Origin of the sequence: Saccharomonospora sp. NPDC046836, from assembly GCF_040645195.1 — a bacterium.
In the GTDB taxonomy this organism is placed as follows: domain Bacteria; phylum Actinomycetota; class Actinomycetes; order Mycobacteriales; family Pseudonocardiaceae; genus Prauserella_A.
On record NZ_JBEYXW010000003.1, the window covers coordinates 1 to 113,492 of the forward strand.

General features: G+C 68.0%; 110 protein-coding genes, 1 tRNA gene and 1 pseudogene. 56 read left to right on the forward strand and 56 right to left on the reverse strand.

The features are described from left to right. The first annotated feature begins 169 nt into the window (after positions 1–169). The 9 genes from ABZ863_RS05085 (at position 170) to ABZ863_RS05125 (ending at position 10,275) form a co-directional block, all read left to right on the forward strand. Positions 170–382 carry a hypothetical protein gene (locus ABZ863_RS05085; RefSeq protein WP_358531272.1) on the forward strand — a complete coding sequence of 71 codons (213 nt, stop codon included), beginning with the start codon at positions 170–172 and terminating at the stop codon, positions 380–382. Between the two features lie 222 nt (positions 383–604). Beyond that, entirely contained in the window at positions 605–2,197 is a 1,593-nt protein-coding gene (locus ABZ863_RS05090) for an ABC transporter substrate-binding protein (protein WP_358531274.1), read from the forward strand. A 17-nt stretch (positions 2,198–2,214) separates the two neighbouring features. Beyond that, positions 2,215–3,141, forward strand: a complete 927-nt coding sequence (locus ABZ863_RS05095; protein ID WP_358531276.1) for an ABC transporter permease — start codon at positions 2,215–2,217, stop codon at positions 3,139–3,141. Next, positions 3,134–4,030, forward strand: a complete 897-nt coding sequence (locus ABZ863_RS05100) for an ABC transporter permease (protein WP_358531278.1) — start codon at positions 3,134–3,136, stop codon at positions 4,028–4,030. Before ABZ863_RS05095 ends, ABZ863_RS05100 begins: the two co-directional genes overlap by 8 nt. Before the next feature lie 64 nt (positions 4,031–4,094). After that, positions 4,095–4,649, forward strand: coding sequence for a MarR family transcriptional regulator (locus ABZ863_RS05105; protein ID WP_358531280.1), 555 nt, complete (start codon positions 4,095–4,097; stop codon positions 4,647–4,649). Continuing rightward, positions 4,646–6,274 carry an ABC transporter ATP-binding protein gene (locus ABZ863_RS05110; RefSeq protein WP_358531282.1) on the forward strand — a complete coding sequence of 543 codons (1,629 nt, stop codon included), beginning with the start codon at positions 4,646–4,648 and terminating at the stop codon, positions 6,272–6,274. The genes ABZ863_RS05105 and ABZ863_RS05110 overlap by 4 nt, the downstream gene beginning before the upstream one ends. Further along, the gene (locus tag ABZ863_RS05115) at positions 6,271–7,722 is read left to right on the forward strand and encodes a M14 family zinc carboxypeptidase (protein WP_358531284.1); all 1,452 of its coding nucleotides are present in this window, start codon (positions 6,271–6,273) and stop codon (positions 7,720–7,722) included. Before ABZ863_RS05110 ends, ABZ863_RS05115 begins: the two co-directional genes overlap by 4 nt. Continuing rightward, a complete protein-coding gene (locus ABZ863_RS05120; protein ID WP_358531286.1) occupies positions 7,719–9,185 on the forward strand; it encodes an amidase family protein in 1,467 nt (488 codons plus the stop codon). The genes ABZ863_RS05115 and ABZ863_RS05120 overlap by 4 nt, the downstream gene beginning before the upstream one ends. Before the next feature lie 61 nt (positions 9,186–9,246). Continuing rightward, entirely contained in the window at positions 9,247–10,275 is a 1,029-nt protein-coding gene (locus ABZ863_RS05125; RefSeq protein ID WP_358531288.1) for an ornithine cyclodeaminase, read from the forward strand. A gap of 111 nt (positions 10,276–10,386) precedes the next feature. Here the strand turns inward: ABZ863_RS05125 and ABZ863_RS05130 are convergent, their stop codons facing one another. Continuing rightward, entirely contained in the window at positions 10,387–10,605 is a 219-nt protein-coding gene (locus ABZ863_RS05130) for a hypothetical protein (protein ID WP_358531290.1), read from the reverse strand. 62 nt (positions 10,606–10,667) lie between these two features. Here ABZ863_RS05130 and ABZ863_RS05135 point away from each other — a divergent pair, with 62 nt between their 5' ends. The 3 genes from ABZ863_RS05135 to ABZ863_RS05145 are packed head-to-tail and all read left to right on the forward strand — an operon-like array spanning position 10,668 to position 13,911. Beyond that, positions 10,668–11,777 carry a helix-turn-helix domain-containing protein gene (locus ABZ863_RS05135; protein WP_358531292.1) on the forward strand — a complete coding sequence of 370 codons (1,110 nt, stop codon included), beginning with the start codon at positions 10,668–10,670 and terminating at the stop codon, positions 11,775–11,777. Further along, positions 11,774–12,403 carry a transcriptional regulator gene (locus tag ABZ863_RS05140; RefSeq protein WP_358531294.1) on the forward strand — a complete coding sequence of 210 codons (630 nt, stop codon included), beginning with the start codon at positions 11,774–11,776 and terminating at the stop codon, positions 12,401–12,403. Before ABZ863_RS05135 ends, ABZ863_RS05140 begins: the two co-directional genes overlap by 4 nt. Beyond that, complete coding sequence (locus tag ABZ863_RS05145) at positions 12,400–13,911, forward strand: pyruvate, phosphate dikinase (protein WP_358531295.1); 1,512 nt, start codon at positions 12,400–12,402, stop codon at positions 13,909–13,911. Before ABZ863_RS05140 ends, ABZ863_RS05145 begins: the two co-directional genes overlap by 4 nt. 13 nt (positions 13,912–13,924) lie before the next feature. Here the strand turns inward: ABZ863_RS05145 and ABZ863_RS05150 are convergent, their stop codons facing one another. Next, positions 13,925–14,512, reverse strand: a complete 588-nt coding sequence (locus ABZ863_RS05150) for a histidine phosphatase family protein (RefSeq protein ID WP_358531296.1) — start codon at positions 14,510–14,512, stop codon at positions 13,925–13,927. Positions 14,513–15,017: 505 nt separating this feature from the next. On the opposite strand from ABZ863_RS05150, the gene ABZ863_RS05155 reads away from it, so the two are divergent. Beyond that, positions 15,018–15,344 (forward strand): putative quinol monooxygenase, encoded by a 327-nt coding sequence (locus tag ABZ863_RS05155; protein ID WP_358531297.1) that lies wholly within the window; start codon positions 15,018–15,020, stop codon positions 15,342–15,344. 154 nt (positions 15,345–15,498) lie between these two features. Here the strand turns inward: ABZ863_RS05155 and groL are convergent, their stop codons facing one another. The 8 genes from groL to ABZ863_RS05195 all read right to left on the reverse strand — a co-directional run bounded on the left by groL (position 15,499) and on the right by ABZ863_RS05195 (position 24,176). Further along, the gene (gene groL / locus ABZ863_RS05160) at positions 15,499–17,148 is read right to left on the reverse strand and encodes a chaperonin GroEL (RefSeq protein ID WP_358531298.1); all 1,650 of its coding nucleotides are present in this window, start codon (positions 17,146–17,148) and stop codon (positions 15,499–15,501) included. Positions 17,149–17,164: 16 nt separating this feature from the next. Further along, positions 17,165–18,190 (reverse strand): NAD(P)-dependent alcohol dehydrogenase, encoded by a 1,026-nt coding sequence (locus ABZ863_RS05165; RefSeq protein ID WP_358531300.1) that lies wholly within the window; start codon positions 18,188–18,190, stop codon positions 17,165–17,167. Continuing rightward, the gene (locus tag ABZ863_RS05170) at positions 18,187–18,906 is read right to left on the reverse strand and encodes an iron-sulfur cluster assembly protein (RefSeq protein WP_358531302.1); all 720 of its coding nucleotides are present in this window, start codon (positions 18,904–18,906) and stop codon (positions 18,187–18,189) included. The genes ABZ863_RS05165 and ABZ863_RS05170 overlap by 4 nt, the downstream gene beginning before the upstream one ends. Continuing rightward, a complete protein-coding gene (locus ABZ863_RS05175) occupies positions 18,903–19,904 on the reverse strand; it encodes an amidohydrolase family protein (RefSeq protein ID WP_358531304.1) in 1,002 nt (333 codons plus the stop codon). The genes ABZ863_RS05170 and ABZ863_RS05175 overlap by 4 nt, the downstream gene beginning before the upstream one ends. Before the next feature lie 52 nt (positions 19,905–19,956). Then, a complete protein-coding gene (gene mimD, locus ABZ863_RS05180) occupies positions 19,957–20,307 on the reverse strand; it encodes a propane 2-monooxygenase effector subunit MimD (protein WP_358531306.1) in 351 nt (116 codons plus the stop codon). Beyond that, positions 20,304–21,407: an aromatic/alkene monooxygenase hydroxylase subunit beta gene (locus tag ABZ863_RS05185; RefSeq protein WP_358531308.1), complete on the reverse strand. Its 1,104-nt coding sequence runs from the start codon at positions 21,405–21,407 to the stop codon at positions 20,304–20,306. The genes mimD and ABZ863_RS05185 overlap by 4 nt, the downstream gene beginning before the upstream one ends. Before the next feature lie 13 nt (positions 21,408–21,420). After that, positions 21,421–22,470, reverse strand: coding sequence for an FAD-binding oxidoreductase (locus ABZ863_RS05190; protein WP_358531310.1), 1,050 nt, complete (start codon positions 22,468–22,470; stop codon positions 21,421–21,423). A gap of 68 nt (positions 22,471–22,538) precedes the next feature. Then, positions 22,539–24,176, reverse strand: a complete 1,638-nt coding sequence (locus ABZ863_RS05195) for a methane monooxygenase (protein ID WP_358531312.1) — start codon at positions 24,174–24,176, stop codon at positions 22,539–22,541. 168 nt (positions 24,177–24,344) lie between these two features. Here ABZ863_RS05195 and ABZ863_RS05200 point away from each other — a divergent pair, with 168 nt between their 5' ends. The 5 genes from ABZ863_RS05200 (at position 24,345) to ABZ863_RS05220 (ending at position 30,059) form a co-directional block, all read left to right on the forward strand. Continuing rightward, entirely contained in the window at positions 24,345–26,123 is a 1,779-nt protein-coding gene (locus tag ABZ863_RS05200; RefSeq protein ID WP_358531314.1) for a helix-turn-helix domain-containing protein, read from the forward strand. Positions 26,124–26,207: 84 nt separating this feature from the next. Next, complete coding sequence (locus ABZ863_RS05205) at positions 26,208–26,894, forward strand: Imm52 family immunity protein (RefSeq protein ID WP_358531316.1); 687 nt, start codon at positions 26,208–26,210, stop codon at positions 26,892–26,894. A gap of 395 nt (positions 26,895–27,289) precedes the next feature. Then, positions 27,290–27,724, forward strand: coding sequence for a hypothetical protein (locus tag ABZ863_RS05210; protein ID WP_358531317.1), 435 nt, complete (start codon positions 27,290–27,292; stop codon positions 27,722–27,724). A gap of 61 nt (positions 27,725–27,785) precedes the next feature. Then, on the forward strand, positions 27,786–29,099 hold the full coding sequence (locus tag ABZ863_RS05215; RefSeq protein ID WP_358531778.1) for a hydroxymethylglutaryl-CoA reductase, degradative: 1,314 nt from the start codon (positions 27,786–27,788) through the stop codon (positions 29,097–29,099). Positions 29,100–29,108: 9 nt separating this feature from the next. Then, entirely contained in the window at positions 29,109–30,059 is a 951-nt protein-coding gene (locus tag ABZ863_RS05220) for a hydroxymethylglutaryl-CoA lyase (protein ID WP_358531319.1), read from the forward strand. Here ABZ863_RS05220 and ABZ863_RS05225 read toward each other — a convergent pair. From ABZ863_RS05225 to ABZ863_RS05290, 14 genes are all read right to left on the reverse strand, one after another. Further along, on the reverse strand, positions 30,025–30,216 hold the full coding sequence (locus ABZ863_RS05225; protein WP_358531320.1) for a hypothetical protein: 192 nt from the start codon (positions 30,214–30,216) through the stop codon (positions 30,025–30,027). The two genes, ABZ863_RS05220 and ABZ863_RS05225, sit on opposite strands and share 35 nt — an antisense overlap. A 141-nt stretch (positions 30,217–30,357) precedes the next feature. Continuing rightward, complete coding sequence (locus ABZ863_RS05230; RefSeq protein ID WP_358531322.1) at positions 30,358–31,164, reverse strand: IclR family transcriptional regulator C-terminal domain-containing protein; 807 nt, start codon at positions 31,162–31,164, stop codon at positions 30,358–30,360. A 15-nt stretch (positions 31,165–31,179) separates the two neighbouring features. Continuing rightward, complete coding sequence (locus ABZ863_RS05235) at positions 31,180–32,568, reverse strand: MmgE/PrpD family protein (protein ID WP_358531324.1); 1,389 nt, start codon at positions 32,566–32,568, stop codon at positions 31,180–31,182. A gap of 64 nt (positions 32,569–32,632) precedes the next feature. Next, on the reverse strand, positions 32,633–33,778 hold the full coding sequence (locus ABZ863_RS05240) for an ABC transporter substrate-binding protein (RefSeq protein WP_358531326.1): 1,146 nt from the start codon (positions 33,776–33,778) through the stop codon (positions 32,633–32,635). Then, on the reverse strand, positions 33,771–35,534 hold the full coding sequence (locus ABZ863_RS05245) for an iron ABC transporter permease (RefSeq protein WP_358531327.1): 1,764 nt from the start codon (positions 35,532–35,534) through the stop codon (positions 33,771–33,773). Before ABZ863_RS05245 ends, ABZ863_RS05240 begins: the two co-directional genes overlap by 8 nt. Continuing rightward, entirely contained in the window at positions 35,531–36,646 is a 1,116-nt protein-coding gene (locus tag ABZ863_RS05250) for an ABC transporter ATP-binding protein (protein WP_358531328.1), read from the reverse strand. The genes ABZ863_RS05245 and ABZ863_RS05250 overlap by 4 nt, the downstream gene beginning before the upstream one ends. Positions 36,647–36,768: 122 nt before the next feature. After that, a complete protein-coding gene (locus ABZ863_RS05255; protein ID WP_358531329.1) occupies positions 36,769–37,182 on the reverse strand; it encodes a Zn-ribbon domain-containing OB-fold protein in 414 nt (137 codons plus the stop codon). Beyond that, on the reverse strand, positions 37,182–38,339 hold the full coding sequence (locus ABZ863_RS05260; RefSeq protein WP_358531331.1) for a thiolase family protein: 1,158 nt from the start codon (positions 38,337–38,339) through the stop codon (positions 37,182–37,184). Before ABZ863_RS05260 ends, ABZ863_RS05255 begins: the two co-directional genes overlap by 1 nt. An 11-nt stretch (positions 38,340–38,350) precedes the next feature. Beyond that, positions 38,351–39,127 carry an enoyl-CoA hydratase-related protein gene (locus tag ABZ863_RS05265; protein WP_358531332.1) on the reverse strand — a complete coding sequence of 259 codons (777 nt, stop codon included), beginning with the start codon at positions 39,125–39,127 and terminating at the stop codon, positions 38,351–38,353. Further along, positions 39,124–40,509: an MmgE/PrpD family protein gene (locus ABZ863_RS05270; RefSeq protein WP_358531334.1), complete on the reverse strand. Its 1,386-nt coding sequence runs from the start codon at positions 40,507–40,509 to the stop codon at positions 39,124–39,126. Before ABZ863_RS05270 ends, ABZ863_RS05265 begins: the two co-directional genes overlap by 4 nt. Beyond that, a complete protein-coding gene (locus ABZ863_RS05275) occupies positions 40,506–41,948 on the reverse strand; it encodes an MmgE/PrpD family protein (RefSeq protein ID WP_358531336.1) in 1,443 nt (480 codons plus the stop codon). Before ABZ863_RS05275 ends, ABZ863_RS05270 begins: the two co-directional genes overlap by 4 nt. A gap of 5 nt (positions 41,949–41,953) precedes the next feature. Continuing rightward, a complete protein-coding gene (gene tcuA, locus ABZ863_RS05280; protein WP_358531338.1) occupies positions 41,954–43,405 on the reverse strand; it encodes an FAD-dependent tricarballylate dehydrogenase TcuA in 1,452 nt (483 codons plus the stop codon). A gap of 86 nt (positions 43,406–43,491) precedes the next feature. Beyond that, a complete protein-coding gene (locus ABZ863_RS05285) occupies positions 43,492–44,700 on the reverse strand; it encodes a CoA transferase (protein ID WP_358531340.1) in 1,209 nt (402 codons plus the stop codon). Next, positions 44,697–45,929, reverse strand: a complete 1,233-nt coding sequence (locus ABZ863_RS05290; RefSeq protein WP_358531341.1) for a CaiB/BaiF CoA-transferase family protein — start codon at positions 45,927–45,929, stop codon at positions 44,697–44,699. The genes ABZ863_RS05285 and ABZ863_RS05290 overlap by 4 nt, the downstream gene beginning before the upstream one ends. A gap of 306 nt (positions 45,930–46,235) precedes the next feature. On the opposite strand from ABZ863_RS05290, the gene ABZ863_RS05295 reads away from it, so the two are divergent. Genes ABZ863_RS05295 through ABZ863_RS05310 form a run of 4 tightly spaced genes read left to right on the forward strand, consistent with a single transcriptional unit; the run spans position 46,236 to position 50,087 of the window. Then, complete coding sequence (locus ABZ863_RS05295) at positions 46,236–47,024, forward strand: RraA family protein (protein ID WP_358531342.1); 789 nt, start codon at positions 46,236–46,238, stop codon at positions 47,022–47,024. Positions 47,025–47,061: 37 nt separating this feature from the next. Further along, positions 47,062–48,087, forward strand: coding sequence for a tripartite tricarboxylate transporter substrate binding protein (locus tag ABZ863_RS05300; protein ID WP_358531344.1), 1,026 nt, complete (start codon positions 47,062–47,064; stop codon positions 48,085–48,087). Continuing rightward, the gene (locus tag ABZ863_RS05305; protein WP_358531346.1) at positions 48,068–48,592 is read left to right on the forward strand and encodes a tripartite tricarboxylate transporter TctB family protein; all 525 of its coding nucleotides are present in this window, start codon (positions 48,068–48,070) and stop codon (positions 48,590–48,592) included. The genes ABZ863_RS05300 and ABZ863_RS05305 overlap by 20 nt, the downstream gene beginning before the upstream one ends. A 13-nt stretch (positions 48,593–48,605) precedes the next feature. Next, complete coding sequence (locus ABZ863_RS05310; RefSeq protein WP_358531348.1) at positions 48,606–50,087, forward strand: tripartite tricarboxylate transporter permease; 1,482 nt, start codon at positions 48,606–48,608, stop codon at positions 50,085–50,087. A gap of 7 nt (positions 50,088–50,094) precedes the next feature. Here ABZ863_RS05310 and ABZ863_RS05315 read toward each other — a convergent pair whose 3' ends face one another. Next, positions 50,095–51,003 (reverse strand): LysR family transcriptional regulator, encoded by a 909-nt coding sequence (locus ABZ863_RS05315; protein ID WP_358531350.1) that lies wholly within the window; start codon positions 51,001–51,003, stop codon positions 50,095–50,097. Between the two features lie 502 nt (positions 51,004–51,505). On the opposite strand from ABZ863_RS05315, the gene ABZ863_RS05320 reads away from it, so the two are divergent. The 3 genes from ABZ863_RS05320 (at position 51,506) to ABZ863_RS05330 (ending at position 54,783) form a co-directional block, all read left to right on the forward strand. After that, complete coding sequence (locus ABZ863_RS05320; protein WP_358531352.1) at positions 51,506–52,276, forward strand: transglycosylase SLT domain-containing protein; 771 nt, start codon at positions 51,506–51,508, stop codon at positions 52,274–52,276. Between the two features lie 92 nt (positions 52,277–52,368). Next, positions 52,369–53,466 carry a nucleotide disphospho-sugar-binding domain-containing protein gene (locus ABZ863_RS05325; RefSeq protein ID WP_358531354.1) on the forward strand — a complete coding sequence of 366 codons (1,098 nt, stop codon included), beginning with the start codon at positions 52,369–52,371 and terminating at the stop codon, positions 53,464–53,466. 153 nt (positions 53,467–53,619) lie between these two features. Continuing rightward, positions 53,620–54,783 carry a DUF222 domain-containing protein gene (locus ABZ863_RS05330; RefSeq protein ID WP_358531356.1) on the forward strand — a complete coding sequence of 388 codons (1,164 nt, stop codon included), beginning with the start codon at positions 53,620–53,622 and terminating at the stop codon, positions 54,781–54,783. Positions 54,784–54,796: 13 nt separating this feature from the next. On the opposite strand, the gene ABZ863_RS05335 is transcribed toward ABZ863_RS05330, so the two are convergent. The 3 genes from ABZ863_RS05335 to ABZ863_RS05345 all read right to left on the reverse strand — a co-directional run bounded on the left by ABZ863_RS05335 (position 54,797) and on the right by ABZ863_RS05345 (position 57,166). After that, the gene (locus ABZ863_RS05335) at positions 54,797–55,240 is read right to left on the reverse strand and encodes a GNAT family N-acetyltransferase (protein WP_358531358.1); all 444 of its coding nucleotides are present in this window, start codon (positions 55,238–55,240) and stop codon (positions 54,797–54,799) included. Positions 55,241–55,282: 42 nt separating this feature from the next. Next, positions 55,283–56,128: an SAM-dependent methyltransferase gene (locus ABZ863_RS05340; RefSeq protein ID WP_358531360.1), complete on the reverse strand. Its 846-nt coding sequence runs from the start codon at positions 56,126–56,128 to the stop codon at positions 55,283–55,285. 84 nt (positions 56,129–56,212) lie between these two features. After that, positions 56,213–57,166 (reverse strand): helix-turn-helix domain-containing protein, encoded by a 954-nt coding sequence (locus ABZ863_RS05345; protein WP_358531362.1) that lies wholly within the window; start codon positions 57,164–57,166, stop codon positions 56,213–56,215. Positions 57,167–57,253: 87 nt separating this feature from the next. On the opposite strand from ABZ863_RS05345, the gene ABZ863_RS05350 reads away from it, so the two are divergent. Beyond that, a complete protein-coding gene (locus ABZ863_RS05350; RefSeq protein WP_358531364.1) occupies positions 57,254–60,622 on the forward strand; it encodes a S8 family serine peptidase in 3,369 nt (1,122 codons plus the stop codon). Here ABZ863_RS05350 and ABZ863_RS05355 read toward each other — a convergent pair. Next, entirely contained in the window at positions 60,619–61,377 is a 759-nt protein-coding gene (locus ABZ863_RS05355) for an AAA family ATPase (RefSeq protein ID WP_358531366.1), read from the reverse strand. The two genes, ABZ863_RS05350 and ABZ863_RS05355, sit on opposite strands and share 4 nt — an antisense overlap. Next, the gene (locus tag ABZ863_RS05360) at positions 61,374–62,951 is read right to left on the reverse strand and encodes a CHAD domain-containing protein (protein WP_358531367.1); all 1,578 of its coding nucleotides are present in this window, start codon (positions 62,949–62,951) and stop codon (positions 61,374–61,376) included. The genes ABZ863_RS05355 and ABZ863_RS05360 overlap by 4 nt, the downstream gene beginning before the upstream one ends. 156 nt (positions 62,952–63,107) lie before the next feature. Between ABZ863_RS05360 and ABZ863_RS05365 the strand changes: the two genes are divergently transcribed. Both ABZ863_RS05365 and ABZ863_RS05370 read left to right on the forward strand, forming a co-directional pair. Then, the gene (locus tag ABZ863_RS05365; RefSeq protein WP_358531369.1) at positions 63,108–63,941 is read left to right on the forward strand and encodes an MEDS domain-containing protein; all 834 of its coding nucleotides are present in this window, start codon (positions 63,108–63,110) and stop codon (positions 63,939–63,941) included. Continuing rightward, positions 63,938–64,903 (forward strand): sensor histidine kinase, encoded by a 966-nt coding sequence (locus ABZ863_RS05370; RefSeq protein ID WP_358531371.1) that lies wholly within the window; start codon positions 63,938–63,940, stop codon positions 64,901–64,903. The genes ABZ863_RS05365 and ABZ863_RS05370 overlap by 4 nt, the downstream gene beginning before the upstream one ends. 2 nt (positions 64,904–64,905) lie before the next feature. Here ABZ863_RS05370 and ABZ863_RS05375 read toward each other — a convergent pair whose 3' ends face one another. Continuing rightward, positions 64,906–65,814 (reverse strand): SDR family NAD(P)-dependent oxidoreductase, encoded by a 909-nt coding sequence (locus ABZ863_RS05375; protein ID WP_358531373.1) that lies wholly within the window; start codon positions 65,812–65,814, stop codon positions 64,906–64,908. Positions 65,815–65,898: 84 nt separating this feature from the next. Between ABZ863_RS05375 and ABZ863_RS05380 the strand changes: the two genes are divergently transcribed. Further along, positions 65,899–66,483 carry a TetR family transcriptional regulator gene (locus tag ABZ863_RS05380; protein ID WP_358531374.1) on the forward strand — a complete coding sequence of 195 codons (585 nt, stop codon included), beginning with the start codon at positions 65,899–65,901 and terminating at the stop codon, positions 66,481–66,483. On the opposite strand, the gene ABZ863_RS05385 is transcribed toward ABZ863_RS05380, so the two are convergent. The 4 genes from ABZ863_RS05385 to ABZ863_RS05400 are packed head-to-tail and all read right to left on the reverse strand — an operon-like array spanning position 66,484 to position 71,014. Further along, the gene (locus tag ABZ863_RS05385; RefSeq protein WP_358531376.1) at positions 66,484–67,260 is read right to left on the reverse strand and encodes a DeoR/GlpR family DNA-binding transcription regulator; all 777 of its coding nucleotides are present in this window, start codon (positions 67,258–67,260) and stop codon (positions 66,484–66,486) included. 9 nt (positions 67,261–67,269) lie between these two features. Then, on the reverse strand, positions 67,270–68,310 hold the full coding sequence (gene pdxA / locus ABZ863_RS05390) for a 4-hydroxythreonine-4-phosphate dehydrogenase PdxA (RefSeq protein ID WP_358531378.1): 1,041 nt from the start codon (positions 68,308–68,310) through the stop codon (positions 67,270–67,272). Beyond that, complete coding sequence (locus ABZ863_RS05395; RefSeq protein WP_358531380.1) at positions 68,307–69,560, reverse strand: four-carbon acid sugar kinase family protein; 1,254 nt, start codon at positions 69,558–69,560, stop codon at positions 68,307–68,309. Before ABZ863_RS05395 ends, pdxA begins: the two co-directional genes overlap by 4 nt. Further along, on the reverse strand, positions 69,557–71,014 hold the full coding sequence (locus tag ABZ863_RS05400; protein WP_358531382.1) for a Na+/H+ antiporter NhaC family protein: 1,458 nt from the start codon (positions 71,012–71,014) through the stop codon (positions 69,557–69,559). Before ABZ863_RS05400 ends, ABZ863_RS05395 begins: the two co-directional genes overlap by 4 nt. Positions 71,015–71,212: 198 nt before the next feature. On the opposite strand from ABZ863_RS05400, the gene ABZ863_RS05405 reads away from it, so the two are divergent. Further along, positions 71,213–73,054, forward strand: coding sequence for an AMP-dependent synthetase/ligase (locus ABZ863_RS05405; RefSeq protein WP_358531384.1), 1,842 nt, complete (start codon positions 71,213–71,215; stop codon positions 73,052–73,054). Between the two features lie 81 nt (positions 73,055–73,135). Here the strand turns inward: ABZ863_RS05405 and ABZ863_RS05410 are convergent, their stop codons facing one another. Further along, positions 73,136–74,044, reverse strand: coding sequence for an SDR family oxidoreductase (locus ABZ863_RS05410; protein WP_358531386.1), 909 nt, complete (start codon positions 74,042–74,044; stop codon positions 73,136–73,138). 362 nt (positions 74,045–74,406) lie between these two features. Here ABZ863_RS05410 and ABZ863_RS05415 point away from each other — a divergent pair, with 362 nt between their 5' ends. The 5 genes from ABZ863_RS05415 (at position 74,407) to ABZ863_RS05435 (ending at position 82,476) form a co-directional block, all read left to right on the forward strand. Beyond that, the gene (locus tag ABZ863_RS05415; protein ID WP_358531780.1) at positions 74,407–75,603 is read left to right on the forward strand and encodes an MFS transporter; all 1,197 of its coding nucleotides are present in this window, start codon (positions 74,407–74,409) and stop codon (positions 75,601–75,603) included. Between the two features lie 757 nt (positions 75,604–76,360). Next, entirely contained in the window at positions 76,361–77,551 is a 1,191-nt protein-coding gene (locus tag ABZ863_RS05420; protein WP_358531782.1) for a GGDEF domain-containing protein, read from the forward strand. Positions 77,552–77,621: 70 nt separating this feature from the next. Continuing rightward, positions 77,622–79,784 carry a phospholipase A2 gene (locus ABZ863_RS05425; RefSeq protein WP_358531388.1) on the forward strand — a complete coding sequence of 721 codons (2,163 nt, stop codon included), beginning with the start codon at positions 77,622–77,624 and terminating at the stop codon, positions 79,782–79,784. 466 nt (positions 79,785–80,250) lie between these two features. After that, the gene (locus tag ABZ863_RS05430) at positions 80,251–81,645 is read left to right on the forward strand and encodes an LCP family protein (protein ID WP_358531784.1); all 1,395 of its coding nucleotides are present in this window, start codon (positions 80,251–80,253) and stop codon (positions 81,643–81,645) included. A gap of 357 nt (positions 81,646–82,002) precedes the next feature. After that, positions 82,003–82,476, forward strand: coding sequence for a helix-turn-helix transcriptional regulator (locus tag ABZ863_RS05435; protein ID WP_358531786.1), 474 nt, complete (start codon positions 82,003–82,005; stop codon positions 82,474–82,476). A 10-nt stretch (positions 82,477–82,486) separates the two neighbouring features. On the opposite strand, the gene ABZ863_RS05440 is transcribed toward ABZ863_RS05435, so the two are convergent. Then, complete coding sequence (locus ABZ863_RS05440) at positions 82,487–83,956, reverse strand: NAD(P)/FAD-dependent oxidoreductase (protein WP_358531390.1); 1,470 nt, start codon at positions 83,954–83,956, stop codon at positions 82,487–82,489. A gap of 116 nt (positions 83,957–84,072) precedes the next feature. Between ABZ863_RS05440 and ABZ863_RS05445 the strand changes: the two genes are divergently transcribed. Further along, the gene (locus ABZ863_RS05445; RefSeq protein ID WP_358531787.1) at positions 84,073–84,651 is read left to right on the forward strand and encodes a helix-turn-helix domain-containing protein; all 579 of its coding nucleotides are present in this window, start codon (positions 84,073–84,075) and stop codon (positions 84,649–84,651) included. 229 nt (positions 84,652–84,880) lie between these two features. Next, positions 84,881–85,426: a hypothetical protein gene (locus ABZ863_RS05450; protein ID WP_358531392.1), complete on the forward strand. Its 546-nt coding sequence runs from the start codon at positions 84,881–84,883 to the stop codon at positions 85,424–85,426. A gap of 36 nt (positions 85,427–85,462) precedes the next feature. Here ABZ863_RS05450 and ABZ863_RS05455 read toward each other — a convergent pair whose 3' ends face one another. Further along, positions 85,463–85,684 (reverse strand): DUF3618 domain-containing protein, encoded by a 222-nt coding sequence (locus ABZ863_RS05455; protein WP_358531394.1) that lies wholly within the window; start codon positions 85,682–85,684, stop codon positions 85,463–85,465. A 122-nt stretch (positions 85,685–85,806) separates the two neighbouring features. On the opposite strand from ABZ863_RS05455, the gene ABZ863_RS05460 reads away from it, so the two are divergent. After that, positions 85,807–85,880: transfer RNA gene (locus ABZ863_RS05460), tRNA-Leu, on the forward strand. Positions 85,881–85,997: 117 nt separating this feature from the next. Beyond that, positions 85,998–86,252 carry a hypothetical protein gene (locus ABZ863_RS05465; protein ID WP_358531395.1) on the forward strand — a complete coding sequence of 85 codons (255 nt, stop codon included), beginning with the start codon at positions 85,998–86,000 and terminating at the stop codon, positions 86,250–86,252. A 188-nt stretch (positions 86,253–86,440) separates the two neighbouring features. On the opposite strand, the gene ABZ863_RS05470 is transcribed toward ABZ863_RS05465, so the two are convergent. Continuing rightward, positions 86,441–86,683, reverse strand: coding sequence for a Scr1 family TA system antitoxin-like transcriptional regulator (locus tag ABZ863_RS05470; protein WP_358531789.1), 243 nt, complete (start codon positions 86,681–86,683; stop codon positions 86,441–86,443). Positions 86,684–86,906: 223 nt separating this feature from the next. Between ABZ863_RS05470 and ABZ863_RS05475 the strand changes: the two genes are divergently transcribed. Continuing rightward, positions 86,907–87,095 (forward strand): hypothetical protein, encoded by a 189-nt coding sequence (locus ABZ863_RS05475; protein WP_358531397.1) that lies wholly within the window; start codon positions 86,907–86,909, stop codon positions 87,093–87,095. A gap of 8 nt (positions 87,096–87,103) precedes the next feature. Here ABZ863_RS05475 and ABZ863_RS05480 read toward each other — a convergent pair whose 3' ends face one another. Then, on the reverse strand, positions 87,104–87,523 hold the full coding sequence (locus tag ABZ863_RS05480; RefSeq protein ID WP_358531399.1) for an ArsI/CadI family heavy metal resistance metalloenzyme: 420 nt from the start codon (positions 87,521–87,523) through the stop codon (positions 87,104–87,106). Between the two features lie 89 nt (positions 87,524–87,612). Between ABZ863_RS05480 and ABZ863_RS05485 the strand changes: the two genes are divergently transcribed. Genes ABZ863_RS05485 through ABZ863_RS05495 form a run of 3 tightly spaced genes read left to right on the forward strand, consistent with a single transcriptional unit; the run spans position 87,613 to position 89,170 of the window. Next, positions 87,613–87,990, forward strand: a complete 378-nt coding sequence (locus ABZ863_RS05485) for a metalloregulator ArsR/SmtB family transcription factor (protein ID WP_358531400.1) — start codon at positions 87,613–87,615, stop codon at positions 87,988–87,990. Beyond that, positions 87,987–88,733 carry an MIP/aquaporin family protein gene (locus ABZ863_RS05490; protein ID WP_358531402.1) on the forward strand — a complete coding sequence of 249 codons (747 nt, stop codon included), beginning with the start codon at positions 87,987–87,989 and terminating at the stop codon, positions 88,731–88,733. Before ABZ863_RS05485 ends, ABZ863_RS05490 begins: the two co-directional genes overlap by 4 nt. Before the next feature lie 17 nt (positions 88,734–88,750). Continuing rightward, positions 88,751–89,170 (forward strand): arsenate reductase ArsC, encoded by a 420-nt coding sequence (locus tag ABZ863_RS05495; RefSeq protein ID WP_358531404.1) that lies wholly within the window; start codon positions 88,751–88,753, stop codon positions 89,168–89,170. 6 nt (positions 89,171–89,176) lie between these two features. Here ABZ863_RS05495 and ABZ863_RS05500 read toward each other — a convergent pair whose 3' ends face one another. Next, positions 89,177–89,800 carry a helix-turn-helix domain-containing protein gene (locus ABZ863_RS05500; RefSeq protein ID WP_358531406.1) on the reverse strand — a complete coding sequence of 208 codons (624 nt, stop codon included), beginning with the start codon at positions 89,798–89,800 and terminating at the stop codon, positions 89,177–89,179. A gap of 93 nt (positions 89,801–89,893) precedes the next feature. Between ABZ863_RS05500 and ABZ863_RS05505 the strand changes: the two genes are divergently transcribed. Continuing rightward, entirely contained in the window at positions 89,894–91,198 is a 1,305-nt protein-coding gene (locus ABZ863_RS05505; protein ID WP_358531408.1) for an aspartyl protease family protein, read from the forward strand. Between the two features lie 36 nt (positions 91,199–91,234). Here ABZ863_RS05505 and ABZ863_RS05510 read toward each other — a convergent pair whose 3' ends face one another. From ABZ863_RS05510 to ABZ863_RS05520, 3 genes are all read right to left on the reverse strand, one after another. Further along, positions 91,235–91,648 (reverse strand): PIN domain nuclease, encoded by a 414-nt coding sequence (locus ABZ863_RS05510; protein WP_358531410.1) that lies wholly within the window; start codon positions 91,646–91,648, stop codon positions 91,235–91,237. Beyond that, on the reverse strand, positions 91,645–91,863 hold the full coding sequence (locus tag ABZ863_RS05515) for a hypothetical protein (protein ID WP_358531412.1): 219 nt from the start codon (positions 91,861–91,863) through the stop codon (positions 91,645–91,647). Before ABZ863_RS05515 ends, ABZ863_RS05510 begins: the two co-directional genes overlap by 4 nt. A gap of 73 nt (positions 91,864–91,936) precedes the next feature. After that, positions 91,937–92,524, reverse strand: a complete 588-nt coding sequence (locus ABZ863_RS05520) for an XRE family transcriptional regulator (protein WP_358531414.1) — start codon at positions 92,522–92,524, stop codon at positions 91,937–91,939. 55 nt (positions 92,525–92,579) lie between these two features. Here ABZ863_RS05520 and ABZ863_RS05525 point away from each other — a divergent pair, with 55 nt between their 5' ends. From ABZ863_RS05525 to ABZ863_RS05555, 7 genes are all read left to right on the forward strand, one after another. Next, complete coding sequence (locus tag ABZ863_RS05525; RefSeq protein WP_358531416.1) at positions 92,580–93,656, forward strand: NAD(P)/FAD-dependent oxidoreductase; 1,077 nt, start codon at positions 92,580–92,582, stop codon at positions 93,654–93,656. Between the two features lie 103 nt (positions 93,657–93,759). After that, positions 93,760–95,367 (forward strand): MFS transporter, encoded by a 1,608-nt coding sequence (locus tag ABZ863_RS05530; RefSeq protein WP_358531417.1) that lies wholly within the window; start codon positions 93,760–93,762, stop codon positions 95,365–95,367. A 214-nt stretch (positions 95,368–95,581) separates the two neighbouring features. Further along, positions 95,582–97,630, forward strand: coding sequence for a prolyl oligopeptidase family serine peptidase (locus ABZ863_RS05535; RefSeq protein WP_358531418.1), 2,049 nt, complete (start codon positions 95,582–95,584; stop codon positions 97,628–97,630). Positions 97,631–97,860: 230 nt separating this feature from the next. Beyond that, a complete protein-coding gene (locus ABZ863_RS05540; protein WP_358531419.1) occupies positions 97,861–98,817 on the forward strand; it encodes a branched-chain amino acid ABC transporter permease in 957 nt (318 codons plus the stop codon). Between the two features lie 11 nt (positions 98,818–98,828). Beyond that, entirely contained in the window at positions 98,829–99,821 is a 993-nt protein-coding gene (locus ABZ863_RS05545) for a branched-chain amino acid ABC transporter permease (protein WP_358531421.1), read from the forward strand. Continuing rightward, positions 99,811–100,650, forward strand: coding sequence for an ABC transporter ATP-binding protein (locus ABZ863_RS05550; RefSeq protein WP_358531423.1), 840 nt, complete (start codon positions 99,811–99,813; stop codon positions 100,648–100,650). The genes ABZ863_RS05545 and ABZ863_RS05550 overlap by 11 nt, the downstream gene beginning before the upstream one ends. Continuing rightward, positions 100,640–101,371: an ABC transporter ATP-binding protein gene (locus ABZ863_RS05555; RefSeq protein ID WP_358531425.1), complete on the forward strand. Its 732-nt coding sequence runs from the start codon at positions 100,640–100,642 to the stop codon at positions 101,369–101,371. The genes ABZ863_RS05550 and ABZ863_RS05555 overlap by 11 nt, the downstream gene beginning before the upstream one ends. A 13-nt stretch (positions 101,372–101,384) precedes the next feature. Here ABZ863_RS05555 and ABZ863_RS05560 read toward each other — a convergent pair whose 3' ends face one another. Then, complete coding sequence (locus ABZ863_RS05560) at positions 101,385–102,632, reverse strand: ABC transporter substrate-binding protein (protein ID WP_358531427.1); 1,248 nt, start codon at positions 102,630–102,632, stop codon at positions 101,385–101,387. Between the two features lie 245 nt (positions 102,633–102,877). Between ABZ863_RS05560 and ABZ863_RS05565 the strand changes: the two genes are divergently transcribed. The 3 genes from ABZ863_RS05565 (at position 102,878) to bcp (ending at position 104,299) form a co-directional block, all read left to right on the forward strand. Continuing rightward, positions 102,878–103,060 carry a hypothetical protein gene (locus ABZ863_RS05565; RefSeq protein ID WP_358531429.1) on the forward strand — a complete coding sequence of 61 codons (183 nt, stop codon included), beginning with the start codon at positions 102,878–102,880 and terminating at the stop codon, positions 103,058–103,060. Positions 103,061–103,272: 212 nt separating this feature from the next. After that, positions 103,273–103,800: a hypothetical protein gene (locus ABZ863_RS05570; protein ID WP_358531430.1), complete on the forward strand. Its 528-nt coding sequence runs from the start codon at positions 103,273–103,275 to the stop codon at positions 103,798–103,800. Positions 103,801–103,822: 22 nt separating this feature from the next. Continuing rightward, positions 103,823–104,299 (forward strand): thioredoxin-dependent thiol peroxidase, encoded by a 477-nt coding sequence (gene bcp / locus ABZ863_RS05575; protein WP_358531431.1) that lies wholly within the window; start codon positions 103,823–103,825, stop codon positions 104,297–104,299. Between the two features lie 32 nt (positions 104,300–104,331). On the opposite strand, the gene rdgB is transcribed toward bcp, so the two are convergent. Beyond that, positions 104,332–104,952 carry an RdgB/HAM1 family non-canonical purine NTP pyrophosphatase gene (rdgB, locus tag ABZ863_RS05580; protein ID WP_358531432.1) on the reverse strand — a complete coding sequence of 207 codons (621 nt, stop codon included), beginning with the start codon at positions 104,950–104,952 and terminating at the stop codon, positions 104,332–104,334. Continuing rightward, positions 104,949–105,728, reverse strand: coding sequence for a ribonuclease PH (gene rph / locus ABZ863_RS05585; protein ID WP_358531433.1), 780 nt, complete (start codon positions 105,726–105,728; stop codon positions 104,949–104,951). Before rph ends, rdgB begins: the two co-directional genes overlap by 4 nt. Before the next feature lie 198 nt (positions 105,729–105,926). On the opposite strand from rph, the pseudogene ABZ863_RS05590 reads away from it, so the two are divergent. Further along, positions 105,927–106,901, forward strand: a pseudogene (locus tag ABZ863_RS05590) (lysylphosphatidylglycerol synthase transmembrane domain-containing protein); the annotation flags it as partial. Between the two features lie 27 nt (positions 106,902–106,928). Here the strand turns inward: ABZ863_RS05590 and ABZ863_RS05595 are convergent. Genes ABZ863_RS05595 through ABZ863_RS05605 form a run of 3 tightly spaced genes read right to left on the reverse strand, consistent with a single transcriptional unit; the run spans position 106,929 to position 109,183 of the window. Then, complete coding sequence (locus ABZ863_RS05595) at positions 106,929–107,699, reverse strand: MBL fold metallo-hydrolase (RefSeq protein ID WP_358531434.1); 771 nt, start codon at positions 107,697–107,699, stop codon at positions 106,929–106,931. A gap of 27 nt (positions 107,700–107,726) precedes the next feature. Further along, positions 107,727–108,524 (reverse strand): glutamate racemase, encoded by a 798-nt coding sequence (gene murI / locus ABZ863_RS05600; RefSeq protein WP_358531436.1) that lies wholly within the window; start codon positions 108,522–108,524, stop codon positions 107,727–107,729. After that, the gene (locus ABZ863_RS05605) at positions 108,521–109,183 is read right to left on the reverse strand and encodes a rhomboid family intramembrane serine protease (protein WP_358531791.1); all 663 of its coding nucleotides are present in this window, start codon (positions 109,181–109,183) and stop codon (positions 108,521–108,523) included. Before ABZ863_RS05605 ends, murI begins: the two co-directional genes overlap by 4 nt. Positions 109,184–109,336: 153 nt before the next feature. Here ABZ863_RS05605 and ABZ863_RS05610 point away from each other — a divergent pair, with 153 nt between their 5' ends. After that, the gene (locus ABZ863_RS05610; protein ID WP_358531437.1) at positions 109,337–109,699 is read left to right on the forward strand and encodes a group 1 truncated hemoglobin; all 363 of its coding nucleotides are present in this window, start codon (positions 109,337–109,339) and stop codon (positions 109,697–109,699) included. A gap of 27 nt (positions 109,700–109,726) precedes the next feature. On the opposite strand, the gene ABZ863_RS05615 is transcribed toward ABZ863_RS05610, so the two are convergent. The 6 genes from ABZ863_RS05615 to clpS form a co-directional block, all read right to left on the reverse strand. Then, positions 109,727–110,677, reverse strand: a complete 951-nt coding sequence (locus tag ABZ863_RS05615; RefSeq protein WP_358531438.1) for a cysteine synthase — start codon at positions 110,675–110,677, stop codon at positions 109,727–109,729. Between the two features lie 2 nt (positions 110,678–110,679). Further along, the gene (locus ABZ863_RS05620) at positions 110,680–110,958 is read right to left on the reverse strand and encodes a MoaD/ThiS family protein (protein WP_358531439.1); all 279 of its coding nucleotides are present in this window, start codon (positions 110,956–110,958) and stop codon (positions 110,680–110,682) included. A 74-nt stretch (positions 110,959–111,032) separates the two neighbouring features. Beyond that, complete coding sequence (locus ABZ863_RS05625; RefSeq protein WP_358531440.1) at positions 111,033–111,497, reverse strand: M67 family metallopeptidase; 465 nt, start codon at positions 111,495–111,497, stop codon at positions 111,033–111,035. A 90-nt stretch (positions 111,498–111,587) separates the two neighbouring features. After that, positions 111,588–112,604, reverse strand: coding sequence for a P1 family peptidase (locus ABZ863_RS05630; RefSeq protein WP_358531441.1), 1,017 nt, complete (start codon positions 112,602–112,604; stop codon positions 111,588–111,590). A gap of 13 nt (positions 112,605–112,617) precedes the next feature. Then, positions 112,618–113,175 (reverse strand): DUF2017 domain-containing protein, encoded by a 558-nt coding sequence (locus ABZ863_RS05635; RefSeq protein WP_358531442.1) that lies wholly within the window; start codon positions 113,173–113,175, stop codon positions 112,618–112,620. Then, complete coding sequence (gene clpS, locus ABZ863_RS05640; protein ID WP_358531443.1) at positions 113,172–113,456, reverse strand: ATP-dependent Clp protease adapter ClpS; 285 nt, start codon at positions 113,454–113,456, stop codon at positions 113,172–113,174. The genes ABZ863_RS05635 and clpS overlap by 4 nt, the downstream gene beginning before the upstream one ends. Positions 113,457–113,492 lie beyond the last annotated feature (36 nt).

Sequence of the window (113,492 nt, forward strand, 5' to 3'; positions counted from 1 at the left end):
CCGCTTCGCCATCTCAGCCACAAACGATCATGGCAACCCCAAACCCCGGCTCCGCCGGGGACCCACCACGCCACCACCGAAAGCGCGCCAGAGCCCAGCGAACGGTGTTTTCGGCCCGACACGCCGGGGCTGAGGTCCGGCGGGATGGGCACGGAGTGTGATCACAAGCATGGGTCGGATCGCCGACGCCATCTGTGAGCACGCACGCCGGCTACCCGATGTCCTCTACGCTCGGGACGCGATCGAGACCAAGCTCGCCGCGATGGAGGCCGCACTCGAGCAGCACCGCGTGGAACCTCTCGTCGCCTTCTACGCCGCGCTTACTTTGCTCGATGTCGGCCGCCATCACCGGACGCCGCCGCGGCGATACACACCCACGTGACGACGGTCCTCGACCTGGCCGTCCTGCGCGACTCCTGATCCGCGGGCGGGCCGCCACGTACCGGCCCCACGCTGCCTGACGTGCGCCGGGCCGGACTCGAGGCGGTGCTGGGCCGCGTCCGCAGGACCGTTGCCGGCACCTTCGACCGTGAAGAGGCTTTAAAAATAATTAAATCTTCAGTATGCTCAGCGCCCCTCACCTACACGCGTAAGGAGGCGCTTCATGCGAGGTTTGTTGAAGGGCGCAGGTGCCGCATCAGTCGCGTTCGCTCTCGTGCTGACCGGGTGCAGCACAGCGGCGGACGGGGGCGAGGGGGCGCCCGCCGAGTTGGTGATCGGCTCGTCCGATCCGGTGCCCAACCTTGTCCCCGGTCGGCAGAGCAACGCGTTCGGGCTCGTCATGTCCGTCTTCAGCCCGCTGACCTTCCTGGACGCCGAGGGTGAGCTCAGCTACGTGGCGGCCGAGTCGGTCGAGAGCGACGATCAGATCACCTGGACGATCACGCTGCGCGACGGCTGGACCTTCCACGACGGCACCCCGGTGACCGCTCAGGACTACGTGGACAGCTGGAACACGGTTGCGTACGCGCCGAATGCGTTCGAGAACTCCGGACAGCTGGCGGTGATCGCCGGATACTCGGATCTGAATCCGGCAGAGGGTGAGCCGGCCACGGACGAGCTCTCCGGGTTGGCGGTCGTCGACGACCTGACCTTCAGCGTCACGCTCAACCAGGCGGACAGCCAGTTCCCCGTCGAGCTCTCGCAGGCCCAGACCGCCTTCTATCCGATGCCGCCGAGCGCGTTCGACGATCTGGACGCGTACGGGAAGCAGCCGATCGGGAACGGTCCCTTCGCGGTGACCACGGGGTGGACTGAGGGTGAGCCCATCGTCGCAGAGCGGTACCAGGACTATGCCGGCGACGAGCCGACGGTCAACAAGATCACCTGGGTGCCCTACTCGGACCGGCTCACCGCCTACACCGACGCACTCGCCGGCAACGTCGACATCGTGCGGCTCCCGGCCAACCGGATGAAGCAGGTGGCCGACGACTTCGCAGACGACCACATCTACAGCTTCTCCGGACCCGCGATCAGCTACCTGAGCATCCCGTACTGGGACGCGAGGTTCGACGACGTCCGCGTCCGGCAGGCCATCTCGATGGCCATCGACCGCGACGCGATCAACGAGGCGCTCTTCGGCAACCTCAACTCGCCCGCCACGGCGTGGACGCCGTCGATCATGCCCGGCAACCCCGATGGCATCTGCGGGAAGTACTGCGAGTATGATCCCCAGGCCGCTGCCGCGCTGCTGGCGGAGGCGGGCGGCTTCGAGGGACAGCTCACGATCCACTTTCCCGGCGGCGCGGGCCACGACGACCTGTTCAACGCCGTCGCGAACTACCTGCGGCAGAACCTCGGTGTCGACGCCATCGCCCGGCCGTCCGTCGGATGGGCGGAGTTCAGCGAAGACCGCAACAACGAGGTGCTGGACGGGCCTTTCTTCGCCCGTTGGGGCGCGCTCTACCCGAGCCAGCAGTCGACCCTGAGGGCGGTGTTCACGAGCGCCCCGGGGTGCACCAACTGCGGCGGAGCGATCATTCCCGAGGTCGAGCAAGCGCTGAACGACGCGGACGCGAGCGGCAGCGAGGACGGCGAGGCGTACGCCGAGGCTCAGCGGTACATCGCGGACCAGTTCCCGATCGTGCCGCTGTTCGAAGAGTCGTACAACTTCGTCACCTCCGACAAGGTGGCGGAGCTCACGGCCTCGGCGGCGGGCGAACCGCTGTTCACCGACGTGATCCTCGCTGAGGACTGAGGCTCACCGGAGGCACCATGGCCCGCTACATATCCCGCCGGCTCCTCGAACTGGTCATCGTCTTCTTCGGTGTCACGTTCGTCATCTACTGCGCGGTGTTCCTTCTGCCCGGCGACCCGATCGCGGCGCTCGGCGGGGACCGGCCGCTGCCGGAATCCGTGCAGCAGCAACTGAGGTTGCGCTACGGGCTGGACCTTCCGATCTGGCAGCAGTACCTCGACTATCTGGGCGGCCTGGCTCGGGGTGATTTCGGAACGACCTTCGCCGGCCAGTCCGTCGGCGAGCAGATGGCCAGTCGCTGGCCCACCACGATCAAGCTCGCGCTGACGGCGTGGACGTTGACGGTGCTCATCAGCATCGCGCTGGGACTGGCGGCGGGCCTTCGACGCGGTTCCGCGCTGGACAGGGGCGTGCTTCTCGGCACGATCGTCGCGGAGTCGGTGCCCATCTTCGTCATGGGCGTCATGGCGCAGTACCTCATCGGCATCACGCTCGGGTGGGCGCCCATCGCCGGCGTGAGCGACGGGTGGCCCCGGGCCTATCTCCTCCCCGCGCTGATCATCGCGCTCTACGGACTGGCCGGCGTCTCGAGGCTCATGCGAGGCAGCGTCATCGACACGATGCGGTCGGACTTCGTGCGGACACTGAGAGCGAAGGGCATGTCGCAGGGCAACGTCGTCGGCCTGCATGTCATGCGCAACGCCGCGGCCCCCGTCGTCAACGTCCTGGCCATTCAGCTGGGCTCCCTCCTGGGAGGAACGGTGGTCGTCGAAGCCATCTTCAACATCAACGGAGTAGGACAGCTGCTGTACAAGGCCATCCAGGACCAGGAGGGGACGCTGGTCGTGGGCGTCGCCACGACGCTCGTGTTCATCTTCCTCGTCACCAACGTGCTCGTCGACATCCTCTCGTCCGTCCTCGACCCCAGGATCCGCCATGACTGAGCCGGCCACCGTGGCGCTTGACGGCGCCCTCGATCGGGCCACCACACGGGGCCTCTGGGCCACGTTGCGGAACCGGGTCCAGTTCTGGGTGAGCGTCGTCCTGCTGGCCCTGCTGGCGATCATCGCTGCGGTTCCGGGTCCGCTCGCGGGGATCTTCGGCGAGGGCGATCCTCGCGCCTGCGACCTGCCGGCGTCGAACCGCCCGCCGGTCTCCGGGCACCTGTTCGGCACCGACGTGCAGGGCTGCGACGTCCTGGCCAACGTGCTGTTCGGTACGCGGACGTCGCTGTTCATCGGCCTCGCGACGACGGCTATCTGCTTGGTCGTCGCCGTGGCGCTCGGAACACTGGCGGGATACGCCGGAGGGTGGGTCGACGCGCTGATCGCCCGCACCGCGGACGTGGTGCTGGGCTTCCCGTTCCTGCTCGGTGCGATCATCGTGCTCAACACCGCACCGAACCGGTCACCGCTGCTGCTGGCCGCGGTGCTGGCCTTCTTCTCGTGGCCCACCTTCGCCCGGCTCATCCGGAGCTCGGTCAAGGAGGTGCGCGAACGAGAGTTCGTGCAGGCCTCACATGTGCTGGGGTTGTCGCAGCCACGCGTCGTCCTCACCCACGTGCTGCCCAACTCCCTTGCTCCGACCCTGGCCATCGCCGCGACGATGGTGGGCGGCGTCATCGGGGCAGAAGCCACACTGACCTTCCTCGGGGTCGGCCTCGTGCCGCCGTCCATCTCCTGGGGAGTCCAGCTCTCGACCGCGCAGTCCTACTTCCAGTCCGCTCCCCACACGGTCGTCTTCCCCAGCATCTTCCTCACCGTCACGGTGATCAGTCTCATCATGCTCGGCGACGCCCTTCGCGATGCTCTCGACCCGCGGGGGCGCACATGAGCGTCGACGTCGCGTGTGAACATCTTGCCGTCGGAGACATCGAACGCATGAGGAGCGCATTTCCATGGAAATGAGCGAACTGAGTGACGAAGTCCGCACTTTCATCGATCGGTTCACCGACGCCTGGGAGCTGATGCGCGGAAAGCGAATGAACGGACGAGTCCTCGCTCTGCTGATCATCACGGACGAGCCGTACCTCTCCTCGGCGGACCTCGGGAGACTGCTGAACACGAGCCCCGGCACCATCTCGACGGCGACTCGGGCGCTCCTCGGCGCCGGCTACATCACGAAGGTGTCGATCCCGAACAGCAGGGCCACCTGTTTCCGGGCAGAGGACGACGTCTGGGGGGCATTCCTCAGCCGCGAGAAACTCGGCCTCCAGCGGATGGAGGAGGTCCTTCGCACCGCCAGGTCGACGCCGGCCGGCTCGGAGCCCGCGACCGCGCGACGCCTGCGCAACGGAAGCCGCTACATGGCCTGGGTCAACCAGTACCACCGCAACGTGCTCGAGCAATGGCACACGTATCGGGACCAGGAGGAGGACACTCCCCCGCCGCAGGAGCTTCCCGCGGAGATGCTGGCCGCGATCAAACGCCTGGACCACGAGGAGAATCCATGAGCGCACCCCTGCTCGCATTCGACGATCTGACGGTGGCCTTTCGATCGCGAAGAGGCGACGAGATCCGCGCGGTGCACGGCGTGTCGTTCGAGGTCCTCGACAAGGAGATCGTCGCCGTCGTCGGTGAGTCCGGCTCGGGGAAGTCCGTCACGGCGATGACCGTCCTGGGTCTGCTCCCCGGCAACGCCGAGGTGACCGGCAGCGTCAGGTTCGAGGGCGAGGAACTGCTGAACGCCGATGAGAAGACCCTGCAGGACATCCGCGGCCGGCGCATCGCGATGATCTTCCAGGACCCGTTCGGCGCACTCGACCCGGTCTTCACGATCGGGTTCCAGATCCGAGAGGTGCTGCGAAAGCACTCCCCCGAGCTGAGCGCGCGCGATCGCCGACGCCGGGCGATCGAACTGCTCGCGGCCGTCGAGCTGCGAGAACCGGAGAAGCGCGCCCGGTCCTATCCGCATCAGCTGTCCGGCGGTCAGGCGCAGCGGGTCGTGATCGCCATGGCGCTGGCCTGCGACCCCGAGATCCTGATCGCCGACGAACCGACGACGGCCCTTGACGTGACGGTACAGCGGGAGATTCTCGATCTGCTGATGCGGGTGCGCGAGCGCAAGGGGACAGCCGTCCTCCTGATCACGCACGACATGGGGGTCGTGGCCGATGTCGCGGATCGGGTCGTCGTGATGAGGGACGGACGGGTCGAGGAGACCCAGACCGTCGAGCGGCTCTTCGCGCACCCCTCGGCCGACTACACGCAGCGGCTGCTGCGGTCCGTGCCGCGCCTCGACGTGGCCGACCGCGCCCCGCTCGCGGTCGACGAACCCGCCCTCGTCCTCGACGAGCTGACCGTCGAGTACCGGCAGCGCTTCCAGTCCGTGACCGCGGTCGCCGGCGCGAGCCTGACCGTCGCTCGCGGCGAGGTCGTGGCCCTCGTCGGCGAATCCGGCTCCGGGAAGACGACCATCGGCAAGGCCATCACCGGACTCGCCCCGGTGAAGAGCGGAACCATCGTCGTCGACGGCGTCGACGCGGTGAAGGCCCGAGGGCGGCAGGCGACGGACCTGAAGAAGAAGATCGGCGTCGTGTTCCAGAACCCGATGGGCGCCCTCGATCCACGGTGGACGATGGCCGAGTCCATCGGCGAGCCGCTTCGCGTCCACCGCGGTCTGCGCGGGAAGGCGCTGACGGCGCGCACGGACGAGCTGCTCGACGCCGTGGGGCTCTCGCGCTCCTGGTCCACCCGATACGCGCACGAGCTCTCGGGCGGGCAGCGCCAGCGCGTCGCCATCGCTCGCGCCCTCGCCCTGGACCCCGTGCTGCTGATCGCGGACGAGCCGACCTCGGCGCTGGACGTGTCCGTACAGTCCACCGTTCTCGACCTCTTCCGCAGACTGCAGAGCGAGCTGCGCTTCGCCTGCCTGTTCATCAGCCACGACCTCGCCGTGGTCGACAGCCTGGCCGATCGGATCGTGGTGATGAGCGACTCGCGCGTTGTCGAGGAGGGCGCGCGCAGGCAGATCCTGCTGGATCCGCGGGAGGACTACACCAGACGGCTCCTGGAGGCCGCCCCGGTTCCGGACCCGCATCTGCAGCGGAAGCGAAGGAGAGAACGAGAAAAGGTATGACCACAGAGATTCTGCAGTCGGTGTCCGACGACGAGATCGCCGAGCGGGCCGCCTCGCTCCCGGAACTCCAGGGCTATCCCGGCGTGGACGAGTTCCTGGAGCAGCTCGAGGAGCTGAGGCTCGAGTTCCCCGACCTGCTCTCGGCCAGACGGGTCGGCACCTCCCGGCTCGGCGAGCCGATCACGCTGTACACGCTCTCTCTGCGCCGTGCCGGTGGATCAGGGGACGACGCCGCGCCGCCGGCGAAGCACTGTCTCGTCGTCGGTGGCGTGCACCCGAACGAGCCGATCGGATCGCACACCATCGTCCGCCTGCTGACAGATCTGCTCCGCGATGCGTCCCTCCATCGGCGGCTGGGCGCCGTCTGGCACTTCATACCCTGCGCCGATCCGGACGGCATGCGGCTCAACGAGGGATGGTTCGACGACCCGTTCGACGGTGAGACGTATTTCCGCCACTTCTACCGGCCGCCGGGCAACGAACAGGTGGAATGGACCTTCCCGATCAACTACAAGTCCAAGTACTTCGACGCGATGCTGCCCGAGACGCAGGCGCTGCAACGGGTGATCGACGAGATCCACCCCGACTACTACATCCCGCTGCACAATTCCGAGACCGGCGGTGCGTATTTCTACCTCTCCCAGCCGGTCGCCGACCTGGTGCCGCTCCTGCACCGTCTGCCCGCGCAGTTCGGCATCCCCCTGCATCTGGGCGAGCCCGAGGCGGCACATTTCACCGTCCTCGCTCCGGCGATCTACAAGTCCGGCAGCTCCCAGGACGTCTACGAATGGCGCGAGGCGAACGGCCTGGACCCGGTTCCCAGCGGCGCCGCAGGGCAGTCGTCCACCAGCTACGTGCGCAGGTACGCCACCGTCTCCCTCATCGCCGAGCTCCCGATCTGGCAGACCTTCGGTGCCGACGACACGAGTCCATCCGATGCGAACTACGCCGCACTGCTTCGTGAGGCCGGGGAGGCCCTGACCGACACGGGGACGTGGCTCGCGGACCTCCTGGCCCGGGTCGAACCTCACCTCACCCTGGACTCGCCGTTCCTTCGCAGTGCCCGCGTGTTCATCCCCAGCATGTCCCGGGCCGGGGAGCTGATGATCACACGGTCCGCCATGCCGGAGAACGACCGGGTGGCCGCCGTGGCGGAGCGACCCATGGCCGTCGTCTGGATGTACCGACTACGTTTCGGGGGCGCTCTGTTGCGCGCCCTGAACGCGGAGGTCGCCGCGGGGTCGGCGGGCGTCGTGGTGCGGCGGTCTGCTCACGACCTCGAGCGCGTGTGGATCGGCTGGCTCGAACAGCGGCTCGCGGACGAGAAGACGCAGGGGATTCCGGTCAAGGACGTCGTCGGCGTTCAGTACGGCGCGGTGCTGGGGCTCGTGGCTCATGCTCCATCCGCCGATGCGCGGACCACCACCATGAGGGGCGGACGGCGATGACCACGAGCTCGCCGGGACCCGTCTACGAGTCCGAGCTCACCTGGCTGAGCACTCGTGAGCTGGCCGCGCGGATCGCCACTGGCAAGCTGTCCGCCCGGGAAGCGCTCGCCGATCATCTGGCGCGCATCGACTCGGTCGATCCGACCATCAATGCCATCGTCACCCGCGACGACGAACGCGCCTACGAGCGGGCGGACCGCGCTGACGCGTGGTACGCCCGCGGGGAACGACTGGGCCCGCTCCACGGTGTGCCGCTGACCCACAAGGAATCCACCGACACGGCCGGGTTGCGGACCACGCGTGGCTCACCGCTGCTGGTGGATAACGTGCCGACCCGGGACGCGCTCATCATCGCCCGGCTGCGCGCCGCCGGCGTGGTGACCACCGGCAAGTCGAACGTCCCCGAGTTCACCGCCGGTTCGCACACGTTCAATCCCGTCTTCGGGACGACCGTGAACCCCTACGACACAACGAAGTCGGCGGCCGGGTCGTCGGGCGGAGCAGCGGCCGCGATCGCGGCCGGCATCCAGGCGTCCGGGGACGGGTCGGACATGGGCGGGTCCCTGCGCACGCCCGGGTCGTTCACCAACATCGTCGGCCTCCGCCCGTCGAACGGGCGCATCCCGCATGCGCTGCCCGCCGATCCGTGGACGTGGCTCGCTCAGCCGGGCTTCCTGGCGCGGACGGTGGCCGACGTCGCCCTGCTCATGGCCGCCGCCAGCGGACCCGCCGCGGGCGCGCCGCTGGCGATTCAGGAGCCCGGATCCGTCTTCGACCGCCCGGAGTTCTCCGACCCGGGTGGGCACGAGCCCGGCTCGAGGCTCGCGGGGCTACGAGTCGGGTTCTCCACCGACCTGGGCGGGCTGATTCCGGTCGAACGCGTCGTGGAAGAGGTCGTGGACGCCGCCGCGGAGACGTTCGCCGCCGCGGGAGCGCGTGTCGACGACGTGCTGCCGGACCTCACCGACGCGGACGAGGTCTTCCGGGTCGATCGAGCCCTCGACTTCGCCCGCGACTACCGGGAGATCGTCCGGAACCACCGTGACCGGGTCAAGAACGCGGTCGTGTGGAACACCGAACTGGGACTCTCCCTCACCGTCGACGAGATCCTCGCCGCTGAGGAGGCGCGGGTCCGCCTGCTGGCCTCGACCGAGGACTTCTTCTCGCATCACGATCTGCTCGTGCTCACGACGAGTCAGGTGGCGCCGTTCGACGCGAGCCTCGAGTACCCGAGGCAGATCGACGGCACCCCCATGCGCGACTACCTCGAGTGGATGCGCGCGGCGACGATCATCTCGGCGACGGGCTGCCCAGCCGTCTCCGTACCAGCCGGCTTCACCCCCGGCGGTCTCCCCGTCGGCGTCCAGATCGTCGCGGCGCCGGGCAGAGACGTCGAGCTCCTGCTCGCCGCGCAGGCGTTCGAAGAGCTCACCGGCCATCACGCCAGGAGGCCGACATTCTGAATCGTTCCCGCGGCGTCTCCTCGTCCGCCGATGCGGCTCGGGATCATCTGGAAGGGATGGAATGACAACTTTCGTTGGTGTGAGGAACATGACGCGCTGGCTGGCGCAGCAGGGGCCCGAGCGCGTCATCGCGGGCCTCGTCGATGACCTCGCTGAGGATTTCGCGCGGTGGGAGGAGTTCGACAAGACGCCCCGGATCGCGAACCACACACCCTTCGGCGTGATCGAGCTCATGCCGACGAGCGACCGGGAGACCTACGGCTTCAAGTACGTCAACGGGCACCCGTCCAATCCGGCGCGCGGCTATCAGACGGTCACGGCGTTCGGCGTGCTCGCCGACGTGCACAACGGTTACCCCACGTTCGTGGCGGAGATGACGGTGCTCACCGCACTGCGTACCGCCGCGACCTCCGCGCTCGCGGCGCGTGCGCTCGCCCAGCCCGATTCGACGCGCATGGCGCTCATCGGCGCGGGCAGCCAGTCGGAGTTCCAGGCGCTCGCGATGCGCACCACCCTTGGCATCGCCGACCTCGCCGTCTACGACATCGACCCCGACGCGATCGCGAAGTTCGTGCGCAACCTCGCTCCGCTCGGGTTCCGGATCACCGTCGCGGGCGACACCGCGGAGGCCTGCGCGGGCGCCGACATCGTCACGACCTGCACCGCGGACAAGGCGCTCGCCACGGTCCTGCGCAACTCGGACGTCGCGCCCGGCATGCACCTGAACGCGATCGGCGGCGACTGCCCGGGCAAGACCGAGCTGGAGCCGGCGATCCTGGATCGCTCCGGCGTGTTCGTCGAGTACGCCCCGCAGACCCGGATCGAGGGCGAGATCCAGGCCCGCGGCCCCGAGTTCCCCGTCACCGAACTGTGGGAGGTGCTGACCGGACGCGCGGCCGGACGCACCTCGGCGGCGCAGATCACCCTGTTCGACTCGGTCGGTTTCGCGATCGAGGACCTCACCGCGCTGCGCTACGTGCGCGCTGCGATCACCGGAACCGGGTTCGTCGACGACATCGACCTCGTCGCCGAGCCGCAGGACCCGAAGGACCTGTTCGGCATGTGCGGCTCACCTGTCCCGGTCGGCTGAGGCGGCGTCGGCCGGCCGCGCCGCCATCAGGTCGAGGACGGTGGGACCCACGCTCTCGTGGGTCCCACCGTCGTTGTCACGTCACGCGGAGCAAGGATTCCTGTGTCGGCGTCAGCTCCCTCTGATCAGGGTGAACTCGATGGTCGTCACGTTCCCAGCGACGTCGTGCACCTCGAGGGTGTTGGCGCCCACCACCGCTCCTCGCACACCGGGGCGGATGTGGTCGAGGTCCGAGCGCGCGGCGCCGGTCAGGCCCACGGATCTGCCGTTCAGCACGACCTCGTCGATCGTGCCGGCTTCGGCGGTCTCCTCACGTGCGATCTGTTTCAAATGTTCTAAACATCTGGATTTTTGGAGTATCCTAGTGCCGGGAGTCTAGGGAAGGAGTGGTGATGGTTCGGCTGAGTAGGGCGCAGCAGCAGGAACGCACGCGCGGGTCCGTGCTGGCGGCAGCGAGGGCGGAGTTCACCGAGCACGGCTACGCCTTGGCGAAGGTCGACCGGATCGCCGAGCGGGCCGAGCTGACTCGCGGGGCGGTGTACTCGAACTTCCCGAGCAAACGCGCCCTGTACCTGGCGGTACTGATCGACATGGTCGAGAACACCGTCATCGGCGAGCCTTCGAGGTCACCGATGTCGCTGGCCGATGCGCTGGGCATGTTCGCCCGAGCCTGGCTGGAACGGCTGCCTTTGGGCGAGGACACGGCTTCGGGAGGGCGGCTGCAACTGCGCTCGCTGGACGGCGTCCTCGATGACGACCACGGACGCGAGGTGCTGGCGCAGGTTGCCCGGCTGGAGGCGTTACTGCTCGCCGCCGCGCTGGAGTCGTGCGAACCGGCTCGTACGGAGTCGGTGCGGCGGGTACGACTGGCCGCGCTGGTGCTGACACTGCTGGACGGTGCGGCCCATCTGGCCGAGACCGCACCGGGATCATGCGATCCCTTCGACGTGACACGCGCGTGTCAGCATCTGGCCGGGATCGACCTCGCTGACACCTGGGCACCGCCGCACCTGCCCTACGTCGACCGGGCGCAACCATGTGGGGACACCTGGGATCCGCCCGCGGGCCTCGCGGATCGGATCAGCGGGACTCGGGTCGACCTCGGCGCCGATGGTGTGATCGCGGTTCTGGGGGCCGGTCGTCTTGCTGCCGCCGAGGAAGCCGTCCGTTCCGCTCGGCCTGGCGAGCAGGTGACGGTGGTCATCGTCATGAGTGATCCCGCCGAGACCGGCCGTCTCGTACAGCTCAGAATCACCGACCTGACCGGATGTCTGCGGCGTGTGTTCGCCGCGGACGCATTGCCGCCCCTTCGCCTGGTGCTCGACGATCGCGCCACGGTCGCCTCGGTGCTCGGACTCCCGGATCCCGATGACGAGACCGAAGCCGCGGTGCGCATCCAGGGCGGTGCGATCGTCGCCCGCGCCCACGGGCGAGGCGCCGCCTATGCCGCGGCGACCGCCCATGCCTCGAACCCCACACAGCCACGGAAGACCAGAACATGACTCACCCCGATTCGCGCCCTGCTACCGACACCGACCTTCTGGTGCTCCACACCCTCCGTTGCATCGGCTTCGCCGGTTCCGCCCGCATCACCGCCGCGACCGGTCTGCGTGAGTCCGATGTGGAGTCCGAGCTGATCGATCTCGCGGTCGCCGGTCTCGTCACGCACATGGCCGGCGACTTCGGCGGGTGGGGTCTGACGGACTCCGGCCGTGTCGTGGATGCCGAGCGGATCACCGGCGAGCTGGAATCCGCCGGTGCCCGCACCGCCCTGACAGCGGCGTATGACAGCTTTCTCGTGCTCAACCCGGAACTGCTCGACCTCTGCACGGCATGGCAACTCCGATCCATCGACGGTGTCATGACTGCCAACACCCACAGCGATCCGTCCTATGACGACCGCGTGCTCAACCGCTTCGCCGAGTTCCACCAGCGTGCCGCCGTCGTCTGCGCCGAACTGTCCTCGGCATTGCCTCGGTTCGGTCACTACCAAACCCGCCTCACCGAAGCCCTCGATCGCGCCACCTCTGGCGCATTGGAGTACGTGGCCGACAGCACAGCGTCGTACCACACCGTGTGGGCCGAGCTTCACGAAGACCTGCTCGCCACACTCGGGATCCCACGATGAAATGGATTCGACCGCTCTCCGCTCAGGTCGAGGAGACAGCGGAGATGGTGGGCAGCAAGGCTCACGGCCTCGTGGTCCTGCACCGTCTCGGCCTGCCGGTGCCCGCCGGGTTCGTTGTCACCACGGAGGCATGTCGCGCGTTCCTGAGTGACGGGCGTCTTCCCCACGGACTCGACGACGAACTCGCGACAGCCATCACCGGCCTGGAAGCCGCCACCGGACGCAACTTCGGGGGCACACAGATGCCACTGGCGGTGTCCGTCCGCTCCGGGGCGAGCGTGTCGATGCCCGGCATGATGAACACCATCCTCAATCTCGGCCTCACGACCGGAGCTACCGCCGGCTTGGCGGCCGAGACGGGCGACCAGCGATTCGCACTGGATTCGCGGCAGAGGCTCCTGTCCAGCTTCGCCTCCGCGATCACGAGTGATCGGCCGATTCCTGACGAGGCGACCCGCCAGTTGGAGCTGGCGGTGGAGACCGTGTTCTCGTCATGGGACACACCGCGCGCACGAACCTACCGTGAACTTCATGACGTCCCGCACCACCTCGGCACAGCCGCGATCGTCCAGACGATGGTGTTCGGAAACCGCGATGACCACAGTGGCACCGGAGTCGCGTTCAGTCGCGACCCCAACACCGGTGAGAACGTCCCGTTCGGCGAAGTCCTGTTCGGACACCAGGGTGAAGACGTCGTATCCGGCAGATCACTGACCCGGCCCCTGCACGAACTGGCCGACCGAGCGCCGGCAGTGTGGACCGGCCTGCTCGATGCTCTGCGCCGGGTCGAGGGGCACTACCGCGACGCGTGCTATATCGAGTTCACCTTCCAGGCCGGCGAATTGTGGATACTGCAGGTCCGGCCTGACCGGTTCGTCGGCGGTGCCGCTGTCCGCGTCGCCACCGACCTCGCCGATGAGCACGTGATCGGACGTCACGAAGCGCTGCTCAGGGTCTCACCGCAGCATCTCCGGCACGTCCGCACACCCCGAATTGCGCCAACCGAGAAGACCGACATCCTGGCCCGAGGGCTGGGCGCCTGTCCCGGTGTCGCCGTCGGCAGGCTGGCGACCACGGCCGACGGAGCAGTGCGCATGGCCGCGGACGGCCCCGTCATCCTGGTACGTCCGGAGACCTCCCCACACGATATGCGCGGTCTGGCCGCTGCCACCGGAATCGTCACCGCCCGCGGCGGGCCGGCCAGCCACGCCGCAGTTGTCGCACGAGCGATGGGAAAACCCGCTGTCGTGGGGATCACCGACCTCGCCGTTGACGTCGACGCCGCCTCGGTGAGCGCCGGTGGACGCACCATTAGCGAAGGCGCCCTCGTCACCATCGACGGGACCAGTGGCGAAGTCGCCCTCAACAGCCCCCGCATCGTGACAACCGCAGCGAACGCCCACCTCCACCGGCTACTCGAATGGGCTGACGACGTATCGGGCGACCACACCGAACGTGATGAAGCCCAACGCCTCACTGCCGCCCATGCCGCGCTTCGTCACGAATAGCGCCGGTTAGTGGTCACGGCCGCGCGCCGGGCCCGAACCCCGTCCAACGCAACTCAGGCGGAAGATGGCCCATGTCGTTGTACAACAACATTGTCGGTGCCAGACCGTTGCGGTACTCGATCGCCGTCAGCGCCGTGTTTCCACAGCTCAGTCCCAGCCACCGCGCCGGTGGCGCGTCGAGGGCGTGCCGCACGAGCCAGGCCACCGGATAGGCATGGGTGACCAGGACCTCATGGGTCTCGGTTTCGGCGGGGCGAGCGAACCTGTCGATCAGTGCATCCGCAAGGCGTGCGCCCGAAGCGGCTTCCGCGGCGTCGTACCCGTCGAAGAACCCCGCCCACGCGGGAGGCATGTCGTCCGGCACGTGCGGCACCTGGTCAACCAGTTCGGCCGCTTCCCGCACAGTAACGCCCGGCAGGTGCTTACCCACGATCTGAGCAGACAGCGCCGCCCGGGAGAGGGGCGAATGCCACACGGCATCGACCGGCAGGCCGGCCAGGCGCTCGCCGAGCAGTTCCGACTGCCGCTGCCCGACATCGGTCAACTCGCCGAACGGGTCCGCCGCACCGTGCCGCACCACATACAAATGCCGAGTCGCCATTGTCAGACCTTGGGCCTCGCCGCGTGGCGAGCGTGGCGACCAGATCCTCGTGAGGCTCCACGCATACCGCATGGCGAGAGTCGACGCTCATCTCCGCTACCCAGCGCAGGCTTACTCGGAAAGTTCGAGGACACCGCACCAAGAGTCAGCCGAACCATCACTGCACCTTCCTCCGACAACCGCATTAGGATACTCACGAAATCCGGATGTTAGCAACATTCGAGTAGGCGAGAGATGGAGAAGGACGCTGACTCGTGCTGTGCGTCTACCTCATCGCCGGGTCGGACTCTGTGCGGTCGATCGAGGCGCTCGCGAACCGGCCACTGGTGGCCGCCTTCATCTCCGGCGAAACCAGGCGAGCGGGCCAACAGTCCACTTCGGACCAGGATCGCCTCGGTAACGAGAATCGATACCGCAGTCTCAAATCGAGACCACTTCTGCGCATATCGGCTGCTATAACCGCGAACGTAGCTCCGACAGACACCGACCACAAGGACGAATCACGATGATTTTCATTACCGCCAAATTCCGGGTCAAGCCCGAGCACGCCGATCAGTGGCCGGAGATTTCACGGGAGTTCACCGAGACAACTCGTGCCGAGCCCGGTTGCAAGTGGTTCGACTGGTCCCGCAGCATTGCGGATCCTTCCGAGTACGTTCTCGTGGAAGCTTTCCAGAACGACGAAGCCGGGGCCATGCACGTGCAGTCAGCGCATTTCAAGGCAGCACAGGAGACACTGCCGGAATACCTTGCCGAGACTCCACGGATCGTCAACGCGGTGTTGGAGCAGGACGACTGGTCGAGCCTCGGCGAACTCGCCGTGCCTTCCTGACCAGGAATGGGTTACCAGGAGGCAATAATGCTCGACCTGCACTATCAGCGGGGCGCGATCGTGGTCCGAATCCGACCACCCGGCGTGCTCCACCTCGAACGGGGCCACAATGCACGGTTACCCCCGGCGGCACCGGGGGTAACCGTGTTGGCACCTAGTAGATGTTCGACGGACGGACCATGCCTTCGGCGAGGTCGGCGCCGCCCGGGGCGATGATCGCGCCGGGGTTGACCACCACCTCCTCGACGACCGCGGTCTCCGTGGTGATCAGGAGCGCCGCGATCGACGCCGCGCTCTCCAAAGCCGACCGGGTGACCTTCAACGGATCGATCACACCGGCAGCGAACAGGTCGCCGTACTCGCCGGCGAGCGCATCGAACCCCTGCCCGTTGTCCATGCCGGCGACCTGCTCCATGACCTCGGCGCCGTCGTAGCCGGCGTTGGCCGCGATCCAGCGCAGCGGCTCACCGAGAGCCCGCAGCACGATCTCCCGCCCCTGCGCCGCGTCACCGTCCAGATCGGACAGCTGGACGCACCGCGCGGCCTGCGCCAAGGCCGCGCCGCCTCCGGCGATCACCCCTTCCTCCAGCGCCGCCTTGGCCGCCGCCAGCGAGTCTTCGACGCGCAGCATCCGCTCCTTGAGCTCGACGCTCGTCGCGGCCCCGACCCGCACGACGGCGATGCGGCCCGACAGCCTGGCGATGCGCAGTCTGAGGCTGTCCTGGTCGTGCTCGATCCGGGCGCGCTTGAGCTGCTTGTCCAGCTGGCTGATCCGGGCCCGCACGACTGCCTCGTCGCCTGCCCCACCGATGATCGTCGTCGTGTCCTCGGTGACGGTGATGTGCTCACACCGACCGAGATCCCGCTCGGTGACCTCGGTCAGCGTGACACCAGAGTCGTCGCTGACCACCCGCCCGCCGAGCGCGGCCGCCAGGTCCTCGAGTTCGGCCACCCGCCGGTGACCGAAGCCGGGGGCACGGACCACGACCGCGCGGAAGGTGCCGTGCACGTTGCCGCTGACGATCAGCTGCAGGGCCGGGCCATCGACGTTCTCCGCGAGTATCACCAGCGGCCGGTCGAGCCGCCGGGCAGCTTCCACAGTGGGCATCAGCTCCTGGACCTGGCTGATCTTCTTGTTCGTCAGCAGGATGACCGGGTCGTCGAAACCGGCCTCCATCTTCTCGCGATCGGTGACCATGTAGGGCGAGGTGTAGCCATGGTCGAACTCGATCCCGTCCACGACTTCGACGCTCAGCCCTGGCTCCTCGGCCTCCTCCACCTCGACGACACCGTCACGCCCCACCGCGGCCAGGGCCTGGCCGATCACGCGGCCGATCCGTTCGTCGTCGCTGGCTGCCAGGGTGGCGATGCGTTCGAGTTCGGCCTCGCCCGTCACCTGGCTTGCGGACTTCCGCAGCCACTCGACCACAGCCTCGACCGTCTCCTCGATGCCGCGGCGCACCCGCATGGGATTGGCTCCCTCACCGAGCGCGGCCAGCCCCTCCCGCACCATGGCCTGGGCGAGCACCGTGGCGGTGGTGGTGCCGTCGCCAACGGCACCGTTGGTCTTCATCGCGACTTCCTTGACCAGCTGGGCGCCCATGTTGGCGAACGGTTCCCGCAGCTGAACCTCACGCGCGATGGTCACGCCGTCGTTGGTGATCGTCGGTGGCCCGGTCAGCTTCTCCAGTACCGCGTTGCGGCCCTTGGGCCCGAGGGTGACCTTCACCGCGTCGGCCAGGGTGTTGACCCCGAGCTCGAGCTGGCGCCGCGCATCGACGCTGAACCGCAGCTCCTTCGCCATGATGACCTACTTCCTTTCAGGGAATGAGAATTGCCCGGCCGCGGACGTGGCCCGCACTCAGGTCGTCGATCGCCTGCTGGAACTCGTCGAGCCGGTACTGGGCGGTGTGCAACCGCACCTTGCCCTGTGCCGCGAGCACCATCAGGTCCTGGAGATCGGCGTACGAACCAACTAAATTGCCGACGAAGTTGATCTCCGTCGAAATGATGTCGATGGTGGGAACGTTGAGGTTTTCGCCGTATCCGACGATGTAGTAGTTCCCCGCTCGGCGCAGCATCCGGACACCCTGTTCGGTCGACCCGCCTTCACCGACGAAGTCGAGGATCGCCTCCGCGCCGTGCCCGCCGGTCAGGTCGAGCACCTTGTCCACATGGGACCCGTCGGCGACGATGGTGAGGTCGGCACCGACCTGCTCGGCCAGCCGGAGCGCGGCGGGGTTGCGGTCCACGACGACGAGCGTCGCCGCACTCATCGCCTTCATGCACTGGATTCCAATGTGGCCGAGTCCGCCAGCGCCGATGACGACGCAGACATCGCCGGGTCGCAGTACCCTGGCGGCCTTCGCCGCGGCGTGCTGAGCGGTGAGCCCGGCGTCGGCAAGGGCAGCGACGTCGGCGGGTTCGAGGCTGTCGTCGAGCTTGACGCAGGACCGCGCCGATGTCAGCAGGTTCTCGGCGTACCCGCCCTGGGTGTCGATCCCGGGGAAGCGCGAGCTCTCGCAGTGCACGTCGTCGCCGAGCCGGCAGGCCCGGCACAGCCCGCAGGTCATCAGCGGATGGAGGATGACCTTGTCCCCCACCGCGACGTTCGTCACGGCGTCGCCGACCGCTTGTACCCAGCCGGCGTTCTCATGGCCGATCGTGTAGGGCAGAACGACACCCGACTTCTCCGCCCACTGGCCTTCGAGGATGTGGATGTCGGTCCGGCACACACCAGCAGCGCCCACCTTGACCACGACGTCCAGCGGCCCGCTGATCTTGGGTTCCTCGACGTGGCGCAGCTCCAGATTCTGGTGGTACCCCGTGACCTGGACGGCTTTCATGGATGGCTCCTGGTGTTGATGACGACCGTGCCGTGGTCCGTGTCGGCGTAGCGGGTGGCGAGCAACCCCTTGCAGAAATGGGCATTGCCTTCGATCGAGACGCGGGTGGCCGCGGCGAGCCGCAGTCGTAACGCGACATCCGACTCGGCGATCGGGACGCCGTCGTGGTCGACCAGCACACGTGCGTGTGAGTTGACAGGCAGACCAAGGGCTTCACGCCTGCGCAACAGCGCACCCTTCAAGTGGCCCTCAGACAGGTCGAACAGCTCCAGGAGCGGCAGTTCCTCGATCGACCATGCACCGCTCGACAGGACCGAACGGCAGCACCGTTCCATCGCAGCGAGGTGAGCCTTGCGCTGGAAGGTACGGCGCAACTCATCCAGGCTGTCCTCGGCCTCGACTCCGAAGGTTGCGACGTAGCCGTCAGCCACCCCGTTGTTGATCTTGTCGGAATCGTGATGGTCGTCCAAGAACACCCGGACCTGACCCACGTCCGGCACACCGGCCAGCGCATCGTAGGCGTCTGAGACCATCAGATACGCGAAGTTCGGCGCACAGAACGATGTCGGCAACCGCAGGTGCACCTGCACCCCCGTGTCGTCGATGGTCACCGACCGGACGAACCCGAGTTCGGTCACGGGCTGGTCCAGCTCGGGGTCCAGCACCGTCGCCAGTGCAGCGAGAACCTCGGCCTCCACGGACAGAGCGGTGGTCATCGCGCACCGGCCGCGGCCGGCAGCCGGAGTTGGCGGGGCACGTCTAGGTCGTAGAGCACGGCCGCATTGAGACCGAGGATCTTCTTCTTCTGTTCGGTCGTGATCGCGGGGTACTCGGGCAGGTCCTCGGGGATCTGGAAGTCGACGAACTTCTCGACCAGCCATTTGGGAGTCCACAGTGCATAGTCGCTGCTGAAGAGGATCTTGTCCTCACCGATCCAGTAGAGGAGCTCCCCGATGATCTGGGCGAAGTAGCGCGGCCGCGCGTGGATGAACGGCATGGCGACGGCGAGTCCACCGTAGACATTGGACTCCTGGGTCGCGATCCAGCAGAAGTCCTCCAGGCGTGGCAGGCCGACGTGCTCGACGATGAAGTTGAGATCCAGATAGTCCGTGGCGACCTTGTCGATGTCGGCGACGTCGAACGCGTCCCGGTCCAGCGGCCGGATCGTCGGTCCCTTGTGGACATGGATGTTCCTGATACCCAACTCGAGGCACTCTTCGAGATAGCGGCGCGACCACAGCTCGTCGAGCTTGTACCCCCGCGAGTCGCCATGCCATTCGGCCGTGTAGAGCTTGACCCCCTTGAGGTTCATCCGCTCGGCGTCCCTGCGCAACTGTTCGAGGCCGGCCTCACCGTTGCGGGGGTCGTAGGCGTGGTTGTAGGTCAGCTGGTCAGGATGCTTGAGCGCGAGTCCGAACGCCTCCTCGGTCTGCCCGAACCCGTTCTTGTAGAACTCGCTGAGCAGAGTCGCCTGAAAGATCGCGTGATCGACGTGGCCGTCCTGGAAGAGGTCCTTCATCAGGCGCTCGGCACCGTAGTAGGTGTAGGTGTCGTAGTCCCAGACGACGTCCTCAGGGCTGAGGTTGCGGTGGTAGTCGTAGAAGCAGTCGATGAACTGCTTGCCATGAACGTTCTTGATGTTCGCCTCGCGGCCGTCCCAGATGTGGACGTGCCCGTCGACGACGTAGTACTGCTCGCCATCCTTTTCGTACATCGGCGATCCTCACCCTTCGGTGTGCTCGTGTGCGGTCGGGGACTGCCCGGCGTCAGCCGTGTGCGAGGAGGTCGAAACCGATGTACTCGGCGGCATCCTCCGGGTTCGCGAAGAGCAGCGTGCGGTCGTCCAGATGCACCATGCGCCCGTAGTGCGTGGAGCTGATCTCCTCGAAGATCGAGCCGTCGAACGGCTGGCCGAGCGCCTCGCTCAGCTCGTCGTAGTCGAACTCCAGCAGCCTCGTGCCGTCCACCCGGATCATGGACGGGTACTCGACGAGGGAGACTCCGTTCTTGGCCCCCATCATGTCGGCGACCACGCGACCGATCGGGGTGTTCATCAGGGTTACGCCGCACATGTTCGAGGACCCGGCCTGCGAACCGAACTGCATGGGACCGCTCACTTCTCCAACTCCTTCGGTACGTCGAGCCCGATCTCCTCGAGCAGCTGAGCGAACTTCTCCTTCGTCGCACCGAACGAGTCGGCGAACGTCCGCGTCTTCTCCGCCGGCTGGGACCAGATCGGCTGCAGCCCGAGTGCTGCGTTAAGACACCTGGGCACCCACTTCTCCAGCCAGTGGCCGAACAGCTCCTTGTTGCCTGTGCCGAACTCGTCGTCGCGGGTGAGCAGCTGGAACAACGACCGGGTGTAGGCGAGGTCGCGGTTGTAGTCGTGTTCCCCGGTGCCGACAAGGGTCGGCGTGATGTAGTCGCCGTTCTTCGCGGAGATCTGCATGACCAGTTCGGACCGGAAGAGTTGACCGACCAGCTGCTCGAAGACGATGTTGGTGCCGAACAGCAACTCGGCCCAGTCGCCGACCGCGGTGAGCTCCTCGACGCCCCTGCGGGTTGACTGCCACTCGTCGGCCGACTGCCACACGCCTTTGTGGACAGAGCCGTCGAATGTGTCCAGCGACTCGGACAGGTCGAGGTTGAACAGTGCGAGATCCTGGGCAAACCGCATCTTGTGCGCGGCGTTGACCGCCACCGCAGTGTTGATCATGTTCGTCGGCCCGGAGCGCTGGATCGAGGTGAACACGTGCAGCGCCATTCCGTTCTCGGCGTGCATCCACGCGCCGAGGTTGCGAGCGATGAACTTCTGCCACGCCGTGTTCCAGCCGCCGTAGGCGTTGGCGCGCTTCGCGTTCTCCAGACACAGAGCGACCTGGTGCACCACCGCGGAATTGTTGCGGTAGATCGTCTGCTCCCATTCCTCGTTGGGGTCGAGGAAGGCGTGCCAGTTGGACGATTTCGCCGCCGTCCACTCCTTCGGATACCCGCCGGGCCCATCACCGAAGCCGTAGATCCAGCCCTGGCTCAGGTGTCGCTCGGGGTCCGGCTGCACGTCGACGGTCACGTCCTCGTAAACGGTCGCGCGGAGCTTGGCCGGCTTGAAGTAGTTGTAACTGCGGCTCGTGGAACTGGGGAAGTCCAAGGCGCCGGCTTCGGAGTCGGTGAACTCCACCTTCGGGAAGCTGCGCACCTGCGGCGCGGATGTTGCCATCTGCTGTCTCCTCCTACTGGTCGTCACTGACCGAGGTCGTGAACTTGTCGTAGAACACCTGGTCGTCCGGCACGCCATGGCGCACGGCCAGCTCCAGTGCGGCATCCACCATGGGCGGCGGCCCGCACAGGTAGACCTCGCTGCGGTGCAGGTCGGGCTCTCTGGCCTCGACGACGTCGGTGACCATTCCCAGGTCGGCACTGACGCCGAGCTCGGCACAACCGTCACCGGACTCCGACAGGGCGACGACGAACTCGAAGTCGTCCAACCGCCTCCCCAGTGCACGGATCTCGTCCAGGTAGAAAAGGTCCGCGGGGGTGCGAGCGCCGTAGTAGAAGCGGATCCGGCGGGTGTCGCCGGTCTCGCTGAGGTGCCGGAGCAGGCTGAGCACGGGCGCCATGCCTGCGCCACCCGCCATCAGTACCAGGGGGAGCACGTGCCCGTTCTTGAGCGTGAAGCTGCCGTACGGACCTGTCAGATCGATCGTGTCGCCGACCTCGATGCCGTCGTCAAGCAGCGAGGAGAACCTGCCACCCGGGTACTTCTTGATCAGGAACTCGATGTGGTCGCTTGTGGACGGTGTCGTCGCCATCGAGAACGACCGGTGCTCATCGGTGCCAGGGATGGTCAGGTCGGCGTACTGGCCGGGCTTGAACTCGTACCCGGGCGGGTCGACCGGCTTGAGCTTGAGGCCCACGATGTCGTGTGTGTGCGCGACGATCTCGACGACCTCGGTCCGGATCTCCTGCAGCGGGGCCGAGTTGAGCAGTTCCTCCTCGTCGAAGTTGAGCAGCTCGATCGTGCAGTCGCTGAAGGCGTGCGCCCGGCACAGCAGCACGTAGCCCTCCTCGACCTCGGCATCGTTGCAGGCGAAGGTCGAGTAACGCTCCATCTGGATCTCGCCGTCCAGGACGTAGGACTTGCACGCCGAGCACTGGCCCTCCCGGCAGCCGTGCATGAGGTGGATTCCCTGACGGAAGGCTGCGTCGAGGATCTTCTCGTCCTCATTGACCTCCATCTCGATGTCGACCGGTTCGAAAGAAATGCGATGTTTGTCGGCCATTGGTCTCTCGATTCTCGGGAGCGAGGAGCGCGGCCGGCGGGGGCTGCCGGCCGCTGGTCCTCACGCCGTCAGGCGACAGTGACGTTGGGGTTGGCGCGGTATGCCGCGGCCCACTCCTCGCGCTCCTGATCGGTCATCTGGTTGAGGGTCACGTTCGGACTGGCGAACCGGATACCGCGGAGGTCGTCGAGTGTCCACAGTTTCTTCGGGTCGTCCAGGTCCAGATGTGGCTGCGGGATGAGGGTCCTGCCGTCGTCGCGGACGTAGCCGAGGTCCTTGACGATGTCGGCGAGATCGCGGTCGTGATGCAACGTCTCCCACTCGCGCTGCCCGGTGAGGCGGCCCATGTTGGGGGTCTCCCGGCCTTCGTACTCAGGGCGGAACGCGACCGTGTCCGTCCAGGCACAGGTCTCCGAGCAGTAGGTCCGCCACTGGTCGTCCACCTTGTCGACCACCATGTCCTCGCGGACGAGGCAGGGAACCATGCAGGTCCAGCACCGGTGCGGGTACTCGTACCCGACCTCTTCGAAGGCGATCGGCTTGTTACGGCCCGGGTAGCGCAGCCGGTTGTATGCCTCCCACCACTTGCCGAACTGGTTGTACCAGCCCGGGTACTTCCCCTCGAACCACTCGAAGTCGGCGTCGGTCATGCCGTCGATCCGCCAGTAGTTCACCGGCCAGCCGGTCGCGAAGAACTGCGCCACGCGGTGGACGTAGAACTTGTTCGTGATCCGGTTCCACGCCTCCTCGACCAGGTCGTGTGGAATCACCAGCCCGTACTTCTCGAGCGGGAGCAGGTAGCTGCGGTAGTAGTCGTCGTAGATCCAGCGCCGCCACATCTCGGCGTAGGACTCCCGGTCCTTGCGGCGGTCCTTCGTGCCGTACTCGATGAAGGTGCCGATGGCGGCGTCCACCACGCAGTGGTTGTTCCACCAGGCGTAGCGCAGGTCGCGCTCCAGCAGCGGGCGGTTACGCTCGTCCGCAAGGGCCATCAGCAGGATGGAGTAGCCGTTGCTGATGTGCCGGGACTCGTCGGACTGCACCGAGTGGAACACCGTCGGCAGCAGGTAGTCGCCGTTGGCCGCGGCCTCGTCGGGCATCGCCACGAACAGCGTGTTGGTGAACGCGGTCTCCGCCACGACCGTCAGGTAGATGTTCGCGGCGGTGATCGCGTCACCGGTGATGAACCCCTCGCCGAACTGGCGGCCGATCGTGCCCGCGTAGTTGTTGGCGAAGGCCTTTTCGGTGATGTCGAAGCCGGCCGGGTCGATGTAGTTGTTCATGTACAGCTTCTTGAGGTTCATCTGGATCGTGGAGTGCCGAACCTCGTCGATCATCTGCACCGCGAGCCCGTTGTGGATCTCCGGGTTCGGCACTGCGTCGATGGCCATGGGCATCGCACGCGCGGCGGAGATCTCGGGGAACGGGATGATCGAAAGGAACAGCTTCTGCCACTCCAGCCAGCGCTGCTGTACCTGCCGGAACATGTTGCCGCGGATCGCGCCGTCCATGGCACCGAAGACCCGGTTGTCCTTCTCCTCCTCCATCGGGAAGTAGGACCTCATGATCTGCTTCAGCGGGTCCTTCTTGGGTGCTTTCTCGAACGTGTAGTCCGTTCCGAAACGGGTCGCCGGCGTTGCGAACGTCGGCTCCCACGACAGCTCCGTGATCTTGTTGTGCGCCTTGGTGAGACTCTGCCTGCTCAATTCGGGCCTCCTCGACACCGGAATCTGTTCGCCCGGCCATGCGTCCTGTCGGGGAGAGTGTGTTGCGGATCCAACGTGAGTTCTGTCTCAATGTGAGACCGAGAAGCCTGCGGAGGACCGCCACGATGGGTCCTGTGGGTCCAGCGCCCGACGTCAAAGGAGACGGTGGTGACGACGCAACGAGACCGGTCGGATTCGCGGCCGATGAGCGCCCTGCGAGAGATGTTCCTGTCGCGGCCTCTGCCCGAGCTTCCCGGGGTGCGAGACGTCATCACCGCTTCCTGGCAACGCGCGCTCGATCACCAGGTCGATGCCGAGGACCCGGACCCGGTCTTCATCGCCGACCGGGACGAGGAGAGTCTCCTGGTCCGCAGCGCCACGCCGGTGCTCGCCAACCTGTCTGCCGAGCTGACCTCCCACCCGGTCGCCAGCCTACTGAGCGACGCGGACGGCCTGGTGGTCCGACGGTTCAGCACGGACCGGAACCTCACCTCCGGTCTGGACCGGATTTCGCTCGCGCCCGGCTACAGCTACGCCGAGGAGTCGGTGGGGACCAACGGGATCGGCACCGCACTGGAGTGCCAGAAGTCCGTGCTCGTGTCCGGATTCGAGCACTTCAACAGCAGCCTCACGGACTTCGAATGCGCCGGGGCGCCCATCACCCACCCGATACGCGGGCACCTCGTCGGTGTCCTCGATCTGACGTCCTGGGCCGATATCCCGGGGCCTTTGCTGCTGACGCTGGCGCGCACGACGGCCAAACAGATCGCGGATGCGCTGCTCGCGAGCACCGGAGCCCGTGAGCTCAGCCTCTTCCGCGAGTACCTCGCCTCCTGCCAACGAGGCTCCGGCGCGATCCTGGCCGTCAACGAGGACGTCATCATGGTCAACAGCCACGCGGAGGAGTTGTACGACGTGACCGACCGGGCTGCTCTGATCAGTCACACGGCCGACGTGGCTGGTTCGACCAAGCCGGTGACGGTCCTGGCTGACCTTCCCTCGGGCGTGGTCGCCCGGCTGGAGTACCGGCCGGTGTACAGCGGGTCGACTCTGGCCGGCGGCGTGTTCCGGGTGAAGAACCACGCCGCCTCGCGGCGCACGGCGTGTCGCGCCGACCTGCAGCTACCGGGCGTGGTCGGCACCAGCCCCGTGTGGCGGCAACTGTGCGCCGTCGCGGACGCAAGCTTCGTCGAGGGGAACTGGCTGGCATTGAGCGGCGAGCGTGGCACCGGGAAGGCCGCCGTCGCGCAGGCCGTCGCACGCCGTCACGGGCGGCGGCCGGTGTTGCTCGACTGTGCAGCGGTGGACGACCACGGCGCCTGGGTGAGCGCGCTCGCCGACGAGGTGACCAGGGGAAACCCGCCGGTGATCCTGAGGCATGCCGACACGCTCACCGGCGAACGAGTCGAGCGCCTCACGGACCTGTTCACGTCATGGCAGGGAGCGCCACCTGAGCAGGCCCCGGCCTGGGTCGCCGTCACGCTGAGCGAAGGTCCGCACAGCGCCGACGTCCAGGGATGGCTGATGCCGTTCTTCGCGCACACCGTCGAGGTGCCGCCACTGCGCCACCGGATCGAGGATCTGCACCGTCTCGTGCCGAACCTGCTGGGCCGTCACTCGAACACTCTGACCGCATCGGACGGTTGCCTGCGCCAGCTCATGCGACTCCCCTGGACGGGCAACGTCCGCCAACTCGACCAGGTGCTGGTCGAGATTTCCCGCCGACGCCGGACAGGAACGATCGAGGTGGGCGACCTCCCCGCGGAATGCCGGACCTTCACCCGACGCCAGCTGACGAAACTGGAAACGATCGAACGGGACGCCATCGTGCGCAGCCTCTCGGCCAACCGGGGCAACAAGGAACTCGCGGCAGCCGACCTCGGCATGTCACGCGCCACGATCTACCGGAAGATCCGAGCGTTCGGCATCGTGCCCGAGCAGTTCTGAGCCGGACACGGACGGCTTCCTATTGATTCAGGGAGATTAGTATTGTAGGTATCGTCGTCACCGCAGTTTCCTAAGAGGTGTCTGGTGCTTGGTCGATTCCATCTAGGTGCGTACTGGGGATCCAGGGCGGAGTCGGTGGAAGACTGTGCCGACAAGCTCGCTCGCTGCCTGAGCGGGCTGCGGGCAGCCGACCCGCTTTTCGCGGATTGGTTCAAACTTGGGAAGAGCAAAGAAGATGCATTAAAGTTCCGCATTGACACTTCCAGGCAAGGTTTAAGTCGGCTCCTTCGGGAAGGGCGTGACGTACTCACGCTAAACAATGGCGAGGTTCACGAACTTGGCTGTTCTCGGAGCCTGGAACGGGAAAGAACCTTCCGCCTCGTTCAATATTCGCTGTTGTGCCGCGGATTCCCGAACCCTAATGTGTATCTCCTGAAATTTCCTCCACTCGAAGAATCATTCGAGTTGCATCGAGCGGTTCTAGTCAAGCAGATCTTCGAGACGGTAGTTGATATCTGGGGGCCTGAATGGGCAATCTTTGCTACGTCAAAAAGGCGCGATTGGCAAGGTGAATACACCGGACAGCCTCAGGCTGGATGGTTGACCTATATCGCCGATAGAGAGATTGCGCAGATAGAACCGACGCCGGGAATCGAGCGCGTACAGCTGCGATCTGGCGTCATGATCGCCGCAGGCGCCGACCCGCTGCGGGTCACGCCAGATCACATCCACGCCGTATCCGCGATTTTGCGCTCATTTGAAACGGAGTGAAGGATAATGGCAAAGAGGCGCCGCGTCACGCGACTGTCGAGGTGGCTACGATCTGAAGTGGGGACAGCCTGATTTGAGTACCGCCTCGAGATTTAGTGAGCGAGGTGGCGAGACTATTGGCGTCCACCGATTCCGAGGAGGAGCTCAAAGGATTGTGCTGTTGGACCCGGCCGACCCAATGCTGCAATACAATCCGCCAGGCGATGGTTACACGATGAAAGAGTGGCTGGAAGCCTTGCAGCGGTATGTAACGGCCGCACTTGAGCGGCCTCGATAGAGGGTGCAAGACCAGGAAGAACTCGCCAAACCCGTCCGGACAACCACCCCATGGCTCCCACCACCGGCGGCAACCGATCCTCAACGGGCCTCGGACTACGTGGTGACGATCAAGCAGGATGGCGGCATTACTCTGCATTCCGGGGTTAATAGCCGTCGTCTACATGGCCGCCCAATCCATCAATGATCCCTCGGCGCCGACGGGGTTGTTGTGGCTGAATTTGGTGGTGGCCGTGGTCGAGGTGGTCTTGGTCGCCACGGGCGCACCGCTGCTTTTCCAGCGAAAGACTGCAGGACGTCGAATAATCGCCGTGACCGGGATCGTGGTTGCCCTGCAAAGTTTGAGTGCCAGTGCGCAAGCCGCTCTCACTGGAGCGCGACTGACGATGCACAGTCCCCGCTGGTCGACTGTCTTCATCATCGCCCCGTTGACGGCCGTTGCGGCGGTGGCGGCCGTGATCACCGCACTGCACTCGTCCACCGCCCGCTGGTGCCTCCCCGGAGTCAGACCGCCGTCCGCACCGGACCTGGCACACCTGGCCAAGAGCCCATAAGAGACGCGGGTTTTATAGATTATTCACCCATTCCCCGCCCGCCGGCTGCGGAGCTAGCGTCCTGGCTGTAGAGCAGCCATACCGAGGTGGGAGGGGCGCTATGGCGCGCACCAGCCGTATCCAGGGTCTGCGGGACCTCTCCGTCGAGGCCCGGCGCAAGACCGTCGCCGAATCGGCCGGCATCGACCCGGCGTTGATCGCCGCGTTCGATCCCGGCCAGGGGCTCGGCGCCGGTTTGGCCGACCACATGATCGAGAACGTGGCCGGGATCCTCGGCATCCCCCTGGGGGTTGCGACCAACTTCGTCATCAACGGCGGTGACGTGCTGGTCCCGATGGCCACCGAGGAGGCCTCGGTCGTCGCGGCCGCGAGCAACGCGGCCAAGATCGCCCGCATCCACGGCGGGTTCCATACCTCCTCGACAGCGCCGATCATGCAGGCCCAGGTCCAGATCGTGGGCGTGGCCGACCCGGAAGCCGGGCGCGTGCGGCTGCTGGAGGCACGTGAAGAGCTGATCGCGCTCGCCAACGCCCAGGACCCCAAACTCGTCGAGTTCGGCGGCGGCGTCCGCGACCTCGCGGTCCGGCTCGTCGGATCGCGAGCGGGCACCTATGTGGTGGCGCACCTGCAGGTCGACGTCCGGGACGCGATGGGCGCGAACGCTGTCAACACCATGGCCGAGGCCATCGCCATGCGTGCCGCCGAGATCGCGGGCGGGCGCAGCCTCCTGCGGATCCTCACCAACAAGGCCGACCTGCGCCTGTCCCGCGCCCGCGCCGTTTTTGACGCCGAGGCGCTGGGCGGTCCGGCGGTCGTCGACGACATCATTCACGCCGCCGCGCTCGCCGAGGCCGATCCGTACCGCGCCGCCACCCACAACAAGGGGATCATGAACGGCATCAGCGCCGTCGTGCTCGCGACCGGCAACGACACCCGCGCGGTCGAGGCGGGCGCCCATTCGCACGCCGTCTCGCCGGCGGGGCAGTACACCTCGTTGTCCCGCTTCGAAAAGGACGCCGACGGCAACGTCGTGGGGATCATGGAGCTGCCAATGCCGGTGGGGCTGGTCGGCGGGGCCACCAAGGTCCACCCGGTCGCCCAGGCATCGGTCGCCCTGCTCGGGGTGAGCACGGCCGCCGAGCTCGCCGAGATCATCACCGCTGTCGGCCTCGCGCAGAACTTCGCCGCCGTCCGCGCCCTCGCCACCGAAGGCATCCAGCGCGGCCACATGTCACTGCACGCCCGCAACATCGCCTCGACGGTCGGCGCGAGCGCCGACGAGGTCCCCGCCGTCGTCGCCCGCATCATCGCGGACAAGAAGGTCCGCGCCGACCATGCCGAGAAGGTACTGGCGGAACTTCGCGCGCACTCCTGAGGTGGCCAGATGAATCGCTATGGTGTCGACCACCTGCCCGGGCTACCCGCGTCGGTCACGATCTGCGAGGTGGGCCCGCGTGACGGGCTGCAGAACGAGTCCACACTGGTGCCGGTGGACGTCAAGGTGGAGTTCGTCGAACGACTTGTCGACGCAGGCCACACCGTCGTCGAGACGACGAGCATGGTGCACCCGGCTTGGGTGCCGCAGCTCGCCGACGCCGAGGAGGTCCTGCGCCGCCTCGACCGTCGCCCTGGCGTGCGGTATCCCGTTCTGGTGCCCAACCGCCGCGGCCTGGATCGGGCGCTCGACCTCGGGGTCACCGACATCGCGGTGTTCGCGTCGGCCACCGAGAGCTTCGCCAAGGCCAACCTCAACCGGACCGTCGCCGAGTCGCTGGAGATGTTCGCGCCGGTCGTCGCCCGTGCCCGCGAAGCGGATCTGACCGTGCGTGGGTACCTGTCGATGTGCTGGGGCGACCCGTGGGAGGGCGAGGTCCCGCTGTCCCAGGTCGTCGACGTTGCCGCACGGCTACTCGCCCTGGGCTGCACGGAGCTGAGCCTCGGTGACACGATCGGCGTCGCCACCCCGGGGCGGGTCGTCGCGCTGCTCGACGCGCTGACGGCCGCCGGTGTCCCAAGTGGACGGATAGCGGTGCACTTCCACGACACCTATGGCCAGGGGCTGGCGAACACGCTCGCCGCCCTGCGGTGCGGAGTGACCACTGTGGACGCCTCCGCCGGCGGCCTCGGTGGCTGCCCATACGCCAAGAGCGCTACGGGCAACCTCGCCACCGAGGATCTGCTGTGGCAGCTCGACGGCCTCGGGATCCACACCGGGGTCGACCTCACCAAGCTCGCCGAGACCAGCGCCTGGCTCGCCGAGAGGCTGGGCCGCCCCAGCCCGTCACGCGCCACGCGTGCCCTCACCGGCCAGGGCGGAACCTCTTCAGCAGGCTGACAGCAATGTCACGCACCCGGCGCCGGTCCTCCTCTGCGGCACGCTCGATCACCGACCACGACTCGTCGGTATCCACCGCGGCCAGCACATCCAGTGCCTTGAATCCGAGATCATGGAACTCGTCCCACTCTGGGCGCCAGTCGAGCACTCTCTGCACCGGGTCAACACACCGGGGATCTTTGATGCTCAGGAGCGTTAGGAGCACCTCGCCCGGAAAAACGGCGGATGCAAGTCCTTATGTCACCGAGGTCGCGAAGCCTCGCACGGACAGAATCGCGACATCGGCTCGTCGGGAGCATCAACGAGCCTGGAAGAGCCTGCTCACTTCCTTGGCACAGTCGAGAAGCTGCGGCGCGATGCGCAGGTCGGCATCCTCCCGGCTCAGCCGGTTGCCGTGTGCCGACACGTTGAGGGCCGCCACGATCCGGTTCTGTGGCCCGAACACCGGGGCGGAGATCGACAGGAGTCCCTCCTCCAGTTCGCCCTCCATCACCGACCATCCGCGCCGCCGGATGTCGGCAAGGTCCTGGCGCGCTGCCTCAATGTCGATCGGCTCACGGCTGTGTCGGGTCCGCACCTCCGCTCGTTCCAGTACCTGCTCGGCCTCGTTCTCGGGTAGGTAGGCGATGATCGCGCGGCCCATGGATGAGGCCAGCGCGGGCACCCGTCCACCCACATAGACCGCCACCGTGACCAGGCGGCGCGAGGTCCGGGCGACGCACACGACCTCTGCGCCTTCGAGCACTCCGGCGAGGACGTTCTCCTCCAGCTCCGTACTCAGCGACTCCATCAACGGTGAGGCGCTGTCCCAGGGATGGACCGACGAAAGGTAGGCGTAGCCGAGTTCGAGCACCCGCGGCTGCAGGGAGAACTTCCGGCCATCCGACCGCACGTAACCCAGGTACTCGAGGGTCAGCAGGAACCGGCGCGCAGCGGCGCGGTTCATCTGCGCACGCTCGGCAACTTCGGTCACGGTCATGCTAGGGTGCCGCGGAGTAAAGGCGCGGATTACCGCCAACCCGCGATCCAGTGACTGCACGTAGTCGACTGGTCGATCGTTGTCGGGCAACCGCTCACTCCTTCCCTTGCCGTGCTCACCCAGCACAGACGGTGAAGACGCTCATTGTAGTTCCTCACCGCGCCCTCGCGGGGCCGATGCGGTCAACTGCATGAGGTCACCGAGATCGCCGACCTCGCCGAAGCTCCCCGCCGCTGCCGCGAGAGCGGCCACCCGGTCGTCGGGAAGTGCCCGGCCGGCGCAGTCGGCGAACTTCGTCCACAACCCAGCCGGTGGTTCCGCCATGCTTGCGATCGTGTCGAGGTCAGCGGAGGCGGTGAGCTTCTCCCCACGCGCGGTCCGCACCGTCACCTCGGCGGCGAAGGAGTTCGGAGCTCCGCCGGGCGGCGCCGCCACGAGCACAACGCGGGTCATCAGCTCCCGCACGCCCGGTTCCCGATCGGCATCACCTTCGAAGTGATCGAGGCCGACGCGTCCGTCGAGCAACCCCCTGGCGACGACGTACTGCATGCTGAACTTGCCCTCGAAAGCGTCGCGGATCGACGGGCGGTCCGTGTGCGGAATGCGGTTCGGGTCGACGACCACCTGAACATCGCGGATGTCACGGTCACCGGCAGGCAGCCTCGAATGGAGCGCAATCGCGGCCGTCGCCGCACAGTGCGTGCTCTGGCAACACGGATACTGCTTGATGGTGTTGATCCGCGTGTTCGCCCGGGGACCCCGATCCGAGACTATCGCCTCTACGTCGACGTCGTCGGCGTAGAGGACGAAGAACCCCTGCGCCCCGTCCAGCGCCGACCGGCTCGCCGTGAGACCTGCCGCGGCGAGCTTGGCGCACAGCAGGCCATCCCGTGCGGCATGGCCGACATGCAGCGACTTGACCATGGTGCCGAAGTTCGCCTTGACCCCGGCTGCCATCGACGCCGCCGCCGCCAACGCCGCCGCCATGCGCTCAGGCCCCAGATCCAGCAGCCGCGCCGCGGCCGCCGCGGCACCGAACACGCCGAGCGTCGACGTCGGATGCCAGCCGCGCCGGTAGTGGGCGGGGTTGATCCCCTCGGCGATGCGTGACATCGCCTCGAATCCCGCGGCGTAGGCGACGACGACGTCGGTGGGCGCGGAACCGAGTTCCTCGCCCAGCGCCAGGATCGTGGGCACCAGCACGGCCGATGGGTGCCCGCCCAGCTTCCGGTTCCCGTCGTCGTAGTCCAGGGCATGCGCCGCGACGCCGTTGAGCAGCGCCGCGTCCTGCGCCGTCGTTCGGACGCGGGTGCCGATGACCAGACTAGGTCCCGGTGGGTCGCCGACGCCGGCCCGGCGCAGGGCACGGACGCCGCCGAACGTCGAGCCGGCAAGGATGACGCCCAGGGTGTCGACGAGTGCGGTACGCACCATTCCCCAACCATTGGCGTCCAGGTCGTCGAGCCGGATGTCGGCACACCAGGTGGCGAGCCTGTCGAGCAGCGGCGGCTCGATGACAGAAGGGATCATGTGCAACTCGATTCGGTTTCGAAGACGGGTTCACGACGCCGAGGTCGTGAACCCGTCTCCCCGGCTATTTGCTTGCGGTGAACCCGAAGGCGGCGTTCCAGGTCTCCAGCACCTCGTCCTTTCTTGCGCGCTGGTCCTCCAGGCTGAAGATCTGAAGCTCGGGCGAGCCGACTGTCGGGAGATCGAACTGGCCGTCCCGCACCGGGGTGACACCCGCGCGGGCCGGGATGTAGCCCTGCGCGGCGAAGAACCGCTGGGAGGACTTCGCCATGGTCCAGTTCACGAAGACCTGCGCCGCCGGATTTCGGAGGCCGGCCTCGGTCATGCCGATCACGTTGAGCGGCGCCGACACACCGACGTCCTCGGGCGTGACGAACGTGATCGGTGCCCCTGCGCGCTCGGCAGCGTAAGCGGCGTGTGCTGGGAAGGTCGCCACGGCGATCTCACCGCGGGCAAGTGCTTCAGTCTGCACCGACACGCTGTCGAACACCCTGGGCTGGAGCGCGGCCATCTCCCGCCAGTACTGCTCGCCGAAATTGCGCAGCCCGAAGTCGGCCAGCGATGCACCCGAGCCGAAGGGACGGACGACGCCGAGCAGTCCACCACTGAACCGGCGATCGAGCAGGTCCTCCCACCGGCTGGGGGCGTCCTGGGGCTGCACGACACGGTTGTTGTAGGCAAAGGCATACGCGGCGTAGTAGCAGGTGATGACCGGGTCGCCAGGTCGCATGGCGTCCGAAGCCAGCAGGTCGGCTTTGGACGGTGGGTCGTAAGGCACCAGAACGCCCTGCTCCCCAAGCTTGGCTGCGAACACGGGATCGGTCAACCGGATAACGTCGGCCCCGAGCCTCCCGGAGCCTGCCTCGCTCTGGATTCGCTCGGACATCTTGCTGGTCGCGAGCCGGGTGAAGGTCAATGAAATACCGGTCTCCTCGGTGAACCGTTCGCTGACGAAGTCCTCGGCCTGCTGGCTGGCCGTCGTGTAGAGCGAGACCGAACCGCCGGCCGCGGCGTCGTACACAGTCTTGTCTGCGATCTTCTCGCCGTCGATCACCAGGCCGTCCAGGGTGGAGATCCGCGGCAGCGGCAGGACGTCGGCGGTGCTCGACGCGGAGGTACCGCAGCCTGCCGCCGCGGCGGTCATGACCACGACAACGACGGCCAACCCGCCGTGTCGGAGCCACCGCTGCCGTCGTGGTGTGTCAGACACTGGTCTGCCCTCCGAATCGTCGCGGCAGGTACGACAACACGAACATGATTCCGACGTAGATCACGCTCAACGCCGCGGCCTGCTGCAGGGCGCCGCCGTTTTCGAACTGATCGAAGATGGCGATGGACAGGATGTTGCTGCTGCTGGTGTAAAGGAACAGGGGCACGGTGAGCTCCCGCATGCTCAGCATCAACAGGAGCAGGAAAGTCGAGGAGAAGGCGACGCGCATCAAGGGGACCGTCACGTACGTGACCGCCTTCGGCCGCGGCGCCCCGAGCATCACCGCACTGTCCTCGAGATCGCGGTCGGTCGCGCGGATGGCCGATGCCATGCTTCGCAACCCCTGCGGCATCTGGACCGCCACGAACGCGATGATCAGCACGCCGAGCGTGCCGTACAGTGGGACCGGCATGAACAGCCATGTCCACAACAGACCCATGCCGAGCACGATCGCCGGGATGGCAAGGGGAACCATCGAGACGCCTTCGAGCAGATTCGCCCCGCGTGCCCTGGTGCGGTAGGCGGAGTAGGCGACGAGGAAGGCCAGGACCGTCCCGGCCGCCGCTGCGGCGATGCTGACACCGACGCTGTTGAGAGTCACCGTCTCGAACAGGTTCGAGTTCACGACCTGGCTGAAGACGCTCAGATCGAAGGCACCCGGCGCCAGGAGGTCGGAAAAGGACTCCATGTAGGCCGACCGCTTCACCGCGGTCAGCAGCAGCGTGAGAATCGGCAGCACGATCGAGAGCGCGAAGTACACCAGAACCGCCGCGAGGGCCGGCCAGCGCCAGCGTCCCAATGCGACTCGCCGGACACGAACGCCCTTGCCCGAGACCGTCGTGTAGGAACGCTTCGCCAGCGCACGGCGCTGCAGGAGCGTCACCGCCGCCACGATCGCCACGAGAACGATCGCGATGGCCGATGCCTCGTTGCCCCGCACCGGCGAGTCGTTCATCAACTGGTAGAGGAAGGTCGGGAGGGTCTCGACGTCGCCTGGGGTCGCGAGCACCTGCGCGACCGGGAAGTTCTCCAGTATGAGCACGAACACGAGCAGTCCGGAGCCGAGGATCGCGGGCATCGCCAGCGGGAAGGTGACCTCCCTGAGCATCCGCAGTGCCGAACCGCCATGGATCGCCGCGGCATCCTCCAGATCCGGGTTCATCATCGACATCGCACTGTGGATCATCAGGAACGGGTAGGGCGCATAGAACAGAGCCAGCACGAAGATCGTGCCGCCCATGCTGTACAGGTCAACAGAGAACGGCAGGCCGAGATCACGGAAAGCGATGTTCAGCAGGCCTGCCCGCGGACTGCCCATCATGGACCACGCCAGCGCGCCGACGTAGGACGGGAGGAACAGCGGCATGAGGCCGACGACGAACACGAACCGGCGCAGCGGCACGTTGGATCGTGCCGCGAGGAATGCGAGCGACCCACCGATGAGCAGGGCGAGGACGGTACCGCAGAGTCCGATGACGAACGAGTTGATCAGCCCCGAAACGAACGTCCCCTCCCCCAGGATGGCGAAGTGCCCGAAGGTGAAGGAACCCAGCGAGCTGCCCGGCCGGGGAGTGTTGGTGGTGAACGCCGCGACCACCACGAACGCGGCCGGCACGAGGATGAGGAACGCGAGTACGAGCAGCAGCGGGCCGCTGAGCACCCACCTGCCCCGCCGGCGTCGTGTTTTCGGCGCGGGCCGATCTCCACTCGGGCGTTCAACGGTGAGCTGCCCGGATCGGGGGTCCGCGATGGTCATGCCGCCCTCCCCGAATCCCCGGCCTCGTCGGCGGTTCCCGGAACATCCTGTGGCAGAACGCGGACGTCTGCAGGGGCGACGTCGACCTGAACAGCGGTCCCGATGTCGAGGCCGACCGCGGCCCCAGAGGGCAGCACGGAGTCCATCACGAGCCCGCCTTCGAGCACAATGGACATCCGCGTCAGCGAACCCTGGTAGCTGCGGGTGCGCACGGTCCCACACATCGCGTTCGGTCCACCGTCGGCGGCGCTGGTCACCCGGACGGCCTCGGGCCGGACACACGCGCTGTGCCCGGCCGCTCCACCGGCATGTTCGGTTCGCAGGACGGTACCGCTACCGGCGAGCCTGATCGTCCCGCCATCGCCGCTCTCAACCGGGTAGACGTTGGTGACGCCGAGGAACGCGGCAATCGAGACGCTAGCCGGCCTGGAGTAGAGCTCGGCCGGGCTGCTGAGCTGGGTGATGCGACCGTCCTGCATGATCGCCACCCGGTCGGCCAGAGCCAGTGCCTCGGTCTGGTCATGGGTGACATAGATGCTGGTGAGCTCCTGCTCCTGCTGGATCCGGCGCAGCTCCACCCGCAGACCGTCCCGCAGCCGTGCGTCCAGGTTGGACAGTGGCTCGTCGAGCAGCAGCACCGCGGGCTGCATCGCGATGCTGCGGGCCAGCGCAACTCGTTGCATCTGACCGCCGCTGAGCTTGCTCGCCCCGCGGTCGGCGAGGTGGGCGAGCCCCACCATTTCGAGCACACCGAGCGCGGTCCGGCGAGCGTTCTCCTTCGGCACCTTCGCCATCCGCAGGGGGAAGACGACGTTCTCCTGCACAGTGCGGTGTGGCCACACCGCATAGGACTGGAAGACCATGCCGACGTTGCGGCGGTGAGCCGGCACCGATTTTCCTGCGGCCGCGTCGAAGACCGTACGGTCGCCGATTCGGATCACGCCGTCGGTCGGCTCCTCGAGTCCGGCGACGCAGCGCATCGTGCTCGTCTTGCCGCATCCGGACTGTCCGAGCAGGACGATTGACTCCCCGGCCGCGACATCGAGGTCGAGGTTCCGAACGGCGACGAAGCCGCCGTAGTCGAGCGTCAGCCCACGAATCGTGACTTCCATCGTGCTTCCTCCTTGAAGCGTGCGATGACACCGGCGCAGTTGGCGAGCGATCGCCGCGCCGTGATGGGGACTTCTCGGTCGGCCTTGTGGGCCTGGTGGTCGTAGGGACAGGGACTGGCGTCCTACCGCTTGACAAGTTCGAATCTGGGTAGCGTGACGGTGTCGGTGACGGGATCGAAGACGACGCGGACGCGATCACCCACCGACACCTGCTCGTTTGGGGTGCCGACGATGTTCGAGAACATGCGCGGCCCCTCGTCGAGCTGGATCAGCGCGACGTTGTAAGGGACATCGTCGACGAAGGCCTTGTTGTAAACCTGGTGGAAAACGACGTAGGAGAAGACCTCGCCGTCCCCGGAAAGGGGTTGCCAGGTGTGGGCTCGGCTGAGGCACTCCGGGCAGATATCGTTGATGGGGAAGCGAAGGTGGCCACAGTCGGTGCAGCGCTGCAGTTCGAGGCGTCCCTCGCGGGTGGCTTCCCAGAACCGGCGGTTCACCTCACCGATCTCGGGCAGTGGTTTCACATAGTCGGTCATCAGCGGTCTCCTCGGGTGAGCACCAACGCGTTGGAACAGTTCAAGGTCATGCCGCGCCCGGTCACCAGGCACACCTCGGCGTCGGCGACCTGGCGTTCACCGCACTGGCCGCGGATCTGTCGTACCCCTTCGACGACGTGCAGCCAACCCTCCATATAGGACTCTGAAAGGTTGCCGCCTGCGGTGTTCACCGGGAGCTCGCCGCCGAGCTGGATGCGACCTCCCTCCACGAACGGACCGCTCTCGCCTGGTTTGCAGAAGCCGGCGTGCTCCAGCCAGAGCAGGACCGAAATGCTGAAGTTGTCGTAGAGCTGAGCCACCTGGACGTCCTCCGGCCCCAGGCCCGCCATCGCCCAGGCCCGGTCGAGAGCGTCCTTCTGATGGGGCACGTACCACCAGTCCTCACGTTCGAGGTTGCGAGTCGTGTAGGCCTGCCCCATGCCCGCGATCAGCACCGGAGGCTGCTTCGCGTCGCGGGCCCGCTCCGCCGACGACACGATGACGCACACTCCGCCGTCCGTGATCAAACAGCAGTCCAGCAGGCGCAGCGGCTCGACGATCGGGCGGGAGTTCTGGTGGTCGTCGATGGTGATCGGCGTACGCATCACGGCTGCCGGGTTCAGCGAGGCGTGCCGCCGGCAGGCGACCGCGACTTCGGCGAGGTGTTCCGACTTCGTGCCATAGACCGCCATGTGCCGGCTGGCCGCGATCGCACTGTTCGCGGCGGCGCCGGCCATACCGTAGAGGCCCCAGCTGTCGCCCCAGCCGGAGGCCCGGGAAAAGCGGGAACCGCCGGTCTTGGCGGCATCGCCGAACACGCAGGCGACGTTCGTCGCCAGCCCGGTCGCCACCGCCATGGCCGCCAGTTGGACCAGCGCACCCGCGGTCCCCCCGCCCATGCTCATGCTGCCGGTGTAGGCGGGATCGATGCCCAGCGTCTCGCCGAGCCGCAGGTAGTTCAGCGCGCCCTCGGGGGCGGTCGTGCCCGGGAAGGTGAGCAGACCGTCGATGTCGTTCTTGTCGAGCCCCGAGTCGGCGAGCGCTGCGACGAACGCATCGACCGCGAGGGACTCGGCCGTTGAGCCCGGAAGCTTGCCCTGCGGGCTCGCCCCGACCCCGACGATCGCGGCGGCGTTCCGCAAAAACGGCGCTGTCATGGGAAGTTCTCCTATCGTCCTGTGTAACGGGGGGTCCGCTTCTCGGCGAATGCCTGCCGGCCCTCGATGCGGTCCGCGGTGTCGCGAAGCAGTCCCCAGACGTAGTTCTCGGTCTCGATGGCCTGCTCCAGCGGCAGGTCCGCGCCTCGCTCGACGAGCCGCTTCACGGCCCGCACCGCAAGCGGCGCGTTCCAGGCGATCCGCTCCGCGATCTCGTGGGCTCGGGGCAACAACCGTTCTGGTTCAACGACTTCGCTGACCAGCCCACTGTGCAGTGCCTGCTGCGCGTCGATCCGGTCGCCGGTGAGTAGCATCTGCATCGCCAGCGCACGGCCGACCAGTCGGGGGAGGCGCTGCGTGCCGCCGCCACCCGGAATGCTCCCGACCCGCACCTCCGACATGCCGAACTGCGCGTTCACCGACGCGATGCGCAGGTCGCAGGCCAGTGCCAGTTCCAGACCACCGCCCATCGCGTACCCGTTGACCGCCGCCAGCAGCGGCTTGTCCGTCTGCATCCCGGCGAGTAGATGCGCCGACTCGACGCGACCGAACGTCAACTCGGCGTAGGACTCCTCGGGAGGCATCGTGCGTTTCAGATCGGAGCCGGTCGAGAACGCGCGCTCCCCAGCACCGGTGAGGATGACGACCCTGACCTCGTCCCGCTCGTCCACCTCCGCCCAGATGTCACGCAGCGCCTTGCGATGCTCGTGGTCGATGGCGTTCATCGCCTCCGGGCGGTTGACGACCACCTCGGCGACGTGGCCGGTGACCGTGAGATCGACACTCACGTGGTTTTCCTTTCCGGTCGTCGGGTCGGCCAGGCGGCCGCACCGAGACCTGTCGTCAGCGGTTCGAGATCGTCGAGCTTCCAGAGGGCTGCCAGCAGGTCCGCTGCATGCTGCTCCCCGACCACCGGCGTGGTGAGGCGGAGGAACTTCGCGCCAAGGCCCTCGTCGTCGATCGGGTTCGACGGCTCACCCAGCGGATAGCGGATCTCGCGCCGCAGCACGGCACCATTGCGCAAGGTGACGGCGACCCGGGCCGGGCGTGCTCGCGGGTAGGCCGAGTCCAGTTCCGCGTCGCAGGCGACCGAGACCAGAGCGGCCAGCCGCGCGACCTCCGGATCGGCTCGCGCCTCGGGTCCGAACGACGCGAGGCCCGGGACCCCGGACCGCAGCGTGGTGGCGACGGCGAACGGGATGCTCAGCTGTGCCTCCAGCAACGATGTGCAGTGCCGCCGACCGTGGCGCGAGGCGATGCCGAACGTCTCGACCGAGACGGCGACCACGTCCGCGGGCGGGATGCCCTGCCGTTCCTGCAATGCCAGTACCGCGTCGACCGGCCCGTGCAGGTGGCGGCAGCACGGATACGGCTTCACGTAGGTCCGCAGGCAGACCCACGTACTGCCCAGACCATCGAGCAGCGTCGACTCATCCCAGCTCCCGCGGGCGATCGAGGCGAAGTAGCCCTGCCTGCCCTCCAGCACTGTCTCGGGCCCGGTCACGCCGGCCAGCGCGAGCTGGGCCGATCCGAGCCCGTCACGGGCGGTCTTGCCGGCATGCAGTCGCTTCGTGTCGGACGCGGAAGTGTGGTATTCGCGCAGGCCACCGGCGTGCGAGCCGGCGATCCCGAGTGCATCGACCAGTTGCCGGCTGTCGGCGCCCAGCAGGCGTGCGGCACCCGCGGCCGCGCCGAAGACCCCCGCCACCGCGGTGTTGTGGAAACCGCCGCGGAGCGTGGCCGGATGGCCTGCGGCGGCGATACGCGCGGTGACCTCGACTCCCACCGCCACGGCGGCGACCAGCTCGTCCGGGTCGGCGCCGGCCAGTTCCGCGGCGGCGAGCACGGCGGGCAGCGTCACCGCGCCCGGGTGCACCGATCCCGGGGTGTACCCGTCGTCGAGCTCGAGGCCGTGGGCGGCGGTGCCGTTGGCGAACGCGGCGCCACCGGCCGCGAGCCGCGTCCCGCCGACGACCGTCGCCTGCTCACCGGGCGCGGCCTCCGCGAGATGGGCACGCACGCGCCGCGACAAAGCGGTGGTGGACCCGACGACGGCAGCCGCGGTGTAGTCCACCAGAATCCGGCGTGCCTGGTGCCGAAGTTCCTCAGACAGGTCACGGGGCCGGACCTGGGCGGCCCATTCCGCGACCGCCCAGGTCGCGCCGCTCACGACTCCAACCCCTTCAGCGCCGGCCGGACCGCCCCGCGCAAGAGCGCCGCGAGATCGCCGGTGGTGGCTGTCTTCTCACCGGTCAGGACGAGCTGTTCGAGGCGATCGATCCGTTCCTCGTCCACAATAGACCCCAACAGGCCACGGAACTTACGCACCACCTCGCCCTCGTCGAACCCGTGGTCCTGCGGCGGCTGCCCGGTCAACCGGGTGACCCGGCCGCCGGAGTGGCGCACCTCGATATGCGCGACGAACCGCCGGTCCCGCCCGAGGGCGTCGACCTCGGGCGAGTGGTGGACGTCGATCTTCGACATCAGTTCCCACACCTCGTCCCTGGCCAGTGACGGCGCATCGAACTGCGCGACGTAGGCGGCGCCGTCGAGCAGCGCGACGGCCGCGGCGAACCGCAGGTTCATCTGCGCACCGAGCGGCGTGCCGGGACGGTCCAGTAGCCACGCGGCGCGCTTGTGGACACTTTCACTGACACCGATCTCCACGCGTTCAACGGCATCGGCAGGCACACCCGACGCCCGGAGCCCCACGAGCGCATCGATCGTCGAGTGGAGCATGATCAGGCACGCATGGCGCTTGATCCCGATATCGAGCATGGTCCAGGTCTCACCGAGGCCGTGGGAAAGCCTGGACAGGTCTGCGCCGTCGGTCGCGCCGCCGTGCACAACCGAGGCGAGGCCCCCGTACTCGTGCTCGATGACGCGCTCGGTTCCGACGAACCCGTGGGCCGCGAGCGCGGCGCCATGCAGGCCCGACTGGGCCGCCATACCGTGGTGCATCCGCTTGACCATGGACTTGTACTGCGCCGACATCAGCCCGCTCGCCCGGGTGCCTGCGTTGCCCAGCGCGCTTTCGAACCCGTCGGCATCGAGCCCGAAGATGGTTCCCGCGGCGGCCGCCGCGGCGAAGGGTCCGAACACCGCTCCGGTATGCCAACCGCGCACGGTCACCTTCGCACCGCCCATGGCGATGCCGACTCGCGGACCGGTTTCATAGCCGAGTGCGAGCGCGCGCAGGAAGTCCGGGAAGGGGACGTGGCCCCGGACCTCGGCCGCCGCCAGTGCCGCGGTCGCGACGACCGAAGACGAGTGGAGCGCACCGTGCGGGTGGAAGTCATCGAGTTCGAAGCCCTGCACGAAGGTGCCGTTGAGCAACGCGGCCGCCAACGGGGAGACCTCGCGGTCCCAGCCCCACAGGGTCCCGCCGGTGCCGTTGTCCACCGCGGTGGTCCCGGCGACGGCCCGGTCCGCCCACGGGAGCCGGGCTCCGACCAGGCCGCAGGCGATTCCGTCCAGCAGCAGGTAACGCGCGCGCCGAACGACATCGCTCGGTAGCGTGCGCGATGAGCTCGCGGCGAGGAACCTGCAGAGCTCCGGCGTGGGCGATGCGCCGAGTTCCTTCGCCTCGACCGTGTGTGCCGGCGTCATCGGGGTCACCCGGCCGCCGCGGCACCGGCGCGGCCCCCGAACACGGCATTCCTGGTCATGCCGCTGCACGACGGGTAGTTGTGATAGAAGAGCCCGACGATGTCGCCGTTGGCGTACAGGCCTTTGATCGGGGTACCACTCGTAGAAAGGACCTGCGAGTCCCGGTTGACCTTGACCCCGCCGAAGCTGAAGGTGACACCACCGGTCACGCCGTAGGCCAGGAACGGCGGCTGGTTCAGCGGCCGCGCCCAGTTCGTCTTCCGGATCGCCAGGCCCTTGGTGCCCCGCTTGTCCTCCCGCGTCGGGTCGAACGGGACCGAGTCGTCGATGGCAGCGTTGTACTCGTCCACTGTGGTCTCCAAGGCGTCCGGGTCGATGCCGATCTTCACCGCGAGATCCCGGATTGAGCCGGCCTCGACCGGCACTGCCGAGCGGTAGGCCGTCGGGAAGAACTCCGGGCTCTGCTGGTCGTAGATCTGGTAGGCGATACCGCCTTGCTGGCGCGCCACCGCCCATCCCGTCTTGGCGTAGGTGTAGGTCCGGTGCCGCTCGCCCTCGTCGAAGAAGCGCTTCCCGTTGACATCGACCGAGATTCCGTGCGGGTAGGCGTAACGGTTGACGGTGTTGTCCATCTCGACCGCGGGCGCGTCCATGTCGACCGGGGTGGCGTGGGCCCCGCCCCAATGGCCGGAGGTGGCCGCTCCCAACGCCACGGCCATGTCGAGTACCTCACCTGTGTTGTGCCGGCTGCCCCGTACCTTCATCAGGTCCGAATTCGCCGGCAGGTACCGGGCACGCCGCTCGGCACTCGCCTGGAACCCACCGCTGGCGACGATCACCGCCTTGGCCTCGATCTCGTACCGGCCGTCCGGCCCGTCGACAACGACACCGTGGACCTGCCGGTGGTCGCCGAGGATTCCCGCGACGCGGGAGTTGGTCCGCAGCTCGACACCCAACTCGTTGCCGATCTTGATCCAATGCTCGACGAGGCCGAGACCGCCGCCCACCGGAGCGAGGACCGTGCCGGGGTTGTACTCCACGTAGCCGTCTTTTTCGACCCGGCCGTGGAAGAACTGCCAGCGGTGCCCCAGCTCGGTCATCCACGCGATGGCGTCGCGTGAGTCCTCGACGAGGACCCGCGCCAGCTCCTGGTCGATGCGGCCCTGTGTGACCTGGTTCAGGTCGCTGGTGAACTCCTCACTGGTGTAGGGCCTGATCCGCAACCGTCCTTTGTGCTCCTCGCGGAGCTCGTGGGTCAACAGGTCCAGAATCTCGTCCGTACCCTCGTGGACGAAGCGGTGGCCCATGATCGAGAAGCGGCAGTTACCGCCCACGTCGTCGCGGGCAGCCTTCTCCAGCACCACGACTCGCTCCGCGCCCGCGTGGCTGGCCGCCACCGCCGCCGCGTAACCTGCGCTGGCGGCGCCCACAACAAGGACGTCGACCTTCTCCGACATGCCATTCCTCCGTATTCCCTCATCCGCCACACCAGGCGGGCCGAGACGATGTGCTGCGTGTGGTCGTCGCGTGGTGTGCCCACGCGTCAGGTCAGGGCTCCCGAGTCGCGAAGCCGCTGTGTCTCCTCGGGCGTCAGGTGCAGGACCGATTCGCACACCTCCTGGGTGTGCTGCCCCAGGCACGGGGCGGGCCGGCTGAGCTCTCCGGGCGTCTTCGACAGCCGGAACGCGGGTGCACTGTAGACGGTCGAGCCCATTTCCGGATGCCTCAGCCGAATCCAGTGGTCCCGGTGCGCGAGCTGGGGATCGGCGAGCAGATCGCGGGCGTTGTTCACCTTCCCTGCCGCAACGCCGGCCGCACGGGCACGTTCGGCCAGTTGCTCGGCTTCCCAGTGGATCGTGCGGTCGCGGATCGCGGTGTCGAGGTCCTGCTCCGCTGCCTTGCGTCCGGTTTCATGCGTCCACTCCGGGCGCCGTTCGATCCCGAGGAGGTCCGCGAGCGCCTCCCATTGCCGGTCGTCGGTGACCGCGAGCGCGACCCACTCGTCGTCACCGGTGCAGGGATAAACGTTGTGCGGAGCGTGCCGCGCGTGGTGGTTGCCGTTCCGGACCGGGTCGATGCCGGTGGTCTCGGCCTGCAGCAGCGCGGTGCCGAGCAGCGCGATGGTCGGCTCGGTCTGGGCGAGGTCGATGTACTGCCCCTCCCCCGTCCTGCGGCGGTGCCGCAGCGCTGCGAGCACGGCGAACGCCGCGTGGCCTGGGTTGGGGATGTGATCGGGGTAGTTGGTGCCGGTTCCCACGGGCTCGTCGTCCGCGAGCCCGGTGAGGTGCTGCAGGCCGACGAGCGCGCCAATGGTCATCCCGTAGCCGAGCTCCGCACTGGATGGCCCCGTTGCTCCCTGCATCGACATGGCGAGGTAGACAATGTCCGGTTTGAACTGTCGTACATCGGCCCAGCCCAGCCCGAAGCGGTCCATCACACCGGGGGTGAAGTTGTTGACGACCACGTCGCTCGCCCGGATGAGCGACCGCGCGACCTCGCGGCCCTCTGCTGACTTCAGGTTGACGGTGATGCTGCGTTTGCTGGAGTTGCGATCGGCGAAGTAGCCACTGCGGTTGTGACCGGGCTCGCCACCACTGAACGGTGGGGCGAGCCGTAGACCGTCGACCTTGTGGCTGCTCTCGATCTTGATGACGTCGGCGCCGTGGTCGGCGAGCAGCTTCGTGGTGAAGGAGCCGGCGCCGACCCAGCTGAAGTCCGCGATCCGGATGCCGGACAAGGCATGCGTGTTCACCACACCACCTCCGCGTCGCGCAGCGCCCGCACCTGGCTCGGGCCGTAACCGGCCTGCCGCAGGACCTCGTCGGTGTGCTCGCCGAGGCCGGGCGCGCGCCTTGTGCACCGCCACGGCGTGACCGAGAGCTGATAGGGCGCACCCGGCATCCGCAGCGGCGCAGCAGAACCGAGGAACAGCGGCTGGAAATACTGGCGGTGCGCCAACTGTGGGCTACTCAGCACGTCGCTCGGCGCGTTCACCGGTGCCAACGGCACCCGAAACCGCTGCGCCTCGTCGTTCAGCTCCTGCTTGCCACGCTGTGCCGCGAAAGGCTCGAACACCTCGGCGAAAACCTGCCGCGCCTCGTCGGTGTCCGTGTACCCATGGCCGCTCCACTCTGGACCGGAAAGCCGCTCGGCATCCGCGCAACCCTCCTCGTGCAACCACTTCAGAAGGTTGGGCCAGAACCGGTTGCCGCCGATTCCCGCCGCCATCACCAGCACGAAGCCGTCCCGGCAGGGGAACACGCCCATGCCGGCCTGCTTCTGGGTGCCACCGGTGCGCCGCCTGATCCGGCCCTCCAGGTCGAAGAACTGCACCGCGTTCTCGGTGGCGAGGGCGACGCTCTCCTGGATCGACACGTCGACGTGCTGCCCTGTGCCCGTGGTCTCCGCATGTAGCGTCGCGATCATCCCGCCGACCGCGCCGAAAACGCTCGCGGCCGCGTACGCCTGCTCCTCGGGAGCGCACATGGGATCGCCCTGGACGTATCCCCCGAGGTACAGCAGCCCGCCGAGCGCCATGCACACCAGATCCGGCGCGTCGAGGTCCGCGAGCGGTCCGGTTTGACCGAAGGGCGTGATGCTCACCATGACCAGACGTGGATTCACCGCGGCGAGGTCGCGGTAGCCGATACCGGCGGCATCGAGTGTTCCCGGCATCGATGACTCGATGACGAGATCGGCGCGGGACGCGAGCTCGCGCAGCACCTCCCGCCCCTGCCGGGCTCCGATGTCGAGCCCGAGGCTTCGCTTGCTGTTGTTCCGCGCGATGAAGGACAGGCTTCCGTCCATTTGCGACACCCCGTTGGCGAAGGGCCCACGGTGACGCAGCGCGTTGCCACCGCGTGGTTCGACCAGGACGACGTCGGCGCCGAGCTCCGCGAAGAGCTTGCCGCAGTAGTTGCCGCGGGCGTCCGAAAGGTCGAGAACTGTCAGGCCGTCAAGCGCCCCGGCGTCGGTCGTCATGCTGGGAGGGCTTTCGATACCGCGCCGGCGCGGGCCGGCTCCAGTCGTGACATCACTGTCTCCTACTGCACGGATCGTGAACATTTGCTCGCTATGCGAGCAGTAAGGAGAGTATGGGGAGAGCCTTGCCCAGGTCAATACCTGCAAGTGAACCCGACGAAAACCCAGCTCTTATAAATCAACCCAATATATCTATCGCAGAATCGCCCATTGTCTTATGAATAGCCCAGACCTACGCTGCGATCACTTGTTCTCGTTCCGGCGCCGTGGCAGCGCTGGAACTCCTACTCGAAGGGTGAGCGCTGAATGGCCGAAACAGTGGCCGCTGAGTACGACGAGTACCTCGCCGCGGGCCGGATCTGGGGCCTCGTCGACCGCGAACGCATCAAAAAGATCAAGTTCCCGAGGGTGCCGCAGGAGATCGTCAAGCGCTACCTCGCGGTCACCGACCTCACCACGTCGGTCTCGGACGTGCTCGACTCCCTGGGGATCGCCGGTGCCGTCCCGGCCTCGTACCTGAGTCCACTCGCCCAGGGGCAGCGGGTCGTCGGCCCCGCGGTCACGATCCGGAACCTGGTGGAGCGCAAGACTCCCACACAGGGATACGTCGACAAGGACTTCATCCGCATGTCGACCCGCGACATCTACTACCTCGCCGAACCTGGCGACGTGCTCGTCACGGACACCGGCGGCGATCTGTCCATTTCGAACATGGGCGCGCAGTCCTGCACCGTCGCCAAGTCGCGCGGGCTCGCCGGCAGCATCGTCTACGGCGCGGTGCGCGATGCCGGGTCGATCCGCGAACTGGGATATCCGGTGTGGAGCAAAGGCATCACACCACTGACCGGGAAGTTCCGGATCGAGGCCATCGAGATGAACGGCCCTGTCACCCTGCACGATGTCCGGGTGGAGCCCGGTGATCTCATGGTCGCCGACGACTCCGGGGTATGCGTCGTGCCGTTCGAGCATGTGGAGCACGTCATCGACGAGATCGAGTCGATCGCGGCCGCTGAGGAGAAGATGGCGTCGCTGATTGTCGAGGGCGCGCCGATCTCCGAGCTGAAGCCGTTGTTCCGCAAGCGCTACAGCAGCTGACCCAGCGAAACCGCTCCTGACGGACAACGGAGTTCGAATGTCCCATACGTCCAGCAGGCGGCAGCTCCTACGCGTCGCTACGCGGATCGCTGCCGCCCTGCTCACCGTCCCGGCCGCGGCCTCGTGCGCGGTCGGGCCAGGCGGGTTGTCCGGTTCGGCACCCGCCGACCCGAGCCTGTACCCCGCCGGTTCGATCGAGGTCGTCGTGCCCTACGAGGCCGGCGGCGCGACCGACCAGATGATCCGGCTGCTCACCGAGCCGGTCGCGAAGAGGCTCGGCGCCGAGGCACTGGTGGTGCTCAACCAGCCTGGCGGCGCCGGGACCATCGGCACGACCCGCGTCGTCGCGGCGAGCCCGGACGGCTACACCCTTGGCTTCGTCGCAGGCGGCCCGCTGACCGTTCAACCGCACTACGGCAGGACGATCTACTCGCCCGAGGACCTCACGCCCGTCGCCAGGGTTGGCGTCGCACCGATCGTCCTCGCTGTGCCTGCGGACTCGGCGTGGCGCACCATCGACGACCTGATCGCGAGCGTGCGGGCCGAGCCCGGCTCCGTGCGGTACGCCTCGACCGGGGCGGGCAACCCCGCGAACCTCGCTATGGAACGGCTCGACGTCGCCGCGGGAATCGATACCACCCAGGTGCCCTTTGAAAGCAGCGCCGAATCGGTGACCGCCCTGCTCGGCGGCAACGTCGAGGCCGCCGCCGGGGTTCCGTCGGGCTTCGCCTCGTCGGTGCGCTCGGGCGATCTGCGGATACTGGCGAACCTCGGCAGCGTCAAGGGCGAGGGCTACGAGAACGTACCGACCCTGCGGGAGTCCGGGTACGACGTCGCCACGAACATCACGTCGGGGCTCATCGCGCCCAAGGGGCTTCCCGATACGTATCGCGACGAGATCGCGACGGCCGTGCGCGATGCGCTCAACGATCCGGTACTGCGCGAGAAGTTCATCACGACGGGTGCCGTGCCCAGCTTCGGTGGCCCCGAGGAGTACGCGGCGGACATCGCCCGCGAATACACGGAGGCGGGGGAGGCACTTCATGCCGCTGGACTTCTCTGAACAGACCGGGCAGGCAGCGCACAACCGGCCTGACACAGGGGACAACCCGCCGCCGGCTCAGCTGGGATCGTTCGCCTCGCTGGCAGTGCACGTGGGCGTGACACTCCTTGGCGTGGCGGGGCTCGTGCTGGCGATCAGCGTCGGTGTGGGCAGCCTCAACGAACCCGGCCCAGGGCTGTGGCCGCTGGTCGCGTCCTCACTCGCGACGGCAGCAGGCGTGGCGACGATCGTGCAGACACTGCTGGGCAAGCGGGTCGAGTCGTTGCGCGGCTCAGCAAGACCGGCACTGGGCGTAGCACTGACCGTCCTTTTCGTCCTGTTGCTCAGCTTCGTCAGCGTGATCGTGGCGCTACTTGTGGTGTTTGTGCTGTGGACCCGGCTACTCGGCGGCATGGCATGGCGTCCGGTGCTGTGCTGGTCGCTACTCGGCACCGCTCTGCTGTATGTCCTCTTCGGCGTCTTGCTGGCGACGCCGTTTCCCGCTCCGCTGACCGTGATCCCATGAAGGAGGCGATCTCGTGACTGACGCGATCCTGCACGGCTTCGCCGTCGCGGTCGAACCCGCCAACCTCCTCGCCGTCCTCGTCGGCTGTGTACTCGGCATCGTCGTCGGCGTACTGCCCGGGCTCGGACCGATCACCACCATCTCGATCCTGATCCCGTTCACCTACGCCATGTCGCCTGCCACGGCGATCATCCTGCTGGCCGGTGTCTACGCGGGAGTGATGTACGGCGGCACTGTCACCTCCGTCCTGTTGCGCCTGCCCGGCGAGGCGGCCTCCGTCGTCACGGCCATCGACGGCTACGAGATGGCGAAGCGAGGCCGGGCGGGGCCCGCGCTCGGAATCTCCGCGATCGGTTCCTTCGTGGGCGCGAGTGTGGCACTGATCGGTCTCACGTTCTTCGCGCCAGGACTCGCGGATCTGGCGCTGCACCTTGGTCCGCCGGAATATGCGGCACTCGCGGTGCTGGGCCTGCTGCTGATCGCCTACCTCGGCAGCGGGTCGTTCGCCAAGGCCATGGTCGCGGCGGGCGCCGGGCTGTTCCTCGCCACGGTCGGGCTCGACCCGGTCTCCGGGGCCGTACGGTTCGCGGGCGACTCACTGCAGCTGGTCGAGGGCTTCGACGTCGTCGCGATCGTGCTGGGTCTGTTCGGCATCGGGGAGGTGCTCTACAACCTCCGGCCCGGCCAGGCGCAGGGCACCCTGATGACGAACAAGATCGGCCGTGTCATGCCTTCCGCACAGGACCTTCGGCTCAGTCGAGGGCCGATCGGCCGTGGCTCCTTGCTCGGCACCCTCGTCGGGCTGATCCCTGGCGGTGGCGGGCTAGTGTCCTCGCTCGTCAGCTACGGCGTCGAACGCCGCGTCGCGAAGAACCCCCAGGAGTTCGGCAACGGCGCGATCCAGGGCGTCGCGGGGCCGGAAACGGCGAACAACGCGTCGTCGACTTCGGCGTTCGTTCCCCTGCTCAGCCTGGGCATACCGTTCAACGTCACCGTGTCACTACTGTTCAGCGTCCTGCTGGTGCACGGCATCACGCCCGGGCCTCAGCTGGTCGACGAGCATCCGGACGTGTTCTGGGGCGTCATCGCGTCGATGTACATCGGCAACGTTGTGCTGTTGATCCTCAGCCTGCCGCTCGTGGGTGTGTTCGTGCAGATCCTGCGGCTGAAGTTCAGCGTGCTCGCACCGCTCATCATCACCGTGAGCCTGCTCGGGCTCTACACCGTCGACAACAACACGTGGAACGTGTGGGTGGCGATCACGTTCGGCGTCGTCGGGTACCTGATGCGACTGTGGGGCTTCCCGCTCGGCCCGCTGGTGCTCGCCTTCATCCTCGGCGAGATTCTGGAGACCTCGCTCAGGCAGTCGCTCATCCTCTCCGACGGCGGGTTCGGGATCTTCTTCAGCAGGCCGGTCTCGCTGGTGATCCTGGTGATCGGGTTCGCCCTGGTCATCCACTCGGTGATCGGCTGGTTTCGGAAGAAGGTTTCCTGACCAGCGCTCAGCGGCCCGGCTCCTCGACAAGGAGCCGGGCCGCCTCCGTGCGCGCGGCGTGAAGCAGGGCCGTGACGGCAGCCGACGGCGAGTCGGGTGCGTAGACGAGCACCAGCGGCAGCGCGAACTCCTGATGCAGTGGCAGGAAGGCGAGGTCGTCCCGGTCCCGGTCCACGAAAAGCAGTGGCAGCACCGAAACCCCGGCTCCGGCGGCGACCAGAGCGAGCTGCGCCCACATGTCGTCGGCCTCGATGATCCGGCGCGGTGAGCAGCCGGCCTCGGACAACAGGCGGATCAGCTCGTCGTAGAACGCCGGATTGCGCTCTCTCGGCGCCATCACGAAGTCCTCACCATCGAGGTCGGCGATCACCGAGACACCCGTTGCGGCGAGCGGATGTTCGCGCGGTACGGCCGCGAACAGCGGTTCATGCATCAGCGGCTCCACCGCGAGGCCCGCAGGCGCGTCGTGGCTGCGCAGGATCCCCGCGTCCAACTGGCCGTCGACCAGGTGCCGCAGCTGCGTGTGGCTGCTCGACGGGTGCAGGCTCACCCGGACGTCGGGCACGTCCTCGCGCACGGCACGCAGAATGCGCGGCATCAAGCGCCGCATCGCCGGGTTCACCGAGCCGACACGGATACCCGCGGTACGGCCCGCTGCGGCGTCCCTGGTCATCTCCTCGAGCCGCACCAGATCGGCAAGCACCTGCCGCGCTCCCTCGACCAGGGTCTCCCCCGCGCGGGTAAGCCGGCTCCGCCGGGTGGTGCGCTCGATCAGCCGACCACCGACCCGCTTCTCCAGCCGCTGCACCGTCTGGCTGAGCGTCGGCTGCGAGATGTTCAGGCGGTCCGCGGCCCGGCTGAAGCTCAGCTCGTCGGCGAGGACGACCAGATACTGCAAGTCCCGGATGCTCATCATGCAGCGAGTCTGCCGCATCCTCGGCCGCAAACGGCTTTGGACTGCGTTGACTCATTGCTCACCAGTGATTTTACCCAGTTCGTCACATTCCGTGTTGATCCGGAAATCAACAGTGCGCATTCAATTCATCACTCCACAGAATTCTGTCGCCAATGATGATCTGTGTTCCTCAACACCTTGACGTGATTTGATCGTGTCCATTTCGTAATGTCCTCGTCGGTGCGCGTTAACGGATCTTGTCTACAACGGACCGTTTGCGTGACACCCCGCCGGTTCAGGCCCCCGACAGAGCCGGCGGTTTGTCCATAAGAAGGAGACCACCCCCATGGGATGGCACGAGAAAAAAGATCAAGCAAGAAAGATCATCCCCCGCCTGACCCCGACCCGAGCAATTGATCAGACAAAAAGGATGGCGCTTCATCTCGCGCCCAGTCGAATAGTCGATCAAACGAAAAAGATCGTTCCGCTGCTGACCCCGAGTAACTCAGCGGCACATGCGAAATTGATCAGCTCGCCGAGCGCCGTCGTGCGCACCTACCTCGCGATGGGCGTTCTCGTCGCGGCTGTGATCAGCATGATCGCGCCGAACACCGCCTCCAGCGCGGACACGCAGGCCGATGCGTCTGCGACCAACGGCTCCACCGTGCAGCTGGCCGACGAGACCAGCACTGACAGCGAGGCGCCTGACCCCGCACTGGAACCGGAGGCACCCGCTCCAGCCCCCGAGCCGGAAGCCGCTCCCCCGGCGGATGCTCCCAGCTCGGAACCGGCACCGGCACCTGAGCCGGCACCCGCGCCCGAGCCGACCCCGGAACCGGCCCCCGCACCGGAACCGGAGCCCGCGCCCGAGCCCGCTCCGGAACCCGCGCCCGCTCCGGCGCCGGAACCCGCACCGGCCGAGTACAGCCAGCCGACCGACCAGGTCGGCCAGTGGATCAGCTCGGCCATCGCCACCATGCAATCGGCGGGCGTACCAGTGTCCGAAAGCGACAGTGCGAACATCCGGACGATCATCGAGAAGGAGTCCGCAGGCGACCCCTCAGCCATCAACCTGTGGGACAGCAACGCAGCGGCTGGAACGCCGTCGAAGGGTCTGATGCAGACCATCGACCCGACGTTCAACGCCTACAAGTTGCCTGGACACGAGGACATCTACAACCCGGTCGACAACATCATCGCCGGCGTGCGGTACACGCTGTCCCGCTACGGCAGCTTCTCCGGACACCCCGGACTGGCGTCCATGGCGGGCGGTGGCGGTTACCAAGGTTACTGACACCAACCGCTCGTGGGTGTTGCGTCGCGTATCGCGCGGCGCAACACCCATTGGCACTGGCACGATCACTACACCTGTAGTAGCTTCATTGCATGCGGGTTCTGTTGGTATCGGCGCCACTGCTTGGCCACGTGTTCCCGATGATGCCGCTTGCCCTCGCGCTTCGCGCCGCGAAATGCGACGTGCTCGTCGCCACCGGCGGTGAAGCGCTTCGGGTGCGGGACACCGGGATCGCCGTGGCCGACGTCGCCGCCAAGGTCCGGCTGCGGCGATACGGGCTGCGACTGTTGTTGACTCATCCGCTGATGGCGAAAACGGAACTGGCCGGAGGCGCTGATCTCCGGTTCGTCTCCCGGCTCTTCGCCGCAGCGAACCGGCGAATGCTCGGCGCCGTTCTCGAACTCGCTGATCACTGGAAGCCGGACATCGTCGTGCACGAGCCGCTGGCCGCTGCCGGCGCGGTGGTGGCCGCGGCTCGTGGTGTACCCGCGATCGTGCACGACACGTCCCTTTTCGACGGCACAACACTCACCGCGGCGACCGCCGAGCAAATGGGCCATACATTGCCACCGGCCACCGTCGCGCTGCGCACAGCGCCCCCGAGCGTGGTCGATACCGGACCGGGCTGGCGACTGCGACCGGTGCCGTACAGCGGCGCGGGCCCGGTGCCCGACTGGCTTCGCCAGGAGCCAGTCCGGCCGCGAGTGCTCGTCAGCCGGAGTACGGTCGCCGGCCCCGGTGGCGGCAAGCTGATGGCCGCCGTGGTCACCGCGGCTGAACATGTCGACGCAGAGTTCGTGTTGGTACGCCCGCCCACATCGCTGACACAAAGAACATTGCCCACCAACGTTCGCCTTGTCGGCTGGGTACCCATCCCCGACGTCCTGCCGACCTGTGCTGCGTTGGTACACCACGGGGGCGCAGGCACTCTGCTGGCCGCACTCGCAGCAGGGGTGCCCCAGCTCATCGAACCGGGTCCCGGTGATCGCACTCAGCATGCACAATTAGTTGCCGCACGCGGGGCAGGACTTGCCTGCTCGGCCAAGGAGGTGACTGCCGAGATGCTCACATCGCTTGTCACCTCTCCGGAGCTTCGCTCGGCTGCGTCGCAGGTACGCTCCGAGATCGCGGAGCTGCCTGGGCCTGGGGTGGTTGCTGAGCGGATTACTTCTTCGTTTGTGGTTGCCTGAATTGTTGGGGTAGTTGGGTTTCAAGCACGCCTTCGGCGCGCCGTGTGAAACTGTCGCTCCAGGGGCTGGGTTGGTCTCACTGTCCACTAGCGACAGTTCCCCACGGTTCGGGTATCGTGGTCGGGTTCCTTGTAGTGGTCTACATGTTTCGGTATGATGGATCTCGTGGGGAATTCGTTGCAGGATCAAGAACTTTTGGCCCGGATTGAGGGGCTGAATCGGCTCAAGATGTGGGTTGATGCCTCGGTGCATCGGGCCGTGGACGCGCTCGTCGACTCTCGGGGACATGCTTCAGATGTGGCTGTCGAGTTGGCGTTGCTGTTGTCGGTTAGTGAGCAGCACGCTCGGCGGATGGTCGATCTGTCAACCGCCTTGGTCCATCGGCTGCCTCAGACTTTGGCTGCTATGGAGTCCGGTGTTCTCGATTCTTATCGTGCTTCGAAGGTTGCCAGCGCTACCGCTTGGCTCAATGACTCGCAGGCTCGGGAGGTCGACTCGACCATCGCCCCTCGCCTTGAGGGTAAGAATCCTCATAAGGTGCGCCGGGTTACTACCTATTGGGCTTTGAAGGCCGATCCGGAGGGGGCTGCCCGACGGGCTTCCGTTCGTCGGGCGGAGCGGTCGGTGCAGTTGCTGCCTGGCGAGGATGGGATGTCCACATTGCTCGCCGACCTCCCCGCCGAGGTCGCCTCCTCCGCCTATGCGCGGATTGATCGGATGGCCCGCACCTTGCGTGGCGGCAACGAATCCCGCACTCTCGACCAACTTCGGGCCGACGTGTTCGCCGAATTGCTGCTCGGCTCGAACACGACCGGTTCGGGGGCGAAGGCCGACGTGCACGTCTACGTCGACCTCGCCACCTTGGCTGGGTTGAACGACAATCCGGCTCAGTTGGCGGGGTACGGACCGATCGCGGCAGACGTGGCTAGGCAGATTGCCGAGGAACCGTCCTCGACGTGGCGGCGGATCGTCACCGATCCACTGACCGGGGTGCCCGTGGACGTGGGGCGACAACGGTATCGCCCGCCGGCGGTGACCGACGAGTTCGTGCGGGTACGGGATCGCGAATGCCGCTTCCCGTCATGCCACCGGCCAGCGCACTTCGGCGACAACGATCACCACATTCCCTGGAACCGCCAGGGACCCACGAATCAGGCCAACCTGGTCAACTTGTGTCGACGGCACCACCGCCTCAAGGACCGTCCAGGGTGGACTTACCGGTTACACCCGCACACGGGCGCCGTCACCGTCACCTCACCGTCGGGCGCTACCTACACCAGCAAACCCGAACCACTTCACGACCCACCGCCGTTCTGATGTGGACGATTTGCTACGCCAGCGACTTCGCCAGGCACAGGCTCAGCGGCGAGCCGACGTACTCGCCGTACGGCTCGATATCGCTGAACCCGGCGCTGCGGTACAGGCCGATCGCAGCGGCGTGCCGGGTGCCGGTCTCCAAGACCAGGCGGCGGGCGCCCAGGGCCCGGGCGCGCTCCTCCAGCGCGCCCAGCAGGCCACGGCTCACCTTGCGGCCGCGAGCCGCCGGCCGGACGTACATGCGCTTGACTTCCGCGACACCCGGCTCGATGCTCCGCACCGCGCCGCACCCGAGGGGCAAACCCGTCAGGTAGTCGGTCGCGACCAGGAACGCACCCCGGCCGGGCCCGACCTCGTCGGGGTCCAGCCGGAAATGGTTCGCGCCCTCCTCCGGATACATCGCGGCGAGCTCGGTGTTCAGCTCGTCAATGAGGGCGCGCGCCACCGGACCCGTCAACGAGGCCGAGACAACACGGAAGCCAAGCACACGTCCTCCGGCTCAAGGCTTGCGGCCGACCGCGGCGAAAGCGCTGCTCGCGGGCGGGTTGTCCAGGAACTCCGCGGTCGCGGGCGATTCGCGCTCGTCGGTCCGCCACTGCGGAATCCACACCACGCCAGGGTCGACGAGCTCGTAGCCGTCGAAGAAGCGGGTGAACTCCTCGCGCGTCCGGATGAACAGCGGCGCGCTGGACTGGTTGTACTGCTTGCGCACCTCCTCGCGCTTGTCCTCGCCGTCGGCGGGGCCGCCGTCGAAGGTCAAATGCGAGGCAAGGAAATAGGAACCAGCGGGCAACAACTCGCGGTAACGGGCGACGATCCCGTGCGGGTCATCGTCCGGCCCGAAGAAGTACAGCACGCCACACACGATCAGGCCGATCGGCTGGGTCGGGTTGAGCACGCCAGTGTCCATCGCCCGTTCCCAGATCTCCTCGACATTGCGGAGATCGCCATGCAGCACCGCATGCCGGGTCAGGTCGCCCTGGCGCTCCAGCAGCACGCGGGAATGCGCCACCGCGACGGGCTCGTTGTCGACATAGACACACCGGCTGTCGGGGTTCACCGAGTCGGCGATCTCGTGCACGTTGCCGACCGTCGGCACGCCGGAGCCGAGGTCGAGGAACTGGGTGACGCCCTGACGCGCCAGGTACTGCACGCCACGGCCGAGGAACTCCCTGCCGACCCTCGCGATCGTCTTGACCATGGGGAACGTCTCGATGGCCTTGGCGCCGAACTCGCGGTCGATGGCCCAGTTACTCGACCCGCCGAGGAACCAGTCGTAGATCCGCGCCGGGTTGGGGCGGTCGAGGTCGACACCTTCGGGAACGTACTGCGGCTCCTGGGACATGCGCTCTCCTCATGCGTGCGACGACCCCCTCCGCCGTCACCCTATCGTCGATCAAGGCCGGCGCTACACCCACTGCGAGTAACGCTATGACGGGCCGAGCAGGCGACGACGCTCGGCGAGCACACCGGCCTGGAACCGGGTACGCGCGCCCAGCTCGTCGAGCAGTTCGGCGAGCCTGCGCGTGATCGTGCGGGAGCTGACGCCCAACTGCCGCGCGATCGCCTCGTCCTTGACCCCGGCAGCGAGTAGGGACAGCAGCTCCGGCTCGGCCACCTCCCGGTGCGACACGTCGGGCTGGACCAGCAGCGGCGAGGACTGCTCCCACAGCAGCTCGAACAGCGCAACGAGGGCGTCGAGCAGTGCACACGGCCGGATGACCAGTGCGCTGGCCACCATGTCCTCGAGCACGAGCGGCAGCAGGGCCGCCGACCGGTCCGCGATCGCGAGCTTCATCGGCACCCGCGGATGCACCCGCGACTGCTCACCGTGCTCGGCGGCTCGGCGTGCCGCCTTCAGCGCCCCCGGATACTCCAGCGACTCGGGTGCATAGATGCCGCGGACCTCCAGATGTTCCCGCAGCCGAGCGGTCACTCCCGCCTCGGCCTGCGGCACGTTCGCGGCGTAGGGCGGCCGGTCGAAGACCATCAGTTCCCGCTCGCAGCCCCGCACGAGCTGACCGAACCGGTCGGCGACCGCCTGCTGCCCGACCAGGATCTCGAAGATCTCGTCGGGTTGCCGTTCCGCCTTCAGCGTCGCCGCCAGCGCCCGCGCGTTGCGCTGCACCTCCGTCAGCTCGGCTTGCCGCCGCGCGACGAGCAGATCGATCGCCGTGTCCGGACGCGCCGCCAGCAACCGGACCGGCCTGCCGGGCAACCGGCTCACCAGGCCGAGCTCCTCCAGTTCGGACACTGCACGACGGACAGCGCGCGGTGACCGCTCCAGCTCGCCGGACAGCTCGGCCATCGTGCGGCCGGGCCCCGACAGCAACGCCCGGTAGACCGTCTCGCCGAACGCCGTGATTCCCAGTGCCTCGAGCATCCCTCCATGCTGGCGAATGGTAGACATGGCGACAAGCCGCCACGAAGATCCATTCCGTCACACCTGCCCGGCAGGTAGGACGAGATCATGCGTCTTCCCCGGCATCCTCTGGCCCGCGGTACCGCCGTGCTGTGCGCTACGGCCACGTTCCTCGCGGTGGTCACACCGTTGAGCAGCGCCACGACGGCAGTATCCGCGGCAGCGGCGGCGCCGTCAGCGGGCGCCAGCACGGTCACGCTGATCACCGGCGACACGGTCACCGTCGGTGCGCCGATCGAGGGCACGCCCACCATCTCGTTCACCCCGGCCGACGGCGGCAGCGCGCGCACGGGGTACCGGACACTCCGTGATGGCACAGACGTCTACGTGGTGCCCGACGACGTGGCACACCTGGTGCCGCAGGTGCTGGAGCTGGATCTGTTCAACGTCACCGAGCTCGTCGAGACGGGCTACGACGATGCCAGCACCGACGCGCTGCCGCTCATCGTGCGCGGGCCACGGCCGCTGGCCACACTGGGCGCCGAGGCGGAGTCGCGCGCGCTGCCGAGCATCGATGCCACCGCGGTGACCATGCCCAAGGGACGCGTCGCCACCTTCACCGAAACGCTCGCCGCACCGGCGGGCCCACACACGGCAGGCGTGACCAAGGTGTGGCTGGACCGCAAAGTCGAGGCCACGGAGCTGGACCGCAACCTCGGCCGGATAGGCGCGCCGCAGGTGTGGGAGTCCGGGCTCAGCGGCGCGGGTGTCGACGTGGCGGTGCTCGACACCGGTGTGGACGCCGAGCATCCTGACCTGCGCGGCAAGATCGGCGCGCAGGCCGACTTCACCGGAGAAGGCACCCCAGCCGATGGCAACGGGCACGGAACCCACGTGGCATCGATCATCGGCGGCACCGGGGCGGCCGCCGACGGTGCGCGTAAGGGTGTCGCCTTCGACGCGAAACTGTTGTCCGGCAAGGTACTCGGCGCCGACGGCAGTGGTCAGCTGTCGTGGGTCATCGCCGGCATGGAATGGGCGGCACAGCAGGGATCCGACATCGTCAACCTGAGCCTCGGCGGACGCGCATCGTCCAATGGCGACGATCCGGTCGCAGAGGCACTCGACGCACTCAGCGCCGGCACCGGAACCCTGTTCGTGGTTGCGGCAGGAAACTCAGGACCCAGTTCCGGCACGATCGGTACGCCGGGGGTCGCCGCCAGCGCGCTCACCGTGGGCGCGGTCGGTGACCGCGGCTCGCCGGCGTGGTTCTCCAGCGTCGGTCCGACCGCCGGCTCCTTTCTGTCCAAACCGGACATCGCTGCCCCCGGCGTGGACATCACCGCGGCGAAGGCCGGCGGCGGGAGCACCGATCCGTACACCACGGTCTCCGGAACCTCACAGGCCACGCCACACGTCGCCGGCGCCGCGGCGCTGCTGCGGCAGCAGCATCCCGACTGGGACTGGCAGCGGATCAAGACAACACTGATGACCACCGCCGACCCGCAGTTCACCGATTTTCCCAGGCCTCATGCGGAGGGCGCCGGGTTACTCGACCTACCCGGTGCTACCAGCGAGACGCTGCAGCTGAGCCGATCCACAGTGGACTTCGGATACCTGCGCTACCCGGACAACACCGATCCGGCGAGCCTCGAGCTGACGCTCACCAACACCGGGAAGACCGCGCAGGCCATCCAGTTCGCCGACCAGGCGCACGACAGTCAGGGCCGCACGGCGCCGGAGGACCTCGTGACGATCTCGCGCACCGAGGTGACCGTCGCACCCGGAGCGGCGGAGACCGTGACCATCACGCTCACGCCTGCCAACGGCCCGGTCGGCCTGTACTACGGCGCGGTGACGTTGGTGCGGCCCGGGCTCGAGACGATCACCCTGCCGCTGAACACCATGATCGAGCCACCCCGCCACGATGTGCGGCTGACGGTGCTCGACCGGCACGGCGAGCCCTGGGCCGGCGGCACCGTGTGGCTGGCCAACATGGACCACGTGCACCCGGAGACCGGTGGTGGGTTCACGACCGTCCAACTGGACGACAACGGCCAGGGCACGGCCCGCATCCTGCCGGGTCCGGTGAGCATGGTGGCGAGGATCGAGACGCCGGCGAAGCACGGCGATCCGGCGAGCGTGTCGTTCGCCGGATCGCCCGAAGTCCTGGTGGATCGCGACCTGTCCTACACCATCGACGCCCGCCGTGCGCAACGGCTCGACCCCGCCACGGTCGCTGGGGCAACCACCGAAGTGTCCACTGTGTCCATCCACTATGCACGTGAGGACGCGCATCCCGACCCCGGTGGCATCGGCGACGGCATCTACGCCACCCGGCAGGAGATCGAGAACGGCCAGGTGTTCCTGCAGCCGACGAGCCCGGTCGCCACGGGCGAAGCCGTGTTCGAGACGCACTGGCGACTGGAGGCAGGCGGCGCGCCGCGAGGCAGGCAGGCCGATCTGTACCACCTGGTGCTGGGCGGTGCCACCGTGCCCAACCCACCCGCCTACGGTGTGTCGAAGGCACAGGTGCGCCAGCTCGCCCGCATCGACGCCGACTACCGCACCATCACCGGCGCGCCCGACACCTACGTGGAGACGCAGGAGCCGTACACGCCATTGGTCAGCAGCGTGTTCACCATCACGCACGAGCTCAGCGCACCGCAGCGGCGTGTCGAGCTCGTCACCGCATCGCCCGATGTGCGGTGGCGGCAGTGCCTCTACGGGCCGTACGGCGAGGTCGCGCAGCTGTGTACCGCGACGGAGTCGTATTCGTCCGGCGAGCGGACCGCGCCGGTGTGGCTGCGCGGACCGGTCCCGGCAGTGCACGGCACATCACACAACGCCACCCAGATCGAGCTGTTCGTCGGGCAGTCCGACGGTGAGCACAAGGGCGTTGTGCTGGACTCTGCCGCGGCGGGCGAGGACACGATGCGGTTGTTCCGCAACGGTGTCGAACTGCCGAGGGTGAACGGCGGCGCCTACTTCGAAACCCCACCGGAACCGGCGACGTTCCGCCTCGAGTACACATCGGACCCGGATCCGGCCCGGCTGCCGATCGGCACCCGCACGGAGACCAGCTGGACCTTCCCGTCTCAGGCGCCCACCGACCCGGATGTGTGGGACACGACGCCTCGCCTCCTGACGGTGGACTACCAGCCGGGCACCGACTCGCTCGGGCGGTTCCGCAGCGGTGGAGCGCTGACGATGACGGCGCAGGTGGTCTCGGCGGCCGGCGTCGAGGACGCCTACCGGCCCGAGCCGGGCAGGCTGCGCTTCTGGGCGTCAACCGATCACGGCAAGCGCTGGCGCGAGGCGATCGTGGTGCCACGGGGCAACGGCGAGTACTTCGTCGTCGTACCCGGTCTGGTGCTCCGCGCCGGCGAGACCGTGTCGGTCCGCGCGGAAGCCACGGCAGCACAGGGACGCGCGATCGAGCAGACGATCATCGACGCCTACCCGGTCGTGCGCTAGGCGCCGAGCAAGTCGGTGAGTTCGGTCCAGAGGGAGTGGTAGGCCAGTGCTGCCGGGCTGCGCGGTGCGTAGCTCGGCAGCGGGGCACGCTGCACGGCCATCTGCTCGATCAGTGACAGCGCGGGGATCGCGGTCGGGCTGATGCCGCTGCGCTGCTGGGGCAGCGTCGCGATGATCTCCCGGTGCAGTGCTTTGCGGCGGTCGGCCATCGAGAAGAACGCGTGCAGCCGCGGCCGGCTCTGGTCGAACGTCTCGACGAACTCCGCGAGCTGGTCGTAGGTCCGCAGGGCCAGCACGGTCGGAATGATCGGCACGAGCACCACATCGGCGGCGTTCAGTACGTTCTCCGACACCAGCGACAGGCTCGGCGGGGTGTCCAGGAACACCACGTCGTAGTGGTCGGCGAGATCACCGAGCAGACGGGCAAGCGCACGGGCGGCCTGCCTGCCGGACTTGTGCGTACGGGCCAGATCGAGGTCCATGTTCCGGTAGGTGAAGTCAGCCGGAAGCAGGTCGAGCCCTTCGAAGTCCGTGCCTTTCAGCGCCGCGTCGATCGGCCGTGTGCCACGCACCAGCCGGGCACTTCCGCCCTTGACCCGTGGCTTGACGCGGAAGAGGTAGGTGGCGGCGCCCTGCGGGTCGAGATCCCAGATCAGCGTGCGGCTGCCGTGTTGTGCGCTCAGGTAGGCGAGGTTGACCGCCGCGGTCGTTTTGCCGACGCCACCCTTCACGTTGTACGAGGCGACGATCTTCACGGCAACAGCGCCTTGATGCGCTCGCGCGTGTCCGGGCCGAGGAACTGTTCCAGCGCACCGGTGAGGTCGTGCCGGGCCTGCCGTTGCATCGTGACGAACCCGGCGGAGAGCTCCCCCATCGCCAGCAGCGTCGCCGCGGGTGGTTTGCCGGCTTCCTGCATGCGCTCGGCGAACACCCGCAGCGCCTCGCTCTGCACCTCACCGTCCTGAAAGGACCCGAGGATGTCCTGAAGTTTCTTGAGGTCCTTGATCACCGCGCGGTGGGCGGCCGGTTCGGACATCGGTTTGACGAACTCGAGAAGGTAGCGCAGTTCCTTGCAGCGCTTGCGCAGATCGTGCACTGCCTCGGCGGGCGAGTCGGGCGTGATGACCTTTGCCTTGCGGATGAGCTTCTTGGTCATCCGGCGAATCCGATCCGCGGCGAGGGACTGCGCGTCGGGTTGCTCGTCGGCTTGCTCCTCGTCGGCAGGCCGGTCCGCTTCGATGATCTCGGTGAGCGCGGCTCGCCAGCCGTCGAGCAGGCGGCTGAACCGCTGCGAACGCAGCGAGCGGGCCAACGCCCGGCGTGCCTTCTCCCGTTCCGCTTCCAGGTGCTCGGCGAACGGGTCGAGGTCGGCGGGCTCACCCGCGATGAGCCCGCTGGCGAGCGTGTCCAGTTCGAGCAGGTAGACGTCCAGATCGCGGGTGGGCGTGGTGATGTCGCCGAGCCATTTGAAGCCGGGTGTGTACCGGGCGGTCAGGCGCGGCGGGAGCACGTCGCCGACGAGCTTCAGCAGCGACCTCGTGCGGCGCACGGCCACGCGTAGGTCGTGCAGGAACTCGGTGTCGATGTCGTCGAGCACGCCGTTGACGTTTGCCAGGATGGCATCACCAAAGCCGCGCAGCGCGGTGGCGACCGCGACATCGGCAGGCATATCGGGCGTGATGCCCGGTGCGGCCGCCTCCTCCGCAGCAACACCCGCGGCGTGCATCAGCTCGTCGTAGAGCGTGTCGTCGGCGGGGACGAACTCCTCGGCCGCCAGCAGTGCCTTCTCGGCCCGTTTGGCATCGCGCTGGTACCCGAGCACGGGCCGCAGCGACACCCGCACCAACGGTGTTGTCCTCGCCGGCTCGGTGCCGGTGCTCTCCGCCCAGTCGATGCGCAGGACCGTCTTGCCGTCCTCGTTGAGGACCGCGACCTCCCGGGTCACCGTGCGGGCACGCAGGATCGGACCGACCGCGCGGACCCACATCGCCGCGCCCGCGGCAGAACGCACGTCACCGTCTGGGAGCTGCTCGACGCGCGCGGGCCACTGCTGCTGCGCGGTCAATGTCGTGCTGAAGGAGTTACCGTCGGCGGTCAGCGTCAAGGTGCCGGGTCCGGCAGCGCGCTCGTGGCTGAGCAGCATTCCCTTGTCCCGCAACCGCCAGTCGACGGTGTCCAGGTAGGTCACCGTCCGCACGCGCCGCACGCCTGGCGACAGTTCATATCCTCGCCCGGTGATCGGCTCCAGCGCGGACAGCACAGCAGCCGTCTCACCACGGGTCGGCCGGTCACGCCAGAGTAGCGCCGGTGGGTGCGAAACATTCGACACAGCAACAAATCCCAGGTCAGTACGGTCAGAAGCGCTCCTGAGTATAGTTCACGTCCGCGAATGCGCCCGGCAGCGTGGGAGTCAACGGCATCGCGGGCAACCTGAATGACGTTGCCGGATTGTTGCTTTCATCACACCCAGTCTTATCATGCTGAGGTGCGCCTTTCCGGAGAAATCAAGGACACCCACCGGCTCGGTGCCCATGATCACGCGTGCTGGGTTTACGACGACCCCGCCGAGTTTCAGGCACACGCGGTGGAGTTCCTGACGGCGGGACTCGCGCAGGGACAGCGTGTCTATTACCTGGCCGACGCCGGCATGCACGAACTGCTGCAGGTGCTGCGGCACGTCAACGGCGGCGACGAAGCGCTGCGCCGCGGCGCCGCCCAGGTGCATCCCATCCGGACCCAGGACCAGGCACTGGACCCCGCCGAGCAGGTGGATGCGTACGCCAAGGCGACCGAGGCGGCGCTCGCCGACGGTTACACCGGGCTGCGCGTGGCCGCCGACGAGACGGCACTGATCCGCGGGGCGAGCAGGATCGACGGCTTCGCGCACTACGAGTACCTCGTGGACCGGTACATGACCTGCAATCCGTTCGCGTCCTTCTGCGCATACGACCGGACTGCGCTGGGTGCCGAGGTCGTCACGCAGTTCGCGTGCATGCATCCGGTCACCAGCGTCGGCGCCGCCCCCTTCCGGCTGCATGCCAGCGACAGTGCGGCACTCGCGCTCTGCGGTGAGCTCGATCTGTCCACTCAGGACCTACTGAAGCTCGCCCTCGAACGAGCCGATCCCGAGCCGCGTAACGGTGAGCTCGTGATCGATGCCAGCGCGGTCAGTTTCATCGATCACCGCAGCCTCCTCCTGCTGGCCCGGTTCGCAGCGGAACGTGGTGCCACCGCCCTGTTGCTGACCAGCTCGAGCGGGCCCGCGCGGCTCGTCGACATTCTGCGACTACCTGGGGTGAGGGTGGAGCGCATTACATGACATCCGACGCGGCGGCAGGCCACCGCTGCTTCCTCCACGCGACGGGCTCCTACGGCTCAGACGCCGAGTTCCTCTCCCTGGTGGTGCCCTTCCTCCAGGACGGCATCGCATCGGGCGAACCGACCATGGCCGCATTCGGCCCGCACAAACGGCAGCTACTCCGTGCGGCACTCCCGTACGCCGACGTCACGTTCACGGAGGACACCGAGGAGCTCGCCCGCCCGGCCGCCGTGATCCGGTCCTACCGTGACTTCTTCGCCGCACAGGTGGCCGCGGGGGCGGAGCGGATCTGGCTGGCCGGCGAGGTTCCCCATCCCGGCACCGGCGTGCCGTGGGACTGGTGGGCGCGCTACGAGGGCGCAGCCAACTACGCCTTCTCCGACTTCCCGATGTGGGGCCTGTGCGCCTATGACAGGCACACTGCACCCCCCGACGTACTCGCCGACGCGGAGCGGACCCACGCCTGGCTCATTACCGCCGATGGCGAATACCTTGCCAATCCACACTTCGAAGATCCTGCGGACTTTCTCCGCAGCCGGGACAGCAACTACGCCGACCCGCTCGAGGGAACCGCACCCGCGGCCGAGCTGCATGCACCGTCGGCAGGCGCGGCCCGCCGGGCGGTCGCCATGGCCGGCACCGGCTGCCGGCTGCACCCGCACGACCTGCACGACCTCGCGCTGGGGGTGAGCGAGGCGGTCGGCAACGCCCACCAGCACGGGCAGCCCCCCGTGCAGCTACGGATCTGGGTCGCAGCGGACCGGATAGTGGCGACGGTGACCGACAGCGGCTCCGGCCCCGCCGACCCGTTCGCCGGGCTACTTCCCGCGGACCGGTCCACGGGCGGGCTCGGGTTGTGGCTGATGCACCAGATCTGCAGCTACGTGACCATGGACCGGCACATGGACGGCTTCACCATCCGCCTCATCGCGGGCCGGCCGGTGCTGGAGTCTCCGCGCTGACGTCAGTCAAGATCGCAGAGCTTCGCAGCAGCCGCCCACAGTTCCTCCTCGCGTGTCTCGTCGTAGGACTCCGCCGAGGAGGGCGCGACCTTGCCACGGTCCACATAGGAACCGCTGTCTCCCGGTCGTGGCCCGGTGAACGTATCCGCGAGCAGCACGCCGGCAGCTTCAGGGCCCATCCCGATTGGCGTGGCCCGCATCGCGTGCATCACGGTTCGCATCGCGAGCCGGGACACGGGATCGGCATCGCGCGCGAGGCCGGTGCCCGGGACGAAACCGGGGTTGTAGGTGTAGATGTCGACACCTTCCGGCAGCCGCCGTGCCAGTGCGTGCACCAGGTACAGCACGCCCAGCTTGCTCGTCGCGTACGCGCGGCGGCCGTCCCGCACCCCACCGGGCCGTGGTGTTGTCAGTTCGGTCACCGACGTCCAGTGCGGCGCGGGTACCAGTACCAGGTTGTGCCGGAGGTCGCCGAAATGCGCATCGCTGCCCACCACCACGATCCGGGCCGGCGCCACGAACCGGCCGGCCAGTAGCCGCAGTAGCAGGTAGTTGGCGAGCACGTTGACCCCGAAGGTGACCTCGAACCCCTCGGCGGTGCTCCTCGTCGTGGAGGTCAGCTGCAGCCCGGCGTTGCCGAGAAAACCGTCCAGCGCGGGCAACTCACCCGCGTCGAGCTGCCGCTCGATCTCGGTGACGGCGGCGCGGACGTCGGCGAGCGATGCCAGATCGCACGGCACCGCAGACACCTTCCGGTTACCGGTCCGCTCGGCCAGCTCCGCCGCGAGCCGGTGTCCGTTCGTCCCGCGCACCAGCAGCAGTAGGTGCTGATCGGGCTGGGTGCGTAGCAGGCGCTCGGCGGCCGCTCGGCCGAGACCACGACTGGCACCTGTCATCAGCAGGGTTCCCATGAACGCTCCGATCGTGAGGTATCTCGTTCCATCTGGAACTGAGTACCACTTTAGTCTGAGTACCGGCGGGTTACACTCTGCGGCATGTCCGAACGGCTTCCGTTGCGCGAACGCAAGCGGCAACGCGCGCGGGAGCAGATCGTCAAGGCCGCCTTCGAGCTCTTCGCCGAGCGCAGCTACGGCGAGGTCACCGTGACCGACATCGCCGAGCGCGCCCAGGTAGGGCGCACCACCTTCTTCCGCTATTTCGGTGACAAGCAAGAGGTCGTGTTCGCCGACGAGCAGGCACTGCTGCGCAGCTTCGCCGACCACCATCGCGCACTGGGCACCGGCACCCCGCCCACTCTCGACGAGGCGTTGCGGCAGCTGCGCACGGTCGTACTCGCAATGTGCGACGAGATCACCAGCGACACCGACTACTACCTGGCACACCTACGTCTGGTCACCGAGAACCCCGAGCTCGCCGACCGCAACACCCGCAAGCTCGCCGGCTACGCCGACACCCTGGTCGCCAATCTCCGCGAGCAGGGGGCGAGTGACCTGGTCGCCGTGCTCGCTCCGCAGCTCGGGCTGGCGTGCTACCGCACCGCCCAGCAGCTGGCCGGCGACGATCCGACGGCACTACGGGACGCCGTTGACGCGGCGTTCGATCAGCTGACGCGGCACTGATCACACAGTTACGGCGCGTAACACGCAGTTCGGCAGGGACTCGAAGGGGGCAAGGGCGGCGGGGTGACCGTCGTCGACAACGATCGTGTGCTCGCGGTCCATGGGCGCCCAGTACACGAACGGCGCGCTGCCCAGCTTGGAATGGTCCACCAGCACGTAAGCCTCCCGGCCGGCATGCAGCATCGCGTGCTTGAGCTGTGCCTGCTCCAGCGTCGGCGCGCACAGACCACGATCGGCCGTCAACCCGTCCGCCCCCAGGAACACCCGGTCGGGCCTGATGTGCCGCAGCTGCTGCTCGACCGTGGTACCCAGGATCGCCTCGTTCGGATGGCGCAACCTCCCGCCGAGCACGATGACATCCACCTCCGGGCTGTCGGCGAGCGCGAGCAGTACCGTCAGCCCGTTCGTGACCACCGTGAGCCCCGGCCGATCGGCCAGGTGGTGCGCAAGCCGTCCTGTCGTGGTCCCGGAATCCAGCAACACGACCTCGCCGTCCCGCACCAGCTCGGCGGCCGCGCGCGCCACCGCGTTCTTCTCCTCGGCGTGGCTGGCGTCCTTCTCCCGCAGCGTCCGCTCGACGCTGGGCCCGGTGTCGAGCGCCCCACCGTAGGTGCGCACCACGTGCCCCTCACGCGCCAGCTCGGTGAGGTCACGCCGGATCGTCGACGGCGACACACCGAACTGCTCGGCCAGCGCCTGGATGCTGCTGTCGCCGCCACGGACGGCAGCGAGCAGCAGCCCACGCCGCTGGGTGGTCGTCTGCCGGGGAACGGTCACGTGCGCACTCTACGGCGCGGCAGGCGGATAGACCTCGCGCAGCTTGCCGGCGAAAGGAGCCAGCTCGACCGCCGCGCGGAAGGCCGCACGCATGGTCCCGGGGTCCGCCCTGCCGGTGCCCGCGATGTCGAACGCGGTGCCGTGATCCACCGATGTCCGCAGGATCGGCAGGCCCACCGTCACCGACACCGTGCCGTGGAAGTCGACCGTTTTCGACGCGATGTGCCCCTGGTCGTGATAGAGCGAGAGCACACCGTCGAAGCGCCCTTCGAGGCCCTGGTGGAACACCGAATCCGCGGGAATCGGACCAACGACGTCGAGCCCCTCGGCCCGCGTCGCCTCCACCGCGGGCGCGATGGCGACGATCTCCTCGTCGCCGAACTTGCCGTTCTCCCCGCCGTGTGGGTTCAGCGCGGCGACCGCGAGCTTCGGCTCGCGCGTGCCGAACACCTGCAGCGCCGTGTAGGCCTCGCGAATGGAGTGCTCGATGTTCGGCTTCGTGATCTCGTCCAGCGCCTCACGCAATGAGAGATGCCTGGTGGCGAAGAAGATCTTCAGCCCACGTACCCAGAACATCGTGTTGAACCGGGTGGAGCCGGTGAGCTCCCCGAGCATCTCGGTGTGGCCGAGATGCTTCGAACCCGCCGCCCAGATGGCCTCCTTGTTGATCGGCGAGGTGACGACCGCATCGACCTCGCCGGCGAGCGCCGCACGGGTGGCGGCCTCGATGGCCGCGACCGCGGCCCGTCCCGCCGTGCCGTCGACCTTGCCCCACGGCAGGTCGGCCGGTGCGATACCCAGGTCGAGCACATCGATCACGCCGGGTACGAAGCGGGCCTGTGCCACCGACTCCACCGGATTGACCTCGGCATCGAGCTTGCACACCTCGATCGCGCGCCGCAGCACGGCGGCGTCGCCGACCGCCAGCGGGCGGGCCTGCTCGGTCGCCTCCGGTTCGGCCAGTGTGCGAGCCGTGATCTCCGGGCCGATGCCCACCGGGTCGCCGAGGGTGACGGCCAGGATGGGACGCTCGGTGTTCTCTGCGGTCACAGGGGCATTCCTCTCTCTTGTTGTGCGATGACGCTGATCAGGTGTTCGACGCAGGCGACAGCAGCAGCGCGGTCGCCGATCAGCCCACCCTTGGTCGCGAACGGCAGGCCGTCGTGCGGACCGCCGACGAGCTTGCCCGCGACGGCCAGCGGCAGGACCTCGGTGTCGATGGCGAACCCGTCGCTGCGCAGCGCTGCCGTCGTGGCTTCGGCGATGTCGCCGCCGGTCACGTAGAGGCCACCGAAGCGGTGCTCCGCCAGCAGGATCGCCGCGGCCTCGCCGAGTACCCGCGGTATCCGCTCGGCCGTCGCCGGTTCGACCCGCTCGCCAGGTGCGGGCAGGCGGGTCCGCATGCCCACCACGCGCCGGCCCGGACGCAGCAGGCCGGCGACCCGGCCGGCGATAAGGCGGGCATCGAGGTCGTCGAGCGCCACGTCGACGAACTGCGCGCGCAGCAGCTGTTCGAGCTCGGCGACCTGATCGCGCGTCGTACCGGTGATGCTGCCGACGACGACCAGCACGGGCGGAAACGCGTGCAGACCGGGTCCGATGCCGAGCGCGACCGCCAGCTGCACGGCGAACGGTCCACTGTCGACAGACACCCACCTGGTTCCCTGCCGCTGCTGGACAGTTGCCGCGGCTTCGGCGATCGTCCCGAGGTGGGCGTTGGTCGTCGCGTCGCACACCACCAGCGGCTCGGTCGTGGCCGCAAGCCGTTCGGCCACCGCGTCCACACCGGACTCGACGATGTCCAACGGCACCTCGACGATGCTGCGATCGGTGCCCTGCCGCAGGATCGTCGCCACACGGGAGTACGCGACGGGGCTGAGCGGATCCCGCGCGGCGGAGGTCTGGGCGAGGGGCACACCGTCGACGAGGTGCAGTCCGCCCACCGTGGTGCGCCCCGCGTCGGGAAACGCAGGCACCACGAGCGCGCGGGTTCCGGGGTCGAGCACGTCGAGCAGCGCATCGACCTCGGTGCCGACGTTGCCACGCAGGGTCGTGTCGACCCGTTTGGCCAGCAGCGTGGGCGGTGCCACCGCCTTGACCGCGTCCTGCACCAGCGCCCGCGCCCGGCCGGGCGGGCAGTGCCGCGAGCCGACGTTGACCACCACGACATCGGCACCGCCCGCACACGCCACGCGCTCGATGCCGCTCACCGAGATCGTGCGCAGGCCCGCGCGCGCGAACCGCGCACCGGTCGCGTTGCTCCCGGTGAGGTCGTCACCGATCACGAGCACAGCACTCACAGCACCGCCCCTGCCAGCAGGACCAGCGGCAGCGAACCGAGCCACACCGTCGTGGTGATGCCGGACCAGCCGCGGATGGCCGCCGCACCGTCGAGTCCAGTGAACCTCGTGACGACCCAGAAATACGAGTCGTTGAAGTAGCTGAACACCATCGAGCCCGCACAGCACGCGAGCGCGGCCGCCAGCGGGGACACACCGAGCCCGGCGACCAGCGGCGCCGTGACGGATGCGGCGGTGATCATCGCGACCGTGCCCGAGCCCTGCGCGAGCCGCACCAGGGTCGCGATCAGGAACGGCACCAGCGCCCCTGGCAGGTTCCAGGAGGCGATGGTCGCGGCGAGCTCGTCACCGACGCCGGTGTCCCTCAGGACCTGACCGAACGCGCCGCCCGCCCCGGTGATGAGGATGATCAGGCCGGCCGAGGAAGCAGCCTGCGAGAGCCAGTCGGCGACCTGGTTCCGGGTCGTCACGCGGGGCAACAGGACGTAAACCGCGAGAACGAGCCCGATCAGCAGGGCCACGACCGGGCTACCGACGAACGACAGCACACCCGCGACCGGTGACGGCTCGTAGTCGTCACCACTGAGCACACCCTGTGCGTTACGGTCGACGGCCGCCGCCACGGTGTTGGCGACAATGAGCAGGAGCGGGACGAGCAGCGGCAACGCGGCCACCCAGGCCGACATCCGGCGTCCCTGCTCGGCGCCGTCGTCTCCGTCTTTGTCGTCTCCGTCGCCCGCCTCGCCGGCCGACGCGCTGACCTGGCCGGACGGGGTGACGGCGGCGCGCGTGCCGGCGGAGCCGTAGACCTCGGCTCGCACGCTGGGCAGCAGGTGCTCCTCCTCCAGGCGCGGGCCGACCCACCGGGCGTAGACCACGACGAGCGGCAGCAGCACTACCGAGAAGATCAGGCCGACGAGGATGAGACCGCCGATGTCGGCGCCGAGGATGCCGGCGACGCCGAGCGGCCCCGGGGTGGGCGGGACCAGGTGGTGCGTGAGCGTCATCCCGCAGCCGAGTGCGAGCGCGAGCGTCACGTAGCCCGCGCGCTTGCGCCGCGCGATCGAACGGGCCAGCGGGTTCATGATCACGTAGCCGGAGTCGCAGAACACCGGAATGGACACGAGCGCACCTGTGCCAGCCATCGCCCACGGCTCCCGGCCCTTACCGAGCGCCCGGACGAACGCTCTGGCCAGCGCATCCGCGGCTCCGGACACCTCCAGGATCTTGCCGACACCGACACCGAGCCCGATGACGATGCCGATAGCACCGAGGGTGGAACCGAATCCATCGGTGATCGACTCCAGGATGGCTGTCATCGGTTGACCGGCGACGAAGCCGGTCAGCAGCGCGGCGACGAGCAGCGCGACGAACGCGTCGAGCCGGGTGCGCAGCACGATCAGCACAATGGCGCCGATCCCGAGTACGAGCGCAGCCAGCAGCTGAAGATCCACGGTGATCCTCCTTGGCCGTTGGGCGGAGGGGCCATCATGCACGGACACAGCTGCGCATAACAAGCACTTTGGTCGACGAAGTTGACAAGACTGAGCAAGTCAACCGACCGATATGGGGGTTTCGGTAGTGACCTTCGCCACATAGGGTGGGTGCCCTCAATGACGAGGTGAGGGAGGATTGCGTTGTCGTTGTCATCTGTGGCCCGGAGAACGTCTGTCGCGAGCGAGACCGAGGGCCTCACCATTCCCGTTCTGCTGCGTCGCAACGCCACCGAATTCGGAGCCAAGCCGGCGCTCACCTCACTCGACGCCGCGAGCAGTCCGACACTGACCTGGGGACAGCTCCGCGACGAGATCGCCGCCGTGTCGCGCGGGCTCGCCGATCTCGGACTGGCCGCGGGTCAGCGCATGATCATCATGGCGCCCAGCCGTCCCGAGCATCTGATCGCCGATCTCGCGGCCACCCATCTCGGCGCCATCCCGTGCACGGCGTACTCGACCCTCAGCAGCGAGCAGATCGCCTACGTCGTGAACCACAGCGCGGCGCCGATCGCCGTGCTCGGTGGCCCCGACGAGCTCGAACGCTGGTTACCGGTACTGGACCAGCTGCCCAACCTCGAGCACATCGTCGTCATGGACGCCAGCACGCTGCCGGAGGACGACGACCGCTTCCGCACATTCGCGGACGTGCGCGCGCGTGGCGCAGCCCGGCATGCCGAGGAGCCGGAGGTGTTCGAATGGACCGCCGACGCCATCGAGCCCGACGATCCACTGGCGATGATCTACACCTCGGGCACGACCGGAGTGCCGAAAGGTGTCGTGCTCTCCCACCGCAACGCCATCCATGAGGCACTCGCCGTGCATTCGCTGCACTGCAGCCCCATGCACATGAAGAACATCGCCTACCTGCCGCTGGCACACATCGCCGAACGGGAGCTGTCGATCTACATGCCGATCGTCTACGCCGGACACGTGCACACGCTGGCCGATCCGCAGGCCATCGTCAGCGCGCTGGCCCAGGTGCGTCCGGACGGTTTCTTCGGTGTGCCCAGGGTGTGGGAGAAGATGGCCGCCGGGCTGAAGATGATGCTGGCCGGTGTCCCCGAAGAGCGGCGCACCGCTCTGCTCGAGGCCAATGAGCTGCTGCAGGAGGGTTACCGGCTGCGCGGTGCGGGCAAGGAGGTGCCGGCCGAGCTCGCCGCGAGGATCGCCGAGGCCGACCGGACGGTGCTGGCACCGGTGCGACAGTTACTGGGTCTGGACAATCTTTGCGTGCCATCCAGTGGTGCCGCCGCGCTTCCGGTGGAGGTGCTGTACTTCATCGCCGGGCTCGGCGTCGAGATCCAGGAGGTCTGGGGACTCTCGGAGACCACCGGCGCCGCCACGTCGAACACCGCGGGCGCCTGCAAGCCGGGCACGGTCGGCCGCCCGGTCGCCGACGTCGAGGTCCGGACCGGTGACGACGGTGAGCTGTTCGTCCGCGGCCCCATCGTCTTCCTCGGCTACCTGCAGGACGACGGCTCCATCCAGCCGGCGACCGATGCCGGTGGCTGGTTCGCCACGGGCGACATCGGGACCATCGACGACGATGGGTTCGTGACCATCACCGACCGCAAGAAGGAGCTGATCATCACGGCCGGCGGCAAGAACATCGCACCGACCAGGATCGAGAGCCTGCTCAAGGAGCATCCGCTCATCGGGCATGCGGTGGCGATCGGCGACAACCGGCCCTACATCACGGCACTGATCGTGCTCGACGACGAGGCGGCACCGGCATGGGCCGCCGCGAAGGGCATCGAGGGTGCCGCCGGGGCAGAGCCGGCCACGCTCGCGGCGCATCCCGACGTGCGAGCCGAGATCGACCGGGCCGTCGAGTCCGCCAACCACCGGCTCGCCAGAGCCGAGCAGGTGAAGCGTTACCACCTAGTCGCCAGCGCGTGGACGCCGGAGAGCGGCGAGCTGACTCCCACCCTCAAGCTCAAGCGGCGCATCATCACGCAGCGCTACGAATCCGAGATAGCCACCCTCTACGACGCGTGAGTAAACGTCCCCCAAGGCCACCTTGGTCGCATTGAATGCAACCAAGGTGGCCTTGGGGGACAACTCAGTCGTTACGCAGTGTCACGCGCTGCGCAGCGGTGGCGCGGTAGCGGTACCCGTCCACTTGCGCAGGCGTGGTGGGACCCGCTTCTCCAGCCCGTAGGGCTCGAGGTGTGCGCTGAACACCTCGTCGAACGCGCGCTGCACGCTGTCGGAATCCCACACCTCCCGCTCGAGAATCGGCGCCTTCAGATACGGCTGGCCCACAATGTGCAGCTGTGGGCCGTTGCACCGGATGAGCTGTCCGGTGATGCCCTGCGCCCCGTCGCCCAGCAGGAACAGCACCACCGGCGCGATCCGTGCCGGGGTGCGATCAGGCGGGCAGTTGCGCAGCGACCGTTCCGACTTCCAGACCATCCGGGTGTGCGCCAGTGGGCACACCGCGTTCACGCGGATGCCGACGTCCTCCATGTCCAGCGCCCACGAGTACGTCAGCGAGGCGACCGCTCCCTTGCTTGCCGCATACGTGCCGAGCTTGCGCTGCCCCAGGGACGCCCCCGAGGAGATGTTGACGATCGAACCGCCGTTGCCGCCGGCGACCATGGCCTGCGCCGCCGCCATCCCGGTGTAGATCACGCCGAGAACATTGGTCTCGACCAGCTCGCGAACCCGGCTGGGATCCTCCTGCCAGGGCAGTGCCTCGTAGTTGACCCCTGCGTTGTTGACCAATCCGTCGACACCGCCGAACTCGGCTCCGCACAGGTCGATGATCGCCCGCGCCTGCTCCGGATCGGCGACGTTGTGTCCACTGGCGACGGCACGACCACCGTGCGCCCTGATGTTCGCCGCGGTCGCTTCGGCGAGTTCGGCGTCCACATCGTTCACCACCACGGCGGCGCCTGCCTGCGCCGCGTGCACAGCAAAGGCTTCCCCGAGCCCCCGCCCCGCACCTGTCACCACCACGGCCTTGCCATCGAGCAGCTTGTCCATTGTTTCTCCCACCGCCAGCACCGAGCTGAACTCGGTCCCTCCACTGCATCTGGCCTCTTCCAGTGTTGGTCACGTGGGATGGTTCGGCGCGGCAGTACGCGCCGAACGGTGTACTCACTGCGCCGAACGAGGCCCCAGCGATCGGCTGGGGGAAACTGCCGGGCTGTCACGTGACTCTGAGTAGCCCCGTACGTTGGTCCGAAGCACACAGGCCGGGGAGCTGCGCCATTAGTCCGATCAGGGCAACGTTTTCAGTTCGTCTCCCTTTAGCCGGCGTGATACCTACCGTTGGGTTGGGCATTGCACGTAGTAATCGATTCGGCACAGGGTGACACTAGTTGGGAACGAGCACGGCGCCGCGGCTGAGCACGGCGCTCCGCAACCGGGAGTTCCGTGCGCTCTGGGCTGCCGAGGCTCAGTCGGTGGCAGGCGACCATCTGACCACCGTCGCACTGGCGATTCTCGTCTACAGCCGCACGGGCTCCGCACTGTGGACCGCGGTGGTCTACGCCTTGACGTTCCTGCCCGCTCTGGTCGGCGGGCTCGGACTGGCGCAGCTCGCCGACAGGTTCCCACGCCGCACCGTACTCGTGAGCTGCGCGCTGCTCCAGGCATTGCTGGTCGGCGGAATGGCGATACCCGGCGCGCCGCTTGCGTTGCTGTGCCTGCTGATCGTGCTGGTGCGACTGGTGGGTGCCCCGGTCAACGCCGCACAGAACGCGCTGACCCGGGAGGTGTTCATCGACGACGAGGTCTATTTGCGGAGCCAGGACCTGCGTGGCATCACCACGAACATCGCCATGCTGGCCGGACTGGCCGGCGGTGGCGTGCTCGTCACGGCGTTCGGCCCGTCATGGGCACTGGCGCTCGACGCGTTCACCTTCGTCATCGCCGCCGCCGTCGTCCGGCTGAGCGTGCGCTGGCGCCCGGCCGCCGGCAATCCCGACGAGGCGTGGTTCGGCGCCGCTCGGTGGGTCTTCGGGCAACGCAGGCTCCGTATCCTCATCGCCTTCTCGTGGCTGGTGGGCCTCGCGGTGGTTCCCGAAGGGCTCGCCGCTCCACTTGCGCATCAGATCGGTGCCGCCGAGCACGCCGTCGGCTGGCTGCTCGCGGCAGATCCCGTCGGGTTCATCGTGGGCGTGTTCGTGCTCTCGCGGTTCGTCTCCGCGGAGAACCGGCGGCGGTACATGGGGTTGCTGGCGATCGCCGCCTCGGGCGTGCTGATCGCGTTCGTCCTGGAGCCGAACCTGCCGTTCGCTCTGCTCCTGCTGGCACTCGCCGGCGCCGCGGGCGCCTACATCGTCACCGTGGGCGCCACGTTCATCACCTGGGTGCCCAACGAGCTGCGCGGCGGCGCGGGTGGCTTGTACCGCACGGGGCTGCGCGTCGCGCAGGGAGTGGGTGTCGCGCTCGGCGGAGTCCTCACCGAGTGGGTGGGCTCCGCGACCACGGCCATCGCGCTGGCCGGCTTCGCCGGGGTTGTTCTCACCGTGCCCGTCGCCTTTTCCTGGGCACGTATCCATGCCGCGCCCGGCGGTACCGCCGCTGGGCATGCCTGACCGGAAAATGCGAATACAGCTTGCGTCAGAAGTCACGACCGGACATGACCACAACCCCTCCTGCCATTCGAACATGATTGCGAAAAAAGTGACTACGCGTGTTCATTACTACTGTTAGTACTCAGAAGTCGCGACCCGCCACGATGTCACCTCCTTAACGATTGCTAACGAATTTCCATCAACGCCAGGTATCTCAGAAATCACGACCAGTCACCGGAAACACCTCCTTCACCTGAGCTGCCAACAGCGTTCACTTGGAGCACTATCAGAAATCACGACCGGACACGGTGCACCTCCATTGCCAGCAGAATCCGATGAGCCTGTGTTTTTTCTAGATCAGAAGTCGCGACCAGACAAGGGAGAACACCTCCGATCGCCTAGTTGCCGGAATCATCGCCCGCCGACGCTACAGCCGGCGTCCTCGCCACACGACGGTTCTCGCGCGGTGAGATGATACCTGCTGTGTGGAGTGTCGCGTTCTGTCGCGGACTCCGCAGAGCGTACTTAATGACCATGACGCACACCTTGGGAGGTTTGGCGAGTGCCGCTCACGCCTCACGATCGGCGTCAGCCGGCGCCCTCCAGCCCAAGTGAGCCGACGCTGCCCGATCCCAGCGGCAACGGCGCCGTGACCGGGCAGGCCCCGCCTGGCGAAGGCACCGGCGGGACACCGGCCACGCGGCACGGGATCATCGCTCGGATCAGGGCATGGGCGCTATGGCGCAGGCCCAAGCGGTTCATCGTGTTCTTGCTCCTGATGGAGCTCGCGGCGGTGGTCGGGTTCGCTGCGGCCTTCACGGTTGCGGCGACGCCCGACGGCACGGACTGGCTCCGGTTCGCCATCCTGGCGGCGGGTGCCACCGTCCATATTCAGCTCACCCAGCGGCAGGAGGAACGCAGGCGCAACCGGACGAAGACGGTCCTCATCGACCTGATCGCTGTGTGGGTGTTCCCCGCCATCCTGGTGCTCCCGGCGACGCTGGCGGTGTTGCTCGTGGTGCTGATCCGGGTTCAGCGCTGGTTCACCGCGCGGCGGCCCCCGCACAACTTCATCTTCTCGTCCATTTCGCACAGTCTCGCCGCGGCGCTGGCCGGCCTGAGCTACGCCTCGCTCCACCCGCAGGACTGGCATTCGGTCACCGCACTGGGCTCGCTGCGCGAGTTTGGTCTAGTCCTCATAGCCGCAGCCGTGTACGAAGGCGTCCAGGTGCTCTACGTCGGTGGCATCCTCGCGCTCAGCGGGCCGCGTCCGACGGTGCGCACCGTGCTGGGCAGCAAGGCGGACAACCTGCTGGAGGCCATCACCACCGGCCTCGGCGCGGTGACGGCGGTGCTGCTCGTGACCATGCCACCGACGGTCGTGATCATGGCTGTGGTCACGGTGTTCTTCAACCGGCTCGCAGAGCTCGACCAGCTGCAGGACGACGTGGTCACCGACCCCAAGACGGGCCTGCTCAACATGCGCGGCTGGTCGGAATCCGCCGAACGGGCGCTCGAGCGCATCAGCCGCGCTGACGGCAACCTCGCCATGCTCATGATCGACCTGGACCACTTCAAGTGGATCAATGACAGCTTCGGCCATCCCGCGGGTGACGACGTACTCGGCGCGGTGGCGAAGGCGCTGGGCGAGGTCACCAGGCCGGCCGACATCGTCGGCCGGTTCGGCGGCGAGGAGTTCCTCGTGCTGTTGCCCGACGCCGACGCGGCGGCAGCGCAGGTCGCCGCCGAGCGCGTGCGCAACACGATCGCGCACCTGCGCATCGACACCACCGACAAACGCGGCGCGCAGACCACGATCACCGACCGCACCACCTCGATCGGCGTCGCGGTGTTCCCGCTCCACGCGGCGACACTCGCCAGCCTGATGCAAGCCGCCGACGCGGCTGTCTACGAGGCGAAGGAGAACGGTCGCAACCAGGTGCGCTTCGCGCGGCCGGTCACCCAGTAGCCTGGCGCAGGCCCTAATCCGGGGTTTCCCGGATGCCACCCCCTGCCGATCACTGCAATTCTTGGAGACCATGACGGCACGAACCGAGGAGACTCCGCCCGCGTCCAGACGCGGGCGGGGCCGCGTCTGGACATCGGCGTGGGTCCTGCTCCTCGTGCTCGTCGTCACCGGGTTCGGCTTCGTCGCCTCCCGCTCCGCCGCGGTGCCCGACAACGGGCCGCCACACGATGGCACGGCCGCCGCGCACCGCGCGATCGAGGCGCTTCTCCGACCGGGGCCCTCTCCCGATGCCCTCGACCTACTGCCGCCCGACTTCACCGCGGTGACCGGTGTCGTACCGGGCAGCCTGGCGGCACGCGACGGCACGGTGAGGACCGTCCACGTCGACGGCGGGTGCTCCACCCCATGGGGCGACGACAACACGCGCTGGGACTTCGGCACACCGTGCAAGGCACACGACCTCGGCTACGACCTGCTGCGCTACGCCGAGAAGAAAGGTCACCCCCTGAGCCAGGACGTGCGCCGGGCCCTCGACGACCGGCTGTCGGCCGACATGCACGCCACCTGCCGGCTCAACCCGCGGGGGTCGGAGAGCGTGTGTCAAGTCGTGGCGTCGTTGTACTCCGCGGGGCTGGTGGCGAACTCATGGCACCAGCGCTGGGGGCCGCCGATCGGCGAGCCGCTCACACCGATACTCGCCGGCGTCGCGGCGATCGGCCTGCTGCTGTCGTTCCGGCTGCGCGGCTGGCTCGGCATGCGGCGTACCCGGCCGCGACGCACCCCCACCGCCCTGAGGACCGTTTCCCGGCCGGTGGATCGGTGGACCGTGCTCGGTGTGGCCAGCATCGCGCTGCTCGTCCTCGGTGAGGCTTCGGTCGCGCTCGCGAGGTGGGCAGGTGCGCCCCCGGCCCTGCTGTGGCCGTTCACCTGGGTTGCGCAGCTGGCGTTCGTGTTCTTCTTCGCGGGAGGCCACGCCAACCTCACGGGCTGGCGAGCCGTGCGCGAGTCCGGCGGTGGGTACCGCGAGTACCTGGCACACCGGACCAGCTGGCTGCTGCGCCTGACGCTGGTCTTCGCCGTGGTCGCGTTCGCCGTGCCGATCGCGCTGGAGGTGCTCGCGATCCCGGCCCCCACCACCGAGATCGTGGTCCGGATCGCGCTGCATCCGTTGTGGCTGCTCGGGGTGTACGTACTCACCGTCGTCGCGACGCCCGCCATGCACGCGCTGCACCGGCGGGCACCGGTTGCCGTCGCGCTCACGCTCACCGGCCTGCTGATACTGACCGAGCTCGTCACGCGCCGGCTCGGCCCGACGGCGCTGGACCACGCCGCGACACTGTTGCTGGCCCTGCTCGCCCAGCAGCTGGCTTTCGCCCACCTCGACCGGCCCGGCCGGCGATCGTGGGCGCTGGTGGTCGCCGTCGCCGGGCTCGCCGCTCTCGGCGCAGGGGCAGCCGCGGGCCTCGTGCCGGTGACCATGCTCGGAGTCGCGGGCGCACCACCCGCGCTCGCGGCTCCGGTGCTGCCGGTACTGCTGCTCGGTCTCGTCCAGCTGAGTGCGCTGAGCATGCTGCGTCCCTGGCTCGGCCGGCTCGCCGCGCGACCGGGCGTGCTGCAGGCCACCCGGTTCGCCGCACGGGCACCGATGAGCCTGTACCTCGTCTTCCTCGCCGCGATGTTGCTGGTTGTTGCCGCCGTGTACCTGCCGGGCAGGCTCGATGCGGGCAGCGGCAAGGTGCTCGTGGCCGTCGCGATACTCACCGGGCCTGCCGCGCTGGTGTTCTGGTGGTTCGAGCGACATCTCGGCCACCAACCGCCGCTGGTGCCCGCGGGACCGGTCGCCGCGAGCGGACTGGACCGCGTGCTCGGCTACGCGGCTACCACGGCAGGAATCGGGTACTCCACGATCGGGGTGTTCGGTTTCGCGGTCAGTAGCTTCGGCGGAACGGCGAACGCCCTGCTACCGGGGTTACCAATGGATTCCATCCAGAGCCTGGTCCAGTTGCTGCTCGGCATGTCGCTGCTGCACACCGTGCGCACGGGCAGCACGAGCGCACCACGCACCTGGCTGTTGACCGCACTGGTGTGCGTGTCGCCACTACTGTCCGCGACCGCCGGCCCCGATACCCTGGCGGTTGGCGTCATTGTGTACGGCGCCACGGTGGTGCTGGCTGTGGCGGCGGCGTTGGCTACGGTGTGGGCCAGTCGCACGGCGAGCAGCTACGCAGGGTAAACGAGCGCCACACCGGAACCGGGACGACCACACCACCGGATCGGTGTGCCACGCTACGACAACCTGGATCGCCGCTCAGACGTCACATATGGGACCGTAACTGTCGAGGAAAGGAGCCGTTGGCGTGGACTACCCGCCGCGGGACTCCCCGCGAGGCCGTGGTCCCGCGAGGCCGTGGCAGGACCGCGCGGGCGGCTCACCGGTACCGCCGGGCGGCGGTCGTCCGGTGCCACCACCTGGGGGCAGGTCGGTGCCACCAGACGGTGGCAGGCGTGTTCCCTCGCCCGGCCGCAGGCCTGCGCCACGTGAGACGTCCGGTTCCTCCTCCGCCGGCAAACGGTCTGCCGCACAGCCCCCTCGACGCCCTCCGACACAGCGCCCGCGCACACCGCCACCGCCACCGCCGCCCAAGCGGCGCACGCTGCGCGGACCGAAGATCGTGCTGGTCATCGTCTCGGCGCTGGTGATGACGGCCACCGGCTATGCGTGGGCGGTGATGCAGGGGCTGGTCAACGGGCTGACCGTGACCGATGTGATCGCCGAGCCCAACGACCTGCCCGCGGACGGTGCTCGCGACATCCTGCTGGTCGGCATGGACAGCCGCACCGATGCGCAGGGCAACCCACTGTCCGAGGAGATGCTCGCGAAGCTGCGCGCCGGTGTCTCCGATGGTGCGCTCAACACCGACACGCTGATCCTCGTCCACATACCCAACGACGGTAAGAAGGCCGTGGCGATCTCGCTGCCACGTGACTCCTATGTCGATATCCCGGGATTCGGCAAACACAAGATCAACTCGGCCTACGCCCGCGCCAAGCTCGCTGCCCGCGACGAACTCCAGCAGCAGGGCGTCACCGACTCCAGGGAGCTGGAGCTCCGCAGCAACCAGGAGGGCGCGAAGACCCTCATCAAGACTGTGGAGGAGCTCACCGGGGCGACCATCGACAACTACGCCGCGATCAACCTGCTCGGCTTCTACGACATCACGCAGGCCATCGGTGGCGTGGACGTCTGCCTGAACAAAGCGGTCGACGACTCGTACTCGGGGGCGAAGTTCAACGCCGGTCCGCAGACGATCTCGGGTTTCCAGGCGCTCGCCTTCGTCCGGCAGCGGCATGGCCTGCTGCGTGGCGACCTCGACCGGGTCGTCCGCCAGCAGGTGTTCATGGCAGGCCTTGCCCGCAAGGTTCTCTCCGCCGGCACGCTGGCCGATCCGGCCAGACTGAACGGACTGATCAATGCCGTCCAGAAGTCGGTGGTGGTCAACCAGGGCTGGGACCTGATCGGCTTCGCACAGCAGCTGCAGGGGCTCTCGGGTGGGCAGATCCAGTTCGACACCATCCCCGTCGTGAACCCCGAGTACGACACCGTGGAAGACGGCCAGGCCGTCCAGGTGGACCCGCAGGAGGTCCGCCAGTTCGTGCAGCAGCTCAACGGTGTGCAGCCCAGCAAGGGGAGCGCCCCGGCGCCGGACGCCGGCGAGATCACCGTCGACGTGCTCAACGCATCAGGCGTCACCGGGCTCGCGGGCCAGGTGGCGGAGTCCCTGGTGCAGCAGGGATTCGTCCAGGGCGAGGTCGACAACGCCACGGCCAGGTCCACCACTGTCGTGCAGGTTCCTGCCGGTCAGGAAAAGGCGGGCGAGAAGGTGGCCGACGCGATCGGCGGGGCCGAGGTCGCCACCGACTCGAGCGTGCCTGCCGGGCATGTGCGGGTGCTGCTGGCGCCCGACTACTCCCCCGACGACAGCACGTCCGGCGTGGCGCAGCCGGCAATGCAGCCGCAGGCGCCTCCCGTCGCACAACAGCCACCCACCCAAGAGCCGCCGATCACCGCGCAAGGCGTGACCTGCGTCAACTAAGAGGTCACGCAGATAGGGAACGTTCGGGCTGGCCCACCTGGGACCCGCCCTCCGCCTTGTATCCCCGGGTGCGGGTGTCCCGCAAGACGCCGCCGCCTGGACGCCGCCACGCCTCGGGGTCCGGGTGTCCCCGAAATTCAGCCGAGACCCCTATCCGCGCGACCTCCAAGCCTGGGTGAGCCCATTCGGTGCCTTTTGATCGCCCATTCGGAGTAGTTGAAGGACTTTCATCAAAATTTCTACGTATGCCGCGTAAGCCAAAGCGGCCCGGTCGCTTTCACTGCCGTGATGAACGCATGCGCTGTGCCGCCTCAGTCGGTGCACGGCAGCTCACGGGGTGCAGGCGAAGGACCGGGAGTGCAGCTCGACGCGGATACGTACCAGCGGATTCTGGGTGAAGAACTACGCAAGCTCCGCAAGAAGCGAGGGTGGACACGCAAGGAGCTCAACCAGCGCCTGCAGAGCGATATCTCGCTCCAGACGCTGGCGACCTATGAGCTCGGTACGCGGCAGTGCTCCATCGTCCGGCTGGTCGAGCTGTGCCTGGCAATGGACGAGCTGCCGCAGAACCTGCTGGCGCGCGTGCACAAGCGGGTGTTCGGCGAGGAACCCGGCCGGATCCGCGTGAACCTTGCCCGGGTGGTCGCCACCGACCAGCAGGGCCTCGAGCCACTACGCCGCTGGGCGGAGGGCAGGCTGACCCAGTCGAGCAGCGCCGACGTGCTGCTCGATCTGCCGGCTCTGGATCGGATGGCCGAGCTCTGTGGTCTGCCGACCCAGGAGCTGATCGGCAGGCTCCGCGACCTGTCCGTGGTGTCCACCAGCCAGTGAGCTGAGGCCGCTACCGGATGAGCTCGAAGTCGTCGGCACGCACGTTGCGGGTCTGGAGCCAGTACCGCCACGTGAAGCCTGGCCAGATGGTGCGGTTGACGCCCTTGGCGTCCAGGTACCAGCTCGTGCAGCCGCCCCGGGTCCAGATGCCGTGCTCGAGCTTGCGCTGGATGTCGTCGTTGAACTCCGCCTGCACGTCCCGCCGCACGTCGAGCGCCGCCGCGCCACGCGACTCGACGAGACGGATGGCCTCGCTGATGTAGCGGATCTGCTGTTCGATCATGAACACCACCGAGTTGTGGCCGAGGCCGGTGTTAGGACCGAGCAGGAAGAACAGGTTCGGAAAGCCGGCGACCGTGATGCCCTTGTGGGTCTGCATGCCCTCCGCCGACCACAGCTTGCCCAGGTTGCGACTGCCCGTTCCGATGATGTCGAGGTCGTCGAAGGCGTCGGTGACGTGGAAGCCGGTGCCGTAGATGATCGCGTCGACCTCGTGTTCACGTCCCGAGGTGTCGATGATGCCACGCTCGGTGACCTCAGTGACGCCGTCGGTGATGACCTCGACGTTGCCGCGGTTCAGCGCCGGGTAGTAGTCGTTGGAGATCAGCACGCGCTTGCAGCCCATGACATAGCTCGGCGTGAGCTTCTCGCGTAGCACCGGGTCGCTGATGTGTCTGTCGATGTGCCGCTTGGCGATCTTCTGCACGAGCCTCATCAGGCGCGGTTCGCGGTTGAACCCGACCGCCCGCAGTTCCAGCAACCAGTAGAGGAGGTTGCGGTACGCGCGCTGCGCCACCGGCACGCGGGCGAACAGCTCCTTGGCCCACTCCGGCATGACGTGATCCGGTTTCGGCATGATCCACGGCGGTGTCCGCTGGAACACCGTCAGCCGCGTCACTTCACCGGCGATGTGCGGCACGAACTGGATGGCGCTGGCACCGGTGCCGATGACCGCGACCTTCTGGTTCCTCAGGTCATAATCGTGCTCCCACGCGGCGGAATGGAAGGCCCTGCCCCGGAACCGTTCGATGCCGGCCAGCCCGGGAACCTGCGGCAGGTGCAGCGCACCCACGCCGGCGACGAGGAACCTGCCGACGACCTCGACGCCGCCCGCGGTGGCCACGTGCCACCGGTTCTCGTCCGGATCCCAGCGTGCGCCGGTCACGTCCTGGCCGAACCGGACGAACCGGCGCAGGTCGTACTTGGCGGCAACGCGCCGCAGGTACTCGTGGATCTCCGGCTGCGGCGAGAACGACCGGGACCAGCGCGGGTTCTGCTCGAAGGAGAACGAGTACATGTGCGACTGGACGTCGCACGCGCAGCCGGGATACGTGTTGTCGCGCCAGGTACCGCCGATGTCGCCGGCCTTCTCGAGGAGCACGAAGTCGTCGCGGCCCTCCTTGCGGAGCTGGATCGCCATGCCGAGCCCCGAGAACCCGGTACCGACGATGACGACTTCCGCCTCGATGCGGTTGCCCATGGCGCCTCCCTGACGCAGTTCCCGTTACCGGAAGTCCATCTTACTGGGAGTAAGTTACTTCCGGTAGAGTGAACAGCGTGAGCGCAGCCGCGAAGTCCCAGGCGCCGCGCAAGCGCATGCCCCGTGCGCAGCGTGAGCGGCAGATGGTCGAGATCGCCGAAATCGTGTTCGCCGAACGCGGATACTCCGCGGCATCCATGGACGACATCGCCGACCGGGTCGGCGTGTCCAAGCCGATGCTCTACGAGTACTTCAACTCCAAGGAAGGCCTGCTCCTCGCGTGCATCAGCGAGGCGAGGGCCCAACTGCGGCACGTCACCGAGCAGGCCGTGGCCGGCGCAACAGACGCGCAGGACGCGATGCGCCGCGGCTTGCAGGCGTTCTTCGTGTTCATCCGTGAGCGCAGGCAGGCGTGGGCACTGGTACGGCACGAGTCGACCCTCATCGGCACGTCGGCGGCACAGGAGATCGAGGCGACCCGCCAGCAGCAGACGGACCTGATCGCCGCATTGATGACTGGCTACTTCGATGACGCCGATGCCGGCCGCGTCGAAGCGGCAGCGGAATTCGTCGTCGGGGGCTGCGAGCGGCTCGCCATCTGGTGCGAGCGGCACGAGGACGTCACCCCCGAAGTCGCCACGCAACACGCCATGGACCTGCTGTGGTACGGCCTGGAGCGGCTTGCTACCCGATAATCAACCGAGCGAGATCGGTGAACTGCCCTAAGTAGTGACACACTGAGAGTGTTCTCACGCTCAGTAGTTTCTGACACATTGTCGTATTGCTGGATCGACGAAAACGTAACAGAATCTCAACGAGCGCCTGACGGGCACACCCGATCGGGTTGTTTGTGAACTGGCGTCATAAGACAGCGCCGAAACAGTCTCCCACTGTGGGCAACGCTGTCGGAAGAGGGGTGGACTGGTGGCGCAAGCGATCACTGCCGTGTATGTGCAGGAAGACGACGACTGGACTGTCACGGTCGCCGGGTGGGGGAAGGAACTCGACGACAGGGCGCCGGGGATCATCGCGGCGCGCGATCGGGCCGACCAGCTGGTCGAGAAGATCGCGCCCGAGGGCGCGAGCCCGACGGTCGTGCATCTGCTCAACGGCAGCGCGCTGGAGTTCACGAGCGTCTACATGACGGCTCGCCTCGCGCGCTCCGAGCCGGAGAGCGAGGAGCTGGAGAACAAGACGGAAGCCGCGGGGAAGGTGGCGACCACGCCCGAGCAGCCGAAGCCGAGATCCCGGCGAGCTGCCGCGAACAAGAACGATGGCGAGGCGGCCGCGAAGCCGACGAGGCGTGGGGTGCCGCGCAAGGAACTCAGCAAGAGCCCCAAGACCGCGGCGAAGAAGGAGACCCCGAGCCGGCAGAACAAGAGCAACACGCCCCGGGCCGAGAACAACTACGCGTCCAGCGCCGCCGGAAGCCGGCCGCGCGCAGCTGGACAGGCCAGCGCGGCCGGCTGAACCCCACGTTGGGGCTGCTGACGCACCGTCGGTGCGTCAGCGCAGTAGCTTGCGCACCAGGAGCACCGCGATCAGCACACCAGCGCCGATCAGCGGGAACTTCACCTTGGGCTCCTCGAGCTTGGCGGTCAGGCTCGTCTTGGCGTTGTCGGCGAGCCGCTTCGGGCTGGCCCGGGTGCCGAGCTGGTCCAGCGTGGTGGCCAGCGCCTCCCTCGCCTTCTCGATGTCGCGTTCGATGGTCTCCGGATCGCGAGCCACGTATCCTCCCTCGCTGAGCATGCTTGGCAGCAGCCTGCCACGGTAGATCAGCCGACCTGCGGCCACCCCATCTGCCACGCCGATTCGACCGCGTTACCAGTACCGCTAGGCTTGATCGGGTCGGGCCCGTAGCCCAATTGGCAGAGGCACACGGTTTAGGTCCGTGCCAGTGTGGGTTCGAGTCCCACCGGGCCCACAACACCCCCTGACCTGCAGCGATGTATCGACCCTCACCCGCATCCTCGGGCGTCGTGCAGCAGAAATACAGCAAACGCCGGAATAGCGGCATGGAGACAGACCCGGAAGGGACTCCATGCCCCAGATACAGATGCCCGCAGTCGAGCTGCGGAAGAACTTCACGCTGGTCGCCGAACGGCTTGCTGGGATGCGAGACGAGGCGTTGGCGGAGGCCAAGGTAGACGCAGATCCATACCTCCAACGCCTCTACAAGAGGGAGGCTTCGGCGTACCGGTTGGCGCTGAGCGCCCTGCACATCTGGACCCATGGTGAGTTCGGCCAAACGCTCGAAGACCAGCCAGGCGCCTATGGCGACGCGGCGACCCGATGAGCCGCCTTCGTCGCACGCTCCAGCGCACTCTCGACAGGCTCGTATGGCTCGCCGTACATGCCGCGCCGAGGCTGTTCCGCCGAGCGCTCGACGAGCCCACCGAGGAGCAGGCCCGGAAAGCGATTGTGCGGCAGCGTCGCCGCCGGCAGCCGAGAACGACCGCTACTTCGACGGATCGTGGTGACGAGCTAGTGCGGGGCGTGGGTAGCGACGCGCGCGAGGAGGGTGCGTGCGTCGTCGCCCTCGGCGGCCACGTCCCACAACCGGTCTGTGAGGGCGCGGTAGAGGGCCACGTCATCGGGATCTGTGGCGATGACATCAGTGTGGTTGACCTCGATCGTGACCGTGTCGTCGAGGATCGTGTAGCCGTGCATGGTGATGGTGGGCAGCACGGTGTCAAGCGGGAGCACGCCGAGCCGAACGTGCGCCAGGCCCGCGAGGCGCTCAAACGCCCAGACGGCACGGGAGGTCGATCTGCACCACCAGCAGGTGGCCTGCCCAGTGCTACCGCATCGCGACCTGGTGGCCGAAGAAGCGCGGGGCTGGCACGAGATCGAGAAGCGTGAGACCGTGGCCAAGCTCAAGTGACGAGCAGATCGAGCAATCGGGCGACGTCGAGACCATCTGTTGCCGCACGTGTGGAGGGGGCCCCGTATGACCGAGCGCGAGGACGACGCACCGGACCCGCGTAGCGTCGCGGTGCTGTGCAACAGCTGTGGTGGCGAAGGGTTCACCTTCGAACCGAAGTTCGCCCTGTTGAGCGGTGTGGCGCAGACGGTGATGACACGGCAAGCGTGCAAGTGGTGCACCGAGGGCCGACGCCGGTTCCGGGCCCCGGTGTAGACCTTTCGCTAGCTGCCGCAGACACAACCCGCCGCTTCCGTGGCGCTCTTGCCGAGCGTGTCGGCGTCACCCTTGACCACGTAGACCTCCCACGGCTCGCTGCCAGGGCCGGTCACCCACACCTTGTCCTGACGGGCATAGCAGCACGAGGTGTCGTTCTCCTCGAACGTCGCCAGGCCGGCGTCCTTCAGCCGGGCGGTGGCCGCGAGGACCTCGTCGGTGGTGGCGACCTCCACGCCGAGGTGGTCCAGCCGGGTGTCCTGCCCCGGCTCGCCCTCGATGAGCACGAGCTTCAGCGGCGGCTCGGCGATGGCGAAGTTGGCATAGCCGTCGCGGCGCTTGGCCGGTTCGGTGCCGAACAGCGTGGAATAGAACGCGATGGAGGCCTCCAGGTCGGCGACGCGCAGGGCCAGCTGGACACGAGACATGACGATCTCCCATCACTAGAGAGCCTGTATCGACAAACATCGATACAAGAGAGATTGCCATCGGATTAGATAGCCGTCAACATAGAGGCATGTCGAAACAAGGCGGTCTGCCGCTCGCCGAGCAGGGCACGTCATGCTGCGCGCCGATGGCCCGGGAACCGCTGGGCGAGGACGACGCGGCCGAGCTGTCGCGGATGTTCAAGGCGTTGTCGGACCCGGTGCGGCTGCGCCTGTTGTCACTGATCGCCTCGCATGAGGGCGGCGAGGCATGCGTGTGCGAGCTGATTGGCCCGTTCGACGTGTCGCAGCCGACGATCTCCCACCACCTGAAGGTGCTGCGGGAGGCGGGCCTGGTGGACTGCGAGCGCCGCGGGACCTGGGTCTACTACTGGGTGCTGCCAGCCACGCTGGCACGGCTTTCGGCCCTGCTCCAGGCCCCCGCAACAGCCATGGAAGTCAGCGCGTGAGCGGACAGCCGCCACTTGCGCGGCGGGCGACGGCCGAATTCGTTGGCACAGCGGCGCTGGTGGCCGTGGTGGTCGGCTCCGGCATCCAGGCCACCGGTCTGACTCGCGACGTCGGGATTCAGCTGCTGGCCAACTCGCTGGCGACCGTGCTTGGCCTTGCCGTGCTGATCGTCCTGTTCGGCCCCATCTCCGGTGCGCATTTCAACCCGGTTGTCACGCTCGCCGCCTACCTCACCGATCGCCGTGACGGGAATGGCCCGCCCCCGCATGCCGTCCTGGCCTACGTGTCCGCTCAGATCGCGGGGGCGGTCAGCGGCGCGGTCCTGGCCGACGCGATGTTCGCCCAGCCGCTGGTGGCGTGGTCCACCCACGACCGGTTCGCTCCCCACCTCTGGCTCGGCGAGGTCGTCGCCACCGCCGGGCTGATCCTGCTGATCTTCGGCCTGACCCGCACCGGCCGCGCCCACCTCGCCCCGGCCACGGTCGCCTCCTTCATCGGGGCGGCCTACTGGTTCACCTCCTCCACCAGCTTCGCCAACCCCGCAGTGACCATTGGCCGCGCATTCACCGACACCTTCGCGGGCATCGCGCCCGGCTCCGTGCCGCCATTCCTCGCCGCACAACTGATCGGCGGCGCGGCCGGGCTGGGGCTGATGGCCATCGTGTTCGGCCGCCCGACCCCCGGCGACGACGACGTCACCCTCCCCCACGACGCCGACCACCTGGCCAACCCCGCACGTTGAAGAAAGACAGGCCCCGCATGAATCCGTCAGCCGCACCATCGGTGTTGTTCGTCTGCGTGCACAACGCAGGCCGATCCCAGATGGCCGCAGCCTTCCTCACCTATTTCGCCCCGGGCCGGGTCCAGGTCCGCTCCGCCGGCTCCGCACCCGCCGACCAGGTCAACCCCGCGGTGGTGCAGGCGATGCGGGAGATCGGCATCGACATTTCCGCCGAGATCCCGAAGGTGCTCACCGCCGACGCCGTGCAGTCCTCCGACGTGGTCGTCACCATGGGCTGCGGAGACGCCTGCCCCTGTTTCCCCGGCACGCGCTACCTGGACTGGCCCCTCGACGATCCCGCAGGCCAGGACGTCGAGGCCGTGCGTCCCATCCGCGACACCATCGAACAACGCGTCCGCGGCCTCCTCGCCGACCTCGGCATCGAGGCGACACCGTAACCGCTATCACGGAATTCGTGACTCGTCGACACCCATGCCGGCCAACAGTTCTAGTGCCACGCCGAAAAGTTCCGCAGGGCGGTGCTCGGGATCGAGCAGGGCGAGTATTCCCATGCCGATCTCCAGGGCTTTCAGGATGGTGTCGGCGTCCTCCGGCGGGAGCTTGGCCAGTTCGCTGCCCGGCGGGACCAGCGGGTGGCGTTCCATCGCGGTCGGCGGGAACAGCAGTTCCCGTAGCTGGTCCTTGGCGTTGGGATGGCGCAGCGCGTGGACCAGGAACTCCATGACTACCCGGAGGTAGAGCTGCTGCTCCTCCTCGCGGAATGTCGCCGTCCAGTACTCGCCGAACTCGGTGACCAGCTCTTCGGCCGGGCGATCCGCGCAGAGTAGGCGCTCTGCCTGGGTTCGTGCGCGTTCGCTCATCCGCTGCCGCATGAGTTCGAGGACGAGCTCTTCCTTGCTGGCGAAGTTGGAGTAGACGGCGCCCTTGGTGAGTCCGGCCTCCGCGGCCACCTCGTCCAGCGAGGCGCCCTGGATGCCGCGTTCGGCGAACACCTTCTCGGCCGCGGTCAGCAGGTTGACGCGGTTGCGCTGCTGCTGTTCCTGCCGCGTCAGTCGTTCCTTCGCCATGCGGTCTCCTCGTCTGACCTCGCTGCTTGACATCCACCATGGTATCTGAATACTGGTCCGTATTCAGATACCAATCAGTATTTGGAGGGTGGCATGTCCGAGCGTGTGGTCACATCGGCGGAGCAGGATGTCGCGGAGGGAGACCGCTGGTACCGCGCCGGCCGGTTTTCGGAAGCCGGCAGCGCCTACCAGCGGGCGCTGGAGGCTGATCCCGGGCATCTCGATGCGCTGCGGGGTGCGGGTTCGGTGGCACTGCTGGGCAACGACCTCGGCACCGCGACAACCTCGCTGAGGCGCCTCATCGAGCGCGCACCGGACAGCACGCACACGGTGTCCACGCTGCAGAACCTGGCGGAGGCGGCCTACCGGCGAGACGACTTTCCGTCGGCGGGGGCCTGGCTGCACCGGCTGGCCGGCCTCCTCGACGACGACCGGCGTCGGCAGATCGACGTGGTCGCACGGAAACTGGAGGCGTTCGCCGGCATCACCCCATACCGCGCCGACGATGGTGCACGCGAGGTCCGGGTGCCTTTCGAGATCGTCGACCCCATTCCGGTGGTCAACGTCGAGGTGGGCCACGGAAAGGTGGTCCCGTTCTTCATCGACACCGGTGGCCACGAGACCTACCTCGACCGGTCGCTCGCCGACGAACTACAGGTACCGACTTTCGGCTCGACCCCGATCACCGGAGCGGGCGGGAAACAAGGAACCGAAACTCACGGAGTCCTGAATGCACTGACGCTCGGCGACCTTCGGATCCACGATGTGCCAGTAAAGATCATGGACTTCACCGCGCTGGGGTTCGCCGAGGCACTCGGTGGGGTCCAGGTGAAGGGCACCATCGGCACAGCCCTGCTCTACCACCATCTGTCCACAATCGACTATCCCGGCCAGGCGCTGATCCTCCGTCCCAGGACACCGGACCGACTACGGTCATTCGAACAGCAGGCCGCCCAGGAAAGGCAACAGATCGTGCCCTTCTGGCTGTCCGGCACGCACTACATCCTCGCTCGGGGCGCCGTCAACGACAGCGACCCAATGCCGCTGCTTGTGGACACCGGCGGCGCTGGAATCGCCTTCGCGAGCACGAAATCCACCGTCGAGAGGGCAAACATCAGCCTGCGACACGACGACGCCACGCGCACCCCTGGCGCCGGTGGCACCGTCCAGGCCGTGCCCTTCGCGCTGGACACACTCACGCTCGGGGAAGTGACCGGCCGAAACCTCAACGGTGTCTACTTCCCCGAAGCCGATCTGGAGGACGCCCTGCGCCAGGATGGGCTCACGCGCCGCGAGTACTCCGTCGGCGGCATCGTCTCGCACCAGTTCTTCCGCCCCTACGCACTGACATTCGACTTCGACGGGATGCGCCTTTTTCTTGCCGCATCTACGGCGTGACCCGCCTGAGGTTCGGTAGTGCCGTCGTCCGGGACGTCAGATGTCGGTGACCAGCTTGACGGACTGTCCGGTGAGGGCGGCTACGGTCTCGAAATCGCGGTCATCGCACAGCACGGTGAGGTTCGCCCGCTCCGCTGTGGCGGCAATGACCAGATCGATAGGACCGGCCGACCGGTGCTGTCCGGTCTCGGTGAGGAGTTGCTGGACCTCGGCTGCGCGTTGCCAGGCGTGTTCACTCATCGGCACCCAGCAGAACAGGTCATGCAGAAGCCGCACCTTCTCCAGACGATCGGCGAGCGATCGCGCGGAGAAGAGGAACTCCGACTCGACGACTGGGCAGGTTGCGATCACACCGGCGGCAAGATGGTCCGACCATGCCTGGCGCAGCTTGGCCTCGTGCAAGATCCGGAACATGCCGGAGGTGTCGATCAGGTACAGGGCAGGTGTCACCGGCGGTAGGCCGCCCTGTTGCCGACGAACTCATCGAAGTCTCCGCGGTCGGCCATTTCGCCAAGCCCGGCCAGAGCTCGCAGCCGCACCAACCGTTGCCCGACTTCGCGGAGGGCTGCGTTCACCGTGTCCTTCGTCGTCTTCGTACCGAGGACCTCGGCGGCTATCGCCAGGGCCTCCTGGTCGATCTCGATCGGGGTCTTCGCAACCGTCATGGGATCACCGTCCTTCGCACGACGAGGGTATTACAGATATCTTCGTCGGATATCTAGGACTTCCTAGGCGGTATTAGGGCCCCGTCGTGGGGCGGGCGCGCAGGTGTGCGCGTTCGCCCTGCTTGCCGAACAAACTGAGAAACTCGACCGGTTCGGCATCGGCGGCGCCGAACCAATGCGGCACGCGGGTGTCGAACTCTGCCGCTTCGCCGGGCGAGAGCACCAGGTCGTGTTCACCGAGGACGAGCCGCAGCCGTCCATTGAGGACATACAACCATTCGTAGCCCTCATGGGTCCGTGGGTCGGGTTCCCCACGCTCGCCGCTGCCCGGGAGCACGAGCTTGTAGGCCTGGATGCCGCCGGCTCGGCGAGTCAGGGGCAGCATGATCATGCCGTGACGGGTAACCGAGCGCAGGTGGATGCGCGGATCGCCGGTGGGTGGCGCGTCGACGAGTTCGTCGAGCGTGACACCATGGGCTTTGGCAAGGGGAAGCAGAAGTTCCAGGGTCGGCCGACGGGCACCGGACTCCAGCCGGGACAGCGTGCTCACCGAGATGCCGGTCTCTGCCGACAGGTCGGCCAGCCTGATGTCGCGCTGCTGGCGCAACGCACGCAGCCGGGGCCCGACCGCGCCGAGAGCCTGGTCGAGATCGTCGTCCATGCGGCCAGTTTGCCAGAACAGCAAACATAGTTGCCAACTCTGCCGGACAAGTCGCATGGTTTCCCTGGAGGTGGTCGTAGTGACCGATCAGCTGAATGACGGCTATGACGTGGTGGTGGTCGGCGGTGGGGCCGCGGGGTTGAGCGGGGCGCTCCAGCTGGCCAGGGCGCGACGGTCGGTGCTGGTGATCGACGCGGGGGACCCGCGTAACGCACCGGCTATCGGCGTGCACGGGCTGCTGGCAAGGGAGGGCATCGCGCCTGCGGAGTTGCTGGAGCGCGGCCGGGCAGAGGTCCGTGGCTACGGCGCGCAGGTGGTGCCTGGCGAGGTCAGCGCGGTGACCCCCGAGGACAACGACAACACGGAGGCGACCGCGTTCACGGTGTCGTTCGCCGACGGCCGGACGGTCCGCGCGCGCCGGCTGCTGGTGGCCACCGGGCTGGCCGATGAACTGCCGGAGGGGCTGGGACTGCGGGCTCGGTGGGGCCGGGACGTGTTGCACTGCCCGTACTGTCACGGCTGGGAGGTCCGTGACCAGGCCATCGGTGTCCTGTTCAGCGGGCCGCTGTCGGTGCACCAGGCGTTGCTGTTCCGGCAATGGAGCGCCGATGTCACGTTCTTCACCCACACGTCGCCGCGACCGGCCGGCGAGGAGGCCGAGCAGTTGGCTGCCCGCGGCATCAGGGTCGTGGAGGGCGCGGTCGCGTCGCTGGAGGTCGTCGAGGACCGCCTCACCGGGGTACGGCTCAGTGACGGAACGGTGGTCAGCCGCGATGCGCTGGCGGTTGCGCCGCGAATGGTGGCGCGCAGCGGCCTCCTGACGGCGCTCGGACTGCAGCCGGCGGACCACCCGACGGGGCTCGGCGAGTACATCCCGACGGATCCGACCGGCCGCACCGATGTGCCCGGAATCTGGGCCGCGGGCAACGTCACCGATATCACTGCCCAGGTGGGGGCCGCCGCAGCGGCAGCCGCTTTCGCGGCAGCTCAGCTCAACGCCGACCTGGTCGCCGAGGACACCCGCCAGGCCGTCGCCGCCTACCGGGCCCCGTTCTCGGCCGAGAACGAAGCCCGTATCTGTGAAAAGACCATGGGCGACCGGCGGCACGGCCTGACACATAAGACCACTTAGGACGTCCACTTCGGATATTCCGGGCACCTTGCCGCTGCGCCCTGGTACAGCTTCACCCTTCTCAGGTGATGGGTCGCCCGCCCGGAAGCGCTGAACTGGGGAGATGGCCCATCCGGCAGGGGGCACGAACACCGCCGTACCCGTCGCGGCACCCGCGCGGGCCGGGCTGGTGCTCACCTCGCTGATCGTGGTGGCGGGCGTGGCGAACCTGAACCTGTCCGTCGCGAACGTCGCGCTGCCCTCGATCGGCGTGGCGTTCGACTCCTCACAGACAGCCCTCGACCTCATCTCGGTCGGCTACTCACTCGGCCTCGCCGCCTCGGTCATCTATCTCGGCGCGGTCGGTGACCGCTACGGGCGCAAGCTGATGCTCATCCTCGGCATGGTGCTGTCCATCCCGGCCTGCCTGCTCGCCGCGTACGCCCCGTCCGACACGGTCCTGTTCCTGGCCCGTGTGCTCGGCGGCCTGTCCGCCGGCCTGGCGTATCCGACGACGTTGGCACTCATCGCCGCGCTGTGGTCGGGGCCGGGGCGCACGAAGGCGATCGCGTTGTGGTCGGCGATCGGCGGCGGGATCGCCTCGCTGGGCCCACTCGTGGCCGGCGCGCTCCTGGAGAGCTTCTGGTGGGGGTCGGTCTTCCTCGTGACGCTGCCACTCGCCGTCGTTGCCCTGCTGATGGCCGTGTTCCTGGTGCCGGGCCACGTCAACGAGACCACCGACCCGGTAGACAACCTCGGCGGCGTGCTGTCCGTATGCCTGGTGGGCGCGGTCATCCTGGCGATCAACTTCGCGCCGGTGCCTGGCAAGGGGCAGCTCGCGCTCGGCCTCGGGGTACTCGCCCTCGCCGCGCTGATCGCGTTCGTCATCCGGCAGCTGCGTGCCCGGCACCCGCTGTACGACCTGCACGTCGCGGGGCGGCGCATCTTCTGGGTCGCCGCGTGCGCCGGGATCATCGTGTTCGGCTCCCTCATGGGCTCGGCATTCGTGAGCCAGCAGTTCCTGCAGAACGTGCTCGGCTACTCGTCGCTGGAAGCCGGCAGCGCCTTCCTGCCCGCGGTCGTCTTCATGATCATCGTCGCGCCCCGTTCGGCGAAGCTCGTCGAGAGCCAAGGGGCCCGGTTCACGCTGCTCACCGGGTACGTGTTCCTCCTGCTCGCGTTCCTGTCGATGCTCCTGCTCTGGCGGGAGAGCAGCCCGTACTGGCAGGTCGCCATCGCCTACGTGTTCATCGGGATCGGCGTCGGCTTCGCAGGCACCCCCGCCTCGCACTCGCTGACGGGCGCCGTGCCCGTCGAACGCGCCGGGATGGCCTCCGGCACCGCCGACCTGCAGCGTGACCTGGGCGGCGCAATCCTCCAGTCGATCTTCGGTGCGCTGCTCACGGCCGGATACGCGGCGGCGTTCGCGGCGACGATCGCGGCCGCGCCCGACGCGGGGCAGGTCTCCGGCAGCGTGCAGAACCAGCTCACCAAGTCGTTCTCCAGCGCGGCCGACCTCGCCAACCGATACCCCCAGTACTCGCAACAGATCATCGCCGCCGCGAAGTCGTCGTTCCTGTCCGGCGCACACTGGGCCTACATCGCCGGAATCGTCGCGATCGTGCTCGGTGCCGCGATCGTCTACTTCCTGTTCCCTCGCAGGGAGCGAGAGCAGCAGCTACTGGCTGAATACCACGCCAAGGACACGAGCCGGGCGCGCAGCGTGCGCTGAGCCGAACACCCCGCCGAAAAAGGCAACCGAACCCGCGTAAGAGCCGCGGTACCCGCGCGTCCCCCTCCCGAACGTGTTTCATCGGCACGCGTGGAGGCCCCAGCGCCGTCAGGGGGGGGCGCTGGGGCCTCGTCATGCCCGAAACTTGACAGCTACCTCTCGACGCTCAGATGATGTCATCATCCAAATGACATCAACATCTGGGAGATAACTCGTGACACCACGTCGGCCGATCAGCAAGACGATTGGCACCGTTACCTTCACCGATCCCTACGACTGGCTGAGCGAGGACACCGCCGAGGTGCGGCGCTGGCAGCAGGAGCAGGTCGCGCGGGCGGTCGGGACTCTGCGGTCCTCCCCGCACTTCGACACCGCGCTGGCGACGCTGCGCACGCTGCCCTCCCGCGCGGAGAGCTTTCTCGCCATCAAGATCGCGACGGCGGGTCGCTGGTTCTGGATCGGACGCAACGACGACGCGAGCGCACAGGCCGTCCGGGTCGCCACGCGGCGCAACGACGCCGGGCGGGTTCTCGTCGACGCCGCCGCGCTCACCGCGCAACGCGGCGACGGGCGGAGCACGGTGCTGTTATATGCGATCCCGTCACCAGACGGGCGTTTCGTCGCATTCAGTCACTCCGCGGGCGGTGAACCGTTCGGCCACTACGGCGTCGTCGACGTCGACACCGGCAGGCTTCTCGACATCGCGGAACCCACGTTGCAGGGCAACATGCTGCGAGTCGCCTGGCTGCCCGACAGCAGCGGCTTCGTCGCGTACCGCCGCGCCGAGGACGGGCGGCACGCACTGCGTCTCGTGCCGGTCACTCCGGCCACCGGGACACGCGCCGAGGCGGTGTTCGACTTCGCGGACGTCTCGCCCACCGCGCTCGGGCTGACCCCACAGGTATCGCGTGGCGGCAGGTACGTACTCGGGGTGACCGTCCCCCACGAGTACGTCGCCTCGGTGATCGGCGATGTCACCACCTGGCAGTGGCGGCGGTTCACGCCGGAGGGTTTCGACGCGGAGCTCTACGGTGACTGGCTCGACGACGACACCTACCTCGCGATCGCCACCGACGACCCACGTGGGCGCGTCGTCGCCATACCGGCGGCGACCTCGACCGACTCCTCGACCTGGCGGGAGATCATCCCCGCGAGCGAAAGAGTGCTCCGTTCACTGGACATTGTGGACGGTCGACTGGTCGTCTCCGCGCTGCACGACGTCGCACTGGACATCAGTGTGTACGAACTCGACGGGACGCTGGTGGGAGTGGCTCCGCTGCCGGCAGCCAGCGCGTCCTCCGGGCTCGTACTGGACCGTGCCCGCCCACGGACCGACGAGTTCACCTTCTGCGCCGACACGTTCACCTCCGCCGACACGACGTACCGCCTCGACCCCCGCACGGTCGAACTGGAGATCGTCAAGGCGGGTCCCGGACTCGACGGGTTGACCGTCGACCAGCACTTCGCGACCTCGGCCGACGGCACCACGATCCCGTACTTCGTGGTGGCACGGGCGGACGTCGACCGCAGCACACCACGACCGGCGCTGGTCAACGCCTACGGCGGTTTCAATGTGCCGTGGTTGCCCACCTTCGCCGGAGACGCACTCCCGTTTCTCGATGCCGGCGGCGTGTACGTGCGGGCGAGCCTGCGGGGCGGCAGCGAGTACGGACGCGACTGGTACGAGGCGGGACGGCGGCACCGCAAGCAGAACGTCTTCGACGACCTGCGTGCTGTCGCGGAGGACCTGCTGGCGCGGGGTATCGCGGCGCCGGGCAGGCTGGCCTTCCACGGCGCGTCCAACGGCGGGCTGCTCGCCGGCGTTGCCGCCGTCCAACAGCCGGAGCTGTGGCGCGCCGTCGTCGCGCAGGTACCCGTGCTGGACGTGCTCGAACCGCTCGCCGGCGTGCCCGGGGCCGAGGAGATCCGCGCCGTGTACGCCAAGGACTACGGCGACCCGACCGATCCCGCTGACGCCCGGCTGCTGTATTCGTACTCGCCGTGTCACAACGTCGAGCCCGGAGTGCGATACCCGGCGGTGCTACAGGTCTTCGGTGAGCACGACATCGGCTGCCCGCCGGTTCAGGGGCGCAAGTTCACCGCGGCTCTGCAGCACGCCAGCACGAGCGGTCACCCGGTCCTGTTGCGTGTCTGGAACGACGTGGGCCACGGCAGCATCGATCCGGCGGCGGCCGCCGAGCAGCGCGCCGAGATCCTCGCGTTCGTGATGGACCAGCTCGGCATGACCGCTACCGCGCGGTGACCACGGCCGCGGCGGCCACGGCGCAGCCCGCGCCGTGGCCGTCAGCGGGAACCACCCACCCACGCGCGGGCCAGCGCGCCAAGCGTCTCCTCCGCTCTGCTGAAGATGCCTCTGACATTCGGATGACAGGCTCATCGCGGGCGCATCCACGCTGATCACCTGGCCAAACGCCTACACTGTGCGTCTGGAGGAACGAGCGTCCGCAGGGTCGAGCCCGCGCGAGGTGGGGTGTGCGCGTTCATCTCTTGCTCGCAACAGCTCTGGCGCAGGGCAACGGCACCCTGCAGGGCCCGAGCTTCCTGGACCGCGCCTTGCAGTCCCTGGTGAACGGAATCCAGTTCGGGTCCATCATCGCCATCACGGCGGTCGGTCTCTCGCTCATCTTCGGCACCACGCATTTGATCAACTTCGCGCACGGTGAGCTGGTCACCATTGGGGCCGTGGTGGCGTTCTATCTCAACGCCGCCGTGGGCGGGCCCGGCTGGCACCTCATCCCGGCGGCGGTGGCCGCCATCGCCGTCGGGGCACTGCTCGGCGGACTCGTCGACGTGGGGCTGTGGCGTCCGCTGCGCAGGCGGGGCGTCGGCCTGATCAACCTGTTCATCATCACGATCGGGCTGTCCCTGTTCTTACGGCACCTCGTGCTCGTGTTCTTCGGTACGCAGCCACAGACCTACCGCCAGTACGCCGTCCAGCAGGCTCTCACCCTCGGCCCGGTCGGCATCACTCCGCGCGACCTGGTCATCATCGTGCTCTCGGTGCTGGTGCTGTTCGGCGTCGCGGTGCTGCTGCAGCGCACGCGGACCGGCACCGCGATCCGCGCGCTGTCCAGCAACCCCGACCTCGCCGAGGCCTCCGGCATCGACGTCGACCGGATCGTGCTCGTGGTGTGGGTGCTCGGCGGCGGGCTCGCCGCGCTGGGCGGCATCTTCTCCGGCCTGTCCCAGGTCATCACGTGGGACATGGGATTCCGGTTGCTGCTGCTCATGTTCGCCGCGATCATCCTCGGCGGGCTCGGCTCGGCCTACGGCGCGATCGTGGGCAGCTTCGTGATCGGCATCGTCGCGCAGATGTCGAGCCTGTGGTTCCCGGTCGACCTGCAGAACGCGTGGGCACTGCTCGTGCTCATCGTCGTCCTGCTCATCCGGCCGCAGGGCATCCTCGGTGAACGCGAACGCGTGGGCTAGGTGGGTACACAGTGGACTGGCAGGTGATCCTCTCGGACGCGGTGCGCGCCGGCATCGGCCCCATCGCCGCCGTGTACGCGCTCGCCGCCATCGGACTGAACCTGCACTTCGGCTACACCGGCCTGCTCAACTTCGGGCAGGTCGCGTTCATGCTCGTCGGGGCGTACGGCGTCGCCGCATCCGTGGCCACGTACCACCTACCACTGTGGACCGGTGTCCTGATCGGACTCGGCTCCTCCGTCGTGCTCGCGCTGCTGCTCGGCCTGCCGACACTGCGGCTGCGCGCTGAATACCTTGCCATCACAACGATCGCGGCCGGCGAGATACTGCGGCTGTTCTACCGGTCGAGCTGGGCCGAGCCGGTGACCGGCGGCGTCTACGGGCTCCAGCAGTTCGCCACCGACTTCTACGCCATCAGCCCGATTCCACGCGACACCTACGGTTTCTGGCTCGTCCGCTACTCGGCGCTGGACCTGTGGGCGCTCATCGTCACGTGGAGCATCGTCGCGCTGGCGACCCTGTTCATCGCCTTGCTCGTGCACAGCCCGTGGGGCCGGGTCATCCGCTCGATCCGCGAGGACGAGGACGCCGTGCGCAGCCTCGGCAAGGGCGTCTACGCCTACAAGATGCAGAGCCTCGTGCTCGGCGGAGCGATCGGGGCGTTCGCCGGCATGCTGCTAGCCATCCAGAACCAGTCGGTGAACCCGGACAACTTCGACCCCGTCGTCACGTTCTTCCTGTACACGCTGCTGGTATTGGGCGGCGCGGGGCGGGTGCTCGGCCCGGTCGTCGGGTCGATCCTGTTCTGGGCGATCGTGACCTTCATCGACAGCGCGCTGCGCCAGGCGATCGGCACCGGCGTCATCCCGGCGGGCGTCATCAGCGCCCCCGCTGTCGGCGCCGTGCGGTTCGCACTCGTCGGGCTCGGGCTGATGCTGCTCATGATCTTCCGGCCGCAGGGCCTGCTCGGCAGCAGAAGGGAGATGCTGGTCAATGCGCGCTGACCTCGCCGGCATCGCGGCCGCGCCCGGCGTGGCCAAACCCGATCCGCTGCTGGTGGTCGACGGCGTGACCCGCGCCTTCGGCGGGCTCGTCGCCGTGCACGTCGAGCACCTGGAGGTGCAGCGGGGCAGTATTACGGCGCTGATCGGCCCCAACGGCGCCGGCAAGAGCACGCTGTTCAACGTGCTCAGCGGATTCGACCGTGCCGACCGGGGCAGCTGGACGTTCGACGGCACCCCGGTGACGGGCCTGCCCGCCCACCGGGTGGCTCGCCGCGGGCTGGTGCGGACGTTCCAGCTGACGCGGACGCTCCCGCGGCTGTCGGTGCTGGAGAACGTCAAGCTGGCCGCCACCGGGCAACGGGGTGAACGGCTGCTGCCATCCCTGGTGCCGCCGCTGTGGCGAGCGCAGGAACGGCAGATCGAACACCGGGCCGACGAGCTGCTGACCCGTTTCCAGCTGGACCACCTGCGCGACGCCTACGCCGGGACGCTGTCCGGTGGCCAGCGCAAGCTTCTCGAGCTGGCTCGTGCGCTGATGGCCAGGCCCGCCATGGTCCTGCTCGACGAGCCGGTGGCCGGTGTGAACCCGGCGCTGACGCAGTCGCTGCTCGGGCACGTCCGGGATCTGCGGGACGAGGGCATGACGGTGTGCTTCGTCGAGCACGACATGGACGTCGTGATGGGCATCAGCGATTGGGTGGTCTGCATGGCCGAGGGCGAGGTGGTCGCCGAGGGCACCCCGCCGGTCATCGCGAAGAACCCGGCCGTCATCGATGCCTACCTCGGCGCGGAGCACGGCGAACCGGGGGTGGGTGACGATGAGCGCTGAGCCGCTGTTGAGCGCAGAGGACCTCGTCGCAGGCTACGTGCCAGGGCTCAACGTGCTGGAGGGCTGCGGTCTCGTGCTCGGCGACGGTGAGCTGGTCGGCGTCATCGGCCCGAACGGCGCAGGGAAGTCGACGCTGGTCAAGGCCATGTTCGGGTTGCTACACATCCGCCGCGGCACGGTGCGCCTGCGCGGCGAGGACGTGACGGGCCTGCCTGCACACGCGCTCGTCTCGCGGGGTATCGGCTACGTACCCCAGCGGGACAACGTCTTTCCCACGCTGACCGTCGAGGAGAACCTGCGCATGGGTACGTACCTGCGGCCGAAGGCGTTCGCCGAACGCGTCGCCGCGGTCGAGGAGCTGTTCGGCGTGCTCGGGCAGCGCAGGCGGCAGAAGGCCGGTTCGATGTCCGGCGGCGAGCGGCAGATGCTGGGCATGGGGCGGGCGCTGATGATGGCGCCCGGGGTGCTGCTGCTCGACGAGCCGTCGGCCGGTCTGTCCCCGCGGTACCAGGACCAGGTGTTCGAGCGGGTCAGGCAGATCAACGCCACGGGCGTGGCGATCCTGATGGTGGAGCAGAACGCCCGGCGGTGCCTGCAGATCTGCGACCGCGGCTACGTGCTCGACCAGGGACGCAACGCCTACACCGGTACCGGCACCGAGCTACTGCACGACCCGAAGGTGATCGAGCTCTACCTCGGCACCCTGGCCCGTGCGCGATGACAGGTTCGCGCTCTCAGCCCTGTCCGGTACTGACCTCCGTGCGCAGGCTCTGCAGCTTGCCGGTCTGGTCGTAGCCGTAGACCTCGATCGTGGCCTTGCCCGGCTCGCCCTGCGGGATGAAGTTGAGCGGGCCGCTCGCCCCGTCGTAACCGATGTCCTTGCCCTGCTGGAGCATCGTCTTGCACTCCGCGTACAAGGTGCACCTCTGCCTGCCATTGGTGACCTGGTCGATGAGGGGAGCGAACCTCGCTGGGTCGTCCGAGTTCGCCTTCGCCGCGGCCAGGGCAATGATCGTCACGCAGTCGTACACCTGGGGCGCGAACTGCACCTCGTTGAGGCTCGGGGCGAACTGGTGGAGCCGGTTGAGGAAGTCCTGGTTCGCCGCGGACGCGGGCGCCGTGCCCTTCATGCCCGCGATGACGCTGGGATCGCGCGGCGACACCAGCGACGCCAACTGCTCGCTGCGCAGACCGTCCGCCCCGTAGACGCCGATCTGCTGCGGGCCGACACCGTTCTCGATCATGGTGCGCAGGATCTGTGTGCCCTCCTCGAACGCGATCACGCTTGCCGCGTCCGGCTGGGCGTTCTTGATCTGCTGCACGAGCTGCTGGAAGTTGGTCGACTGCGGGTCGTAGGTCTGCGTCAGCACCACCGTGGCCCCGGCGGCTTCCAGTGACTTCCTGGTGGCGTCCATGAGGCCGCGGCCGTAATCGTCGGCTCGCGCGACGAGCGCGACCCGCTTGTGTCCGTCGCCGACAATCGTCTTGGCCAGTACCGGCCCCTGCAGCGCATCGCTCGGTGCGGTGCGGAAATAGAGGCCACCGTCGTTGTAGTTGGTGAAGGTCGGCGCGGTGTTGGAGCCGGAGCACTGCACGGTGCCCGACCCGGTCACCTTGTCGATGATGGCCAGCGACATGCCGGATGCGGCTGCCCCGATGATCGCGTCGACACCGCTGGCGAGGATGCGGTCGGCGGACTGGACAGCGATGGCCTCCTGGCCGGCCTCGTCGCCTCCCGCGGGTGGCGGGATGGGTTTGCCGAGTACGCCACCGGCATTGTTGATGTCCCTGACGGCCATGTTGAGGGCCTGGATCTGCGGGGGCCCCAGATAGGCCAGCTGTCCTGTCTCCGGTAGGACGTACCCGAGCTCGAGAGTCCCATTGCCGTGGGCATTGGGGGCGCCGCCTCCACCGCACGCGGCCGCGACCAATGCCGTCACGCTCAGGCAGATCACCCATCGCCAGATGTTGGACGCTCGCATGGCTCCGCCTCCCCGTCATCCGAGAATGATGGGCGGCAGACCGGCGGACCGACCGGGCATGGCGCTCGGTGGGCGGCGCAGACTCCGCCCGGCTTTACGAAGCGTAATCAGCGTAGGTCCACGGCGGCGTCCGGTGAACCGGGCTTGCCCGATCCGATAGGTGGCCTTGACTCTGCTGCCCCTGGCGCTGCACCTGGAGTAACGTCACAGGCACAGCACGCGAGCTTTCCGGGAGGTCGACGGCAGTGTCGGCACGCAACCCCCTCCGCTGGCCGGGCCGCTGGGCCGACTGGTTCGAGATGCGGGGCGTCTACGTACCCGGCGAGGACAACCGTGTCGTCGACCCCTGGCGGGACTGGGGCTGGCTCATCGTTGGCTGGCTTGCCGCACTCGCGGTGTTCATCCTGCTGTTCGCGCTCGCCGTCTGAACGACCCGGCACTGCGGACGGTGACCGCGCTCACCCGGCGCGGAGCGACGGTTACGGCTTGGACACAGGCGGACACCAGGTCCGCCTCAACCCCGCGTTCAGGTTGGCAGTACGCCGGGGCCGTCGTCAGAGTGGATCGAGGTGGCCCCTTACCGCCACCGAACGGAGCAAATACCCACCGCGATCGGAGCAAAGGAGCGGCAGCGGTGCGAATGCGAAGGCCAGCACTGGCCGCCTGCGCGTTGCTGGCGCTGACCGCGTGCGGCACCTCGGCCGCCCACGACACACCGGTGACGAGTGCACCGGACACCGTCACCAGCAGTGATCGCGCCACGCCCGCGGAGGCACCCGTCATCGCCTTCGGCTCCGACCATCGCTTCGCGTCCGGCCTCGTCGTCACGGTCGGCAACCCGAAGACCTTCAAGCCGAGCGAGTCCGCCTACCCGCGCGCCGACCGGGCCGCCGCGTTCGGCGTCGTCGTCTACAACGAAACGGGTCAGACCTACCGGATCTCCGGTCTCGCCGTCAACGCCACCGTCGATGACCAGCAGACCAAGCAGCTCGTCGACCCCACCCAGGGCTACAACGGCATCGTCGATGCCGACCGGGATGTGCAACCGGGTCAGATCGTGCGCTTCTCGCTCGCCTTCGCGGTACCGGACCGGACGACCGCGGTGCGCCTGACCATCCGCCCGGACTCGGCGGGGTCGACGACAGCGGTCTACGGCGGTTCCGTGTGAGGTGGCCGGTTAGGCTTTGCCCATGACCGAGCAGACACGGCTTTCTCCCGGCGACCGGGCACCTGATTTCACTCTTGCCGACAGCACGGGCAACCCGGTGTCCCTTGCCGACTTCCGGGGGCGCTCCGTCGTCGTGTACTTCTACCCCGCCGCGGGCACGCCCGGGTGCACCAAGCAGGCATGCGACTTCCGGGACAACCTCGCAGTGCTGGGCGATGCCGGTTACCAGGTGCTGGGCATCTCCCCGGACAAGCCGGAGAAACTCGCCAAGTTCGCCGAAAGCGAGCAGGTGAACTTCCCCCTGCTGTCCGATCCGGACAAGACCGTGCTCACCGAGTGGGGCGCCTTCGGTGAGAAGAAGAACTACGGGCGGATCGTGCAGGGCGTGATCCGCTCCACGTTCATCGTCGACCCGGAAGGCACCATCGCCACCGCGTCGTACAACGTCCGCGCCACCGGGCACGTCGCGAAGCTGTTGCGGGACCTGCAGATCGGCTGAATCAGTAGGCGGTCCGCCCCAGGACGGACCGCCTATCCCGCCTGGGCTTCGACCAGCTCCCGCAGGTGTGGCAGGAGAGCGCGCAGCGCCCGCCCCCGATGCGATACGGAGTCCTTTTCGGAGGGTGCCAGCTCCGCCGAGGTCCTGGTCTCGCCTTCCGGCACGAAGATGGGGTCGTAGCCGAACCCGTTGGCGCCGCGGGGCTCGCGGATGATGGTGCCCCGCCAGTCGCCGCGGACCACGATCTCCTCGCGGTCGGGCACGACCAGCGCCGCCGCGCACACGAACGACGCGCCACGGCGCTCGTCCGGAGTGTCCCTGAGCTGTCCCAAGACGAGTTGCAGGTTCGCCGTGTCGTCACCGTGCTCCCCCGCCCAGCGGGCCGAGAGCACCCCGGGCATGCCGCTCAGCGCATCGACACTGAGACCGGAGTCGTCGGCGATCGCGGGCAGGCCGGTGGCCAGCGCGGCGTCATGCGCCTTGGCGAGCGCGTTCTCCTCGAAGGTCGCGCCGGTCTCCGGCGCCTCCGGGAATTCGTCCACATCGGACAAACCGAGGACCTCGACCTCACCGAGACCGCGCTTGAGCAGGATCCGGCGCAGCTCTTCGAGTTTCTTCGCGTTACGGGTGGCCAGCAGGAGCCGCGTAGTCACTTCGAGCCCTTCGACTTCTTCCCCGGTGCCGGCTCGGGCAGCTCGCCGGGGTAGGGCAGCGCCAGCGCCTCGGCCTGCTTGCGCGCGAGCTCCGCACAGCCGCCCAGTGCCAGGTCCAGCATCTTGTCCAGAGTGGAGCGAGTGAAGGTCGCACCCTCGCCGGTGCCCTGCACCTCGATGAGCGTCCCGACATCCGTGGCGACGACGTTCATGTCGACCTCGGCCCTGGAGTCCTCTTCGTACGGCAGGTCGAGGCGGACGCGGCCGTCCACCACGCCGACGCTGACGGCCGACACCGCCGCGGAGAGCGGCTGCGGATCGGCGAGCCTGCCCGCCGCGCCAAGCCACGTGATCGCGTCGGCGAGCGCCACGTAGCTGCCCGTGATGGCTGCCGTGCGCGTGCCGCCGTCGGCCTGCAGGACATCGCAGTCGATCATGATCGTGTTCTCGCCGAGCGCGGCGAGGTCGATACACGAGCGCAGCGAGCGGCCGATCAGCCTGCTGATCTCGTGGGTACGGCCGCCGATCCGGCCCTTGACCGCCTCACGGTCGCTGCGCGTGTGGGTGGCCGACGGCAGCATCGCGTACTCGGCGGTGACCCAGCCGAGCCCGGAACCGGCACGCCAGCGGGGAACGCCCTCGGTGACACTGGCCGCACAGAGCACCCTGGTGGCGCCGAACTCGATGAGCACTGATCCGGCCGGCCACTGCTGGAAACCGCGGGTGATCCGTACCTCGCGGAGCTGGTCGTCGTCCCTGCCGTCTTTTCGCACCACGAGGCGAGAGCCTAGCCGCCATCGCGTACCGACCACCGAGCGGGCGAGAGGGCGCGAGAATTGGCCCCCAAGGCCACCTTGGTTGCGTTCAACGCAACCAAGGTGGCCTTGGGGAGCATCACTGCCACTATTCAACGCTTGTTGACATTGCTCCGCCTGGGAGCATAATTCATGGCAGGTTGAAATTTGGGGGTGAGCATGGCTGCCGGTACTCGGCGCTACCGCCGGTTCGCGCAGGTCGTCGGCGTGGTCGCGGTCCTCACACTCGCGTTCTGGACCCTGCATGACAGGCTCCCGGCGCCGGCGGAGGTGCTCACCACGCTGCGCTCGGCCGACCCGGCGTGGCTGCTCGTGGCGGGTGCGGCCGAGGTCGTCTCGATGGGCATGTTCGCCCGGCAGCAGCGCAGGCTGCTCACCGCGTTCGGCGTCACGATGCCGCGTCATCGTGTGCTCGCCCTCGCCTACAGCCGCTCCGCCATCTCGATCAGTCTTCCCGCGGGCTCGGCCGTCTCGGCTGCCTACGCCTTCCGGGAGTTCCGCGCAGGCGGTGCCGACCGCTCGGCAGCGGCCGCCGTACTGGTGCTGTCCGGGTTGCTCTCGGCAGCCGGGCTGGTGCTGCTGTACATCTCGGGCGCGCTGACGTCCGTGGTGCTTGACCTCGCCGAAGCCTGGCATACCCACCCAGCGCCGACGCTGCTCGGTGCCGCGGTGCTGGCAGGTGCGCTGTGCTGGATCGCCTACTCCCTCGTGGCCGCGCGTCACCCGCGGACCGGACATCTCCGGCCACGGCACCGGCGCGCCCGGTGGCCGTGGCTGGCCATGGTGACCGAACCTCTGGCCCGGGCCGTCGCCACCGCCCGTTCGGTCGCGCCCCGGCATTGGCTGCTCGCAACGGCCGCCGCCCTCGCCAACTGGCTCACCGACATGCTGTGCCTGCTGGCCGCGGCGCGCGCATTCGGCATCGACCTCGGCGCGCTCGAACTGGCCACCATCTACGTGACCGTGCAACTGCTGCGACAGGTACCGCTGACACCGGGCGGCATCGGCGTGATCGAGGCCGGCCTGCTCACCGGCCTGGTGGCCGCGGGCGCAGCCGAGTCACCCGCCGCCGCGGCCGTGCTGGCCTACCGGCTGATCTCGTGCTGGCTCATCATCCCGATCGGCCTGCTGGCCTGGCTGGTCCTGCGCACCCGGCGCGGTTCAGACGTCGTAACCGGCTCCCTGCTCGACGAGCTGCGCGGGCCCCGGGAAGGCGGCGCGGGCTTCGGCGAGCACGGCGGCGGCCTCGGTCCACGGGGGGACGTGGGTGAGCAGCAACCTGCCGACCCCAGCGCGGGCGGCCAGCTCACCCGCCTGCCTGCCGGATAGGTGCAGGCCTGCCGGCCGATCCGGCGCGTCGGCCCAGGAAGCCTCACACAGCAGCACATCCGCACCGGCGGCGAGTTCGTCGAGCACCTCACACGGGCCGGTGTCACCCGTGTAGGCCAGCGTGCGGCCGGCATGGGACAGGCGGATGCCGAACGCCTCGGTGGGGTGCGCCACCGGTACCGCCGTCACCTCGAACGGGCCGATCCGCACCTGGCCGGGTGGGAACACGCGAAAGTCGAAGACATCGGTGAGGTCGGTGCGCAGGCGTTCGGCCTCGTGGGGAGCGTAGGCATTGGCCAGCCGGGCAGGCGCCTCCAGCGGGGCGTACACCGGCAACCTGCGTTGCCTGACGTCGTAGGGCGGCGCCGGGTGGTAACGGCGCAGCACGGTCAGTGCGCTGAAGTCCGCGCAATGGTCCGGGTGCAGATGCGACAGCACGAGGGCACCGAGTTCGAACGGATCGCATTCGGCCTGCAGCCGGGCGAGCGTGCCGTTGCCGAGATCGAGGACGAGGCGGAAGCCCTCCGCTTCGACGAGGTACCCGGAGGCCGCCGCGTCCGGGCCGGGAATGCTGCCGGAACACCCAAGGATCGTCAGTCGCACGACCGCCACCCTGTCACGCGCGGTTCGCTATGTAGTAGCGAGCACGCCGGGAGCCAGCCCCATGAAGCGCTGCGCGAGCCGGGCGAACGGCTCCGCTGGGCCGGTCGCCAGGAACTCGTGCCGCGGCGGCTGCCCGTCGCCGTCGGCCAGCAGGTCCAGCTCGGTGAGCACGCGCACCACGTCCTTGGCGGTCTCCTCCGCGCTCGACACCAGGGTCACGTCCGGACCCATCACGATCTGCAGCACACCAGTGAGCAGCGGATAGTGCGTGCAACCGAGGATCAACGTGTCGACCTCCGCGCGCGCCAGCGGCTCCAGGTAACCCTGGGCGAGGCCGAGTACCTGCCGCCCTGAGGTGACACCGCGTTCGACGAAGTCGACGAAGCGCGGGCAGGCGACGCTGGTGAGGCGCACGCCCGTGGCTGCGGCGAACGCGTCGTCGTAGGCACGCGAGCGCACGGTGCCCTCCGTGCCGATGAGGCCGATACGTCCGGTGTGTGTTGCGGCCACGGCGCGCCGCACGGCTGGCAGCACGACCTCGATCACCGGGATGTCGTAGCGCTCACGCGCATCGCGCAGGCACGCCGCCGACGCCGTGTTGCAGGCGATCACCAGTGCCTTGACCCCGTCCGCGACCAGGCTGTCGAGCGCTTGCAGCGCCAGCTCACGCGCGCGGGCGATGGGCAACGGCCCGTACGGCGCGTGCTGGGTGTCGCCCACGTACCGCAGGCTCTCGCCCGGCAGCTGGTCGGCAATCGCGCGCGCGACGGTGAGCCCGCCCACTCCGGAGTCGAAGATTCCGATGGGGGCGCCCGCGTGACTCACGCCCCGAGCGTACCGGGGGTACCGGCGGCCTTTTTCGCGCGCGTCCGGTCGGCCCTGGCCACGAACCACGCGGCGAGCACGCCACCGAACGCCCCGAAGAGGTGCCCCTGCCAGGAGATGCCCGGGTTGCCGGGGAACACACCCCAGAGCATGCCGCCCCAGATGAACAGCAGTACCACGGCGACCGCTAGTTGCCCGACGCTGCGGTTGAAGATCCCCCGTACCAGCAGGAACGCCAGCCAGCCGAACGCGAGCCCGGACGCGCCGACGGTCACGACGCCGGCTGGCGCGGTGAGCCACACACCGAGCCCGCCGATGATCCAGATCGTGGCCGTCACCGCGATCCACTGGCCGATACCACCCGCCATCGCGAGGAAGGCGAACACGAGCACCGGCACGGTGTTGGCGAAGAGGTGCGACCAGCCGTCGTGCAGCAGCGGTGCCCACGCGATGCCGTCGAGCCCGGACAGCGTCCGTGCACGGATACCCTCGTTGTCCAGGTGGGCCGGCAACAGCACGTCGGCCAGCTCGACCAGGTAGAGCACCAGGGTGAAGGACAGTGCGACGATGCCGGCCACGAGCGGCTTGGGCGGCACGATGCGCTTAGCTGAGTTCGTCTGCGATACCCGACCTGGCGCCGGGGACTGCGGCTGCGGCATGCTCACGAAACCAGGCTACGTCTGCGCGGTCGGCTGTCGCCTCGGTGACAACCCTGAACTTCGCGATGTCCACGCACGGTGGGTGATCGGTTTATTGCCGGTTGTTCACACCGCCTGCATCTGCCTGAAACGGCACCTCGCTTCGCTGGCTCGATGACGAGCATCTACGAGCAGATCGGCGGGCAGGACGCCCTGATCGCGGTCGTCGACGACTTCTACAAGCGGGTCCTCGACGACCCGCAGCTTGCCGGTTTCTTCACCGGCTCGAACATGTCCCGGCTCAAGGGCAAGCAGGTCGAGTTCTTCGCGCAGGCGCTGGGTGGCCCCGCCGAGTACAGCGGCCAGCCGATGAAGGACGTACACCGTGGCCGCGGCATCCAGCAGGAACACTTCGACCTGGTGGCGAAGTACCTGACGGAGTCGCTGCTCGCGGCCGGCGTGCCTGGCGAGACGGCGGACGCGATCATCGGCGCCATCGCGCCCCTGTCGTCCGACATCGTGACGCCCGCGAGCTGACAGTGCGGCAAACCCCGCCGAGCGGGCTCAGGCCCAGAGCTGGCCGTCGAGCCGCTCGGCGGCCTCGTCGAGCGACCCGCTGTAGGCGCCGGTGGACAGGTACTTCCAGCCCGCGTCGGCGACGATGAACGCGATGTCCGCGCGCTCCCCCTTCGCCACGGCCTTCTCGGCGATGCCGAGCGCCGCATGCAGGACCGCGCCTGACGAGATGCCGGCGAAGATGCCCTCGTACTCCAGCAGCTCGCGCGTGCGCCGCAGGGCGTCGTACGCGCCGACGGAGTAGCGCCCGCTGAGCACGTCGGGGTCGTAGAGCTCGGGAACGAACCCTTCGTCCAGGTTGCGCAGCCCGTAGACCAGCTCGCCGTACCGCGGCTCAGCGGCGATGACCTGCACATCCGGCTTGTGCTCGCGCAGGTACCTGCCCACACCCACGAGCGTGCCGGTGGTGCCGAGCCCGCCGACGAAGTGCGTGAGCGTCGGCAGGTCCTTGAGCAGCTCGGGGCCGGTGCCGTAGTAGTGCGCGTCGGCGTTGGCCGGGTTGCCGTACTGGTAGAGCATGACCCAGTCCGGGTTGGTCTTGGCCAGCTCCTTCGCCCTGCGCACGGCCTCGTTCGAGCCGCCGGCCGCTGGCGAGTAGACGATGCGTGCGCCGTAGGCCTGCAGCAGTTGCTTGCGCTCGGCCGAAGTGTTCTCCGGCATCACGCACACCAGACCGTAGCCCTTGAGCTTGGCGGCCATGGCGAGCGAGATACCGGTGTTGCCCGAGGTGGGCTCGAGGATGGTCGAGCCGCGGCGGAGCAGCCCGTCCCGCTCCGCGGCCTCGATCATGGCCAGCGCGGGCCGGTCCTTGATCGAGCCGGTGGGGTTGCGGTCTTCGAGCTTGGCCCACAGCCGGACGTCGTCCGACGGGGACAGCCGGGGCAGCCCCACCAGCGGCGTGCCGCCCAGCGCGTCGAGCAGGGACTCGTAGCGAGCCATGGCTACCGCGCGCCGCCGGCGACCGCGGGGAGGATCGTCACGGTGTCGCCGTCCTTGACCTCGGCCTCGAGACCGCCGGAGAAGCGCACGTCCTCGTCGTTGACGTAGACGTTGACGAAGCGGTGCAGCTTCTCGTCCTTGACCAGGCGCGCCTTGAGCCCACCGTGCCTGGCCTCGATGTCGTCGATCACCTCCGCCACCGTCTTACCGGACGCCTCGACGGCCTTCTCGCCGCCTGTGTGGGTCCGCAGGATCGTCGGGATGGAGACGGTCACGGCCATGGGTTACCTCCGCTGATGGTTCTGACAGGACAGACGCCTACACACGCAGGGGTATTCCCGCGTGCTCGGGTGGCCTATGCGTCGGGGACGTCGTCGCTACCGGTGTTGGCGAACATGTACGACTCGACGACCTCGACCGGCTCCTCGGTCACGACCCCGTCCGTGATGCGATAGGAGCGGAACTCGTGCTCGTCGTGGTCCCTGGTCGACACCAGCACGTAGTGGGCGAGGGGCTCCTGAGCCAGCGTGATGTCGGTGCGTGAGGGATAGGCCTCGGTCGCGGTGTGCGAGTGGTAGATCACTACCGGGACCTCGTCGTTCGCGGCCATCTCGCGGTACAACCGGAGCAGGTCGCCGGAGTCGAACTCGTAGAACGTCGGCGAACGCGCCGCGTTGACCATCGGGACGAATCGCTCGGGGCGATTGCTCCCGTCGTCGGGACCGGCGATGACCCCGCACGCCTCGTCGGGATGGTCCCGGCGAGCATGCGCGACGATCGCGTCCACGAGGTCACGGCGGATCCGAAGCACGGTCAACATCTTACGTGCTGGACAAGGCGCGTTCACACCGTGAGACGGACCACGCTGCCGCGCGCTGCGCGAGTCACTCGCGCCGGAACGCCCACGCCGTTACCGGTTCGGGGCGAATGCCTCTGGCCAGAGGTCTCGGTAGGCGGGCAGGCCGGGTAGCCCGGTCGCCGCCAGCAGGCCGTGCACCATGGCTCGCGCGAACACCCGCGCCGCCGCGGCGGCCAGCGCGTCGAGAGCGACCATCCGACTCGCCTCCCCGATCGGACCCCGCGCCGCCGGTAGCTCGCGGGCACCCGTGGCCAGCGCGAACACCGTATCGCCGTCGAACATCGTGTGCGCCGGACGCACCGCGCGCGCCAGAGCGTCCTGCCCGGCGACGGCGAGCCTGCGGCACTCGGCCTTCGACAGCAGCGCATCCACGGCTACGACCCCGACAGTGGTGTTGAGATCCGTGCCCACGGTCCCGGGGGTCACCGCCCGCCGGGGCCAACCGGTGACCCCGAACTCACCGTCCACCTCGTGATCGGCGGCGAACGGCTCGCCGGTGGCGAGGCGGACGGCCTCGCCGGAAGCGTTGACCACCGCCAGCGCACCGACGACAAATCCGTCGACGACCTCGCTCGCAGTACCCACGCCGCCCTTCAGCGAACCGACCTGCGCGCCCGCACCGGCGCCAACCGTGCCCTGCTCGACAGGTCCCGCCTTTGCCGCCGCGCACGCCGCGTAGCCGAATGTCGCGTCCGGACGGTTACCCCACGCGCTGCGCGGCAGGTCGAAGATCACTGCGCCGGGCACGATCGGCACGACCTCATGCGGCTCACGGCCAACCGGAAAGCCGTGCCCGTGCTCACCGAGCCAGCGCATCACCCCGTCCGCCGCGGCGAGTCCGTAGGCACTGCCGCCGGAGAAGCACACGGCATTGACGCGCTGGACCAGATTCTCCGGCTCCAGCAGGTTCGTCTCGCGCGTGCCGGGCGCGCCGCCGCGTTGATCGACCGCACCCACCGCCCCGTCCGGCACGAGCACCACTGTGGTGCCGGTGGCCCAGCCGTCGCCGATCCGGTCGTGGTGACCGACCAGCACCCCGGACACGTCGGTGATCGCGTTCAGCGGCATCCCGGCACGCCCCTCATTCGGTCAGCGCCTGTACCAGGCTCTCCTGTACCCAGGTCAACCAGTGGTAGACGCCGAGATGCGCCGAGCGCGGATCATCCTCCGGCAGCTCGTCCGGCATGTCCTCGGTGACGTCGAGCGCGGTGCCGAGCGCGAGCCGCACGTCGTTGAGCGCCGACAGCCACGCGTCGGCCTGCTCGTAGGTGAGCCGGAGGTCACCGCCCTCGGGTGGCAGCGTGTCCAGTACAACGGCCGCGACGCCGACCTTGGCCTCCAGCACCTCGGGTTCGTGCAGCGACCGCAGCGCGGCGGCGGAGTCGAGCTCCTCAGCCGTCGGGTTGTCCGGGTCGAGCCGGTGGAAGTCCGGCAGCAGGCGCGACAGCACCGGGTCGTTAGGACCCTCCGAAGGACCGGTCTGGATACCGGTCAGCTCCGCGAGCTCGTCCTGCGGTGCCTCCTGCTGGCGGGCACGCAACATGTCGTCGACCTGGCTCACGAGGCCCCGGAGCACGGCAGCCTCCTGCTGCTCGAAGCCGGCGAGCACCTTGCCCCCCTTGCGCTGCCAGTTCCTCACGGCTGTTCCATCGTGGCCCACAGGCCGGCCGCGTGCAGTTTGGCCACGTCACCCTCGACTTTTTCCTTCGTCCCTGCCGACACGGTGGCCTTCCCCTTGTGGTGGACGTCGAGCATCAGCTTCGTGGCGTGTTCCCGGCTGTACCCGAACAGTTTCTGGAATACGTACGTCACGTACGACATCAGATTGACCGGGTCGTTCCAGACAATGGTCTGCCACGGTCTGTCCTCGGCGCCGGCTTCCGCACCGAGTGTCTTTTCGGCCTCGACAGGCGTGGTCATGCTCCCCATGTTGTCACGCCGCCACCCGCCGGTGCC

Coding starts and splice junctions, on each gene's coding strand:
- ABZ863_RS05325 (WP_358531354.1), top strand. CDS start 52,369: ATGCGGGTTCTGTTGGTATCGGCGCCACTGCTTGGCCACGTGTTCCCG.
- ABZ863_RS05155 (WP_358531297.1), top strand. CDS start 15,018: ATGATTTTCATTACCGCCAAATTCCGGGTCAAGCCCGAGCACGCCGAT.
- ABZ863_RS05530 (WP_358531417.1), top strand. CDS start 93,760: ATGGCCCATCCGGCAGGGGGCACGAACACCGCCGTACCCGTCGCGGCA.
- ABZ863_RS05245 (WP_358531327.1), bottom strand. CDS start 35,534: ATGACCATCGCGGACCCCCGATCCGGGCAGCTCACCGTTGAACGCCCG.
- ABZ863_RS05350 (WP_358531364.1), top strand. CDS start 57,254: ATGCGTCTTCCCCGGCATCCTCTGGCCCGCGGTACCGCCGTGCTGTGC.
- ABZ863_RS05340 (WP_358531360.1), bottom strand. CDS start 56,128: ATGTCCCAGGAGCCGCAGTACGTTCCCGAAGGTGTCGACCTCGACCGC.
- ABZ863_RS05305 (WP_358531346.1), top strand. CDS start 48,068: ATGCCGCTGGACTTCTCTGAACAGACCGGGCAGGCAGCGCACAACCGG.
- ABZ863_RS05135 (WP_358531292.1), top strand. CDS start 10,668: ATGGTTCGGCTGAGTAGGGCGCAGCAGCAGGAACGCACGCGCGGGTCC.
- ABZ863_RS05275 (WP_358531336.1), bottom strand. CDS start 41,948: ATGACGCCGGCACACACGGTCGAGGCGAAGGAACTCGGCGCATCGCCC.
- ABZ863_RS05210 (WP_358531317.1), top strand. CDS start 27,290: ATGGCGGCATTACTCTGCATTCCGGGGTTAATAGCCGTCGTCTACATG.
- ABZ863_RS05175 (WP_358531304.1), bottom strand. CDS start 19,904: ATGTACGAAAAGGATGGCGAGCAGTACTACGTCGTCGACGGGCACGTC.
- ABZ863_RS05300 (WP_358531344.1), top strand. CDS start 47,062: ATGTCCCATACGTCCAGCAGGCGGCAGCTCCTACGCGTCGCTACGCGG.
- ABZ863_RS05315 (WP_358531350.1), bottom strand. CDS start 51,003: ATGATGAGCATCCGGGACTTGCAGTATCTGGTCGTCCTCGCCGACGAG.
- ABZ863_RS05190 (WP_358531310.1), bottom strand. CDS start 22,470: ATGGCCGACAAACATCGCATTTCTTTCGAACCGGTCGACATCGAGATG.
- ABZ863_RS05500 (WP_358531406.1), bottom strand. CDS start 89,800: ATGGCGAAGGAACGACTGACGCGGCAGGAACAGCAGCAGCGCAACCGC.
- ABZ863_RS05495 (WP_358531404.1), top strand. CDS start 88,751: ATGAATCCGTCAGCCGCACCATCGGTGTTGTTCGTCTGCGTGCACAAC.
- ABZ863_RS05235 (WP_358531324.1), bottom strand. CDS start 32,568: ATGATCCCTTCTGTCATCGAGCCGCCGCTGCTCGACAGGCTCGCCACC.
- ABZ863_RS05090 (WP_358531274.1), top strand. CDS start 605: ATGCGAGGTTTGTTGAAGGGCGCAGGTGCCGCATCAGTCGCGTTCGCT.
- ABZ863_RS05620 (WP_358531439.1), bottom strand. CDS start 110,958: ATGGCCGTGACCGTCTCCATCCCGACGATCCTGCGGACCCACACAGGC.
- tcuA (WP_358531338.1), bottom strand. CDS start 43,405: ATGTCGGAGAAGGTCGACGTCCTTGTTGTGGGCGCCGCCAGCGCAGGT.
- ABZ863_RS05375 (WP_358531373.1), bottom strand. CDS start 65,814: ATGGGAACCCTGCTGATGACAGGTGCCAGTCGTGGTCTCGGCCGAGCG.
- ABZ863_RS05085 (WP_358531272.1), top strand. CDS start 170: ATGGGTCGGATCGCCGACGCCATCTGTGAGCACGCACGCCGGCTACCC.
- ABZ863_RS05380 (WP_358531374.1), top strand. CDS start 65,899: ATGTCCGAACGGCTTCCGTTGCGCGAACGCAAGCGGCAACGCGCGCGG.
- ABZ863_RS05100 (WP_358531278.1), top strand. CDS start 3,134: ATGACTGAGCCGGCCACCGTGGCGCTTGACGGCGCCCTCGATCGGGCC.
- ABZ863_RS05220 (WP_358531319.1), top strand. CDS start 29,109: ATGAATCGCTATGGTGTCGACCACCTGCCCGGGCTACCCGCGTCGGTC.
- ABZ863_RS05295 (WP_358531342.1), top strand. CDS start 46,236: ATGGCCGAAACAGTGGCCGCTGAGTACGACGAGTACCTCGCCGCGGGC.
- ABZ863_RS05630 (WP_358531441.1), bottom strand. CDS start 112,604: ATGCCGCTGAACGCGATCACCGACGTGTCCGGGGTGCTGGTCGGTCAC.
- ABZ863_RS05125 (WP_358531288.1), top strand. CDS start 9,247: ATGACAACTTTCGTTGGTGTGAGGAACATGACGCGCTGGCTGGCGCAG.
- ABZ863_RS05550 (WP_358531423.1), top strand. CDS start 99,811: ATGCGCGCTGACCTCGCCGGCATCGCGGCCGCGCCCGGCGTGGCCAAA.
- ABZ863_RS05480 (WP_358531399.1), bottom strand. CDS start 87,523: ATGTCTCGTGTCCAGCTGGCCCTGCGCGTCGCCGACCTGGAGGCCTCC.
- ABZ863_RS05185 (WP_358531308.1), bottom strand. CDS start 21,407: ATGGCAACATCCGCGCCGCAGGTGCGCAGCTTCCCGAAGGTGGAGTTC.
- ABZ863_RS05105 (WP_358531280.1), top strand. CDS start 4,095: ATGGAAATGAGCGAACTGAGTGACGAAGTCCGCACTTTCATCGATCGG.
- ABZ863_RS05255 (WP_358531329.1), bottom strand. CDS start 37,182: ATGACCGACTATGTGAAACCACTGCCCGAGATCGGTGAGGTGAACCGC.
- ABZ863_RS05555 (WP_358531425.1), top strand. CDS start 100,640: ATGAGCGCTGAGCCGCTGTTGAGCGCAGAGGACCTCGTCGCAGGCTAC.
- ABZ863_RS05475 (WP_358531397.1), top strand. CDS start 86,907: ATGACCGAGCGCGAGGACGACGCACCGGACCCGCGTAGCGTCGCGGTG.
- ABZ863_RS05420 (WP_358531782.1), top strand. CDS start 76,361: ATGGAGCTCGCGGCGGTGGTCGGGTTCGCTGCGGCCTTCACGGTTGCG.
- ABZ863_RS05250 (WP_358531328.1), bottom strand. CDS start 36,646: ATGGAAGTCACGATTCGTGGGCTGACGCTCGACTACGGCGGCTTCGTC.
- ABZ863_RS05120 (WP_358531286.1), top strand. CDS start 7,719: ATGACCACGAGCTCGCCGGGACCCGTCTACGAGTCCGAGCTCACCTGG.
- ABZ863_RS05290 (WP_358531341.1), bottom strand. CDS start 45,929: ATGACGACCGACGCCGGGGCGCTTGACGGCCTGACAGTTCTCGACCTT.
- ABZ863_RS05165 (WP_358531300.1), bottom strand. CDS start 18,190: ATGAAAGCCGTCCAGGTCACGGGGTACCACCAGAATCTGGAGCTGCGC.
- ABZ863_RS05330 (WP_358531356.1), top strand. CDS start 53,620: ATGATGGATCTCGTGGGGAATTCGTTGCAGGATCAAGAACTTTTGGCC.
- ABZ863_RS05140 (WP_358531294.1), top strand. CDS start 11,774: ATGACTCACCCCGATTCGCGCCCTGCTACCGACACCGACCTTCTGGTG.
- ABZ863_RS05425 (WP_358531388.1), top strand. CDS start 77,622: ATGACGGCACGAACCGAGGAGACTCCGCCCGCGTCCAGACGCGGGCGG.
- ABZ863_RS05570 (WP_358531430.1), top strand. CDS start 103,273: ATGCGAAGGCCAGCACTGGCCGCCTGCGCGTTGCTGGCGCTGACCGCG.
- ABZ863_RS05605 (WP_358531791.1), bottom strand. CDS start 109,183: ATGCCGCAGCCGCAGTCCCCGGCGCCAGGTCGGGTATCGCAGACGAAC.
- ABZ863_RS05560 (WP_358531427.1), bottom strand. CDS start 102,632: ATGCGAGCGTCCAACATCTGGCGATGGGTGATCTGCCTGAGCGTGACG.
- ABZ863_RS05485 (WP_358531400.1), top strand. CDS start 87,613: ATGTCGAAACAAGGCGGTCTGCCGCTCGCCGAGCAGGGCACGTCATGC.
- ABZ863_RS05610 (WP_358531437.1), top strand. CDS start 109,337: ATGACGAGCATCTACGAGCAGATCGGCGGGCAGGACGCCCTGATCGCG.
- ABZ863_RS05465 (WP_358531395.1), top strand. CDS start 85,998: ATGCCCCAGATACAGATGCCCGCAGTCGAGCTGCGGAAGAACTTCACG.
- ABZ863_RS05115 (WP_358531284.1), top strand. CDS start 6,271: ATGACCACAGAGATTCTGCAGTCGGTGTCCGACGACGAGATCGCCGAG.
- bcp (WP_358531431.1), top strand. CDS start 103,823: ATGACCGAGCAGACACGGCTTTCTCCCGGCGACCGGGCACCTGATTTC.
- ABZ863_RS05170 (WP_358531302.1), bottom strand. CDS start 18,906: ATGACCACCGCTCTGTCCGTGGAGGCCGAGGTTCTCGCTGCACTGGCG.
- ABZ863_RS05370 (WP_358531371.1), top strand. CDS start 63,938: ATGACATCCGACGCGGCGGCAGGCCACCGCTGCTTCCTCCACGCGACG.
- ABZ863_RS05150 (WP_358531296.1), bottom strand. CDS start 14,512: ATGGCGACTCGGCATTTGTATGTGGTGCGGCACGGTGCGGCGGACCCG.
- ABZ863_RS05520 (WP_358531414.1), bottom strand. CDS start 92,524: ATGGACGACGATCTCGACCAGGCTCTCGGCGCGGTCGGGCCCCGGCTG.
- ABZ863_RS05260 (WP_358531331.1), bottom strand. CDS start 38,339: ATGACAGCGCCGTTTTTGCGGAACGCCGCCGCGATCGTCGGGGTCGGG.
- ABZ863_RS05615 (WP_358531438.1), bottom strand. CDS start 110,677: ATGGCTCGCTACGAGTCCCTGCTCGACGCGCTGGGCGGCACGCCGCTG.
- ABZ863_RS05410 (WP_358531386.1), bottom strand. CDS start 74,044: ATGGACAAGCTGCTCGATGGCAAGGCCGTGGTGGTGACAGGTGCGGGG.
- ABZ863_RS05095 (WP_358531276.1), top strand. CDS start 2,215: ATGGCCCGCTACATATCCCGCCGGCTCCTCGAACTGGTCATCGTCTTC.
- ABZ863_RS05145 (WP_358531295.1), top strand. CDS start 12,400: ATGAAATGGATTCGACCGCTCTCCGCTCAGGTCGAGGAGACAGCGGAG.
- ABZ863_RS05525 (WP_358531416.1), top strand. CDS start 92,580: ATGGTTTCCCTGGAGGTGGTCGTAGTGACCGATCAGCTGAATGACGGC.
- ABZ863_RS05505 (WP_358531408.1), top strand. CDS start 89,894: ATGTCCGAGCGTGTGGTCACATCGGCGGAGCAGGATGTCGCGGAGGGA.
- ABZ863_RS05430 (WP_358531784.1), top strand. CDS start 80,251: ATGACGGCCACCGGCTATGCGTGGGCGGTGATGCAGGGGCTGGTCAAC.
- ABZ863_RS05445 (WP_358531787.1), top strand. CDS start 84,073: ATGCCCCGTGCGCAGCGTGAGCGGCAGATGGTCGAGATCGCCGAAATC.
- groL (WP_358531298.1), bottom strand. CDS start 17,148: ATGGCGAAGGAGCTGCGGTTCAGCGTCGATGCGCGGCGCCAGCTCGAG.
- ABZ863_RS05515 (WP_358531412.1), bottom strand. CDS start 91,863: ATGACGGTTGCGAAGACCCCGATCGAGATCGACCAGGAGGCCCTGGCG.
- ABZ863_RS05440 (WP_358531390.1), bottom strand. CDS start 83,956: ATGGGCAACCGCATCGAGGCGGAAGTCGTCATCGTCGGTACCGGGTTC.
- clpS (WP_358531443.1), bottom strand. CDS start 113,456: ATGACCACGCCTGTCGAGGCCGAAAAGACACTCGGTGCGGAAGCCGGC.
- ABZ863_RS05625 (WP_358531440.1), bottom strand. CDS start 111,497: ATGTTGACCGTGCTTCGGATCCGCCGTGACCTCGTGGACGCGATCGTC.
- ABZ863_RS05110 (WP_358531282.1), top strand. CDS start 4,646: ATGAGCGCACCCCTGCTCGCATTCGACGATCTGACGGTGGCCTTTCGA.
- ABZ863_RS05345 (WP_358531362.1), bottom strand. CDS start 57,166: ATGCTCGAGGCACTGGGAATCACGGCGTTCGGCGAGACGGTCTACCGG.